Below are 115,343 nucleotides of genomic sequence, written 5' to 3'. Positions count from 1 at the left end.
CATCAAGGGTGCTACCTACTGGGAAAACAAGTTCAATAAGAAGTCACAGACTTCAGGTGAGCAAGAGGGAGAACTAGACGCGGTAAAAGCATCTAAGTAACTCTCGATAGATAAGAAAAAGGTCTAGCAATTGCTAGACCTTTTTTATGCTTGGCGTTTAGCTTAAGAAGAACTGATAGGAGAGGTTATCCGACTCATCGCGATAGCCATAACCTAACTCGCCTAGGTGACGTGTGAAGCGCTCTAGGTCTTCCTCTGGAAGCTCAAAACCACATAATACTCGACCATAATCAGCACCGTGGTTGCGGTAGTTGAACAAGCTGATGTTCCAGCGCGTGCCTAACGTACTCAAGAACTTCAATAGCGCACCAGGGTACTCTGGGAACTCAAAGCTATACAGACGCTCTTGCAGTGGTTTGCTAGGCTTACCACCCACCATATAGCGAATGTGAAGCTTCGCCATCTCATCATCAGAAAGGTCCACCACAGGGTAGTCTGCTTGCTGTAGGTCTTCGATGATACTGTTGAGCTCACTTTGGCCCTCTTGCAGGCGCACACCCACAAAGATATTCGCCTTAGCATCGTCGTTGTAGCGATAGTTAAACTCAGTAACCGCTCGACCACCGATAATGTTGCAGAACTCAAAGAAAGCACCTTGACGCTCTGGGATGGTTACCGCAAGTAAGCCCTCACGTTTCTCACCCAATTCACAGCGCTCAGATACGTAACGCAGGCCGTGGAAGTTAGTATTAGCGCCAGAAAGCACGGTAGCTAGCTTCTTATCCACCAGCTTGTGCTGCTCGGCATACTTCTTAAGACCCGCTAGAGCGAGCGCACCTGATGGTTCAGCAATTGCTCGAGTATCTTCGAAGATATCCTTAACTGCCGCACAGATCTCATCGCTAGAAACAGACACATGACCATCGATATATTGATTACACAGACGGAAGGTCTCACTACCAATCTGCTTAACCGCCACACCGTCAGCAAACATACTGACTTGATCCAGTGTTACTGGTTTACCTGCATCCAGCGCTGCTTTTAGGCAGGCAGAATCTTCAGGTTCAACCGCGATCACTTGGATGTTTGGCATCAGCTGTTTCACCAGAACCGCAACACCGGCCGCTAGACCGCCGCCGCCAACTGGGACGAAGATATAATCTAGATGACCATTTTGCTGGATCATCTCCATACCAATCGTACCTTGGCCTGCGATCACCAGTGGGTGATCAAATGGAGGTACAAAGGTATAGCCGTGCTCTTCAGACAGGCGTACTGCTTCGGCTTTGGCTTCATCGAAGTTGCTACCGTGAAGTACAACATTGCCACCGAAGGCGCGTACAGCGTCAACCTTGATGTCTGGAGTGGTTTTAGGCATCACGATAGTAGTGTTGATACCTAGGCGTGTCCCTGAGTAAGCCATACCTTGAGCATGATTGCCCGCTGAGGCTGCGATAACGCCTGCTTGCTTCTGCTCGTCGGTAAGGTTAGCCACCATGTTGTAGGCGCCACGAAGCTTGAAGGAGTGCACAGGCTGGCGATCTTCTCGCTTGATCTGAACTAGGTTTTGTAAGCGCTCACTTAGGCGAGGCATCTCTTGTAACGGGGTGACTGTCGCCACCTCGTAGATTGGAGCTCGCAGTACCTGGCGCAGGTACTCTGCGCCAGTTTTAGGAGGAGTTTGACTCATAGTCTTACCCCTCGAATTTAGATTTGTCTCTCACTGCACCTTTGTCAGCACTGGTAGCCATACTTGCGTATGCCTTCAGAGCAAATGAAACCTCACGTTGACGTGATTCTGGTTTCCAACCTTTCTGGTCTTGCTCAGCACGACGCTCGCCTAGCTCTTGCTCTGACACGTTCAGCTCAATAGTACGGTTTGGAATGTCGATAGCAATCTCATCGCCAGTCTTAACCAGACCAATGATGCCGCCAGCCGCAGCTTCAGGAGAAGCGTGACCGATAGAAAGACCTGCAGTACCACCAGAGAAGCGACCGTCGGTTAGAAGCGCACACTCTTTACCTAGACCCATAGATTTCAGGTAAGTGGTTGGGTAAAGCATCTCTTGCATACCTGGACCACCTTTTGGACCTTCGTAGCGGATTACTACAACATGACCAGCTTTAACCTGACCGCCTAGGATGCCGTCTACAGCGTCTTCTTGGCTTTCAAATACGATAGCAGTACCTGTGAAGGTTAGGATGCTCTCGTCTACGCCAGCGGTCTTAACGATACAGCCATCAAGAGCGATGTTACCTTTAAGAACGGCCAGACCACCATCTTGGCTATAAGCGTTGGCTTTGTCACGGATACAGCCTGCTTCACGGTCGTCATCTAAAGTGTCCCAGCGACAGTCTTGAGAGAAAGCCTTAGTAGTGCGGATACCTGCAGGGCCAGCACGGAAGAAAGATTTAACCTCTTCAGATTCGGTCTGCATGATGTCGTAGTGAGCCAATTGTTCTTCTAGGGTGGTACCCAGAACCGTGTTTACTTGGCTGTTGATAAGGCCTGCGCGATTCAGTTCACCTAGGATGCCCATTACACCACCCGCGCGGTGCACATCTTCCATGTGATACAGCGGAGTCGATGGTGCAACCTTACATAGGTTAGGTACTCGGCGAGACATAGCATCGATATCAACCATGTCGAAGTCTACTTCACCCTCTTGAGCGGCCGCTAGCAGGTGCAGAACCGTGTTGGTTGAACCACCCATAGCGATGTCTAGCGCCATCGCGTTCTCGAACGCTTGCTTGGTTGCGATGTTACGAGGAAGAACAGACGCATCGTCTTGCTCATAGTAACGCTTAGTCAGGTCTACGATGCGTTGGCCTGCGCTTAGGAATAGTGCTTCACGGTCAGCGTGGGTAGCCAGCATAGAGCCGTTACCTGGCTGAGAAAGACCTAATGCTTCGGTTAGGCAGTTCATTGAGTTAGCAGTAAACATACCTGAGCAAGAACCACAGGTAGGACACGCGCTACGTTCGATCTTTTCACTGTCTTCGTCAGATACCGTTGGATCCGCACTCTGCATCATGGCATCTACAAGGTCTAGCTTGATCAGTTGATCAGAAAGCTTGGTTTTACCCGCTTCCATGGGACCACCAGATACAAAGATCACTGGGATGTTTAGGCGCATAGAGGCCATCAGCATTCCCGGGGTGATCTTGTCGCAGTTAGAGATACATACCATAGCATCGGCACAGTGCGCGTTTACCATGTACTCTACAGAGTCTGCGATAAGCTCACGAGATGGTAGTGAGTACAGCATACCGCCGTGACCCATAGCGATACCGTCATCGATAGCGATAGTGTTGAATTCTTTTGCGATCCCGCCCGCTTCTTCAATTTCACGAGCAACCAGTTGACCCATGTCTTTTAGGTGAACGTGGCCTGGTACGAATTGAGTGAATGAGTTAACGACAGCGATAATAGGCTTACCGAAATCTTCATCTTTTACGCCGGTTGCACGCCATAGGGCACGCGCACCAGCCATGTTACGACCATGTGTTGTGGTTGCACTGCGATAGATTGGCATAATAGTTCCTTATTTCTCTGCGTCAGCTGGGTATACGTAGTCTAGCCAGCCCCATTTGTCTTCTGTGGTGCCGTTGAATAGGCCAAAGTAGGTTGATTGTAGGTCTTCGGTGATAGGGCCACGCTTGCCTGCGCCTACAACGATTTGGTCAACCGTACGTACAGGAACGATCTCTGCTGCCGTACCTGTCATAAAGATTTCGTCTGCTAGGTATAGTGCTTCACGAGCGATGTTTGCTTCACGAACCTCATAGCCCTTATCACGCGCTAGGATCATGATAGAGTCACGTGTAATACCAGGCAGGATAGCGCTGGTTGCTGGTGGAGTAGTGATTACGCCATCTTTGATTACAAAGATGTTCTCACCCGCCCCCTCTGATAGGTAGCCATCAACGCTCAGCGCGATACCTTCGTCATAGCCGTGACGACGAGCTTCACCACCAACTAGTAGAGAAGATAGGTAGTTACCACCCGCTTTAGCGGCTGTAGGAATAGTGTTTGGTGCCGCGCGATTCCAGCTTGAGATCATGGCATCAACGCCCTGCTCTAGTGCGTCTTCACCTAGGTAAGAACCCCAAGGGAAGGCTGCGATGATTAGGTCCATCTCTGTGTCTACCGGAGGACATACACCAAGGCCAACATTGCCTACAAAACCAAGCGGACGGATGTAAGCGCTGTCTAGCTTGTTTTGACGCAGTGTTTCGCGCGTTGCTTCCATGATCTCTTCAACAGAGTATGGGATAGGGAAGCGGTAGATCTTCGCTGAGTCTTTTAGACGTTTAGCGTGCTCAAGGTGGCGGAATACAATTGGTCCTTTCGGCGTGTTGTAGCAACGCACGCCCTCAAATACTGAAGTACCGTAGTGCATTGCATGAGTTAGTACGTGAACGTTGGCTTCTGCCCACGGAACCATCTCGCCGTTAAACCAAATATAATCTGCTGTTTTCTTCGCCATTTACTGCCTTCCTTACGCGCTTACTTTGTGTTGTAAATTGTTGTTTGGGAGTTCATCGTTGTTAATCTTAATAACGTCTACGCTAATTACATCCCACAGTTTTTCAATCTGATTAGTCAAAAACGTGATTGGACGGTCGCTATCAACAATGATCTCCACACTTGCAATCTTGCTGTGGTGGTTTTGAGTGCCTGCTACCTGTCGAACGATAAAACCACGGTGGCGAACCACTCTTAGCACTCGCTCCAACAATACAGGTTTATCGTCTGCTTTAATATCAAGTAAATATCTTTCCATGAGTGCCTCTATTAGGTGTTCTCTAACATGTCTTCGTTGGACGCGCCTGGTGGAACCAGAGGCCATACGTTTTCTTCTTCGTCGATAAGGACGTGCAGAAGATAAGAGGTCTCACATTCAAGCATCTCTTTAAGTGCAGGTTCTACCTCAGCCTTAGTGGTGATGGTTTTACCTGGGATATCAAACGACTTAGCTAGCATGACGAAATCTGGGTTGTCATCTAGGATGGTCTCACTATGGCGACCGTCGAAGAACAGTGACTGCCACTGACGAACCATGCCGAGGCGCTGGTTGTTAAGAAGCACTATCTTCACAGGGATCTGACGACGCTTCAGCGTACCTAGTTCTTGCACGTTCATCATAAATGAGCCATCACCTGTGATGAGGATAGATTGGTCATCAGGACGCGCTACAGAAGCGCCCATAGCTGCTGGCAGACCAAAACCCATGGTGCCTAGGCCAGATGAGGTGATGAAGTTCTGAGGCTCACGTGGCTGAATGTGCTGTGCTGCCCACATCTGATGCTGCCCTACGTCGGTTGAGACCATAGAGGTATCCGGCATCATATCTGAAAGCTGCTTAAGCAGAAGCGGAGCATAGATAGGCTCACCTGGGTGGTCATAGCGCCATTTAAAGCCGTTACGTAGGCTTTCACAGTGGTGAACCCAAGGGGTGATATCGTTCTCTAGATGAATCTGAGGCAGGATCTCATTGATGTCACCACGAAGGGTCGCGTGTGCATGTCTTAGTTTATTGAACTCTGCCTTGTCGATATCTAGGTGGATAACCTTGGCGTTTGGCGCGAAGCTATCTAGCTTGCCAGTCACGCGGTCATCGAAGCGCGCACCTACAACGATAAGAAGGTCAGACTCTTGTACGATTAGGTTAGCTGCCTTAGTGCCGTGCATGCCAAGCATACCCAGGTAGCATGGGTTATGACGCTCGATGGTACCCAGGCCTTTTAGGGTACTTACCGATGGCATTGGGTTGTCGCTTAAGAACTGGCGAACTGTGTCTGTCGCTTTAGCCAACTGAACACCGCCACCTACATAGAGAACTGGACGACGACTTTCACGCAGTAGAGCCTGTGCTAGGCGATATTCCTCAGGTTGAGGTACAGGCATCATAGGTGCCTCAAACTCAGGAAGAACTGCAGTAGGCGCTTCTGCTAGCTGAACATCTTTAGCGATATCTACGATAACTGGGCCTGGACGTCCAGATTGAGCTACCTCGAATGCCTCGGCTAGGGTTGGCGCAAGTTCATCAATATCAGTAACCAAGTAGCTATGCTTGGTACAAGATAGGGACATACCGATCACATCCATTTCTTGGAAAGCATCGGTGCCGATAAGAGGGCTGGCTACCTGACCTGTGATGGCTACTACTGGAACTGAGTCCAAGAAGGCATCGGCAAGGCCGGTGACAAGGTTTGTCGCACCTGGGCCGGATGTTGCCATGCATACTGCAACCTCTTGGGTTGCACGAGCCATACCTATGGCTGCGATGGCTGCACCTTGTTCGTGACGGCAAAGAATATGCTCTACGCCACCATCATAAAGTGCATCGTAGATTGGCATGATTGCACCACCAGGGTATCCAAAAACGGATTTGATACCTTGTTGGCGAAGTGCCTCTACGACTAACTGAGCACCATTCATTGGTAACCCCCTTGTTGTGTCGCGTTTTTTTGTTGTGTTGTGAATTCAGCTTTAACGCACATCTTGTGCTCCATATTTCCTGCAACTGGCCTTACTCAGACCTTAAAACTAAAAAAAGCCCCCGAACTTTTCAGTGCGAGGGCTTAGAATTCTTGCTGTGTTATTTTGCGCCTGCTCGCCCTCGCGCGGAATGAATAATCACCACGACAATCAGGTTCAGCAGTAGGTTAAGAGATTTCAACATATTTACTTCAGTGAATAAAACTAGAAAAATTCCGCAATAATTTTGCACAGTGTTTATACCGTTAGTGGTAACACAGAAGTTCTCGATGTGACAAGCAAAAACTCATTCTTTTTTCATTTTGCCCCCAAATAGGTACGAGCTAAACCATTACTATTCGGATCAATTTGGAGCCTGTATGGGGTTAGCCATCATCCATAGTAGAGCGAGTGTAGGAATCGACGCACCTCAGGTGACAGTTGAGGTTCACATAGGTCCAGGCATGCCGGGCTTTCATCTGGTTGGGCTGGCTGAGACCAGTGTGAAGGAATCAAAAGACAGGGTACGAAGCGCAATACTGAATTCTAAGTTTCTGTTTCCGAGCCGCAAGATAACTGTCAATCTAGCCCCAGCAGACCTGCCTAAAGATGGTGGCCGATTCGACCTTCCAATCGCCATAGGGATACTCATTGCCAGTGAACAACTCCCTACAGATAGAATTAACGACACTGAATTGTTGGGAGAGTTAGCCCTATCTGGAGAGCTTAGAGCAGTTAATGGTGTGATAGCGGCCGCTATGGCGAGTAATAAGCATCAACGAGTCCTTATTTCCCCAGAGGGCAATGCCAATGAGGTTGCTCTGGTAGATAAAGAGCGCAACCTGTCGGCTAACTCCTTGATTCAAGTAGCGGCCTTCCTAGCAGGGCAACTAACCCTAGAGCTAAAGAATGATAAAGAGGAGGCCAGTCCTTTATCGCTAGAAAGAGACCTTCAGGACATCATAGGCCAGCATCAGGGAAAGAGGGCTTTAGAGATAGCCGCAGCCGGCGGTCACAATATTTTGTTCTTAGGTCCTCCAGGTACAGGCAAGACAATGCTAGCTACTCGCCTAGTGGATCTCCTGCCAGAAATGCAGACAGAAGAAGCCCTGCAGGTTGCCGCCTTATCTTCGTTAGTTGGCAAGGTTTCTATTGGCTGCAGTTGGCGACAGAGACCATTTAGATCACCACATCACTCAAGCTCCATGGTGGCTTTGGTCGGTGGTGGTTCCACCCCAAAGCCAGGAGAGATCTCTTTGGCTCACAACGGAGTTCTATTTCTAGACGAGGTGCCCGAATTTGAACGCAGAGTATTAGACGCCTTGCGAGAGCCATTGGAGGCTGGCGAGATAGTCATATCTAGAGCAGCAGGAAAAAGCACTTTTCCAGCCAACTTTCAGTTAGTAGCCGCTCTAAACCCAAGCCCTAGTGGTCATTACAGAGAGGGGCAGGTTAGGATAAACCCACAGGCGATACTGAGATACCTTAACAAGGTATCAGGCCCTTTCTTGGATAGATTTGATATGTCTCTCGAGATTCCGTTGCTACCCAGAGGGGCATTGCACAATGGTAGTCGTGGGGAGTCTACTCAGGAGGTAAAGAGCCGAGTTTTAAAGGCTCGTGACTTAATGCTTATTCGTTCAAACAAGCCAAACGCTCAATTGCAGAGCCGCGAGATACAAGAGGTGTGCTCGCTAGAAAGTGCTGATGAGGGCTTTCTTGAGAACGCGATCTTGAGCCTTGGCTTATCTATCCGCGCCTATCATAGAATTTTGCGTGTTTCTCGCACCATAGCTGACCTAGAGGGTTGTGAAGCTATTCAAAGACATCATCTGGCTGAGGCGCTGGGGTACCGCTCGATGGATAAACTACTGATTGAATTGAATCAGCAGATTTCTTGTTAAGCAGAATTGGGGAGCAGCATTATCGAAGTTAGAAAAATGTAAACGACATCGCATGTACAAAGTAAATCTGGAGCACAGATTGAGTATACTGATATCAAATACACCTCAGACCATTTAAGAGTGTATTCAACTTGTTAGACTTACTTGTATAATTAGCCGTCAAAAAATTTAGGTGTCCGTTTTTCCGTTTGAATTTATGTTTGGTTACATTTTTTTAATTATTACTGCCTCCTTGGTTATCTTGAACACTGCTGTTGCTTCTCTTGCGATCTGCATACTTGCTTTGGTGCGTATGTTGGTACCGGTTGACGCCGTGAGAAGATTATCCTCTACCCTTGCCAATAAAGTGATGTGGATTTGGGCCACTATCAATGCTTTGATCCTTGCTCTGTTTAACCGTGATGTTGAGTGGCAGATTGAGGGTGGTGAAGGCCTTAAAATGGATGGCTGGTATTTAATGTTGAGTAACCACCGCAGTTGGACGGATATCGTGGTGCTGTGTTGCGTGTTTAAAGACCGTATCCCTATGCCTAAGTTCTTTCTCAAGCAGCAACTGCTTTACGTACCTTTTTTGGGCATGGCTTGCTGGGGGCTAGATATGCCCTTTATGCGTCGTTACTCTCGTGAGTATCTGATCCGTCATCCAGAGAAACGTGGCAAAGACCTAGAAACCACTCGCCGCTCATGTGAGAAATTCCGCCATATGCCAACTACGGTAGTCAACTATGTGGAAGGGACTCGCTATCGTGCCAATAAATCTAAATCAGGCTCCTATAAGCATCTGTTACAACCAAAGTCCGGCGGTATCGCTTATACCCTAGCGGCTATGGGGGAGCAGTTCAGCAATATCATAGATGTGACACTGGCGTATCCGGATAACGTAGAGAACCCATTCAAGGACATGCTGATGGGCCGTATGAAGCGCATTGTGGTGCAGATTAAGGTTCTACCTGTGGATGAGCAGGTGCGAGGCGATTATTTCAATGACAAGCGCTACAAGCGCCAATTCCAGCAGTGGCTCGGTGACTTGTGGTCAGACAAAGATAAAGAGCTGGATAAGATTTACTAGCATTAAAAAAGGGGAGCGTTTGGCTCCCCTCGTTATTTCTTATTTCTGCGTTAGCAGGTAGTTCACTAGGTTAATTAGGTCTTGAGTAGACTTGATAGAGCCAGTTTGAACTAGGTATTTACCGTTCACGACAATGCTTGGCACGCCACGTAGGCCAGCGTCTTTGAACTGCTTGTCGAAGCGACGCTGCATAGAGTCAACCGCAAAGCCTTTGTAAGCCGCGTCGAATTTCTTCGCATCGATACCTTCGTCTAGGAAGATCTGGCGCAGCTCGTCTTCGTTCTTAGGTGCCGCGTTTAGCTGGTGGATACGACGGAACATTACAGGAACCATCTGATCTTCAGCCTTAAGCACTACCATAGTCGCGTATGCCTTGCTCATAGGTACGCCCATGTTGCCACCCATAAAAGATACGTGAGTCTTCTGGAATTTAGCGTTTTCTGGAAGCGACTTCTTCAATGTATCCATGATTGGCTCAAACTGGTTACAGTGAGGGCAGTAGAACGAGAAGAATTCATTTACTGTTGGGCTAGAGGTCGCAGGAAGATCAAGAACCGTATAGTTCTCACCTTCTTTAAATTGTGCTGCGTGAGCTGTTAGCGCGATGAACATAGTTGCCATCAAGGTAATCAGCTTTTTCATTGAGATACTCCTTCAAAGGTTTTCATTTTGGCTTCCAAATAAGGCTGCCCAGTATTACCACATAGGTGTTAATGATAGTGGTGGCTCTTCAAGGGCAGAGAGCTGCTCCTTAAATGCCAGAACTTGGCCTTCCCAGTATTTTGCATCATTGAACCATGGAAATGCCACTGGGAATGCAGGGTCATGCCATCTTTTTGCAAGCCATGACATGTAGTGCACTAAGCGTAGACCGCGCAAAGGCTCGATCAGTTTCAATTGAGCGTTATTAAAATCGCAAAATTCTTGATAGCCCTCTAACAAGATATCGAGCTGGACCAGCTGCTCTTGGCGATCGCCGTTTAGCATCATCCATAGGTCCTGCACTGCAGGGCCGTTTCTCGAATCATCTAAGTCTACAAAGGTTGGTCCGTCGCGCCACAGGATATTACCTGGGTGGCAGTCACCGTGCAGGCGAATATTCTGATAGTTGTTGTCCCACTTCTGTTCGATACTCTTTATCAGTAGATCTAAGTCGTTGAAGAATACATTTTCGAGGTGTGGGGGAATAAAGGTGCTGTTTTGCAGCAGCTCTCTTGGTTGATACAGATACTCGTCCAAACCAATGCTCGGCCTGTGTTGATACGGCGCTTGGTCTTGGCTCACCTTATGGATGCGGCCAAGGAAGCGTCCCACCATCTCGAGTTGATCATAGTTATCAACCTCAAATTGACGGCCTCCCACGCTCTTATATACCGCGAAAAGATAGCCTTTATAGAAGTGTAGCGATTGTTCTCCCAAGATTTCAGGGATGGCAATTGGGATCTCTTGTTCTTCCAAGTCGAACATGAAGTCATGCTCTTCATCTATCTGAGCTTCACTCCATCTCTGCGGACGATAGAACTTAACCACGTAGCGCTGTTTTTCTTCATCAACAAATTGATATACACGGTTTTCGTAGCTGTTGAGAGCGAGAAAGCCTGATTCAGCTCTAATGCCGACGCTTTCTAAGGCGTACCACATGAAGTCAGGGGTGAGGGAGTCAAAGTTAAAAGAGGTGCTCATGGCCTAGGGATCTTATCCAGTGATAGAAGCTACAGTATTTGTTATACGCATTGAAAACAAGTCCGGGCTCTGATGAGCCCGGTTTTTGCTTGATACTTGAGTTGGCTACAGCTGCTTGATAAAGCGGCTTTCGGTGTTGATGGTAAAGCCTTGCTGGTCATCCAACTTGAACTCGATACGGGTCACCGCTGAGTCTAATTCACTTGGGTCAGCTCCAAGGGTTATAGGTAGGCTAAATACCTCACCAGGGGATACCTGCACGGTTTGGCGTCCGTACCATTTCACATCGCTCAATCCCTCAACCGATAGCTGATATTGCTGTGGTTGTTGGGTTTTGTTGATGATCTTAAGGGTGTAGGTATTCTCGATAAAGCCGTCTGTGTTGGTGCGATAGAGTTGGTTTCTATCGCGAAGCACGCTTAGGCCTGCTGGCTCTACACTTGCTACTTGAGCGAAGAACCCGCCAATCATTATCAGCATGATGAGGCCATAGCCTATCAGCTTAGGACGCATCACCTTGGTATTCGTGCCCTCTAGCTTGTGCTCTGTGGTGTAGCTGATCAGCCCTTTCTTATAGTTCATGCGCTCCATTGTGGTATCACAGGCGTCGATACAAGCACCACAGTTGATGCATTCGTATTGCAGGCCATTACGGATGTCGATACCTGTAGGGCACACCTGAACGCAAAGGTCACAATCGATACAATCACCAAGTCCAAGGTCTGCTGGATTAGCTTTACGAGAGCGAGGTCCGCGAGATTCACCGCGCTTGGCGTCATAGCCCACGATAAAGGTATCTTTATCGAACATGGCCGATTGGAAACGAGCGTATGGGCACATATGGATACAGACAATAGATCGCATCCAGCCTGCGTTGGCATAGGTACAAGCTGCAAAGAACAGCACCCAAAAATAAGGCCAGAAGCTGGCGTTTAGGGTAAAGAAGTCCACCCAAAGCTCTGTAGACGGAATAAAGTAACCGACAAAGGTGAGACCCGTGACTATGGCGATACCTATCCATGCTAGGTGCTTCAAGAGCTTTCGCATCATCAGGTTAGAAGTCAGCTTTTGTGAGTCTTGTTTACGTCTTTTATTGGCTGACCCTTCCAGCTTTTCCTCGAACCAGATGTACATAAAGGTCCATACGGTTTGCGGGCAGAGATAGCCACACCATACCCGACCTAAGAAGGTGGTAATAAAGAACAGACCAAACGCGGCTATCATAAATAGCAGAGCCAGCAGGGTAAGGTCTTGTGGGTAAAGAGTGGTACCGAAGAAATTAAATTGCTGCTGACCGATATCGAGCAGGATAGCCTGGCGCTCACCATAAGGTATCCAAGGCGTAAGGGCGAACAGTGCCAGTAAGAACCACGCACCATAGCGACGCAGCTTTTGATACACGCCTTTGCTTTCGCGCACATAGATTCGATTACTCGGATTAAACCTATCGTCACGCTGTGAAGGAGAAGATTTTGCCTTTGGGGTGACGTCTTTGACGTCGATACGGTCCTTGTTCATGCTTAGTCCTACAGCAGAATTTCGACGCAGTATAACTAAGTATAAACAGAGAAGTTGTTAAATCAGTTGCAGATTAAAGCAAAAGGGACTCAAAACTGAGTCCCTCTTAAAATTACTTGATGATGCCGCGAGCACGCAGGAGTGCGGTCTTGAAGTCATCTTCTTTATCTTTCGCCAGCCCTGGAATCTCTTCCTCTTTGCTGCTGTTACGCATCTTAAGGTGATAAATTAGAACATCATCGGTTAGGTCTTCTAATTTGCCTTCGTAGCCCGCTTCCTGTGAAAGCTTAAGAATAAACTCGATCAGGTTTAGGTCTGGATCCTTTTGCCACTCTGGGTGTAGTAGCTCGATCAGTTCGTTAACGCGATGACACTTCATTGTTCTCTCCAAAATCCTATATGTGGTGCTTGCAAGGTAAAGTATCAAAATTCGCTCGCCATGGAAGCAGTCAAAGGTAAAAAAGACAATAAAAAAGCGCAGGGGATAAACCCTACGCTTTTTAGAAACAGCGAGTAAGACTTTTATGCCCTACAACTCAATTAATCTTGAGTTGATTTTGGAGCCGCTGATTTATTTGTTTTAGGCGCATTCGCATACCCAGGTCTGCGATGAGCCACTCGTCCCGAAGGGCGAGCGAACCTGACGGTTGTTGGAAACATACTTCACCAATAAGTCAGGCACATCCTTTGCCGTTTAAACAGAATTGTTAAATTCGAGGCAGATATTAAATCAATATCAATTTAAAGGTAGCACTATTTTTGACCAGCAATCAAAAAACATTCATTTCAGCTATGAAACAAGTTGATCTAAGTGGCTGTTTGTTCGAGTAAGGGTTGGATTTTGATGGGTTATCAACCAATATAATCTATACCCAAAAACGCAGGGGGTGGGATATGTCTTTGTTTAAGAAAACATTAGCCAGTTTAGGGATTGGTTCTGCCAAAGTAGATTCTGTGCTACAGCAAGAGGTTCTGATACCGGGCGATAAGGTTCGTATCGTCATTCATGTGTATGGTGGCTCTAGTGCGCAGAAGATAGACCATATCGACCTCAAGCTCTGCTGCCGCTATATAGCCGAGAAAGACCGCCACCCAAATGATGACAGGGAGGGCGCAAGAAAAAGCCGTGTTCCCGTCAACTTTGTTTTAGATAAATGGCAACTGCCTTATTCCTTCACGATTGAGTCTGGGGAAGAGCGCACCTTCGAGGTTGAGTTGGATGTGCCGCTGAATACACCAATCACCCTCGGTGACTCCAAAGTATGGCTTGAAACCTCTTTGGATATCGATATGGCCATCGACCCTTCAGACAAAGATATGCTTACCGTTCGCCCCGATCCTGTCCTAGATAAAATCTTTTTCGAATTAGAAGAGCTGGGTTTGCGCATCCGTCAGGTAGAGTGTGAAGAGGCGAAGGGCTTTGCGTTGCCATTCGTACAGGAGTTTGAGTTCGTGCCTACTACAGGCCCGTTTCATGGCAGTTGGCGAGAGCTAGAAATCATTGCCTATCGAGATGAGAATGAGCTCAAGTTGTGGTTTGAGGTGGATAGACAGAAAAAGGGCTTGGGTGGTTTGCTCTCAAGCCTATTGGGTACGCCCGATCTTGAAACCCACTTAACCTTGTCTAATCAACTCACCGCTGAGCAATCTGCCCAGCAGGTGGTCGATTTCTTACTCGAGCTGTTCGATAACCGAGAAGACTAACGCTTCCAGAAGGCAGGCAGGAACAGAACCAGTATGGTGAGTATCTCTAGTCTGCCGAGCAGCATACCGAAGCTCAACATCCATTTGGCCGCATCCGGTAGCGGAGCGAAGTTACCGGTTGGACCTATGATGCTACCCATTCCCGGTCCCACGTTAGCTACTGCGGTAATTGCACCAGACAGGCTAGTCACCGCATCCAGATCCAACGCACTCAGCCCGGCTGCAATGATCAATATGGTGGCAAAGAAGGTCAGACTGAACGCCACTACCGAGCGAATGATCTCGTCGTTTACCGTGCGCTTGTTGTAGCGCTGAACAAATACTCCAGATGGGTGGATAAGCTTCATCATCTGTATCTTTAAAAGGGTATTAGCTATTTGGAAGCGAAATACCTTGATACCGCCTGCGGTAGAGCCGGAGCATGCGCCCATCATTAATAGGAAGGCGAACAGAACCGTGGTTAATGTACCCCACGCGGTGAAGTCTTCTAGCCCAAAGCCAGTGGTGGTCAGTACAGAGACCACATTAAACATAGAAACGCGCAGAGCATCCATCACATGGTAGTGGTCATGCAAAACTAGCCAAGCGGCAATGGCAAGGCTCGCTGCCATAAACAGCTTAAAGAACCCCAGTACTTGAGCATCTTTGGCCAGTGCGGCGAAAGATTTCTTCTTCACTACCGCTACAAACAGTAAGAAAGGCAAGCCACCTAGGAACATGAACAGGGTAGATAGCCATTGTGCTGAGTGTGAGAAATGGTTCATAGAACCATCGGAGGTGCTATAACCACCGGTAGAGATAGTGGTGAAGGCATGGTTGATGGCCTCGAACAGATTCATTCCCGCAAACATATAGGCGATGATGCAAGCCAGAGTCAGACTGGCATAAACCACCACTATGCTCTTGGCGACGTTCTTGACTCTTGGGTCACTCTTATCCGACCAATCTGAAGACTCGGTTTGGAATAAACGCATACCACCTACATTGAGCATTGGCAGGATAGCTACGCCCATAACGATGAAGCCGATACCACCTAGCCATTGAAGCAGTGAGCGCCATAGTAAGATGCTGTGGGACATATCATCTAGGCCACTTAGTACGGTTGAGCCTGTGGTGGTGATGCCAGACATGGTCTCAAAGAAGGCATCGGTAAAGCTGATGTGATTGATAAAGACAAAGGGTAGAGCCGCAAACACGGTGCACACCACCCATACTAGGGTTGTTACCAAGAACACATCACGAACATTAAGCCTAAAATGGGCCGAGCGGCCAAAGGACAAACAGATAAACGAGGCTAGATGGGTGATGGCGACCGCTTTAGCGAATTCAACGAAGCCACTACCAGGGTTGAATAGGGCTAAAATGGTTGGCGGGTACATAAATAGGGCTAGCTTTGAGAGCACTAGCCCGAGTACAAACAGTATGGGTCTGATGTTAACCATGTCGAACCTTAGAGGTAGAACGGACTTGGTTGGAACAGCGCTTCAACGTTAGTGACGTATTTCTTGTCTACCAAGAACATCACGATATGGTCATCCTGTTCGATAACGGTGCGGTCATGGGCAATTAATACCTCTTCGCCACGAACGATAGCACCTATGGTTGTGCCTGGTGGAAGTTTCAGGTCTTCAACGGCACGGCCGACAACCTTAGAAGTATTTTGATCACCACGAGCTACAACCTCGATAGCCTCAGCGGCGCCACGTCGTAGGGATGATACGTTAACGATATCACCACGGCGAACATGGGTCAGAAGCTCAGAGATGGTGGCTTGCTGTGGCGAGATAGCCACATCGATATCACCACCCTGAACTAGGTCCACGTACGCCCCACGCTGGATAAGCACCATCACCTTACGAGCATTTAGACTCTTAGCCAGCATAGCCGACATAATGTTGGTTTCATCTTCGTTGGTTAGGGCGATATAGGCATCCATCTCTTCGATGTTTTCTTCATAGAGAAGCTCTCTATCCGCCGCGTCACCACAGAGCACCATGGTGTTTTCCAGCTCTTCAGATAGGAAGGTGGCACGCTCTAGGTCTTTCTCGATAAGCTTAACCGCGTAGTTGCGTTCAAGACGCTTAGCTAGGCTAGCACCTATGTTACCGCCACCCACGATCATGATCTTGCGATACTGTTTTTCAAGGCGCTGGAGTTCACTCATTACTGAGCGAATGTCATTACTGGCCGCTACAAAAAACACTTCATCATCGGCTTCGATAATGGTGGTGCCTTGCGGACGAATGGCTCGGCCTTGACGGAAGATTGCTGCAACACGGGTATCGATATGGGGCATATGCTCACGAAGTGCTGAGATAGCATTACCCACCAATGGGCCGCCGTAGTAGGCCTTAACTGCTACTAGGCTAACCTTTTCTTGAGCAAAGCTTACTACTTGCAGTGCTCCAGGATACTGGATCAGGCGTTCAATATAGCCAGTGACTAGCTCTTCAGGAGCAATCAGATGGTCTACCGGGATAGCACCCGATTTAAACAAGGTCTCTTTTTCAGCCAGATATTCGCGAGAGCGGATACGTGCAATACGGTTTGGAGTATTGAATAGAGTGAAAGCGATCTGGCAGGCGATCATATTGGTTTCATCGGCATTGGTTACTGCCACCAACATGTCCGCATCTTGGGCACCGGCCTCTTTGAGTGTGTCTGGGTGACTCGCTTCACCATTAACTACGCGAAGGTCGTATTTGTTCTGAAGCTCACTCAAACGACGGCTATTGGTATCGACTATGGTGATATCGTTGTTTTCACCTACTAGGTTTTCCGCTAGGGTGCCGCCTACCTGACCTGCGCCTAAGATTATGATTTTCATAGCTTAGTTCTCTATTACTGCTCGACTTAACTTACTTTAGTTGCCTTTTCTAAAACCGCATAGAAGAAGCCATCCATATTGTGCTCACCCGGCAAAATTTGTCGGCCAGGGTTCTCAGGATCGCTGTCTACAAGCTTGGCATCACTGGTGCGCGCCAAGAATGCCTTTATTTGGTCTCTATTTTCAATCGGTGCGATGGAACAGGTTGCGTAAACTAAGGTTCCACCTGGTTTGAGTTGCTGCCACATAGCATCAATGATTTCGCTCTGAAGTTCCGCCAACGCTGGTAGGTCGTCTGCACGACGTAGCCACTTGATGTCAGGATGACGGCGGATTACGCCGGTTGCTGAACATGGCGCATCTAGCAGGATGCGGTCAAACTTATCGCCCTTCCACCACTGTTCTGGGTGACGAGCATCGCCATGGATAACTTCAGCCTTAAGGTTCAAACGCTCAAGGTTCTGATACACACGCTCTAGACGCTGCTGGTCAGCATCGATAGCCACAACATGGCCACCTTGGGTGTTTTCTAGGATATGTGCCGTTTTACCGCCCGGTGCACAGCAGCAATCTAGGATCAACTCGCCATCTTTTGGCTGTAGGTATTCAAATGACAGCTGTGCTGCAGCGTCTTGTACCGACACCCAGCCTTTGTCAAAGCCAGGTAGCTTGTTCACATCACAAGGACGCTCTAGCTTAAGGGCGTGCTGTGCTTGAGGGTGTACAACCGCTTCGATGCCGTTTTCTTCAAGAAGAGCAAGGTACTCTTGTGTGGTTTTGTGCTTGTTGTTCACACGCAGCCACATAGGAGCCTTGGTATTGTTCTCTTCAACAATCTCTTGCCAGTTTTCTGGGTATGCTTCTTTGAGTAACTTTAGTAGCCAGCCTGGGTGACCGTATTTACCTGCATCTGTGCTGGTGGCTTTCTTATCTAGCGCTTCTTGTTGGCGCTGATAGTTACGCAAGATGGCATTGATAAGACCTTTTAGCTTGATACCGCGTAGTGATTTGGCCGCTTCAACCGTCTCTGCAACCGCAGCATGGTCGGCGGTGCGCATAAAGCTAAGCTGATAGATACCCACTAGGATCAGGTGATGAAAAACACGCTGCTTGCCTTTTAGGGGCTTGTCCATGAGCTGATTAACGATGGATTCAAGGCGTGGAAGGTAGCGCAATACGCCGTAGCAGATCTCCTGCAACAGGGCATGGTCCTTTGGGTTTAGCTTAGCTTGCGCTTGAGGTAGGGCGCTGGAAAGCGAATGCCCTTTGTCCACAACTTGGAAGAGTACAGTAGCGGCAGCTGCACGAACGTTCATAGGTAATTCCCTAAAAGAGTAAGGCTTGAGAAACTCAAGCCTTAGTGTAGTTAACTTATTGATTTTCTGTTAGTTGAGAGCCGGGTTTAAACCAGTCTGCTCTGGAGTTGAGCACATCGGATACGGCCATGGCTTTCTTGCCAGGAACTTGAATCTGCTCAAGCACTAGGGCTTGGTTTCCGGTTGCAACCTTGATGCCAGACTTATCGGCGCTGATGATGGTGCCTGGTGCTAGGTCTTTATCGCTTGATTCAACACGAGACTTCCAAACCTTGATGCTCTTATCTTCGATAGCGAAGTGGCTGATCGGCCATGGATTGAAAGCGCGAATTTCACGCTCAAGGGCTACGGCGTCCTTAGTCCAGTCGATACGTGCTTCTTCTTTACTTAGCTTCTTAGCGTAGTTTGCTAGTGCATCGTCTTGTTTCTCAGCTTTTGCACTACCGCTAGCTATTTTCTCCAGACAGTCGATCAGAGCCACAGGACCAAGCTTAGCAAGCTTGTGATACAGGTCTGCACTGGTATCGGTATCTTGGATATCCAGAGTAGCAATATGCAGCATATCGCCAGTATCTAGGCCTACATCCATTTGCATTATGGTAACACCAGTCTGCTCGTCACCTGCCCAGATAGAGCGTTGGATTGGAGCTGCACCACGCCAGCGAGGCAAGATAGAGCCGTGCACATTGATACAGCCCAGACGCGGCGTATCCAGTACAGCTTTTGGCAACAGTAGACCGTATGCCACCACTACCATGATGTCTGCATTCAAGTCAGCAAGTTCTTGCTTAGCTTCATCTGATTTGAAGTTCTCTGGCTGATATACAGGTACATTGTGCTCAAGAGCCAAGGTCTTAACCGGGCTAGCGGTTAGCTTTTTGCCGCGACCAGCAGGACGGTCTGGTTGAGAGTACACCGCGATAACTTCATGCTCTGAAGATAACAACGCCGCCAGATGGTCGGCGGCGAAGTCAGGAGTACCTGCAAAAATGACTTTCAGTTTTTCGCTCAAGGTAAGGCTCCTAGATTATTGGTTCTTTTCGTTGAAGCGTTTGATTTTTTCTAGCTTCTCTTTGATGCGACGACGCTTAAGAGGAGATAGGTAATCAACAAACAATTTGCCTTCTAGGTGGTCCAGTTCGTGCTGAACACAGATAGCAAGTAGGTCGTCAGCATCGAAGGTGAACTCTTTACCTTCGCGGTCTAGGGCTTTAACCGTTACTTCGTGGGCACGTGGCACAAGTGCGCGAGCACCAGGTACAGATAGACAGCCCTCTTCAATGCCATCTTCACCGCGCTTGTCGGTGATTTCAGGGTTGATCAGAACCATAGCCTCATCGCGAGTCTCAGAGATATCGATAACCACGATACGCTGATGCACGTCTACTTGAGTTGAAGCTAAGCCAATGCCTTCTTCTGCGTACATGGTTTCAATCATATCGTCGATATGTTGTTGCAGTTCAGGAGTAAACTCTTCTACTGGCTTAGCCACAGTACGAAGACGGTCATCTGGAAAAGTTAAAACTTGTAATACGGACATAGTTTCTCAAATACATTGAAGTGTGCCGAAAGTTCATCGGCGGATTGTGACAATTTTAGTCATTTTGGTCTTCAAATAACAGCACCAATATTGATAGGCGTTTGTGAGATGAATGAAGAGCAAAAAATCCCTTGGTTAACCCTGCATACGACCCCTGGATTATCTGGGGTTAAAACTCAGCGAATCATCGAACAGACATCACCAAAAGAGTTGTTAACTTGCTCTTATAAGGAGCTGATCAATATCGGTTTTAAGCCATTTCAGGCCAAGCATATAAGAGACAAAGGTGGCCGAGAGGTTGAGACATGCCTCAGTTGGGCTCAAGGTGTTCAGCGCCACCTATTCACACTAGAAGATGATAACTATCCCTCCCAGTTATCTCATATTGCCACCCCACCAATTGCGCTGTTTGTGGAGGGGGATAAAAAAGCGCTAAACCTTCCGCAGATTGCTATGGTCGGTAGTCGTTCAGCCACAAGAGAGGGGCTTGATATAGCCAGTGAGTTTTCCCGACGTTTTGTAGAGCTGGGACTGGTCGTTACCAGCGGTTTAGCCACGGGTATTGATGGTCGCTCACATCAGGGCTGTTTGGATGCGGATGGGACGACTATTGCTGTGCTTGGAAATGGATTTGATCATTGTTACCCAAAAGCTCATCGTGGCTTGATGCAAAGAGTTCGAGAAAGGGGCGCTTTGGTGAGTGAGTTTCCTCCCTACGTGCCGCCAAAGGCGCAAAACTTCCCGCGTCGCAATCGCATCATAAGTGGCTTGAGTCTCGGGGTTGTGGTGGTCGAAGCAGGCCTTAGGAGTGGTACCCTGATTACCGCTCGATTCTCGCTTGAACAGGGCAGGGAAGTGTTCGCAGTCCCGGGTTCTATTCATAATCCCGCAACTAAAGGGTGTAACCATCTGATACGTGAAGGTGCAATATTAGTCACTAGCGCTGATGAGGTTGTAGATGAAATTTCTGATGAAAAACTCAGGTCAAAACTAGAAGAGAGAACAGTATCTGAGGAAAAACAACCGCTTAAAATAGAGGCATCACTGGAGGCATCTGAACGAGCTGTCTACGAGCTTTTAGGAGCACAACCAGAGTCGGTTGATTTTTTGTCGGAAAGGACCCATTTATCCGTAAATAAGGTTATGATGCACCTATTAGAGTTGGAGCTTAAGGGATTAGTTGCTTCAGCAGGTGGTGGTTTTATTAGATTGAGGGGGAGCTAACTATGATGGATATTCTTATGTATCTGTTCGAAACATATGTTCATAGTGACAGCGATTTAAACGTCGATCAGGACGAGCTTGAGCAAGAACTCCTTCGAGCAGGTTTCCGCCAGCAAGAGATCTACAAGGCACTGAACTGGCTTGAAGACCTTGCTGCACTGCAAAATGAAGAAAACAGCCAACAGATCGCGCTGAGCTCAGCCACATCTATGCGTATCTACTCAGAGAAAGAGCAGCAGCGCCTCGATACCCGTTGTCGTGGTTTTCTACTATTCCTAGAGCAGATCAACGTGCTAACTCCTGAGTCACGTGAGATGGTGATCGACCGTGTAATGGGGCTCGAAACAATGGACCTTCAACTGGATGACCTCAAGTGGATCATCTTGATGGTGTTATTTAATGTGCCTGGCAATGAGAGCGCATATACCACGATGGAAGAGCTGCTCTACTCTACAGACCATGGTGTGCTTCACTAAGCTATGAGTGGTCAAATCGACAACCAGTTATTCTCGTCCCACGGCAGTGCTCTCGAACAACACTGTCCCCAATGTGGTGGTGAACTCCAGATGCGTCATGGTAAACATGGCGCATTTTTAGGTTGTGCTAACTACCCCGACTGCGACTTCATTAAACCTCTGCATCAGCCATCGGGCCAGGTTATTAAGGCTTTGGGGGTACCCTGTCCTGAATGTGGTAATGAGTTGGTATTACGCCAAGGTCGCTATGGTATGTTTATCGGTTGTGAATCCTATCCTGAGTGTCACTACATTGCGCACATGGATGAAGAAGAACAGCCCCAGAAGAAGATTACTTGTCCTGCCTGCAGTACGGGCAACCTTGTAGATAGGAAGTCTCGCTTTGGTAAGGTATTTCATGCTTGCGATAGCTACCCTAAATGCGATTTTGCGCTGAACACTGAGCCTGTAGAAGGGGTGTGTCAGGAGTGTGGCTTTAAGCTTCTCACTAAGAAGAAAAGTGGCTTGGTCTGTGCAGACCGAAAATGCCAAGCAGTTCAGAAATAGAAAAGGCAGCCTAGGCTGCCTTTTTAGTCTTTATCAAAGCTAATTACTTGGTTAGAGCCGGGTAGGCTTTTGGGTCTAGTAACTTAGCAATCGCTTCAAGCTGAACAGTTAGGTCTGCTTCATCTTTTCCACACACGTTGATGTGGCCCATCTTGCGACCAGGGCGCTTTTCTTTGCCGTACCAGTGCACATGTGCTTGATTCATCTCTAGAACCGCTTCTGGCAATGTATCTTCACCTAGGATGTTGATCATGCTAGTTGGGCGTAGAAGTTCAGTGCTACCTAAAGGTAGACCGCATACCGCGCGCATATGGTTCTCAAACTGGCAGGTCTCAGCGCCTTGTTGAGTCCAGTGACCAGAGTTATGAACGCGAGGCGCAATCTCGTTTACCATTAGCTTACCTTGCACATCGAAGAACTCTAGAGCCAGAACACCAACATAGTCCAGACACTCAGCCACAGCGGTAAACATCTGCTTTGCTTGAGCTTGAAGTGCTTCATCAGCGATTGCCGTTGAAAGGCTCAGCACACCATCGGTATGTACGTTTTCGGCTAGTGGATAAACCGCAATGTCACCTTTAGCATTGCGAGCACCAACCAGAGAAACTTCACGATCAAAAGAGACAAACTCTTCGGCGATGATAGCCTGGGCTTCAGAAGCATTGATGCACTCTTCCATCTCATCCCAAATCTGTTCGACTTGTTCAGTAGACTTCAAACGCCATTGACCTTTACCGTCATAGCCACCTAGCGTGCTCTTAAGCACCATAGGTAGGCCAACGTAGTCGATAGCTGAGTTAAAGTCTTCGCGAGTGCGAATCAGTGCGTATTTGGCATTGGCAACCTCGGCTTTATCTAGCAGGGCTTTCTCAATGCGACGGTCACCACCAGTTTTGATGGCTTCTGCACTAGGGAATAGCTTTCCACTTGCCTGACATGCATCGAGAACCGGGTGTGGTACATGCTCAAACTCGGCGGTGATCACATCAGCCTGCTCGATAGCCACGTCTAGACCTTGTCCAAGCTTAGTCTGAGTGATCGGCTCAACAATCGCTTCACTGTTAACATCAAAGGCTAGCGTCTTGATGTTAAGAGGCGCAGAGGCTAGAGCCATCATGCGAGCCAGTTGGCCCGCACCTAGAACCAGAACCTGCATCGTATTAGTCCTCAGCTGGGTTTGGATTTGCTAGAACGGTATCGGTTTGTTCCTTGCGGAAGGCTTCAACCTTTTCCATCACCTCAGGAACATGAGTACCGATGATTTGAGCAGCTAGGATACCTGCGTTCGCAGCGCCGGCTTCACCGATAGCTAGCGTACCCACCGCGATGCCTTTAGGCATTTGCACGATAGACAGTAGTGAGTCCATGCCTTTAAGTGCACGAGACTGAACTGGAACACCAAGAACTGGCAGGCTAGTAAAAGCTGCACACATACCCGGAAGGTGAGCTGCACCGCCAGCACCAGCGATGATCACCTTGATACCACGATCTTTGGCACTGTTAGAATAATCCGCGAGTAGTTGAGGTGTACGGTGAGCTGAAACTACCTTGGTTTCGTAGCTAACACCGAACTGATCAAGCATTTCTGCAGCGAGTTTCATCGTTGGCCAATCTGACTTAGAACCCATGATAATACCGACTTGCATGTAAGACTCCTGATTTGACTGTTTGAGCGTGGAATATCAATTTTGCGCGCATTATACGGCTATTTTTTGTCTAGGAAAACGTTTGCGTCAGCTATTTAGTCGAATTAAAAGGAAATGATTAGAAGTTACGAAAAGAATTTGTAAACTATTTGCAACAGAAGTCTGCTTTAGGACCAAGGAAATAATGATTTTAATGGATGGTGCAGTAGAGGCACTACAACAAGGACGAGTGATCGCCTATCCAACAGAGGCGGTATTCGGCGTGGGCTGTGACCCTGATAATCAACAAGCGCTTGAGGCTCTCATTGAACTAAAGCAAAGAGATACAGCTAAAGGGCTTATCTTGATTGCGGCAAGCTTCGAACAGCTTCTTCCCTATATAGACGCTACTCAGTTGACTCAAGAGCAGCTAGATACAGTATTTCAAAGTTGGCCAGGCCCTGTGACTTGGGTGATGCCTATCAGCAAAAAGACCCATGAATTGGTGCACGGCCAATTCGATACAGTCGCGGTACGTGTTACTGACCACCCAACGGTGCAGAAGCTGTGCTTAGAATTCGGCAAACCTATTACTTCGACTAGCGCTAACCTCTCCGGTCTCCCACCGTGTACAACCACAGAGCAAGTTATCGAGCAGCTTGGTGATGAGAAGGTATTTGTAGTGAATGGTGTGGTAGGTGATAGACAAAACCCGTCAGAAATCCGTGATGCGAGAACGCTTAAAGTATTAAGGCAGGGATAAGGATGCAGTCAGTAGATAAGCAAGCAGTTAAAGAATTCCTACTCGGTCTTCAAGATAGTATCTGTGCTGAACTGGAACAGGCTGATGGCAAAGCCAAGTTTGCAGAAGATGCTTGGAAGCGTGAGCAGGGCGGTGGTGGTCGAACCCGCGTAATGAAGGGTGGTGACATCTTTGAACAAGGTGGGGTTAACTTCTCTCACGTTTATGGCGACAAGATGCCTGCCTCAGCTACTGCTCATCGTCCAGAATTAGCAGGGCGTAAGTTTGAAGCTATGGGCGTCTCTTTAGTTATCCATCCCAATAATCCATATATTCCAACCTCTCACGCGAATGTGCGCTTCTTTATTGCGGAGAAAGAGGGAAGTGACCCTATCTGGTGGTTCGGGGGTGGCTTTGACCTAACCCCTTTCTATCCTTATGAGGAAGATTGTCAGCATTGGCATGAAACTGCTAAGGCTATTTGTGCGCCTTTCGGTGATGAGATCTATGCAGAACACAAGAAATGGTGCGATGACTATTTCTTCCTACCACATCGCCAAGAGACCCGAGGGGTAGGTGGCTTATTCTTTGATGACCTAAACCAATGGGGCTTCGACAAGTGCTTTGCTTACATGAAAGCCGTAGGTGAGGGTTACACGCAGGCATATCTTCCGATTGTTGAAAAACGTAAAGACAGCGAGTACACCGATCAGCAGAGACAATTCCAGCTGTATCGTCGAGGTCGCTATGTCGAGTTCAATCTAGTGTATGACAGAGGCACTTTGTTCGGACTGCAAAGTGGTGGTCGTACTGAGTCTATCCTGATGTCTATGCCACCTTTGGCTCGCTGGGAGTACAACTATCAGGTGGAGCCGGGTTCACACGAAGATAAGCTATATAAAGAGTTTTTGAGTCCGCGAGAGTGGTAAGGCTTTGATAACGCCTCTTCCGGTGTTAGGTTGAGGAAAAGGAATATTTTAGTAGTAGGTAGTTAAATGAACGCTAGTGTCGACCAGTATGCCGTATTTGGTAATCCTATCCAGCAGAGCAAATCACCATTTATCCATACTCTGTTTGCTAGGCAAACCAATCAGAACTTGCAATACACGGCTAAAGAGCCCGAGCAGGATGAGTTTAAACAGGCTGCTGAGCTGTTCTTTTCTGAGGGTGGTAAGGGTTGCAATGTTACTGCGCCTTTTAAGCATGATGCCTATGAGTTTGCAGATCGATTGACTGAGCGAGCAAAACTAGCTGGTGCGGTGAATACCCTTAAAAAGTTAGACGATGGCGAGATCATAGGTGATAACACAGATGGTGAGGGCCTAGTCCAAGACTTACTGCAATACAACGTAATGCTTGAAGGAGCGCGTATCCTTATTCTGGGGGCTGGTGGTGCAGTGCGAGGTGTACTCAAGCCGCTATTAGATCAGAACCCGAAGCAGGTGGTGATTGCTAACCGTACTTTCTCTAAAGCGCAAGCATTGGCAGAACAGTTCCAAGATTACGGCAATATCTCTGCTCAGCCACTTGAAGAAGTAGAGCAAAGCTTTGATGTGGTTATCAACTCTACGTCTGCTGGACTCACTGGAGGCTTGCCTCAGGTTTCTGCAACTATCTTCTCCTCTACTACTATTAGCTACGACATGATCTATGGTGCCGGTAAAACACTATTTAATAGCTGGGCACTAGAGCAGGGCGTAGTTAAAGCCTATGACGGACTGGGTATGCTGGTGGGGCAGGCAGCGGAGAGCTTTATGTTGTGGCGTGGCATTAGACCGGGAGCTAAACAAGTTCTTCGCGAGCTTAGAAAGAATCTAGAGGGAATGTAATGAACCAATCTATCATCTTCACTGATCAAGCTGTCTGGTCTGATACTGATAAGGTGGTTGTCTTCACTGCACAGCAACAGGGGCAACTAATCGAGTGTCGAGTAGCGGTGAGTTATCTAGAGCAACTTTCTCAGCTCAAGATTGAACAAGAAAAAGCGGCGCTCAAGGTGTTTTCTGAGTTCCGCTTCGATCTAGAGGACTTAGCTGAGGAGCTAATAGAGGCGGAAGAGTTTAACGCCTCAGGTCAGATAGAGATCAGTTAAGGTCTTTTACCTCATTTATGTAGTCATTCTTGTTGTTTACATAGTTATCAGCAGATTTCTTCAAAAAAGCACGTTCCGCTTCTTTTAGTGGACGTGCTTTTTTTACAGGGTTGCCGAGGTAAAGGTAGCCACTCTCTAGCACCTTACCTGGTGGTACCAGACTACCGGCACCTATAAAAACGTCATCTTCTACTATTGCACCATCTAATATAGTGGTGCTCATGCCGATAAGAACGCGGTTCTTAATAGTGCAGCCATGTAGCATTACCTTATGACCTACAGTCACTTCATCGCCAATAATAAGAGGGTAGCCTTCGGGGTTAGCCGCATTTTTGTGAGTAACGTGCAGTACCGAGCCATCTTGGACGTTACTACGTTCACCAATAATAATGTGGTTAACGTCACCACGTGCAGCTACCTGTGGCCAGATGCTGGAATCCTTACCAATTGTGATGTCTCCAACCACCACAGCTGAATCGTCTATATAGACATTCTCTGCAATTGTAGGGGCAATACCTTTATAGCTACGTAAAGAACTCATAGTTTATCTACCTATTTGGGGGCTAAAATGCTCAATAATTCCGCAAAAATGGCCGTTTCGAGCAAAAAACAGACATACGATAAGAAAGTTTAAAAATACTAGCAAAAAACGCTTGCCAGTGTGACGGAAGTCTCTATAATGCCGCCTCACTGACACGGCAGAGCGCACAACGCTTCAGTGGTGGTCAGAGGCCAAAAGCCTTGAATCATTTGCTTCAACTTGATGAGAAAAGACTTCTCAAAATAAAAAGCAAAAAAGTGTTTGACACTGAGATTCAAATCGCTAGAATGGCCGTCCGCTTTGAGAGGTAAGCCTCGAAAAAGCAAGCTCTTTAACAATTTAAACCTATCAATCTGTGTGGGCACTCGTTGATGATAATCCAAAAAGATTTATCAATGAACTGAGTGACCAAACGAGTCGAAAGACTTGGCACAGTCAATTCATTATCGTTCTGTTGGAACGATAATAGCTTTAAAATTACTTAGTGATTTTGAAGTCAGTATTCATTGAGCCGTTCTTCGGAACAACAAAACTTTAATTGAAGAGTTTGATCATGGCTCAGATTGAACGCTGGCGGCAGGCCTAACACATGCAAGTCGAGCGGAAACGACTTAACTGAACCTTCGGGGAACGATAACGGCGTCGAGCGGCGGACGGGTGAGTAATGCCTGGGAATATGCCTTGATGTGGGGGATAACCATTGGAAACGATGGCTAATACCGCATAATCTCTTCGGAGCAAAGAGGGGGACCTTCGGGCCTCTCGCGTCAAGATTAGCCCAGGTGGGATTAGCTAGTTGGTGAGGTAATGGCTCACCAAGGCGACGATCCCTAGCTGGTCTGAGAGGATGATCAGCCACACTGGAACTGAGACACGGTCCAGACTCCTACGGGAGGCAGCAGTGGGGAATATTGCACAATGGGCGCAAGCCTGATGCAGCCATGCCGCGTGTGTGAAGAAGGCCTTCGGGTTGTAAAGCACTTTCAGTCGTGAGGAAGGTAGTGTAGTTAATAGCTGCATTATTTGACGTTAGCGACAGAAGAAGCACCGGCTAACTCCGTGCCAGCAGCCGCGGTAATACGGAGGGTGCGAGCGTTAATCGGAATTACTGGGCGTAAAGCGCATGCAGGTGGTTTGTTAAGTCAGATGTGAAAGCCCGGGGCTCAACCTCGGAACCGCATTTGAAACTGGCAGGCTAGAGTACTGTAGAGGGGGGTAGAATTTCAGGTGTAGCGGTGAAATGCGTAGAGATCTGAAGGAATACCGGTGGCGAAGGCGGCCCCCTGGACAGATACTGACACTCAGATGCGAAAGCGTGGGGAGCAAACAGGATTAGATACCCTGGTAGTCCACGCCGTAAACGATGTCTACTTGGAGGTTGTGGCCTTGAGCCGTGGCTTTCGGAGCTAACGCGTTAAGTAGACCGCCTGGGGAGTACGGTCGCAAGATTAAAACTCAAATGAATTGACGGGGGCCCGCACAAGCGGTGGAGCATGTGGTTTAATTCGATGCAACGCGAAGAACCTTACCTACTCTTGACATCCAGAGAACTTTTCAGAGATGAATTGGTGCCTTCGGGAACTCTGAGACAGGTGCTGCATGGCTGTCGTCAGCTCGTGTTGTGAAATGTTGGGTTAAGTCCCGCAACGAGCGCAACCCTTATCCTTGTTTGCCAGCACGTAATGGTGGGAACTCCAGGGAGACTGCCGGTGATAAACCGGAGGAAGGTGGGGACGACGTCAAGTCATCATGGCCCTTACGAGTAGGGCTACACACGTGCTACAATGGCGCATACAGAGGGCGGCCAACTCGCGAGAGTGAGCGAATCCCAAAAAGTGCGTCGTAGTCCGGATTGGAGTCTGCAACTCGACTCCATGAAGTCGGAATCGCTAGTAATCGTAGATCAGAATGCTACGGTGAATACGTTCCCGGGCCTTGTACACACCGCCCGTCACACCATGGGAGTGGGCTGCAAAAGAAGTGGGTAGTTTAACCTTCGGGAGGACGCTCACCACTTTGTGGTTCATGACTGGGGTGAAGTCGTAACAAGGTAGCCCTAGGGGAACCTGGGGCTGGATCACCTCCTTATACGATGATTATTCACGATGAGTGTCCACACAGATTGATACGGTTTATAAGTTAAGAGTTTCATGTTGGGTCTGTAGCTCAGCTGGTTAGAGCGCTCGCCTGATAAGCGGGAGGTCGGTGGTTCAAGTCCACTCAGACCCACCAATTCTTACCCAAGAGAGTTGGTTCGACATGATATTCGATGGGGCTATAGCTCAGCTGGGAGAGCGCCTGCCTTGCACGCAGGAGGTCAGCAGTTCGATCCTGCTTAGCTCCACCATCTTTAAGTGTTCTTCCTTAAGAATCCTTAAAAATGGTTTCGAAAGCTTATTTGCTCTAGAAAACATGCTCTTTAACAATTTGGAAAGCTGACGAATATTGTTTGATTAACAATATTCAATTAAAAGTTCTCAAATCCTAATCTTTAGATTAGGTACCAACACACAATCAAGTGTTCTTGGCTTTTGTTTTCGCTTTTAGAAAGCAAAAGAAATTATTTGAGTCCGGCAAAATCGAGTCTGCATCATGTTTAAATAATTGCAGACAACTTTGGTGATTTGATTCATCAACTTAAAGAAACTTCTTTGGGTTGTATGGTTAAGTGACTAAGCGTACACGGTGGATGCCTTGGCAGTCAGAGGCGATGAAAGACGTATTAACTTGCGATAAGCCCAGATTAGGTAGTAAAAACCATTTGAGTCTGGGATTTCTGAATGGGGAAACCCACTAGCATAAGCTAGTATCTTGCACTGAATACATAGGTGTAAGAGGCGAACCGGGGGAACTGAAACATCTAAGTACCCCGAGGAAAAGAAATCAACCGAGATTCCGAAAGTAGCGGCGAGCGAAATTGGATTAGCCCTTAAGCTTTTAATGCGTTAGACGAATGTTCTGGAAAGTTCAACGATACAGGGTGATAGTCCCGTAGTTGTCGACGCATCATCAGTGAAATCGAGTAGGGCGGGACACGTGATATCCTGTCTGAATATGGGGGGACCATCCTCCAAGGCTAAATACTACTGACTGACCGATAGTGAACCAGTACCGTGAGGGAAAGGCGAAAAGAACCCCTGTGAGGGGAGTGAAATAGAACCTGAAACCGTGTACGTACAAGCAGTAGGAGCACCTTCGTGGTGTGACTGCGTACCTTTTGTATAATGGGTCAGCGACTTATATTCAGTGGCAAGGTTAACCATCTAGGGGAGCCGTAGGGAAACCGAGTCTTAACTGGGCGTTCAGTCTCTGGATATAGACCCGAAACCAGGTGATCTAGCCATGGGCAGGTTGAAGGTTGAGTAACATCAACTGGAGGACCGAACCGACTAATGTTGAAAAATTAGCGGATGACTTGTGGCTAGGGGTGAAAGGCCAATCAAACCTGGAGATAGCTGGTTCTCCCCGAAATCTATTTAGGTAGAGCCTCGGACGAATACCAATGGGGGTAGAGCACTGTTAAGGCTAGGGGGTCATCCCGACTTACCAACCCTTTGCAAACTCCGAATACCATTGAGTACTATCCGGGAGACACACGGCGGGTGCTAACGTCCGTCGTGGAGAGGGAAACAACCCAGACCGCCAGCTAAGGTCCCAAAGTATAGCTAAGTGGGAAACGATGTGGGAAGGCTTAGACAGCCAGGATGTTGGCTTAGAAGCAGCCATCATTTAAAGAAAGCGTAATAGCTCACTGGTCGAGTCGGCCTGCGCGGAAGATGTAACGGGGCTAAGCTATACACCGAAGCTGCGGCTGCTAATTTTATTAGCGGGGTAGGGGAGCGTTCTGTAAGCCGTTGAAGGTGGTCTGTAAGGGCTGCTGGAGGTATCAGAAGTGCGAATGCTGACATGAGTAACGATAAAGGGGGTGAAAAACCTCCTCGCCGGAAGACCAAGGGTTCCTGTCCAACGTTAATCGGGGCAGGGTAAGTCGACCCCTAAGGCGAGGCCGAAAGGCGTAGTCGATGGGAAACGGGTTAATATTCCCGTACTTCTTATAATTGCGATGGGGGGACGGAGAAGGCTAGGTGGGCCTGGCGACGGTCGTCCAGGTTCAAGTATGTAGGCGGAAGGTTTAGGTAAATCCGGACTTTCTTAACGCTGAGATACGATGTCGAGCCGCTACGTGCGGTGAAGTCATTGATGCCATGCTTCCAGGAAAAGCCTCTAAGCTTCAGATTATAAGGAATCGTACCCCAAACCGACACAGGTGGTCGGGTAGAGAATACCAAGGCGCTTGAGAGAACTCGGGTGAAGGAACTAGGCAAAATGGTACCGTAACTTCGGGAGAAGGTACGCTCTCGACGGTGAAGTCCCTTGCGGATGGAGCTATTGGGAGTCGCAGATACCAGGTGGCTGCAACTGTTTATTAAAAACACAGCACTGTGCAAAATCGTAAGATGACGTATACGGTGTGACGCCTGCCCGGTGCCGGAAGGTTAATTGATGGGGTTAGACGTAAGTCGAAGCTCTTGATCGAAGCCCCGGTAAACGGCGGCCGTAACTATAACGGTCCTAAGGTAGCGAAATTCCTTGTCGGGTAAGTTCCGACCTGCACGAATGGCGTAATGATGGCCACGCTGTCTCCACCCGAGACTCAGTGAAATTGAAATCGCTGTGAAGATGCAGTGTACCCGCGGCTAGACGGAAAGACCCCGTGAACCTTTACTACAGCTTGGCACTGAACATTGAGCCTACATGTGTAGGATAGGTGGGAGGCTTTGAAACCAGTACGCCAGTATTGGTGGAGCCATCCTTGAAATACCACCCTTGTATGTTTGATGTTCTAACTTAGCCCCATTATCTGGGGTGAGGACAGTGCCTGGTGGGTAGTTTGACTGGGGCGGTCTCCTCCCAAAGAGTAACGGAGGAGCACGAAGGTGGGCTAATCACGGTTGGACATCGTGAGGTTAGTGCAATGGCATAAGCCCGCTTGACTGCGAGAATGACAATTCGAGCAGGTGCGAAAGCAGGTCATAGTGATCCGGTGGTTCTGAATGGAAGGGCCATCGCTCAACGGATAAAAGGTACTCCGGGGATAACAGGCTGATACCGCCCAAGAGTTCATATCGACGGCGGTGTTTGGCACCTCGATGTCGGCTCATCACATCCTGGGGCTGAAGTCGGTCCCAAGGGTATGGCTGTTCGCCATTTAAAGTGGTACGCGAGCTGGGTTTAGAACGTCGTGAGACAGTTCGGTCCCTATCTGCCGTGGGCGTTGGAAGATTGAAGGGGGCTGCTCCTAGTACGAGAGGACCGGAGTGGACGAACCTCTGGTGTTCGGGTTGTCATGCCAATGGCATTGCCCGGTAGCTAAGTTCGGAATCGATAACCGCTGAAAGCATCTAAGCGGGAAGCGAGCCCTGAGATGAGTCTTCCCTGGCACTTTAAGTGTCCTGAAGGGTTGTTCGAGACTAGAACGTTGATAGGCAGGGTGTGTAAGCGTTGTGAGGCGTTGAGCTAACCTGTACTAATTGCCCGTGAGGCTTAACCATACAACACCTAAGAGGTTTTGAGTTGGACTCGAAGATAGAACGTTGATTGTGTGAAGAACTTTTAGATAGCTTTCCGAATTTTAAGAATTTGCTTGGCGACCATAGCGTTGTGGACCCACCTGATTCCATGCCGAACTCAGAAGTGAAACGCAATAGCGCCGATGGTAGTGTGGGGCTTCCCCATGTGAGAGTAGGACATCGCCAGGCTTTGTTTACGTTTTCAGTTTTAAAAAACTGAAAGCAAAACTAAAAGCAGCACATAAATAAGACTGATTTTAGTAACAATTTGTGGAGAGATGGCTGAGTGGTCGAAAGCACCGGTCTTGAAAACCGGCAACCGTTAATAGCGGTTCTAGGGTTCAAATCCCTATCTCTCCGCCACTATTCGAAAAGCCCAACCGAAAGATTGGGCTTTTTGCTATTTGTTGATCCAGAAATATATCCATTCCTCTTTTTCTTCTATTTCCCATTTCGATTTCATTTTCTGCAATCTAAACTTTTGCAGGAAGTCAGATGCATATGTTTGCTATCATATTGATCAAGGTCACAATTTTGCTTTAAAAGTGACTCCTGTAACTTTTTAAAAACTTTCTATTGGAGTGAACGATGGGGCAGTTTGCAACACTTGGTTTTATTGCAATTGGGGGCGCACTAGGTGCTTGTTCTCGTTATTTAATCTCAGAGCTGTGCGTGGTATTGCTTGGTAGGGGATTCCCATACGGTACCCTCACTGTAAACGTGGTGGGTTCTTTTATCATGGGTATGTTGGTTGCCCTGTTTGAGAATGAAGTAATAGTGACTGACCCGTGGCGTCAGATTATTGGTCTTGGCTTTCTTGGTGCTTTGACTACCTTCTCTACTTTCTCTATGGATAACGTGCTGATGTTCCAGCAGGGTGCATATTGGAAGGCTGGTCTGAATATCGCATTGAACGTGACTCTGAGTATTTCTGCTTGTTTGATTGCCTTTCAAATGTTTCTTAAAAACTAAATAAAGCGTTCAGTCATTAACCTATATCTTGTATAATTTTACGGCTTGTCGGAGTGCTGAGGTATCAAAGATACTGACGCTGAGACCGCGTTGCGGAATCCGTAGAACCTGCTCCAGGATAATACCTGCGAAGGAAACAAGTTGATGATCACTTCATACTACCTAGCACCAATGAGTTAGGGTCATCAATCTATCCGACAAGCCAGTTTTGTTAACAGGATAGAGCGATGGAACCACTATTCATTTCAGTACCTAATGCGTACAAGGGCTTAGAGTCCGAACTAGTATCAGTATCTGATACTGCCCAAAAAGCCGGTTTTACCGCACTAAATATCAATCTTAAACTGACTGACGAAGCCGATATCGTGTTTCGTTGCGGTCAGATTAACTACTCAATTTCTGCCTTATCCCAGGCCGAATACAAACTCGCTAAGTTAACTTCTGGTGAAGTATGGACACTATTATTTACTTCCCATATAGATACACTGACAACTCCTGAAGGCGCTATAATCAGCGCTGATTGGGCAGGTGAGGGATTCAGCTCTAGTACTAGCGAAACTTTGCTAGGACGCATCATAGGGGCACTAGCGTTGGAGTATCTGGTTGAGGATGCTTTTTTGCTTGCTAGAGCACTAGGAAGTGTTTCATGTGAAACCTGGCCAAACCATATCGATCATTTTCCTAAGCTAGCTACAACGATTAAATCCCCTGTGGTAACTAGAAAAGCTTCTAAATGTAGCAGGCTTTACCCTGTGGTTGACTCAATAGAGCTGATCGAAGAGTTGGTGAAACTAGACCTTGATATCGTTCAGCTTCGAATCAAAGACAAGCAACCTGTAGAGGTAGAAGCTGATATTCAAAGAGCGGTTGAACTGGGTAAAGCGCATAACGTTGATGTCGTGATCAACGACTACTGGCAGACAGCACTAGATTCAGACGCTGCTTGTATTCACCTTGGACAAGAAGATCTGCAAAGCTTGTCCAGTTCGGCATTGCTTGAGAGCAATATAGGCTTGGGTATCTCGACCCATGGCTATTACGAGATCCTGAATGCCCTACAGTACAAGCCATCCTACCTTGCACTAGGACATATTTTCCCGACGCCTACTAAAGATATGCCTTCATCGCCTCAGGGGCTGACCAAGTTAGGTTTCTATCAGAGTGTGATTGACTCAATAGAGCGGGCTCATGGCATCTCACTTCCGACAGTTGCCATCGGTGGTATTGACGATCAGCGTGCACCTAGAGTTATCAAAACGGGTGTAGACAGTGTTGCTGTAGTAAGGGCAGTTACTCAAGCCGATGATAGAAATAAAGCCGTTCAGCAATTTCAGACTATGTTTAAGCCTGAGGTTGCTACATGTTAACTGACCAAGAATTCATGCGTTATCAGCGTCAGATAATGCTTCCTGAGTTTGGTGAAGTAGGGCAATTGGCTTTAAGGAACGCCAAAGTACTAGTGATTGGCTGTGGTGGATTGGGTCATGCGGTTGCTACTCAATTAGCCGCGAGTGGTGTGGGAAGCTTAGTCCTGTTTGATTTCGATAAAATAGAGCTGAGTAATCTACACCGGCAAACCTCATATCGAGAATCCGACGTGGGCCAGTTCAAATCGGAGGCTCTAAAAAGGTTAATTGAGGAACGTAATAGCGGCACACGAGTACGTTGCGTGAATCGTAAGGCAGACCTTAACCTACTTAGACTTGAGCTTCCCCAGGCTGATCTCGTGGTAGATTGCACGGATAATTTTAGTATTCGACATCAAGTCAATCATGCTTGTGTAGAACATAACTGCCCGTTAGTCAGTGGTGCAGCTATAGGGTGGGATGGCCAATTGGTCTATTTTAGCAACCAAAATAGCAGTGCCTGCTACTCATGCTTATATCCATCTACTCAAGATGTCGAAGCACGTAACTGCAGTGAAGCAGGTGTGCTAGGCGCGAATGTGAATGCGATAGCCCATCTGCAAGCTATGTTGGCCATTCGAGCTATCACAGAACCACACACATTAGAGTCTGGTGCTTTGACCTTGTTTGACGGTCGAGCATTCAGATTTTCTAACTTTCAAATTGATAAAGACACTGGTTGCAGCATCTGCTCAAACAAGGAGAAAGCTCATGTCTGATACAGAGATTAGATTTAACGACAAGCCACTGGTACTGGAGAAACCTACCAGTGTCGAGCAATTGGTTAAAGAACAAGAACTACCTGAAACCGGATTTGCCATAGCACTTAATAATAAGGTGCTACCACGTTCGAAGTGGGCAGATAAGCAACTAGAGCATGGCGACTCTGTAAACCTATTTAGAGCAATAGCAGGGGGTTAATCAAGATGCTGACAATTGCAAACAAGACTTTTTCTTCAAGACTTTTTACTGGTACAGGTAAGTACGCTAACAGCCAAATCATGGCAGAGTCGATTAAAGCATCTGACTCAGAGTTGGTTACCATGGCCCTGAAGCGTGTAGATGTTCACGATAACCAAGACGATATTCTTAAGCCTCTAATTGATATGGGTGTAAATCTTCTCCCTAATACCTCGGGTGCTAAGAATGCTGAGGATGCAGTCTTTGCAGCTCATCTAGCTAGAGAAGCACTTGGTACTGAGTGGGTAAAACTAGAAATTCACCCAGACCCTAAATATTTAATGCCAGACCCAATAGAGACATTAAAGGCCGCTGAGCAGTTGGTTAAAGATGGCTTTGTTGTCTTGCCTTATTGTCATGCTGACCCAGTTTTATGTAAGCGATTAGAGGAAGTGGGTTGTGCAGCAGTAATGCCATTGGGCGCTCCGATCGGTACAAATAAAGGACTAGTTTCTGATGAGTTCTTGAAGATCATTATAGAGCAAGCACGTGTTCCGGTAATCGTTGATGCAGGTATCGGAGCTCCTTCTCATGCAGCAAAAGCGATGGAGATGGGTGCTGATGCAGTATTGGTTAACACAGCTATGGCAACAGCGGCAGACCCGATTGCGATAGGCCGAGCGTTTAGGCTTGCGGTTGAAGCTGGTCGTATGGCATTTGAATCAGGACTGGCTAGTCAGCAGAGTAGTGCATCCGCATCTAGCCCTATGACTGCATTTCTTGATACCAACTACGAGGCTAAGCTATGAGCTTCACTCAGGTATTTGAACAGCTAGATTGGAGCTCTATTTCATTAGACATTATGTCTAAGACTGAGGTGGATGTTCGTCGCGCACTTGCTAAAACTAAACTCGATCTAGAAGACTTCAAAGCCTTGATCTCACCTGCCGCTGAACCTTACTTAGAGCAGATGGCACAACTTTCCCATCAGAGAACTCGCCAGCGCTTTGGTTCAAATATAGGTATGTATGTACCGTTGTACCTTTCGAACCTGTGTGCGAATGAATGTACCTATTGTGGCTTCTCTATGCAAAATCGCATTAAGCGTAAAACATTAGATGCGGCAGAGATAGATCTAGAGATAGATGCTTTAAAAAAGATGGAGTTTGATAGTGTTCTTCTGGTAACCGGTGAGCATCAGAATAAGGTGGGAATGGACTACTTCAGGCAGGCTGTTCCTCAGATTAAAGAGCACTTTAATTACTTGGCTTTAGAAGTACAGCCTCTAGATGAAGATGAGTATGCTGAGCTGAAGACACTTGGTATGGATGCGGTGATGGTCTATCAGGAGACCTACAACCCAATTACGTACGCAGAGCACCATCTACGCGGTTCAAAGAAAGACTTTTTCTACCGTCTCGAAACACCAGACCGTCTAGCAAAAGCTGGCGTTGACAAGATAGGTATAGGTGCACTGATTGGTCTGGATAACTGGCGTGTGGATAGCTTCTTCGTGGCAGCACACCTAGATTATCTAGAACGAGCTTACTGGCGAACTCGTTATAGTATTTCGCTTCCAAGACTTCGACCTTGTGAGGGTGGAGTGCAGCCTAAATCAGTATTGAACGACAAACAAATGGTTCAGCTGATCTGTGCCTATCGCATCTTTAACCAGCACGTAGATTTGTCTTTGTCTACGCGAGAGTCGGCAAGCTTCCGGGACAATATCATGCCGCTTGGCGTGACCACGGTGTCAGCAGCTTCAAAAACCCAACCTGGTGGATACGCGGTAGACCAAGAGCAACTCGAACAGTTTGAGATCTCTGATGAGCGAAGTGCTTCAGATGTGGCAAATGCGATTAAGCAGAGAGGGCTTGAACCGGTTTGGAGAGACTGGACAGCAATCTATTCTGGATAGCGTTTCACGTGAAACACAAAAAAGCCTCCCAACTGGGAGGCTTTGTTTTATCTGCAGGGAAATTATCAGGCAAACTCTACTGGAGTCGTAGCGTTGCGAAGCCATGCTTGTTCTTCGTCACCAAGAAGCGGTTCAAGGTCTGTAACAACTTTAGCGTGATAGTCGTTTAGCCACTCAATTTCGTTAGCGTTTAGAAGAGTAAGGTCGATATTGCGAGTATCGATAGGGCAGCGTGTCAGTGATTCAAAACCAAGAACCTTCATGTCACCCTTGGTCTCTACCTCAACAACGATCTCTAGATTCTCAATGCGGATACCGAATTGATTCTCACGGTAATAACCAGGCTCGTTTGAAAGAACCATTCCCGGTTGTAGCGCAACCTTGTTGTAAGCCTTAGAAATGCGTTGAGGGCCTTCGTGTACACTTAGGAAGTGACCAACGCCGTGGCCGGTGCCATGGTCGTAGTCAAATCCATGTTGCCACAGGTGCTGACGAGCTAGGGCATCTAGTTGGTGGCCACAAGTACCCACAGGGAAGCGAGCGGTAGCCAGAGCAATATGGCCTTTTAGCACTAGGGTGAATAGGCGCTTCATCTCGTGAGTTGGAGTACCAACAGCTATAGTACGAGTGATGTCAGTTGTGCCATCAGGATATTGACCACCAGAGTCCACCAGATACATGGTGTTGTTGTTAAGTACACCTGGCTCTGGCTCATTGATGTGGTTGTAGTGACACATAGCTGCATTATGTGCTGCTGCTGAAATGGTATCGAAGCTCAAGTCTACGAGGCTATCATCCAAGCGACGGAACTGTTCGAGTTTGTCAGATAGGGTGCCTTCATCAAGTAGGTTGCCTTGGTCATTCTGCTTGTCGAACCAAGATAGGAATTTCACCATGGCTACACCATCACGGATATGGCTTTGACGCATGCCTTCAGCTTCAACGGAATTCTTAGCCGCTTTTGGCATTAGACAAGGGTCATCACTATCTATGACTTCTGCACCAGCTTTTTCCAATGTGATGCCAAACCAAGCATTGCTGTTAGTCGCATCAAGAATTACCTTTTTGCCATTTAGAGCAATAAGGCGATCTGAAAGTGATTCTGGAGAAATAACAGTAACGCCCTCAGCCACATGCTGATCAAAGCCGTCAGGGATTCTAGCTGAATCAACGAACAGCTCAGTGCTGCCGTTTGCATGAATGATTGCGTGGCTTAGCACTACAGGTAGGCGTGATACGTCGCTACCACGAATGTTAAGTAGCCAGCAGATAGAGTCTAGAGCTGTGATGACAGCGCAATCTGCACCGGATTCAGCAATGCTTTTCCCAATAAGCCCACGCTTATTTAGGCTGCTTTGGCCAACCCACTCATTACCCATCAAGCGAATCTTCTCAGGTGAGGGTGTCGGGCGGTCTTCCCACAGTGAATCAATAGGATTTTGATCAACGCATACTAACTCAAGAAAGTCAGCAACCTTCTCTTCTGCATTAGCTAACCAAGCACCTGAGTGCATCTTAGGATCAACGCCCAACTTGCTACCTTTTTCCAGCTTAGATAGTGCCCAAGTTAAAGGTGGGTTTTCAATAAGGTGCTGGTATTCAAAGATAGAGTCTGGGGTTTGTTTAGTAACCTGAACTGTATAGCGGCCATCAACAAAGATAGCGGCTTTGTCGCGGGTAACAATTACGGCGCCAGCAGAACCTGTGAAATTTGAGATCCAGTGTAAACGCTCGTTATGCTCTGGAATGTATTCGCCGAGGAACTCGTCCTCATGTGGAATAATAAATGCGTCTAGGTTGCTTTGTTGCATCCAAGTGCGTAAAGCGGCAACCCTGCTTTCGATTTGCTCGAGCATGATTTCTCCTTAAGTTATGCGTTTTTTGATAAAACTACTCTTTTTATTCTTGGTACGCAATTCATCAATAGGGAATTGAGATAGGGGTGTTAGTAAAGAGATTTTTCATCTTTGGTCTAGTGAGTGCATTGAGTTGAAAAACCTAGGAAATATAAGGGATAGGGTATAGAGTATATTTAATGGACAGTTTATAATCCGTCCACTACTGGTCCTCTAACCACTCCCACCTCAAATATTTATATCCGATATAAGTGAAGTAATATGGCGTTAACGACTTACGAATTAGCTCGCACTCTGGAGCAATTAGAAGATTCACCAGAAAAAGTAATGTACGGAAAATTGCTAAGCGAACTTGGCAATCAAAGTGAAGAAAGAATCAGAAGTGCAGCTAAGCAGTTGCCACTGCATATACTCAGAGACATTGTTTACCAATTTCAGCAAGTGATTGAGTCTCGTAAAGATGAGCAAGTCGATCTGCTAGCTAAAGAACTCAGTGATAGCGGAATCTCTGCTGAAGACCTTAAAGCTTTCTTAAATAAATAAACCCCAGAAGGGGTTTATTTATTCTTTCATTTTGCTCACTAGCAGTTTATCGACAGAGATAGCCCCTGCTCCCCACACGATATTTATTAATATCATTAGTCCCCACAACTGGTGATCGTAGAAGCCTTTTTCCCAAAGCAATGGGTAGGAGACAACGGCGATGATATTGAACACGAATAGTATCGCTGCAAAAGGTCGTGTGAATAATCCCAAAGCAATAAATACAGGGATAACCAGTTCGGCGGCTGTACCTAAATAAGCGGCTAACTCCCAAGGTAGAATTGGCACCTGGTACTCGTATTCAAATAGGAACAGTGTGCTATCCCATGAGGCTATCTTGGTCATACCTGAATTGAAAAATACCCAGGCTACCCATAGACGACAAAACAATAGTAGTGCCGGCACGGCTATGTATTGCAGTCGTGCCACCCAAGAGTCATAGACTTGGTATTGTGTTTGAATGTTCATATGGCCTCCGTTTTTATCTATTAATCCTAAAACCAGTTATTACATTGGCTTGGGCTAACTCAGGCAATGCGCCTAATAGTTGGTGCTCTATTTCACCTAAAGTTCTCTGCTGTTCGATATCTTTCAAAAGCTGTGTGGCCACAACACTCAGAAGATTCATGCTGTAATTCCCAGTTGGAGAAGCGATGGCAAAACCTTGTTGCGGCTGGTTAATCTCGAGGTTATCAAAGTCGTTTTTATCAATGGCCTGAATAAGGTCGAAGATGGCAAAGTCTGATGAAAAGCTATGAAGGTTTTGATGAACGACTAGCTGAATAAATGGCTGCTGGTCTTCGGTGATATGCTGCAGCTGGTTAAGCGGGATTACATCATGGGCTTTGGATAACTGAGCTGAGCTTAAACCTTCAACTAACCACTCAAATTTAGCTACATCTTTTAGATAAGGAGCCGTTTTGGTAACTTCAGGAAAGTTGTCAAAGGCGACCCAAAAGTTATCCCCATATTCATTGACATCGCCGCTGGTCGGTGGGCATTCAATTATGTGATGCCTTGCCAGTTGGTCGAAACACTCTTCACCAACAAGCAGAAGTATGTTTTTGTAAGTCACCTTGAGCACATCGGTAAGGCTTAAGATGAAGTTGTTTCTATACACCTGCAGGCGAGCGTTCGAGCTGAATTGATCCTCAGATATATCACAATCAATTGCTTCCGCCTGATAACGGAGGGCACTAGCAAAGTTTTGTTGGAGTTGCGCTAGTCTCATGATGCACTCCTTTGAAGTTGCACCTGATTCAATATTTGGGTTGCTTTGGCCGCTTCCTGTAAAAGAACCTGTGGCTCAGGGATATCGCTATCCCATTCAATTAAGGTTGGTTTCGAACCATAATGTTCACACCAATATCGATACAATTGCCAAACCTCGTCGCTCACAGGGCGACTGTGGGTGTCTATCCATATCTTTCCCTGGGGAAGTTCCTTGCTGACAAAGCCCGCCAGATGCAGTTCTTCGACCTCTTGATGTCGAATACTGTCGATATAGTGATAAGGGTCATAGCCGTGGTTGAGTGAAGATACATAGATGTTATTGAGATCAAACAGTAGCTTACAGTCAGTTTTTTGCTGTACTTGATTTAAGAACTCCCACTCATCAATAGTGGAGTGGTTGAATCTGAGATAGCTACTCGGATTTTCAATAAGAAGAGGGCGCTTAATTGCGTCCTGGACCTGAAGTACGTTGCGACAAAACACCTCTAGAGCCTCTTCTGTATATGGGAGGGGTAGTAGGTCGTTAAAATAGACCCCACCATTTTCACTCCAACTCAAATGGTCAGATACCAATACAGGCTCGATTCGAGAGATAAGTTGTTGAAGTTGTGATAGATGCTTTTGACTTATTGGCACTACAGAGCCCAAAGAGAGCCCAATGCCATGGCATGAAACATTAGTCTGCTCTCGGATAGTGTGAAGCTGCTTACTAGCTTGAGATCTTGGGTCGAAGAAGTTTTCACTATGCACTTCAAACCATGACGCCTGTGAAGGGTCGCTTTCAAAATAGTTGAGGTGAGGGTGTCTTAAACCTATTCCTAGAGCTTGATTCGATAGCTTCATGTTTTATCCGGTATGCTTGGGTGGAAAAAAGGGAGACCTTAGTCTCCCGCAACTTGGTAAGCTAGGGTATTAAGCGGAAGTGGTACTACCGCCAGTTAGCTTGCCGCAAAGTCCTTTTGGTACCACAACAAAGGCATCTTTCTGATTATCTTCTTTTGATGTACCCGCACATGAACTGGTTTTAGTAGCGCAGTCATTCTTACCAGCTTTTGATACGCCATAGCATTTCTCTTTGTCAGCGGCGACTGCTGGTGCTGCTGTTAGCATGGTGCCACCTAAAGCTAAAAGACCAGTAACTGCTGCTGTAACTGCAAGGTTAGACTTTTTCATGGTTCGATCCTCTGTTTTATTCCTTGTTCAATTTCGCAATCACTAGGGAATGTTAATAACTTGTTGCGATTGCTTATTGAATAGGAGATGAATTGAGCGAGAAATCTTTCAAAAAAAGCCTAGAAATAATCCATATCGCGATAACTATATGATTAATATGAGATTAAATTTTGAACAATTTAATCGGTGAAGCATTAGTGATACTGGTTTGAAACAGGTATACTTCCAATTAATGTATAAATGATCAGTAGCGAGTTGGATAGAAAAGATGGACGCATCACTGTTAGTAGATGGTTTAAATGACAAGCAGAGGGAGGCAGTTGCCGCTCCTTTGAGTAACCTCTTAGTACTTGCTGGTGCTGGCAGTGGTAAAACTCGAGTCTTGGTTCATCGTATTGCTTGGCTACTTGCAGTTGAACAAGCCTCACCATTTTCGATCATGTCAGTGACCTTTACTAACAAGGCTGCCGCCGAGATGCGTGGTCGTATTGAAGACTTAATGCAAGGCTCTGCTTCTGGTATGTGGAATGGTACCTTTCACGGTATTTGCCATCGTATTCTTCGCGCTCACCACCTAGATGCGAACCTTCCTGAAGACTTTCAGATCATAGATTCTGATGATCAGATCCGCCTACTTAGACGCCTTATCAAGGCGCAGAATCTTGATGAGAAGCAGTGGCCCGCCAAGCAGGCTGCATGGTGGATCAATGGCAAGAAGGACGAAGGCCTTCGTCCATCACATATAGATAGTTACCATGATCCTGTGACCCAGACTTGGCTTCGTATCTACTCGGTGTATCAAGAGGCGTGTGATAGAGCAGGTCTGGTAGACTTTGCTGAGATTCTACTTCGTTGTCATGAGTTACTTCGAGACAAGCATCATATCCGTGAACACTATCAAGCGCGCTTTAAGCACATCTTGGTGGACGAATTCCAGGACACTAACAATATTCAATACGCTTGGCTGCGCATGATGACGGGCAGTGAATGTCGCGTGATGATCGTGGGTGATGATGACCAGTCTATCTATGGTTGGCGCGGTGCGAAGATAGAGAATATCCAGCGATTCCTAAACGAGTTTGCGGGAGCATCAACCATACGCCTTGAGCAAAACTATCGCTCTACCAAGAACATCCTAACGGCTGCTAATCACCTTATCTCAAATAACCTTGAGCGTATGGGTAAAGAGCTGTGGACGGATGGAAAAGAGGGTGATCATATCTCAGTCTATTCAGCCTATAACGAGCTGGATGAAGCGCGATTTACGGTAAATAAGATCAAAGAGTGGCAGGAAGGTGGCGGTGCGCTAACAGATTCGGCCATACTGTATCGAAACAACGCCCAGTCTCGCGTGGTTGAAGAAGCTTTACTTCAGGCTGGTCTTCCTTATCGAATCTATGGTGGTATGCGATTCTTCGATCGCCAAGAAGTTAAAGATGCATTGGGTTACCTGCGCTTGATGTCTAACCGTAACGATGATGCCGCCTTTGAACGTATCGTGAATACGCCAACTCGTGGTTTGGGTGAAAAGACTCTAGAAACCATACGTTTTGCAGCGCGAGATCGTGGTGCAACTCTATGGCAAACCAGTATCCAGTTGCTTGAAGAAAAGGTGTTTGCTGGTCGTGCGGCGGGAGCGTTAGGTCGTTTTGTTGAACTTATCGATGCCCTTGAGGACGATACTGACTCAATGGAACTACACAAGCAAACTGACCATGTAATCAAGGCATCAGGTTTGTTTGCTATGTATCAGCAAGAAAAGGGTGAAAAGGCTCAGGCGCGTATAGAAAACTTGGAGGAACTGGTGACCGCGACTCGCCAGTTCGAAAAGCCAGAAGATGCGGATGAAATGAGTGACCTGGTTGCCTTCTTAACCCATGCTGCTCTTGAATCTGGTGAAGGGCAAGCGGATGAGTTTGACGACGCAGTGCAGCTTATGACCTTGCACAGTGCAAAAGGTCTAGAGTTCCCACTGGTATTCATGGTCGGTGTTGAAGAGGGGATGTTCCCAAGTCAGATGTCGGTTGAGGATGCAGGCCGCTTAGAGGAAGAGCGTCGCCTCTGTTACGTAGGTATGACCCGTGCAATGCAAAAGCTCTATATGACCTATGCAGAGATGCGTCGTCTATATGGCCAAGACAAGTATCACAAGCCTTCGCGCTTTATAAAGGAATTACCAACGGACTGCGTGCAAGAGGTGCGCATGAAGGCTCAAGTAAGTCGCTCTATGAGTAGCGGTCGCTTTAGTCAGGCGGTGAAGAAAGAGAACTTTAACGAGACTGGTTATACCCTAGGGCAACGCGTAAAACATCCTAAGTTTGGTGAAGGCACCATTATCAACTTTGAGGGCAGTGGCGCGCAGAGTCGAGTTCAGGTTGCCTTTAACGGTGAAGGTATTAAGTGGTTAATCACTCAATACGCGAAGTTAGAGACCCTTTAAGAGATATAGAAGTCTCTAATCCCCAAAAGCAGATTGTTTACTGCTACAGCGGCAAGAATCAGTCCCATTACTCGACTTATGATTGCCGCTCCTACATTCCCAATCACTTTCTGAATCTTGGTTGCTCCCAACAAGAGTAATAGGGTTATCAGCAGCACAGCCATCATGGTACCGGCGGTAATAGCCTGATCCATAATCGAATGACGGTTATTATCGGTAAGCATCACGATAGCCATCATAGCGCCTGGAGAGGCGATTGACGGGATAGCAAGTGGGTAGACGGCAAGGTCTGCCAGTTGGCTGTGACTAGAGTCCCCAGAGATCTTACTTTCGGATTCAGGTTTGCTCTCACCGAAGATCATGGTCAATGCGAACAGCAGCAGTACTAAACCACCGGCAGCTTGGAAGGCCGGGAGGGGAATCTGCATTGCTTCTAGTAGTATTTGTCCCGCAACCAAAAAGAATAGCAAAACACCGGTGGAAATAGCGATCGCTTTGAGCGCAACTAAGCGGCGTTGAGCCTTGTCTAGGTGATTGGTTTGAGAAAGGTAGACAGGGACAGTGCCGATTGGATCAATAACGGCCCATAATACGACAAATTGAGTGATGACTATTCCGAGCAAACTGACCTCCTGTAAACATGGCTCACAAGGTCAAGTATACCTGCTGAATCAGTAACGTAGACAAGAAGATACAGATTGTTTCTAAAAAAGAACAACCCCGAGAGCGTGAGCTCATCGGGGTTATAGTCTTACTCGCAGCAATCCGGCTACTAATAAGTGCTCCCTGCATCAAATCCTTGATAGTGTGCTGTAATCCTTCAGCTTATTCCTTTGCTCGCCTTCCTAGCGGTGTCCTTGACCTTATCCTGGTCTGCCAACAATCCTCGTTAGCGCGCTTCACTTGTTCCTTGAGCGGTGTCCTTTACATCTTCCTGATGTTCAGTCCCTGCCTCGTCCTGAGGTGTCCATTGTCTTCCTTGTTAGTAACCATCCTAGTTACTATCGATTCCGTTCAATGTCCTATTCGCTTTCCATGCCGATCGTTCATCCTAAACAACCGATTCTTCATCCTGAAGATTACCAAATCCTTGGTAGATTCCTTTTCCTTGTCAGTTCCCTTCTGACAGGATTAATAATACGACTTTCAGGCTAAGAAACAATTGAGTGATAAAGTATAAAAATTTAATATAGTACGACGTATTATTTAAATATGTTATAAATCAACGGTTTAACAAAGCCTGTCTTATGATAAGTGTGATTTTGGCTCTGTTAGCCTACACACGTGTAAGAGATCTCTCACAAGCCCCCGTGAAATTGGCTATTTCGCCTGATATTGCTCGTCACCTATGGCCGCGCCTTCACGACGAGGATCGGCTGCTCCCGTTAGCCTTTGTTCTATCTTAATCGCGTGTATGCCAGAGTTTAGAGCCTTACTTTTGGTCTCATAGCCCCATTTATTGAATTGCTCAGCAAACTTGGTTGCTGAGGTGTTCTCTTCTAAATCGAAAGAGCCAAATCGATTTGAGATGTTGGGTAATTGCAAAGCCTGATCCAGCTCCATTCCCCAGTTGAGGTGCGCAATCAGGGCTTGAGCTACATAGCCGATAATGTAACTACCGCCTGGAGAACCGATGGCTAGATAAGGTTTATCATTTTTTAAGACGATTGTTGGTGCCATAGAGGAGCGCGGACGCTTACCCGGAGCAATCGAATTTGCGACAAGATTACCGTTTTGATGATGTTGAAAAGAAAAGTCGGTTAACTGATTGTTTAGGAGAAAGCCGCGAACCATGATTCGTGAGCCAAATACGTTCTCGACGCTACTGGTCATACTGATGACGTTGCCATCACTGTCGACTATGTTGAAGTGAGTCGTGGAAGGCAATTCCAATGATTGGTCTTTAGCATAAGCTATTGGGCTTGCCCAAGGCGGATCGCCCGCTGTGACCTGCTTAAGTCTTTGATCTGGAGAGATCAATTTAGATCTCTCATTTAAATACCGATCACTTAAAAGGCCAGCGGTAGGCACTGCAACAAAATCTGCATCGGCCACGTATTTGCCCCGGTCAGCAAAGGTTAGGCGAGTAGCATCAGCAATAATTTGATAGCTGGTGGCACTGTAAGGCCCTGTTTTATCGAGAGAATGAGGTTCTGTCAGTTTGAGTATCTGAGCAACAGCGATTCCTCCCGAGCTGGGTGGTGCCATGCCACATACGTCATAATCAAGATAGTCCACACATACTGGATTGCGCTCTATCACACGATAGCGAGCGAGATCTTGAGTAGATAAGTTTCCCGGCTTGATCGGGTGATTGGTCACGGCTTTTACTATGTCATTGGCGATGTCACCCTGATAAAAAGCATTTGCACCATAGGTAGCCAAAAGCCTAAGAGTCTCTGCATATTCGGTATTTACTAAGGTTTCTCCCTGCTGTTTAGCTGAGCCATCGGGATTGAGAAAGTAGGCTTTGGTGGCTGGATAGGTCGCGAGGCGGGCTTTATCGCGCTCTATTAGCATCGCCAATCTTGGGCTGATTTCAAAGCCGGACTCCGCTAGCTCAATAACAGGCTCAATCAAGCGTGGCCATTTCAGTTTGCCGTGTTGTTGTTGGAAATCCCAAAGCAATTTAACAGCGCCTGGCGTGCCTACCGACATACCGCTGACCACGGCGTCAAAGAAGGGTAGAGGCTCCCCATTTTTGTCGATAAAGTGCTCTGGCTTGATGGCTAAAGGCGCGGTTTCTCTCGCATCGAAGCTGGTCAGCTTCTTGGTTTTATTGTCCCAATACAGCATGAAACCACCACCACCTATCCCAGAGGATTGGGGCTCTACCAAACTGAGTACCAACTGAGTAACTACTAATGCATCAGCGGCGTTGCCACCTTGAGCGAGAACGTCGGCAACATATTGGGTCGCAATAGGGTTGGCCGCAGTAACCATCCACTTGGAGCTACTGACCTGAGGCTTTGTATTCCAACCGGTCGCTGACTCGGGGGCTAAAACATCGCTAGCCTGATTGGCATTAACGGAAACGGAGAGTAGAAGAGAGCTGGAGAGAGTGAGAAATTGTTTGAACATTGAAGTGCCACACCAGTTTCATAGGATGAAAGAAGCGTGGCACTTTATGTAGAAAAATCAAATACCTTAGGCGATTGCTGAGAGCTCTGTGATGGCTTGCCATAGGATGGCACCACCGACTAAGGTCAGCAGTGCACAGCATAGTGAATCGATATAGATACTGGCATTGATGATCTTTTGCTGCACTCGCTTAGTGGAAAGCGCCCAAGCAAGAAGCGAAAACCAAAACAGGGACAGGCTCCAAAGGATAAACAGGGCTGCCAGTTTACCGCTGACTGACATAGTGGCAGGTACTAGGCTAGACATTAGACTAACAAAGAAGACCAAAGCCTTTGGGTTCAAGAGGTTGGTTGTCATGCCGCGAGTAAAAGCCTGTTTTTTGCCACTTAGAGTTAGATCCTTGGTTGGTGATTTCGCATCGCTTGGATCCTTAAAACTAGAGTAGATCCCCTTAATCCCAGAGATGCCGATATAAGTTAGGTAGCTGCCACCGAGTATTTGCAGCACAAAGAATAAGGTAGGGCTGGAATGTACTAAGTAGCTGATACCGGTCAAGCTCAAAATAGAGTGGATCAGTATGCCTACCGATAGGCCTAGCGCTATCGCAAGCCCTGTTTGTCTGCCATATCTTGTGGAGTTTTGTACTACCAGAGCAAAGTCAGGGCCTGGGCTCATCAGCGCAATAAAGTGTACCGTGGCCAATGTGATTAGAACCGTTGCTTCATTCATTTCTTATTGCTCTTTGAATACTTAATACCGTCGAAGCTAAATACGACTAGAGCTGCCCAGATAAATATGAAGGTGCTGGCTTTGTTCATACTTAGGTGCTCACCATATAGAGTGATAGCCAAGATAAACATCAGGCTAGGGCCTATGTATTGGAAGAAGCCTAGGGTGGACAACTTGAGTCGTGTTGCCGCACCGGTGAAGCAAAGCAAAGGAGCGGTAGTCACCACGCCGGCCAACATCAACAAAGTGTTTAGATCCCAGCTGTTATTAAACAGATTCGAGGTGTCACTCTGTGCCCAGAAAGCCCAGTAGATAAGGGCAACAGGTAGTAGCACTAGGGTTTCGACAAATAGGCCGGTTTGAGCGTCAAGGTTAACCTTTTTACGCAATAGGCCATACCCGCCAAAGCTACAAGCCAGAGCGAAAGAGATATATGGAATGGAGCCAAAGGCAATTAGCTCGATAGCTACGCCGATAAACGCAAGAGCAACGGCTAGCCATTGTATTGGGCGTAGACGTTCGCTGAGAAACGCCATACCGAGTATGACGTTAATGATCGGGTTGATGTAATAACCTAAGCTCGCTTCTAGCATATGGTTGGCGTTAACCGCCCAGATGAAGAGCAGCCAGTTGCCACCGATGAGTACTGAAGAAGCCAGTAAGTACAGCATCTTGGTCTTATTCTTCATTACTTCTCTAAAGCTATGCCAGCCTTGTCCGAAATGAATCAGTCCCGCCAATAGAAAGAAGGACCAGACAATACGATGGATAAGAATCTCTACCGGAGGAACCTCGGCTAGAGATTTAAAATAGATTGGCGCGATACCCCACATGGTGTAGGCGGCAAGGGCAAAGATTACCCCTTGCTTGGCGCGATTTTGGGTTTGATTATCCATTCTGGTGTATTTCTAGAAACAAAAAAGCGAGTATAAAGAGGGCGTTGCATTTGAGCTAGTAAAATGAGTTTTCAACACTGAGTAAGCCCTTTACAATGTTCGGCTGATTCGTCCTTTAGGTACCTCGATGACATCTCAAGCCCTTGAACTCGCCAATGCCCTTACTCCTCAGTCGATACTTGAGGATGTATTTGGCTACGAGTCGTTCAGAGATGGGCAGAGTGAGGTTATTGAAGCCTCCCTTGCTGGGCAAGATAGCTTAGTTATCATGCCAACGGGTGGTGGTAAGTCCCTGTGTTATCAAGTACCTATGCTGACAGCTCCCGGTGTTGGAGTTGTGATTTCACCCTTGATCTCTCTAATGAAGGATCAGGTGGACCAGCTTAAAGCGAATGGTGTTGCCGCTGAGTGTGTTAACTCAAGCATGACTCGAGAAGAACTGATTTCTGTCTATAACCGCTTACACAGTGGTGATATTAAGATTATCTATGTTTCTCCTGAGCGCGTGTTGATGAATGATTTTATCGAACGCTTGCAGCACCTAGATATCAGTTTGATTGCTATCGATGAAGCGCACTGTATCTCACAGTGGGGGCATGATTTTAGACCTGAATACTCAGCACTGGGTAGGCTAAAGCAGGCATTCATCAACGTGCCCTTTATGGCATTGACCGCCACTGCTGACGACACTACTCGTCAAGATATAGTTGGTCGTTTGCAACTGTCTGAGCCACTTGAGTTCGTAGGGAGCTTCGACCGCCCCAATATCCGTTATACCTTGGTAGAAAAAGCCAAGCCGGTTTCTCAGATCATCCGATACCTAGCCACCCAGAACGGCCAGTGCGGCATCATCTATTGTGGCAGTCGCAAGAAGGTGGAGATGGTTACCGAGAAGCTGTGTGGCGCTGGTTACCGTGCCATGGGTTATCACGCGGGCATGGAAACCGACGAGCGTGCCTTTGTTCAAGAGGCATTCCAGAAAGACGATATTCAGGTCGTAGTGGCTACCGTTGCGTTCGGTATGGGTATTAACAAGCCTAACGTTCGCTTTGTGGTCCACTTTGATATCCCGCGTAATATCGAGTCTTACTATCAGGAGACAGGTAGAGCAGGGCGTGACGGTCTTCCTGCCGAAGCGATGACGCTGTACGATCCTTCGGACATCAACTGGCTACGCCGTATGTTGGATGAGAAAGAGGACGAGCATCAGCGACAGGTTGAGATGCACAAGCTCAACGCCATGAGTAACTTTGCACAGGCACAAACCTGTCGACGTCAGGTATTACTGCATTACTTCGGTGAGTATCGCGAGAAAGAGTGTGGCAACTGCGATGTGTGTATCGACCCACCCAAGAGTTTCAATGGTACTGAAGCGGCGCAAAAGGCGTTGTCGTGTGTCTATCGCGTGAATCAAAGCTTTGGTATCGGCTATGTGACCGAGGTTCTGCGCGGTATGCAGAATATTCGCATTCGAGAGAATGGACACGATAAGTTGTCTACCTATGGTATTGGTCGCGAGCACAGCCATGACTATTGGGTCAGCATTATGCGCCAGCTAGTGCACAAAGGCCTACTCACCCAAAATATTACTCGCAATAGCACACTGCAGCTAACTCCTGAGGCAAGGCCCATCTTACGTGGTGAGGTTGAGTTGGAGTTGGCGGTGCCACGCCTAGATGCGGTTGTTGCTAAGCCTGATAAGGTGTTTACCAAGAATTACGACAAGAAGCTGTTTGCGAAACTGCGCAACTTGCGCAAGAAGTTGGCGGATGAAGCAGGACTGCCACCCTATGTGGTGTTTAGTGATGCAACCCTTATCGACATGGCGGATATCTTACCTACTTCATACGGTGAGATGTTGGCGGTAAACGGTGTTGGTCAGCGCAAGCTAGATAAGTACGCAGATGTCTTCTTAGACCTGATTCAGGAGCATATTACCGGCCATGCCTAAATTCTTAGCCAATCATTACATTGCTGACGAGGTAAAGCTCATCGTTACCTTTCCTCCGTTTGATCACGACTCCTACCCACAACTAGCTGAAGAGTTCGTCGCGCTTCTGTCTGCTAAGGTTGTGGAGAAGCAACAAGATGCTGACTTGCACACTTGGTTGATCGATTTCGAAGGTTGCCGCTTGATGCTCCGAGGCGAGCACTACAGTGAGAGCGTATGGTTAGAATCACTGAGTGTAGAGGAAGGTCGCGAAGAGCTGGAATTTATCGCTAGTTTGCTCAGTAAGTAGGGTTTCACATGAAACCTTGGAAGAGCTTTGTTCAAACAATGAACTATTGCACTCTATAATTGCTTATGTATAATTCCGAGCCCGCTCTGTCAGCGGGCTTTATTTTTGTTTAAGGCAATGTATTGCCGAATGGGTTCCCTCGCCCCCATCTACTAAAAAGGTACAAGATGACTCAATTTACCTCCGCGCAGCTGCGCAAAGCCCTTTTTATCCTTGCTTCATTCCATCTATTGGTGATTGCATCCAGTAACTATCTGGTTCAACTGCCATTTACCGTGTTTGGATTCCATACCACCTGGGGTGCGTTTACCTTTCCATTTATCTTCCTAGCGACAGACCTAACAGTGCGTATCTTTGGAGCTCAACTGGCAAGACGTATTATCTTCTTGGTTATGTTGCCATCGCTGTTGGTCTCTTATCTACTTTCGGTAGTCTTCTATCAAGGTAGCTTCCAAGGGTTTGCTCCACTTACCGAGTTCAATCTGTTCGTGGCTCGCATTGCTATCGCTTCTTTTATGGCTTACCTGCTTGGCCAGATCTTGGATGTGCATGTATTTAACCGCTTGCGTAAGACCAAGAAATGGTGGGTAGCACCAACTTGTTCGACACTGTTTGGTAATGCTCTGGATACGTTGGCGTTCTTCTCTATTGCGTTTTATAACAGCCCAGATGCCTTCATGGCACAACATTGGCAAGAGATTGCGCTGGTGGATTATGGCTTTAAGCTAGTGATCAGTCTTGGCTTGTTTGTCCCTATGTATGGGGTACTACTGAACTATCTTATCTCTAAACTGACTTCAATCAGTGATAATTCAGATGAGCTAGTCGCTAAGGCGTAGAAATGAAAAAGGCCAACTTAATGTTGGCCTTTTCTATATCTGACTACCGCTAAGAACAGTACTCGCTCCATAAACGATACGCTTCTTGATCGGCTGTGTGCTTGTCCTTGAGTTTGCTGAACAGTACCGCTGATAGGGAAGCCACCACATGGTTTGCCATCAGCACCATATCATCCTCCGGGGTCCCAAGAGGGCATTTCTTTGGTGTGACAATGCTAGGGTTAAAACTCTCAACCCAGTAGTGAGAGCGAAGGCCATGCTCATCATGGGTCCATACTGTTTGGCTTACCTTAGGGTTGTATTCGGACTCACCTGATACTCCCTTGAAGGAAACCACAGAGCACTTGTCGGTGCCTATCTTCTCTTCTATATGAGCGTGAAGCTCTTGGAATCCTGGGTGAAAGCTACCTCGAACGCCAAAGGGTGCGCGTCCGGGGTTTAATCCGCGTACCACGGTATTAATTGGCGTGCGAAGACCATAGCGCTTCTTCCAATCCAACATCTTTTCCGCCATAGGGGCAAAGTTAGATAGGGGTAGGTAGGCAATGCCGTCTTGATCCAGAATCTCACTCGCTTGTTCAGCACTTTCTGCCGTTTGGATACCTAGGTGATTCAGATAATCTCGAGTATGGATTCGTGGTGAGCCGATATCTAGATGACCATGGATAAGAACCCTGTGTCCTTGCTTTGCCAAAATCCAAGCGGCCAGCAGTGACCAAGGCAGGTTTTGCTCTTGGTCTTTACCGTTTAGCTTGCTCTTTTTACCGGCATAAACCGGCCAGTCGACATCTGCTTTTAGGGTTGGGATTTTGTTGCGCAGAGCCGTTGTGAAGCCTGCAATCTCGGCAGGGGTTTCGTTATTCACACGAATTAACATCAGTAGCATTGCCATCTGATCGTCATCGATCTCGCCTTCAAGGAACTGATCCATAACGGTAAAGGCTTGGTCATAGTCGAGAGGCCTTCGGCCTCGCTCGCCACGGCCTACGCAGCGAATACATTCTAATATAATGCTCATAGTTAACGTCCTTGTAGACTAAAAAAACCCAGTGCAGACTGGGTTTAGTATCAATTATTTATATTGGATGGACAGTGGCCAGCCCACATCACTTTGGCGGTTCGCCTCTATCTCAAGCTCGGCAGTGGTGAGGGGATTCTGTTCTCCCCATGCCTTGTCTAGGGTCAGCACAAGGGCTTTACCCTCGCACTCTACCGAGATATTTGGTTGCAGACTGCTATCACGACGATGGGTAATAAGCACTGCGAGTCTCAAGAGCCTTAAGATATTCTCCGCACTTTGACGGCTTACCGCATACTGCTCAGGTAGAGGAGTTAGGGCCTCTTTATAGCGCAGAGTTACCTCTGCTAGCAGGTTCTTTTGTGCTCGTGTAAACCCAGGCAAATCCAGACTGCGAATCAAATAGGCGTTGTGAGTGCCTGCTTTCTTGTAGTCTATGGTCAAACCGAGCTCGTGAAGTTCTGCGGCTGTCTGAAGCAGGATAATTGCGGTAGGTTCAGAGATAAAATCGTCACCACACTGCTTTGCAAGAGAAGTCGCTGTCTCTGAGACCTGATCCGCATAGTTCTTATCCAGCTGGAATCGCTGCTGCAGGCTATCGACAGTGCGCGCACGAATATCTTCTTGGTGCAGTTCACTGATCATTTGATAGGCCATGCCTTCACGCAAAGCACCACCGGCAAGCGTCATCTCATCAATTTCTAGAAGCTCAAAGATAGCGAGAAGGATAGATAAACCACTAGGGAAGACTAGGGCACGCTCTAGGGTTAAACCTTCAATCTCTAGCTCTTCTAGAACATGAGTACGCATGGCTTGTTTCTGCAGGCGCTTAAGTTTGGAGTGAGTAATTACTTCGTCCATACCTTGCGCTAGCATTATCTCTTGTAGAGCCTGAACCGTTCCGCTGGCACCGACACACATGTCCCAGCCGAGGTCTTGGTACTGTTTCAAAACAGGAGATAATACTTGCTTAGCCGCTTCGATCGCTTGCTCAAAGTTTTCTGGTGTTAACTGGCGGTCGGCAAAGTGTCGCTCTAGCCAGGTAACACAACCCATAGATAGGCTATTAAGCACCTTAGCATCGAAGCCTTGGCCTATGATGAGTTCGGTGCTAGCGCCACCGATATCCACTACAAGGCGCTTACCTTTACCACCCGAGGTGTGTGCGACACCACGGTAGATAGTAGCGGCTTCTTCTTCACCAGAGATGACCTGGATGTCTTTGCCCAGTATCTGGTTCGCCTGTGCCAAAAATACATCGATGTTGGTAGCAACTCTCAAGGTCGCAGTACCAACAATACGAATATTTTCAGCGGGAATATCTTGTAAGCGTTCGGCAAACAAGGCGAGACAATCCCATCCCCTTTGCATCGCTTCCATGCTTAATGCGTTGTTGTTATCCAAACCAGCCGCTAAACGCACCTTGCGCTTAATCTTAGCCATGGTTCGGATGCTTCCATGCACATGCTTAACGACCAACATGTGAAAGCTATTAGAGCCTAGGTCGATCGCCGCATACAAAGGAGATGAATCACTCATACTAGAACTAGCTATTTCCTTGTTGGTGACGAGGTCGATTGGTGCGACGACGCTTATTTGGTCCTGAATTGTTGCGACCACCTTGCGGCCCAGAAGAAGGGCGGCGTGTGCTGCTCTTCAGGCGCAATGGTTTAGGAAGCTCAAGTAGGGCCTCTGTGTCGTATTCTGAAGTCGGAATAGCGTGACCAATATACTCTTCGATCGAAGGCAGGTTGATCGCATAGTCTTCGCAAGCAAAGCTGATCGAATGACCACTTGCACCAGCACGACCGGTACGACCAATGCGGTGTACATAGTCTTCTCTGTCGTCCGGAAGGTCGTAGTTAAATACGTGAGTTACCTGCGGGATGTGCAGACCACGAGCGGCAACGTCGGTAGCAACCAAGATATCAAGGTCACCCTTAGTGAATTGCTCCAAGATACGCTCACGCTTCTTCTGAGGAATATCACCAGTAAGCAGACCAACACGGTGACCGTCTGCAGCTAGGTGACCCCAAACAGACTCACATTTGTATTTGGTGTTAGCAAAGATGATGGCTTTGTCTGGCCACTCTTCTTCAATAAGGGTCAATAGAAGTGCCATCTTGTCTTCGTTCGAAGGGTGGAATAGCTCTTCTTGGATACGCTGACCGGTTTTTTGTTCCGGCTCTACTACCACGTGCTCAGGAGTGCTCATATGCTCGAATGCTAGTTCTTGAACTCGATAAGAAAGAGTTGCAGAGAACAGCATGTTCAGACGATCACTAGGCTCTGGCATACGACGGAACAAGAAGCGGATGTCTTTGATAAAGCCAAGGTCGAACATGCGGTCGGCTTCATCCAAAACGACTGCTTGGATGTAGTGAAGGTTAAATACGCGTTGCTTATAGAAATCTATGATACGGCCTGTGGTACCGATCAGTACGTCCACACCGTTTTGGATCTCAGCAAGCTGCTTGTCATAGCTCTCACCACCATAAGCAAGGGCCGCTTTCAGGCCAGTAGAAGCAATTAATGATTCGGCATCGCGATGAATTTGGATAGCTAGCTCACGAGTTGGCGCCATGATAATGGCACGCGGCTGGTTAGGCTTACGGCCTTCATCAGCAGGGTTTTTCATGAGGTAGTCAAAGGTCGCAGTCAGGAAGGCTAGTGTCTTGCCTGTGCCCGTTTGGGCTTGTCCTGCGATATCTTGGCCAGTGAGCACAACTGGCAACGCCAACGCTTGAATCGGAGTACAATACTCAAATCCTTTTGCATCTAATCCTGCAATCACCTGAGGGTGCAGGTCAAAGTCGGCGAACTTTTGCTCTGTGATGTGTGTCTTTTTCATGAGCATAGAATATCAGCTTAGGCTTGCATTAAGAAAGTAAATCAAGTCCAATAAGCAATCTTATTGCTGATTATCATCGAATCAGCGACAGAAAATTAATTGGAGCTAATGATGAGCGATACGATTTTGCAACTTTCTGACGATGGTTTTGAAAGTGATGTAATCAAAGCTACGGGCCCGGTTCTTGTGGACTTTTGGGCAGAATGGTGTGGTCCTTGTAAGATGATTGCGCCAATCCTAGATGAGATTGCCGGCGAATATGAAGGCAAGTTGACTATCGGTAAGTTGAATATCGACCACAACCCAGCGACACCACCAAAATTTGGTATCCGTGGTATCCCGACTTTGCTGTTGTTCAAAAATGGTGAAGTTGCGGCAACGAAAGTTGGTGCTCTTTCCAAGACTCAACTAAAAGAGTTTCTAGACGCAAATCTTTAATAGCGTTCTTATAACAACCGTGTATTTTTTAATACACGGTTTTGTTTTTTGTTCAAGCTAGACTAGGCTTGTTTTTAGTGCTAGTTTATTGCACGTAATTCATACAGTTTCTTTTCTTGGTCAATCCTGAGACTAAACCCTCTTCTAACCAACACAAATAGATCTTATTTTGACTACTAAATCTAATACATCGACTACGACGGACTCGGCGATCGATAAGTCGACCGCAGAGACGACCCCTGCATCTGAAAAGCCAACCTCTACTACTCGCAAGACCACAACCAGAACACCTCGTGCGTCAACTCGAACCAGAGCATCGGCATCTTCAGCAGCAGCTAAACCTATAGCAGTTAAACCAGCGACTGACAAAGCCGCGGCAGATGAGCCAGCGGAAAAGCCAGCAGCTGAAAAACCGCTAGCGGCTCCTCGTGCTCGTAGAGCAAGTGGTACTAAATCAACAACAATGAATCTAACTGAGCTTAAAAATAAGCCAGTATCTGAGTTGGTTAAGCTGGGTGAAAGCCTTGGCCTTGAAAACCTTGCTCGTTTAAGAAAGCAAGACATCATCTTCGCAACACTTAAAGCCCACGCTAAAAGTGGTGAAGATATCTTTGGTGATGGTGTCCTTGAAATCCTACAAGATGGTTTCGGATTCCTTCGCTCTGCAGACAGTTCTTATCTTGCTGGCCCAGATGATATCTATGTATCTCCAAGCCAAATCCGTCGCTTTAACCTGCGCACGGGTGACAGCATTGCTGGCAAGATCCGCCCACCTAAAGACGGTGAGCGCTACTTTGCGCTATTGAAGGTAAACACGGTTAACGCCGACAAGCCTGATAACGCACGTAACAAGATCCTATTTGAAAACCTGACTCCGCTGCACGCTAACGAGCGTATGGTTATGGAAGTAGGTAATGGTTCTACTGAAGACATTACAGCACGTGTACTAGACCTAGCATCGCCAATTGGTAAAGGTCAGCGTGGCCTAATCGTTGCTCCGCCAAAAGCGGGTAAGACAATGCTTCTACAGAACATTGCTCAAAGCATCACTAAAAACCACCCTGAATGTGAATTGATGGTTCTACTTATCGATGAACGTCCGGAAGAGGTTACTGAGATGCAGCGCCTAGTAAATGGTGAAGTTGTAGCGTCGACCTTTGACGAACCAGCATCTCGTCACGTTCAGGTTGCTGAGATGGTTATCGAAAAGGCGAAGCGTCTTGTTGAACACAAGAAAGACGTGATTATCCTGCTTGATTCTATTACTCGTCTGGCGCGTGCCTACAACACAGTAATCCCATCTTCAGGTAAAGTTCTTACTGGTGGTGTGGATGCGAACGCATTGCATCGTCCGAAGCGCTTCTTCGGTGCAGCACGTAACGTAGAAGAAGGCGGTAGCCTGACCATCCTAGCAACAGCACTTGTAGATACTGGTTCTAAGATGGACGAAGTAATTTACGAAGAGTTCAAGGGTACAGGTAACATGGAAATCCACCTGAATCGCAAGATTGCGGAGAAGCGTGTATTCCCAGCTATCGACTTCAACCGTTCTGGCACTCGTCGCGAAGAGCTACTTACCAAGGCAGATGAGCTTCAGAAGATGTGGATTCTACGCAAGATTGTTCACCCTATGAGTGAGATCGACGCGATGGAGTTCCTTATCGACAAGCTAGCAATGACTAAAACTAACAACGAATTCTTCGACGCGATGCGTCGCCAATAAGCAAACGTTGTTAAAATCTGCGACCTATGTAGAATGCGCCACCATTAAGGTGGCGTTTTTTTATGCGTTCGGGTAAGGTGCTGGGAAGCCAATGCTAAAAGGAGTTTAGCTGTGCGACATGGATTATTAGTTGCAGTGCTGTCGGCATTATTATGCGGGCCGCTAACCGCCCATGCGGTTGAAGTCAGTGCGCAGGAGCGCCAACAATTGCTCGATGACGCTCATGTAAAGAGCGCTGCTGAGAACATTTCATCTTTGGTTTTGTCTGGTCAATCAGATAAGGCCCAGTTCCAATTACAACGCATCAAGTTCCCACAACAAGAAGCGGTGCGCTTTCTTACACTTAAAAATATTGCAGCTCTAGAGCCAGTTTATATCTCTGACTTAGCTGTGTTCTTGGACCAGCAAAAGAAGGTTGCTCCGACCCTGACCTATGTAGAAAAGGGCGAAGGCTTTCAGTTTTCCGCACCAGCTTATAGCTATCAGATCATTGCTCAACGTATGTTGGATGAGTGGCATCTGAATGAGAAGGTGATGCACTTCTATGTTGGGGTCGAAACTGAAGAGCTAGAACTACGAAGCTGGTTATCGGGTGATGCTGCAGTTGTGGCGCAGAGAGAGCGTCTTCTTATTGAAAGTGTTCACTCACTTTCAAGTGATGGTTTGCAGTTTCTCATCAATCAAATCACGGCTCCAAAAATCACGTCATGGCTCCCGAGCACTAATGTTATGGTGGCATTAGCCTCTGTTTCTAAAGACCAAGAGTTGTACGCGCTTTTATGGAAGATGAAAGCCGATGGCAATATCAATAGTGAACTAGATAGATTAGGTCATCAAGACAGTGAGTTCGCTCATCAGCAGTTAATGGTTGCTAGTGATAATCCATCACTTTCGCAGCGCAGTTTACATCTACTGTCGCGCTATGCGACGACTTCACCACAGGTGGAAGAGTTCTTGGTGGGAAAGATGCGCAATCAGCAACAGGCAAAGCTGATCAGTGATAGCCTCAGGTTCTATGGTCATAACAATTGGCTGCAACAGCTGATGCAGGACAACCCAAGTATTACACTTCCTTAAAGTTACCAACTTGTTGCAGCACGTGTATCAGTGCATATTGGCCTTTGTTATACTGCGCTAAACCAAAGCACAATGGAAATGTATGAGCTGTAGAGACCTGCGCGACTTTATCTCGCAACTTGAAGATAAAGGGCTTCTAAAAAGAATTTCCCATCCGATCGATCCTGATTATGAGATGACAGAGATTAGCGACCGCACCTTAAGGGCTGGTGGTCCTGCTCTGCTATTCGAAAATCCCGTTGGCTATGACATGCCCGTCCTCACTAATCTATTTGGTACTGCGGAGCGCGTGGCTCTCGGTATGGGGAGAACTCAGGTAAAAGAGCTCCGTGAAGTGGGTAAGCTGTTAGCTTATTTGAAAGAGCCTGAGCCACCTAAAGGCTTCAAGGATGCACTGGATAAGCTCCCAGTGTTCCGCCAGGTACTAAATATGCCAGTGAAAAGGCTACGTAAGGCACCTTGCCAAGAGATCATATGGCAGGGTGACGAGGTGGACTTGGACAAGGTTCCTGTAATGAGTTGCTGGCCTGAGGATGTCGCGCCTCTACTGACTTGGGGCTTGACCATCACCAAGGGACCAAACCAGAAGCGTCAAAACCTAGGCATCTATCGTCAACAAAAGCTAGGTAAGAACAAGGTCATCATGCGTTGGCTCGCTCACCGTGGTGGCGCTCTAGACCTACGCGATTGGACCGAGAAGAACCCAGGAAAACCATTTCCAGTGTCTGTTGCATTCGGTGCAGACCCGGCAACCATCTTAGGTGCTGTAACACCAGTGCCAGATACCCTATCTGAGTATGCGTTTGCAGGCTTGCTTCGAGGCAAGAAAACTGAAGTTGTGCGCTCTGTTAGTAATGACCTCGATGTTCCTGCTGGAGCAGAGATAGTGCTTGAGGGTTATATTGACCCGAATGAGTTTGCAGACGAAGGGCCTTATGGCGACCATACCGGTTATTACAATGAGGTCGAGAGTCACAATGTGTTTACGGTTACCCATGTGACTATGCGTAACAACCCTATCTATCACAGTACCTACACTGGTCGTCCCCCTGATGAGCCTGCTGTACTCGGCGTGGCTTTGAACGAAGTATTCGTTCCTATCCTGCAAAAGCAATTTCCAGAGATAACGGATTTTTATCTGCCACCTGAAGGCTGTTCGTATCGCTTTGCGGTAGTAACTATGAAGAAGCAGTATCCGGGGCACGCTAAGCGGGTGATGATGGGAGTTTGGTCCTTCCTTCGTCAGTTTATGTACACCAAGTTTGTATTGGTGTGTGACGAATCTGTAGATGGCCGTGATTGGGGAGAAGTAGTTGCCGCTATGGGTGAGTATTTCGAGCCACAGCGCGATCTAGTGATGATAGAAAATACTCCTATCGACTCTCTAGACTTTGCCTCTCCAGTGGTGGGCTTAGGTTCTAAGATGGGTTTGGATGTCACTAAAAAGTGGGATGCGGAACTGGCTACGGATAAAGAGCTAAACGGATATACAAAACCTGAAATAACAGACTCAGAGCTGGAGCAGACTATTCAGGCCTTTAAACAGATGTATCCAGAGGTTTTGGATCTCCATGTTCCTAAAGCTCAGTCGGGTACAATAATCGTCTCTATAGATAAGACGCGAGCGGGTCAGGTAGATGAGTTGCTTGAGGTAATCAAGCAGACCTTTGTCGGTAAGCTGCACCTTAAGATGGTGATTGCTTGTGATGATGATGTGGTCGTAAGTGACTGGAATGATGTTATCTGGGCTATCACAACCCGTATGGATCCATCTCGCGATACGCACTTTATTCAAACTGAACAGCAAATCCCTCAGTTTATCCTGATGGATGCCACCAACAAACTTGAAGGGGAAACCCAAAGAGAGTGGGGTCATCCAATCAAGAAAGACCCGCAGCTCGTCGCTAAAATTGACCAAATTTGGGATGAGCTCAATATTCTATGACGTACCGGGTTGAACTTTTACCCAGTGGTGTACAATTCACCGTTGCTGAACAACAAACAATATTGGATGCAGCCATAGAGCAAGACATCCTATTCCCTAACCGTTGCCAAGTGGGTGCATGTGGTATGTGTCTCTGCCGATTAGTAAAAGGCGAAGTCTCATATCAACTTGAGCCTATGCTCACAGAGAAAGAGCAAGCAGAAGGTTGGGTCTTTGCATGCCAAGCATGCGCAACTACTGATTTAGTCCTTACCTTTGATGAGTAAGATGTAGAGGAAACAATGACCATTTCATGTACAGTAAAATCTATTGAACCCCTAGCGAGTAACACCTTTCGAGTGCTACTGCACCCAGAAACACCAGTAGACTTTAAAGCGGGTCAATACCTAATGGTCGTAATGGGTGAGAAGGACCGCCGTCCATTCTCGATTGCTAGTAGTCCATGCCGTCATCAAGGTGAGCTTGAACTGCACATTGGCGCTGCCGAAGAAAACCTTTATGCCCTTGAGGTAGTTCAGCGTATGCAAAAGGCGTTAGCTGAAGATGGCACTATTGATATTGATGCACCACATGGTGACGCTTTTCTTAAAGAAGGCGAGCGCTCAATTCTACTGATTGCTGGTGGCACTGGCTTTAGCTATGTGCGCTCTATTCTGGATCACTGCATCAGCCAAAATCTGAATAACGACATCTATCTATATTGGGGTGCACGTAATAAAGGGCAGCTTTATGCATTTGCTGAATTAGAGCAACTTCAAGCTGAGCACAGCAACATCCATTTTGTTCCGGTAGTAGAAGATGATGAAGGCGTTTGGACTGGCAAGACTGGTAATGTTATCCAAGCAGTAATGGGTGACTTCGAAGACCTTTCTAATTATGACGTCTATATAGCAGGCCGCTTTGAGATGGCGGGCAGCGCAAGAGAGCAGTTTATCTATAATAAAAAGGCTCGTGTTGAGCAGATCTATTCAGATGCCTTTGCTTTTATCTAAATAGAAGCAAAAACAGACGAAAACAGCCCGCCATTTGTGCGGGTTGTTTGTTTTCTGAGCGAGCAAAAATAAAATGCGAAAAACTTCAAAAAAACGCTTGCCAGTGTGACGGAAGTCTCTATAATGCCGCCTCACTGACACGGCAGAGCGCACAACGCTTCAGCGGTGGTCAGAGGCCAAAAGCCTTGAATCATTTGCTTCAACTTGATGAGAAAAGACTTCTCAAAATAAAAAGCAAAAAAGTGTTTGACACTGAGATTCAAATCGCTAGAATGGCCGTCCGCTTTGAGAGGTAAGTCTCGAAAAAGCAAGCTCTTTAACAATTTAAACCTATCAATCTGTGTGGGCACTCGTTGATGATAATCCAAAAAGATTTATCAATGAACTGAGTGACCAAACGAGTCGAAAGACTTGGCACAGTCAATTCATTATCGTTCTGTTGGAACGATAATAGCTTTAAAATTACTTAGTGATTTTGAAGTCAGTATTCATTGAGCCGTTCTTCGGAACAACAAAACTTTAATTGAAGAGTTTGATCATGGCTCAGATTGAACGCTGGCGGCAGGCCTAACACATGCAAGTCGAGCGGAAACGACTTAACTGAACCTTCGGGGAACGTTAAGGGCGTCGAGCGGCGGACGGGTGAGTAATGCCTGGGAATATGCCTTGATGTGGGGGATAACCATTGGAAACGATGGCTAATACCGCATAATCTCTTCGGAGCAAAGAGGGGGACCTTCGGGCCTCTCGCGTCAAGATTAGCCCAGGTGGGATTAGCTAGTTGGTGAGGTAATGGCTCACCAAGGCGACGATCCCTAGCTGGTCTGAGAGGATGATCAGCCACACTGGAACTGAGACACGGTCCAGACTCCTACGGGAGGCAGCAGTGGGGAATATTGCACAATGGGCGCAAGCCTGATGCAGCCATGCCGCGTGTGTGAAGAAGGCCTTCGGGTTGTAAAGCACTTTCAGTCGTGAGGAAGGTAGTGTAGTTAATAGCTGCATTATTTGACGTTAGCGACAGAAGAAGCACCGGCTAACTCCGTGCCAGCAGCCGCGGTAATACGGAGGGTGCGAGCGTTAATCGGAATTACTGGGCGTAAAGCGCATGCAGGTGGTTTGTTAAGTCAGATGTGAAAGCCCGGGGCTCAACCTCGGAACCGCATTTGAAACTGGCAGGCTAGAGTACTGTAGAGGGGGGTAGAATTTCAGGTGTAGCGGTGAAATGCGTAGAGATCTGAAGGAATACCGGTGGCGAAGGCGGCCCCCTGGACAGATACTGACACTCAGATGCGAAAGCGTGGGGAGCAAACAGGATTAGATACCCTGGTAGTCCACGCCGTAAACGATGTCTACTTGGAGGTTGTGGCCTTGAGCCGTGGCTTTCGGAGCTAACGCGTTAAGTAGACCGCCTGGGGAGTACGGTCGCAAGATTAAAACTCAAATGAATTGACGGGGGCCCGCACAAGCGGTGGAGCATGTGGTTTAATTCGATGCAACGCGAAGAACCTTACCTACTCTTGACATCCAGAGAACTTTTCAGAGATGAATTGGTGCCTTCGGGAACTCTGAGACAGGTGCTGCATGGCTGTCGTCAGCTCGTGTTGTGAAATGTTGGGTTAAGTCCCGCAACGAGCGCAACCCTTATCCTTGTTTGCCAGCACGTAATGGTGGGAACTCCAGGGAGACTGCCGGTGATAAACCGGAGGAAGGTGGGGACGACGTCAAGTCATCATGGCCCTTACGAGTAGGGCTACACACGTGCTACAATGGCGCATACAGAGGGCGGCCAACTCGCGAGAGTGAGCGAATCCCAAAAAGTGCGTCGTAGTCCGGATTGGAGTCTGCAACTCGACTCCATGAAGTCGGAATCGCTAGTAATCGTAGATCAGAATGCTACGGTGAATACGTTCCCGGGCCTTGTACACACCGCCCGTCACACCATGGGAGTGGGCTGCAAAAGAAGTGGGTAGTTTAACCTTCGGGAGGACGCTCACCACTTTGTGGTTCATGACTGGGGTGAAGTCGTAACAAGGTAGCCCTAGGGGAACCTGGGGCTGGATCACCTCCTTATACGATGATTATTCACGATGAGTGTCCACACAGATTGATATGGTTTAATAGAGCAAACTAGTGTCCCGTTCGTCTAGAGGCCTAGGACACCGCCCTTTCACGGCGGTAACAGGGGTTCGACTCCCCTACGGGATACCATCTTTAAGCATTCTTTGGAGTGTGTTTAAAAATGGTTCATTAGTTTGAATCAAGCTCTTTAACAATTTGGAAAGCTGACGAATATTGTTTGATTAACAATATTCAATTAAAAGTTCTCAAATCCTAAATCTTTATGATTTAGGTACCAACACACAATCAAGTGTTCTTGGATTTTTGCTTCTGCTTTTATTAAAAAGCGGAGACAAATACTTGAGTCCGGCAAAATCGAGTCTGCATCATGTTTAAATAATTGCAGACAACTTTGGTGATTTGATTCATCAACCTTAAGAAACTTCTTTGGGTTGTATGGTTAAGTGACTAAGCGTACACGGTGGATGCCTTGGCAGTCAGAGGCGATGAAAGACGTATTAACTTGCGATAAGCCCAGATTAGGTAGTAAAAACCATTTGAGTCTGGGATTTCTGAATGGGGAAACCCACTAGCATAAGCTAGTATCTTGCACTGAATACATAGGTGTAAGAGGCGAACCGGGGGAACTGAAACATCTAAGTACCCCGAGGAAAAGAAATCAACCGAGATTCCGAAAGTAGCGGCGAGCGAAATTGGATTAGCCCTTAAGCTTTTAATGCGTTAGACGAATGTTCTGGAAAGTTCAACGATACAGGGTGATAGTCCCGTAGTTGTCGACGCATCATCAGTGAAATCGAGTAGGGCGGGACACGTGATATCCTGTCTGAATATGGGGGGACCATCCTCCAAGGCTAAATACTACTGACTGACCGATAGTGAACCAGTACCGTGAGGGAAAGGCGAAAAGAACCCCTGTGAGGGGAGTGAAATAGAACCTGAAACCGTGTACGTACAAGCAGTAGGAGCACCTTCGTGGTGTGACTGCGTACCTTTTGTATAATGGGTCAGCGACTTATATTCAGTGGCAAGGTTAACCATCTAGGGGAGCCGTAGGGAAACCGAGTCTTAACTGGGCGTTCAGTCTCTGGATATAGACCCGAAACCAGGTGATCTAGCCATGGGCAGGTTGAAGGTTGAGTAACATCAACTGGAGGACCGAACCGACTAATGTTGAAAAATTAGCGGATGACTTGTGGCTAGGGGTGAAAGGCCAATCAAACCTGGAGATAGCTGGTTCTCCCCGAAATCTATTTAGGTAGAGCCTCGGACGAATACCAATGGGGGTAGAGCACTGTTAAGGCTAGGGGGTCATCCCGACTTACCAACCCTTTGCAAACTCCGAATACCATTGAGTACTATCCGGGAGACACACGGCGGGTGCTAACGTCCGTCGTGGAGAGGGAAACAACCCAGACCGCCAGCTAAGGTCCCAAAGTATAGCTAAGTGGGAAACGATGTGGGAAGGCTTAGACAGCCAGGATGTTGGCTTAGAAGCAGCCATCATTTAAAGAAAGCGTAATAGCTCACTGGTCGAGTCGGCCTGCGCGGAAGATGTAACGGGGCTAAGCTATACACCGAAGCTGCGGCTGCTAATTTTATTAGCGGGGTAGGGGAGCGTTCTGTAAGCCGTTGAAGGTGGTCTGTAAGGGCTGCTGGAGGTATCAGAAGTGCGAATGCTGACATGAGTAACGATAAAGGGGGTGAAAAACCTCCTCGCCGGAAGACCAAGGGTTCCTGTCCAACGTTAATCGGGGCAGGGTAAGTCGACCCCTAAGGCGAGGCCGAAAGGCGTAGTCGATGGGAAACGGGTTAATATTCCCGTACTTCTTATAATTGCGATGGGGGGACGGAGAAGGCTAGGTGGGCCTGGCGACGGTCGTCCAGGTTCAAGTATGTAGGCGGAAGGTTTAGGTAAATCCGGACTTTCTTAACGCTGAGATACGATGTCGAGCCGCTACGTGCGGTGAAGTCATTGATGCCATGCTTCCAGGAAAAGCCTCTAAGCTTCAGATTATAAGGAATCGTACCCCAAACCGACACAGGTGGTCGGGTAGAGAATACCAAGGCGCTTGAGAGAACTCGGGTGAAGGAACTAGGCAAAATGGTACCGTAACTTCGGGAGAAGGTACGCTCTCGACGGTGAAGTCCCTTGCGGATGGAGCTATTGGGAGTCGCAGATACCAGGTGGCTGCAACTGTTTATTAAAAACACAGCACTGTGCAAAATCGTAAGATGACGTATACGGTGTGACGCCTGCCCGGTGCCGGAAGGTTAATTGATGGGGTTAGACGTAAGTCGAAGCTCTTGATCGAAGCCCCGGTAAACGGCGGCCGTAACTATAACGGTCCTAAGGTAGCGAAATTCCTTGTCGGGTAAGTTCCGACCTGCACGAATGGCGTAATGATGGCCACGCTGTCTCCACCCGAGACTCAGTGAAATTGAAATCGCTGTGAAGATGCAGTGTACCCGCGGCTAGACGGAAAGACCCCGTGAACCTTTACTACAGCTTGGCACTGAACATTGAGCCTACATGTGTAGGATAGGTGGGAGGCTTTGAAACCAGTACGCCAGTATTGGTGGAGCCATCCTTGAAATACCACCCTTGTATGTTTGATGTTCTAACTTAGCCCCATTATCTGGGGTGAGGACAGTGCCTGGTGGGTAGTTTGACTGGGGCGGTCTCCTCCCAAAGAGTAACGGAGGAGCACGAAGGTGGGCTAATCACGGTTGGACATCGTGAGGTTAGTGCAATGGCATAAGCCCGCTTGACTGCGAGAATGACAATTCGAGCAGGTGCGAAAGCAGGTCATAGTGATCCGGTGGTTCTGAATGGAAGGGCCATCGCTCAACGGATAAAAGGTACTCCGGGGATAACAGGCTGATACCGCCCAAGAGTTCATATCGACGGCGGTGTTTGGCACCTCGATGTCGGCTCATCACATCCTGGGGCTGAAGTCGGTCCCAAGGGTATGGCTGTTCGCCATTTAAAGTGGTACGCGAGCTGGGTTTAGAACGTCGTGAGACAGTTCGGTCCCTATCTGCCGTGGGCGTTGGAAGATTGAAGGGGGCTGCTCCTAGTACGAGAGGACCGGAGTGGACGAACCTCTGGTGTTCGGGTTGTCATGCCAATGGCATTGCCCGGTAGCTAAGTTCGGAATCGATAACCGCTGAAAGCATCTAAGCGGGAAGCGAGCCCTGAGATGAGTCTTCCCTGGCACTTTAAGTGTCCTGAAGGGTTGTTCGAGACTAGAACGTTGATAGGCAGGGTGTGTAAGCGTTGTGAGGCGTTGAGCTAACCTGTACTAATTGCCCGTGAGGCTTAACCATACAACACCTAAGAGGTTTTGAGTTGGACTCAAAGATAGAACGTTGATTGTGTGATGAACTTTTAGATAGCTTTCCGAATTTTAAGAATTTGCTTGGCGACCATAGCGTTGTGGACCCACCTGATTCCATGCCGAACTCAGAAGTGAAACGCAATAGCGCCGATGGTAGTGTGGGGCTTCCCCATGTGAGAGTAGGACATCGCCAGGCTTTAAATTAAACGAGAACCCGCTAGAAGCGGGTTTTTGTGTCTCTCGAGACTAAAACTTTGCTGGTATAGCTCAGTTGGTAGAGCGCACCCTTGGTAAGGGTGAGGTCCCCAGTTCAAATCTGGGTACTAGCACCACTATTCTTGCTGTCAGATGATGAAGATTCTGAAGCAAAACAAGATTTTCTTGGCGACCATAGCATTGTGGACCCACCTGATTCCATGCCGAACTCAGAAGTGAAACGCAATAGCGCCGATGGTAGTGTGGGGCTTCCCCATGTGAGAGTAGGACATCGCCAGGTTAGTATTCTAAAGCCTCGTCTTTGACGAGGCTTTTTCGTATCCAAAGACCCGCTTTTACGCGGGTTTTCTCGTTTCTGAATATATGAAAAATTCTAGCTAGAGATATAGTTAGCCTCAGCCACACTCCATAGTGCTTTTATCAGTGGGTTATTGAGCTGAGATCGTTTACAGCAGACACCTAGTTTAAAAGGCTTTACAGGTGCAACGTCCAACTTCTGGATATGGTCTTTAACCGGACTATTATTAATAACCACATCAGGTGCAATACCCACACCACAACCAAGGGCCACCATACTCACAATCGCCTCATGGCCTGCTACTTGGGCGTAGATATTTGGTTTGATTCGGTTTTGTTTGAACCAGGTATTACACCTATCCCTTGCGGTACCTTCTTCAGGCACAATGAAGGGGATAGCATCCCAGTCGATAGGATCGGCCAACAGACTCTCTAGGTTGGCGACACCTCTTGGTGCAATGACCGATAGAGAGATATCACTAATATTCTCGAATTCTACTCTCGAGGGTAGGTTATCTGCTTCAGCTGATATTGCGATATCCGCTTCATCATTCAGCACCTTTTCTATCGCCTGTGCCGGGTCTCCGGTGCTGAGCTTGTATTCAATAAAAGGGTGCAATAGTCGGAATTCAGATAACAACTGAGGCAAGTGACTGTAGCTAGCAGTCACTGAACAAAACAGGCGTATCTCTCCTTTCAACACATCCTGCTGGTCAGAGAAATTACTGGTAAAGGTTTGCCACTGGTTAGTGATGTTATGCGCCACAGGCAGCAACTCTCTACCTGCTGTAGTTAGCTCTACACTGCGGTTATCTCGGATGAAGAGTACTTGCTGTGCTTCCTCTTCTAAACGTTTGATTTGTCTACTTAAAGCCGAAGGGCTGATGTGCATCGCACAAGCGGTTTTTGTGAAGCTTTTACTCTCGCAAAGGTGCAGAAAAATCTGTAGGCTTTTTATGTTCATGTGAATCACTTGTATGTTGCATGTTTTGCAATGATTACTTGTGAATATATCACTTTAAGCAACCTTTAGTCTGAATTAGTATGAAACCAATCGACAAGAAATGTCGAACTACGGAAAGAATTTTTTAAGGAGAGCCCAGCATGGCTAACTATTTCAATACACTTAACCTGCGTGAGCAGTTGGATCAACTAGGTCGTTGTCGCTTCATGGATCGTGGCGAGTTTGCAACAGGCGCAGACTTCCTGAAAGGCAAGAAAGTTGTAATCGTAGGTTGTGGTGCTCAAGGCCTAAACCAAGGCTTGAACATGCGTGACTCTGGTCTAGACGTTGCTTACGCACTACGTCAGGCAGCTATCGATGAACAACGTCAGTCGTTCAAGAACGCTAAAGAGAACGGTTTTGAAGTAGGCAGCTACGAGACTCTTATCCCACAAGCGGACCTAGTAGTTAACCTTACTCCAGATAAGCAACACTCAAACGTTGTTGAGACTGTAATGCCTCTAATGAAAGAAGGCGCTGCACTAGGTTACTCACACGGCTTCAATATCGTTGAAGAAGGTATGCAAGTTCGTAAAGACCTAACAGTAGTTATGGTTGCACCTAAGTGCCCAGGTACTGAGGTTCGTGAAGAATACAAGCGTGGTTTCGGTGTTCCTACACTAATCGCGGTTCACCCAGAGAATGACCCTAAGGGTGAAGGCTGGGATATCGCGAAAGCATGGGCTGCGGCAACTGGTGGCGATCGCGCTGGCTGTCTTGAGTCTTCTTTCGTTGCAGAGGTTAAGTCTGACCTAATGGGTGAGCAAACTATCCTATGCGGCATGCTACAAGCTGGCTCTATCGTATGTTACGAGAAGATGATCGCTGACGGTATCGAACCAGGTTATGCAGGTAAGCTTCTTCAGTACGGTTGGGAAACCATCACAGAAGCACTGAAATTCGGTGGTATCACGCACATGATGGATCGTCTATCTAACCCAGCTAAGGTTAAAGCGTTTGAGCTTTCTGAAGAGCTAAAAGACCTAATGCGTCCGCTTTACAACAAGCACATGGATGACATCATCACAGGTCACTTCTCTAGCACTATGATGGCTGACTGGGCAAACGATGACGTGAACCTACTAGGCTGGCGTGCCGAGACTGGCGAAACAGCTTTCGAAAACTACCCAGAGAGCAATGTTGAGATCTCTGAGCAAGAGTACTTCGACAACGGTATCCTAATGGTTGCTATGGTTCGTGCGGGTGTTGAGCTAGCGTTCGAAGCTATGACTGCATCTGGCATCATCGATGAGTCTGCTTACTACGAGTCTCTACACGAGCTACCGCTTATCGCGAACACTATCGCACGTAAGCGTCTATACGAAATGAACGTAGTTATCTCTGATACTGCAGAATACGGTAACTACCTATTCGCTAACGTTGCGACTCCGCTGCTACGTGAGAAGTTCATGCCTTCAGTATCTACTGACGTGATTGGTAAGGGTCTACAAGAGGAATCAAACCAAGTAGACAATGCGACTCTAATCGAGATCAACCAAGTTATCCGTAACCACCCAGTTGAGTACATCGGTGAAGAGCTACGTGGCTACATGACTGATATGAAGCGCATCGCAGTAGGCGGTTAATCTCCGAAAAGCTAAACAATTCAAAGCCCTCGAGAAATCGGGGGCTTTTTCGTATCTAGCGGGCACAAAAAAGCCCAAGCTAGGCTCGGGCTTTTGTTCTATTCAGTGCAGTTTATTCCTGCTTGTCACCTAGCTTCTTTTCTAGCTCAGCGATCTTCTGTTCCATTTCGTTTAGCTTTTGACGAGTACGAAGCAGAACCTGAGTTTGTACTTCAAACTCTTCACGGCTGATAACGTCTAGCTTATTTAGTTGGCCTTGGATAACCTGACGAACCTTCTGGTCTACATCCGCACCTAGGTCTTTAACTGGTTGAGGCATAGATTCGTGGATCTGCTTAGCAACCTGTTCAAGCTTTTTAGGGTCAAACATTGATAATACTCCTTAATCTTTTCACCTATTCTAAGCAATCATGGGCAAGTTGTCGCAGGTAAAATTGACCGCTTGCTTCACAAAAAAGGGCTCGATAACGAGCCCTTGTTGATTACGCTTGCTTTTCTTCAAACTCAGGCAGAGGTTTATGCTCTGAGGCGATAAAGCTATAGATAACCGGCAGTACGAATAGGGTAAACAGAGTACCAATCGCAAGACCTGCAACGATAACAATACCGATACTGAATCTTTGCTGAGCACCCGCACCAGATGCGTACATCAGTGGGATAAGACCTGCAATCATAGCCGCTGTGGTCATCAGGATAGGACGCAGACGAACCTTAGCTGCTTCCATTACCGCATCGATACGGCTCTTCTGATGATGTAACTGCTCTTCTTTCGCTACCTCACAGATCAAGATACCGTGTTTGGTGATCAGACCGACCAAGGTGATCAAACCAACCTGAGAGTAGATGTTCATGGAGGAGAGACCCCATGCCAGCGCTACAAGTGCACCACTAATCGCAAGAGGTACAGACACCATGATTACCAGTGGGTCACGCACTGATTCGAACTGGATTGCCAGTACCAAGAAGATGATAGCAATTGCCAGTAGGAAGGTGGTATATAGTGCGCTACCTTCGGTTACGAACTGACGAGCCTCACCCATATAGTCATGGTTGTAGCCTGCTGGCAGGTTATCTTGAGCGGTTTGCTCAAACCAGTTGATCGCATCACCCATTGCAACACCCGGAGCTGGTACTACACCAATAGTGGCAGAGTTCAGCTGGTTAAAGTGTGGCAGAGAGCGAGGCTCAGGCACTACATCGATAGTGATCAAGCTACCCAGTGGCACAGCATGGCCATCAGATGAACGCACATAATAGTTGTTCATCGACTCTGGGTTTAGACGGAACTTACGTTCTACCTGAGGGATTACCTCATAAGAACGACCATATAGGTCGATGCGGTTTACATAACCATCCGCCATCATGGTACTTAGGGTTGTACCTATGTCTTGCATGGTTACGCCGTAGGCACCAGCCTTGTCCTTGTCGATCTGAATCTTCATCGTTGCCGAGTCGTAGTTCAGGTCAAGATCCGAATAGACAAACATTGGCGAGCTGTTTACTGCCGTCAGAGCGTTGGTCGCGATCTGGAATAGGCTCTCAAAGCTGTTTGGTGTAGTGATAACAAACTGGATCGGCAGGCCTGAACCAGCACCCGGTAGTTCTGGCATCTGGAATGCAGTGATTGCCATTCCTGGGATGCTAGATACAAGACCAGATACGCGGTTGGTTACCTCTGCTTGGCTCGCTTCACGCTGACTCCAAGGTTTTAGAGAAGCGATACCAAATGCTTGGTTTGAATTTGGAACACCGGTAAACACCTGAGCGAATTGCACCTCTGGCTGGTCACTCAAGATCTTGTTTACATCGTTCATGGTGTTTTGCAGATAGTCTAGGTTCGCATTCGACGGACCTGTACCCATCAACATAACCACACCTTTATCCTCTGAAGGCGCAAGCTCACTCGGGATGAACTTGAACAGTAGTGGCAAACTACCGAACACGATCACGGCAAAGGCAATTACCACACTACGGTGCTTCATTACTGAACCTAGAGCACGCGAGTAGGACTCACTCAATGCATCTAGCTTGGTATGAACAAACTTCTCGAAGCGGTTAGGCTCTTCGTTTTCACGCAAGATGGTAGAGCACATCATAGGGCTCAAGGTCAGTGCGATGATTCCGGATACGAATACCGCACCGGCGAGGGTGAGAGCAAACTCTTTAAACAAGGAGCCTGTGATACCACCCATTAGCGCGATCGGCGCATATACCGCACCTAGCGTTAGCGTCATTGCGATTACAGGAACAGCGATCTCACGCGTACCTATGATGGCAGCCCTAAACGGGGTCTCCCCAAGCTTGATATGCCGGTCTACGTTCTCCAATACAACGATCGCATCATCTACCACCAGACCGATGGCGAGAACCATAGCCAGTAGCGTCATCAGGTTCCAAGAGAATCCCAATGCCTGCATAAACATAGCCACACCAATCAAGGAGAGTGGAATGGTTACGATAGGGATAAGTACCGCGCGGTATGAACCTAGGAACAGGGTAATAACTACCAGTACGATCAGTGCCGCTTCGATGATGGTCTTAGCTACTTCGTAGATGGACTCATTGATAGCAACAGTAGAGTCATACATTACCTGCATCTTGATGTTGCTTGGCAGGTTCTTCTCTAGCTGTGGCAGTAGCTCAAGGATGTCAGCCGCAACGTTGATTGGGTTTGCACTTGGTGCACCGTTTACCGCTGCTACAACCGCTTCTTGACCATTGGCACTTGCACGATAGATATCGTGGCTCTTCGCACGGGTTACCTTAGCAATATCGCTTAGACGGATTACCTCACCCTTGTCCTGACGAACTACTAGGTTTTCTAGCTCATGTACGCTAGCCACTTGCGTGTTAGCGCTGCCGTTATACAGAACGAACAGACCCGTTGCTTGACCAGTCGCTGATTGGAAGTTGTTCGCACTCAGCACACCCATTACATCGGTAGAGGTAAGCTGTAGAGCAGCCATCTTTTGTGGATCCAGCCAGATACGCAGCGCGTACTTCATACCACCGTATAGGTCGACCTTAGATACACCGTTAACCGTGAATAGCTGAGGGTTTACAACACGCTCAAGGTAGTCAGTGATCTGACTCGACTCTAGCTCATCACTGGTAAAGCCGATGTACATGATCGCAGTTGTGGAGCCTGTCGACATGGTTACCGTCGGGTCTTCCGCTTCTTTAGGAAGTTGCGAACGAACCGAGTTGGTTTTTGCCAGTATGTCAGCCAGTGCGCCGTTTGGATCGGTATTTAGCTTCATGTTTACCGTGATGGTAGAGCTACCAAGCACAGATTGAGAAGTCATATAGTCGATGTTATCGGCCTGAGCGATAGCCTGCTCCAATGGCTGAGTAATGAAGCCCTGGATAAGGTCCGCACTTGCACCATAGTAGCTGGTCGTTACGGTTACTACCGTATTGGTCATCTCTGGGTATTCGCGCACTTGCATCTTGAATACCGCTTGCAGACCAAGCAGAGCGATCAAAAAGCTAATAGATATAGCTAAGACCGGTCGCTTTATAAATATGTCTGTAAATCGCATCATTGTGTCCTTACAGCATTGGAATTTCAGCTGGCGGAGTAGTTGCGTCGCTGGTTACGATCTTAACCTTAGCTTCGTTACTTAGACGAACTTGACCAGAGGTTACGATTGTTTCACCTGCTTTAATGCCATCTAGGATAAGCACTTTATCTAGCTTGCGTTCGCCCACTTTAACCACGCGCTGATCAACCCGGTTGGTTTCTGAGTTCAGAACATAAACGCTGTCACCGTATAGGGTGTAGGTGATTGCGGTCTGCGGAAGCACTACCTGATCATGAAGCGTTGGCAGAACCACCTGAGCGCGTGCAAACATACCACTACGTAGCTTACCTTGTGTGTTCGGGATGTCTGCTTGAACCTGAATCAGACCACTCTGATAGTTAACCGCAGGCTCGATAGCAGAGATAGTGCCCTCGAATACTTCGCCAGGGAATGAGTCCACTTGGATATGTACATCTTGGTCAACGTGGATGCGAGAGATATCAGTTTGAGAAACTGTGAAACGAAGACGCATAACGCTGATGTCTTCAAGACGTGCGATACGGCTGCCACCTTGTAGGTATTCACCAAGGTTTACGCCACGGATACCGATAACGCCTGCAAAAGGTGCGCGAATTTCACGACGATCAATAGTCGCCTTTAGGCTCTCGATGTCTGCTTGCAAAGAGAAGTAAGCAGCAGTCGCTTCATCAAAGTCCGCTTGAGATACAGCGCCTTTCTTGAATAGGCCGTTGTAACGCTTATATTTTGCTTCAGCCGCTGGATAGCGAGCTTGTGCACTCTTTAAGTTCGCGCGCTCAACGTCAGAATCCAAAGCTACAAGCAGTTGGTCTTCAGTAACGGTAGCGCCAGACTTAAAACCAATACGTTGAATAACACCGCTGGTCTCAGAGGTTAGGGTTACGCCTTGAAGGGGTTCGATGAAACCGATGGCCTCAATGTTTGGCGTCCAATCCTCAGCATTCGCTGTCATAACGGTAACCGGATACTCAGGTTCCGGTCGGTTCGCCATATATTCAGCTATTTTCTGCTGCTTGAATAGATTAAAGCCGATCACACTGCCAAATAGGGCGATTGCGATCAGCAACATAATTACAGTCCACTTTTTCATGGAACCTTACTCCAAATTATCTATTTTGAATCGCTTTCCAACTAGCTTGGATGGCCAGTTCGAAAGTGTTGGCGTCTATTTCTTCAATCTGTTGAAAGTGTTTACGTGTCAGCGCTACACATGATTCCAGACTTAGAGAAAATAAAACGGTAGTTGGTAAATCTAAAAATTCACCGCTGCTTCGGCCTTTCTTAAACATCTCATCTACTTTGTAGAAATAGCTTCTTTCTGTATTCGTGATCTCTTTATCCAACGGAGTAGGTAGAGATTCATATTGAATACGAGTTTTAAGTAAACCTAGACCCGAGCCGCCAATACTCCAAATATTGTGGCACATGGTTTCGTACTGCTTCTTTAAAGGCTGTGAGTCATCGACATCTTTCTGAATAGCATCAGCAATCTGCTTTGCTAGCCAAAGCCTTACTTCTGCAATCACGCTATCTTTATCTTTGAAATAGAGATAAACCGTGCCCGCAGCCATCTTGGCTTCTTTGGCTAACTTCTGGATCGATAGGCCGTTAAAGCCGTCTCTAGCCAGGATTGCTGTCGCGGCATCTAGGATGTCTTGACGCTTATTATTAGTAGCCATACATATCAACCTTAGTGAAATGAATGAACGTTCATTCATTTTATAGTTATAACCGTTATAAATGCAACAACTTGTAACTATAAGTAAGCAAATTGATTCATATAAATTCAAGTGGCGTTCAAAACGGGTGACAAGTATGATTATCGCCCACTCGAGATTAAGGTGATCCAATGCGACTCAATCCCCAACAAGACCAAGCCGTTAAATATGTATCAGGCCCATGCCTAGTGCTGGCAGGGGCGGGTTCGGGTAAGACTCGTGTTATCACCAATAAGATTGCTTATCTGGTTCAGCAGTGCGGTTACAAGGCACGCAATATCGCGGCAGTAACCTTTACCAATAAAGCTGCGCGTGAGATGAAAGAGCGTGTGGGTCAAACCTTGGGTAAGCAAGAGTCCAAGGGTTTGATGGTGTCTACCTTCCATACATTGGGTCTGAATATTATTCGTCGTGAATATAAGGCGCTGGGTCTGAAGGCTGGTTTTTCTCTATTCGATGACCAAGATCAGCTCGCTATGCTCAAGGAGCTCACCGAAGAGTTGCTTGAAGGCGACAAAGACCTACTACGTCAGCTCCTCAGCACTATCTCCAATTGGAAGAACGATATGCTGAGCCCAGCACAAGCCGCGGCAACGGCGCAAGGGGAACAGTACAAGCTGTTTGCCCATTGCTTCGAGCTCTATCAACGCCAGATGACGGCCTACAATGCCCTCGACTTTGATGACCTGATTTTGATGCCGGTGCAGCTACTAAAGAGCAACCAAGAGGTTCGCGAACGCTGGCAATCTCGAATCCGCTATCTATTGGTGGATGAGTATCAAGATACCAACACCAGTCAGTATGAACTGGTGAAATTGCTGGTGGGTGAGCGTGGACGTCTAACCGTGGTAGGAGATGACGACCAATCTATCTATTCTTGGCGCGGTGCCAAACCACAAAACCTTGTTTTACTCGGTGAAGATTATCCGAGCCTGAAGCTTATTAAACTTGAACAGAACTATCGCTCAACCAGCCGTATTCTGCGCAGTGCCAATATACTGATTGCGAATAATCCGCACGTGTATGAGAAAAAACTCTTCTCTGAATTGCCTGATGGGGAAAAGCTAAAGGTATTGTTAGCCAAGAATGAAGAGCATGAAGCCGAGCGCATTACCGGTGAGATCATTGCGCACAAATTCTTGAATCGCAGCAACTATAAAGATTATTCCATCTTGTATCGTGGTAACCATCAGTCTCGCCTTATAGAGAAAGCTCTGATGCAAAACCGCATTCCTTACAAGATCTCAGGTGGCACTTCTTTCTTTGCTCGTACTGAGATCAAGGATGTGATGGCGTATCTGAGAGTCTTGGTAAACCCAGATGATGACAATGCGTTTCTGCGTATTGTGAATACTCCGCGTCGAGAGATAGGTCCAGTTACCCTAGAGAAGCTTGGTAGCTACGCCAATATGCGTGGTAAGAGCTTGTTTGAGTGCTCTTTTGAGTTAGGGCTTGAGCAGACTCTAAGTGGCAGAGGACTAGAGAACCTTCGTCGCTTTTCCGATTGGATAGTACGTGTATCCGATAATGCGGAGCGTGGTAATACGGTAGAAGCGGTGCGCAGTCTAGTGCGAGACATCAACTATGAAGATTGGTTGTACGAGACTTCTTCCAGCCCGAAAGCGGCTGAGATGCGTATGAAAAACGTCTCCGATCTCTACTCTTGGATCGTAGCCGACCTTGAGGGCGACAACTATGACAATGAAGAGAAGACGCTAAAAGAGGTAGTTCAGCGCTTAACCCTACGCGACATGATGGAGCGTGGTGAAGACGATGAAGATGCAGATCAGGTTCAGCTGATGACACTGCACGCATCCAAAGGTCTGGAGTTTCCTTATGTTTACCTGATGGGCACGGAAGAGGGTATCTTGCCGCACCAAACCAGCATAGATGAAGAGAACGTAGAGGAAGAGCGTCGCCTTATGTATGTAGGCATCACCCGAGCGCAAAAAGAGCTTACCTTTACAATGTGTAAAGAACGCCGACAGTTTGGTGAGCTTATTAAACCAACTCAGAGTCGCTTTCTAGAGGAACTGCCATTCGATGATGTTGAGTGGGAGAGTAAGAAAAAAGAGCAGACCAAAGAAGAGCGAATGCAAAAAGGGCAAGCACATATCGCCAACCTTCGGGCTATGTTCAAGAAATAAAAAAGGATGGCTTCGGCCATCCTTTCTTATAACGCGCAGTGGCTGTTATAAACCTGCAATCATATGGTCGATCGCAGCGACGATCTCATCATCTGAACAGTCCATACATGCACCTTTTGCTGGCATAGCGTTGAAGCCGTTGATTGCGTGGTCGACCATAACGTCTTTACCTTGTGCGATACGAGCTTCCCAATCGCCAGCGTCACCTAGTTTAGGTGCACCACCTACACCAGAGCCATGACAAGCGATACAGAAAGTACCATAAACAGTCGCGCCATCGCGTGGGCCAGCTGCTGCAGTTTGCTCTGGCTCTGCACCTGCTAGGTAAACATCGCCTACAGGCTTGATACGTTCCGCAATTGCGTCGTATTCATCTTGGCTAGTAGCAGCAAGGCTTGCGCCGGAAAATACTAGCGCAGCTGTAACGAGTGTGATTAGTTTACGAGGCATATCCATTAACTCTCTTTTAATTCCTGGGAAAGCGCCTAACAATTTGTACGAAATGTACGCCGATCAGATGAAAATAATTAAAATCGACTGTTAAGGTGTTGTAAATGTTGGGTGATTATATATCTTATGTTTGTTGCATTAAACCATCTCTTGTCAGGGGCGCGGGTTAAATCACATCTGCAAACTGACGATTATTTACTGGTTTCGTTGAAAAAAAGTGCAATCATAAAAAAAACTGCAAAAAGTACTAGACGCGAAAGTGTGATATCCGTATTATTCCACTCCGCCGATAGGGCATGCGCCCGTAGCTCAGCTGGATAGAGCGTTGGCCTCCGGAGCCAAAGGTCGAAGGTTCAAATCCTTTCGGGCGTGCCATTTCGGAGGCGAATTCGGTAAAAAATTATAGTGGTGGCTATAGCTCAGTTGGTAGAGCCCTGGATTGTGATTCCAGTTGTCGCGGGTTCAAATCCCGTTAGCCACCCCATTCTTTGGTAGCTTTGCTTCCAGTTTCGATTTAATCGGGACGAAACATAAGTCGGTGAATAGCGCAGCTTGGTAGCGCATCTGGTTTGGGACCAGAGGGTCGGGGGTTCGAATCCCTCTTCACCGACCACTATTTAGAATCACGCAGAAGCTTGATTCAACTACATGGCTAACATCAGCGATGTACAACAATTTGATGGTGGCTATAGCTCAGTTGGTAGAGCCCTGGATTGTGATTCCAGTTGTCGCGGGTTCAAATCCCGTTAGCCACCCCATTATTTCGGTGAATAGCGCAGCTTGGTAGCGCATCTGGTTTGGGACCAGAGGGTCGGGGGTTCGAATCCCTCTTCACCGACCACTATTAGAAAAGCTCATCAGTAATGATGAGCTTTTTCTTTATCTGAACAAAACAACTGTCGGGTGCGGAAGCCCGCCGCGTCGAATCTCTCTTCACCGACCACTACACAGAAGCCCTGCTCAAAGAGCAGGGCTTTTTTTTCTGAAAAATACTGCTCTACACAGACACAAAAAAGCCCCGATAAATCGAGGCTAATTTCTTTTACATCATGTACTTACGGCGAATGTCTAACAGGGCGAAGATACCGAAGATGAGTATTGACCATTTCTCCCAACTGGTGACTTTAATCTTGTCACCAAACGCACCGATAAAGATGGCAGCTTGAATGCCGTGCATGATCAGCAAGAATGCGGTCATGATATACAGAGCGATGGCGGCTTTGCCTGGAAACGGTTGGAAGATGTTGAAGATAAGTACAAACCAGACAAAAGCGATGGCCGCCTTAGCCAAGATCAGTAGGTATTTCATGGTGTTTGCCTCGTAAACAGTTGAAAACGCACCTGACCTGCGACTTTCTCGCGATGAAGATGCCAGTGCGATGGTAATTCTGGTAATTCGAGCTCTTTCTCTGCCTCTATATACACTAGCGCATCATCGGCTAACCAGTGATTGCTCTCCAGCAGATTCACAACATCGTCTAGTAACCCTTTGCGGAAGGGAGGATCGATGAAGACGAGGTCGTAAGGTTCGCCGTTATTCTTCAAAAATTCCAGGCTGTCCTTGTTTAGAACCTCAATATTGTCTGCTTTTAACGTTGAGACATTCTTCACTAGTTGTGCGTGGGCTTCTTTATTAAGCTCCAACATGGTGACTTTTTCTGCTTGTCTCGACGCTGCCTCAAAACCAAGGCCGCCAGAACCGGCAAAAAGATCTAAACACTTGGCTCGTGGTACATCCATGGCAATCCAATTGAATAGAGTTTCTTTTACTCTGTCAGTTGTGGGTCTTAACCCTTCGGCGTCGTGAACCGGCAGTTTTCGTCCTCTCCATAAGCCACTGATAATTCGAATAGAGCCTGAACCCGCTCGAGTTTTACCTGTGTTTTTGCCACTTGAGGAGCGTTGTTGTTTTCTCATGCTATTTTTGATGCTGTTTTAGCTTGAATATTTTAGAATTGTACTCTTAAACGCAATTTCTATCATGGTGAATTGGCACGAAGCGTTCGCTATGTCTCGCCCAGAAGTAAAAAACAGGATTTATTCCGATGACGGATAAGAAGAAACGCGGGTTGCTGTCGTGGCTTGGATTCGGTGACGAAGAACAAGCTCCAGCGGAACAGAAACAAACTCAAGAAGAGCAAGCCTCACAAGAGGAAGTGCTAGAACAACAAGCCTCTGAGGTTGAGCAAGAAACCGAAACTACTGAGCCGGTAGCTGAAACTGAACAAGTTACTGAAGAGGTTGTAGCCGAAGAAGAACCTGAAGAGTTACAAGCACCAGTTGTACAACCAGAGGTTCAAGAAAAGCCTACCGAGAGTTTCTTTGCTCGCCTTAAGCGCAGCCTGGCGCGCACCAAAGCCAACATAGGCGCCGGTTTCTTTGGCCTGTTTAAAGGCAAGAAGATCGATGATGACCTATTCGAAGAGCTAGAAGAACAGCTATTGATTGCCGATGTGGGCATGGAAACCACCATGAAGATCATCGACAACCTAACCGAAAAAGCCTCTCGCCAAGACCTAAAAGACGGTGAAGCTCTGTATGATCTGCTTAAGCAGGAGATGGCAGAGATCTTGACTCAGGTTGAGAAGCCGTTAGAGGTTGATGAGAAAAAGACCCCTTATGTCATCTTAATGGTTGGCGTAAACGGTGTCGGTAAGACAACTACTATCGGTAAGCTTGCCAAGCAATTCCAATCTCAAGGTAAGAAGGTGATGCTAGCCGCAGGTGATACTTTCCGTGCAGCCGCGGTTGAGCAGCTTCAGGTTTGGGGGCAGCGCAACGAAGTTCCAGTTATCGCTCAACACACAGGTGCTGACAGTGCTTCGGTTATCTTCGATGCTATCGAAGCAGCTAAAGCGCGTGGCTACGATGTGGTGATCGCAGATACAGCAGGTCGATTGCAGAATAAGAGCAATCTGATGGAAGAGCTTCGCAAGATTGTTCGCGTAATGAAGAAGATTGATGACAGCGCTCCCCATGAAATCATGCTTACCCTAGATGCAGGTACTGGCCAGAATGCTATCAGCCAAGCAAAACTGTTTAGCGATGTTGCTCCGGTTACTGGTATTACACTGACTAAACTCGACGGCACCGCTAAAGGTGGCGTTATCTTTGCTCTAGCAGACAAATTCAATATCCCAATCCGCTTTATCGGTGTGGGTGAGGGTATCGATGATCTACGTCCATTTGAGACCCAAGATTTCATCGAAGCTCTATTTAGTCGAGACGAATAAGTCCAAAGCGCAAGGATAGTTAAGTGATTAATTTTCAACAGGTAAGTAAGGCTTATCGCGGTGGTCATCAGGCCCTACAAAAGGTGGACTTTCACCTGCGAAAGGGTGAGATGGCATTTCTTGGTGGGCACTCAGGTGCAGGTAAGAGTACCTTACTCAAATTAATCTGCGCCATGGAAAGGCCAACAGACGGAAAGATCTTATTTAACGAGCACGATATCACCCGTATCAGCGATAAAGACATCCCGTTTTTGCGTCGTAATATCGGTATCGTGTTCCAAGACCACAGATTGTTGATGGATCGAAGTGTTTACGACAATGTGGCTTTACCGATGCGTATCGAGTCCTACGCTGAAAATGAAATCAAGCGTCGCGTAAACGCCGCTCTGGATAAAACAGGTCTTTTGGATAAAGCGCGTTGCCTGCCTTCTCAACTCTCTGGTGGTGAGCAACAGCGTGTGGGTATCGCAAGAGCGGTGGTTAACAGACCCACTCTGCTTTTGGCCGATGAGCCTACGGGTAACCTAGACCCTGAGCTATCGAATCGCATCTTTAGACTGTTTGAGGAGTTCAACCGAGCAGGCGTTTCCATCCTTATTGCGACCCACGATGTGGGCATGATGGAACAGCGTCGTCAGTATCGTCGCTTTGAACTTAACCAAGGATTTTTGAGTGAGGCTGCTGGCTATGGGCAATAAGGGACAGGTTGCGAAAGTCGGCTACTTCCGTTCGCATTTATTAGTGGCTAAGGGCGCACTGAGGGATCTTGTTCAAAGACCTCTCGGCAGTATGTTCACCCTTGCAGTTATTGCCATTATCTTAGCACTTCCAGCGAGCTTGTATGTAGTCGCAAAGAACGTAGTAATCGCTTCTGAGCAGGTGAATCAGCCTGCAGCTATCAGCGCCTATCTAAAAGAGGGCACCCCTGAAGCTCGCATTATGCTGCTAAAGGATGAGATAGAAAGTGATAGCGCGGTTGAAATGGTTGAGTATATCTCTTCCCAACAGGGCTTGGCAGATCTGAGTCAGGTATCTGGCTTTGAGAGTACTATGAGCCTTTTGGATGAGGATGCACTTCCTGCGCTATTGGTAATCCACCCTGCACAAGCCACCGAGTCAGCTCAGCGACACATTCTTCAGCTTGCTGAGCAACACAAGAGCGACTTTACCGATATTCGTCTGGATAAGGATTGGTTACAGCGATTCGATGCGGTAAAGACGTTGAGTAGCGCTCTAGCGGTCTCACTTGCAGTGATGATGCTCATTGCTGTGGTGCTTATCATTGGCAATACCATGCGCTTTAGTGTGCTTGCTCACAAGCAAGAGATTCAGGTCATGAAGTTCTTGGGTGCTACCAATAGCTATATTCTAAGACCATATCTTTATTCGGGTATGTGGTTGGGGCTACTAGGTGCCATACTGGCGTGGTTGGTGACCCTAGTTCTTTCTCTTGTGTTGGGCAGCTCAGTTGAGCTGGTGGCCAGCCTTTATGACAGTAGCTTTGGTTTTACTCGTCTAGATATCGATGAAACCTTAATTCTGTTCCTACTTGGTGGCTTCCTTGGTCTATTTGCTGCACAAGCTTCGGCACGTCGTCATCTTTCTGAAATTGAACCTACCTAAAATTTCTATGTCTTACCCTAGGGCAAGCTTTCAACTCTATGCATTGACTCACAGACTTGAACTTGCTCTAGACGAATTTCTGTGCATAATATTCAGTCCACCTTTTTTTAGCACTCGCTAAATTAACAGTGGATTAAGTAGTACGATTCAGTGAAAGAGGAATTGAATGACTAATAAAACGTTTGCAATGGCAGTGGTATCTCAAGATAGCCTAGACAGCTACATCAGCTCAGCCAACAGCTACCCAATGCTGACCGCTGAGAAAGAGAGAGAACTGGCCGAGCGTTTACATTACAAAGGTGAGATTGAGGCTGCGAAAGAGCTGATCCTATCTCATTTGCGTTTTGTTGTTCATGTCGCTCGAGGTTATTCTGGCTACGGTCTGCCACTGGCTGACTTAGTTCAAGAAGGTAACATCGGTCTAATGAAGGCAGTTAAGCGCTTCAACCCTGAAGTAGGGGTTCGCTTGGTATCTTTTGCCGTTCATTGGATTAAAGCCGAGATTCACGAGTATGTGTTGCGTAACTGGCGTATCGTTAAGGTTGCCACGACTAAGGCTCAGCGTAAATTGTTCTTCAATCTGAGAAAGAACAAGAAGCGTCTTGGTTGGTTTAACCAAGGTGAAGTTGAGACAGTAGCCAGCGAGCTAGGTGTGTCTCCTTCAGAGGTTCGCGAAATGGAATCTCGTCTTGCAGCTCAAGATGCGACCTTCGAGTTTACTGCCGATGATGATGACAATGCCTCAGCACCAACAGTTGCTCCAGCGCTGTATCTGGAAGATAAACATTCAGACGTTGCTGAAAGCTATGAAGCAGACAACTGGGAAAATCACACTAACGCGCGTCTAGCGAATGCACTGGCGACTTTGGATGAGCGAAGCCAACACATCGTGCGCTCTCGTTGGTTGGATGATCAGAAGTCGACCCTTCAAGAGCTTGCAGAAACCTACGGTGTATCTGCAGAGCGTATCCGTCAGCTAGAGAAAAACGCAATGAAAAAGCTGAAAGGCGCCGTTGGCGATCTTTAATTAGCTCAGCACTTCGAGAAAGGCCAAGATTTATGATCTTGGCCTTTTTTATTGGATCTAAAATAGAATTGCTCTTCTGTGGATAACTCTGTGGGATAAATTTATATAGCATGTCTTTAACTGCCGTATATCAAGGGTTATCATGCTATTTGGGTTTGGGGATTAATAAAAACGATCCAACACTTTATCCAAGATCAATACTACATATTGTGGATCAATTTATTCGAAACCACTTTATCAACTTAATCCACAGATTTACCCACAAGTGATGGCAATTTGATCATTCTTGTATCAAAGCTCGGTATATTAAATTATGCTCGCCTTGGATAGGATTTTTGAAAGAGAACAAAACAGATGGAAGAAGTACTACATATCAACGTGCAATCAGCACTAGAAAAACAGCAACAAGGTAAAGCCCGTTTGGTAGATATTAGAGACCCACAGTCTTTCGCTTTGGCGCATCCAACCAATGCCTTCCATTTGACCGACCACACCCTAACGCAATTCATACAAGAGTCCGATTACGAAGAGCCAGTGATGGTGATGTGCTATCACGGTATCAGTAGTGTCGGTGCGGCTCAGTATCTATTGAATCAAGGCTTCGAAGAGGTTTACACCGTTGATGGTGGTTTCGAGGCATGGAGGCGAGAGCAACTGCCGGTTGAGAGCGTTGAATGATACGTCTCACTCAATTCAACAATCCTAGACTGGCTCAGTCTTTCATCGATTACATGGCATCTCAGGGTGTAACCCTGTCTCAGATGCCGGAAGGTGATGGGATGTTTGCCCTATGGCTCCACGATGAGGAGCAGATCGATAGGGTACAGCAGGAACTGAAAACCTTTTCCTCCAATCCACACCATAATCGCTATCAGGCCGCTTCTTGGGAGGTAGCCGACAGCAGAAAGCAGGTCTTTCGCTATTCTTCGCCAAACATGATGCAGATGCTAAAGGCTAAAGCGGGTGTCGTGACTTTGGGGATAATGGCGATCTGTATTGTGTTGTACATTCCAAGGTTGATTGGATGGCAACAACAGATATTCGAATGGTTCCACTTTCCAGCTTTCGCTAGTCAGCAATTCCAAGTGTGGCGATATTTCTCCCACGCTGTATTGCATTTCTCTATCCTGCATATCACTTTTAACCTTTTATGGTGGTGGCAACTGGGTGGAGACATAGAACAAAGGCTAGGAAAAGGAAGGCTACTTAAGATCTTCTTGGTCTCTGCTCTGTTGTCGGGCTGTGCCCAATACTGGATAGAAGGGGCGAATTTCGGTGGTTTAAGTGGCGTCGTGTATGCGCTAGTTGGTTATTTCTGGGTAATGACGGCCCGAGCTCCTCAATTAGGGCTGATTATCCAGAAGCCTATCCTTGTTTTCATGCTGATCTGGCTTGTGCTCGGTTTTGTTCAGCCATATATGGCTATAGCTAATGCCGCTCACCTAGCAGGATTATTTGCTGGCCTAATGTTAGGCTGGTTTGATAGTTCAAAGCCTCAGCTCACTTAAATTGAAAATCTAAGTTAACCGCACATCTAGAGATTGCTACAATGCCCACGTAGTAATCTTTAGGGTGTTTAGCTCCAATAAATTTATGACCAGTCTAATTCGAGCCTTTGAACTCGCCCTCCAATCCGCAAAGTGGCAAGAACCAGAGGTTTTCCATTTTCCTGATTCAAACATACGCTGTTGGCTTTTAGAGAAAGACTCTTTGTCTCACCGTTTGGCTGAGCAATGCGAAGAACTCAGTGTTGAGGTATTTACTAACAGTAAGGTTCCTGCTGATTCTCTAACGACTCAAGAACAAGGCTTTCTATCCAATGAAGCCTGTCTATTGCGTGAAGTGATTCTGCGTGGTGATAGACATGACTGGGTGTACGGCCGAACCCTGATCCCTCAAACCTCATTGGCGGCACAGCCACATGACCTTGAAAATCAAGGCTCTCTTCCTCTTGGCGTGACAGTTTTCAACTCCGAGGGTGCCTATCGAGATGGCTTGCAGGTAGCACAGGTAGAGATTGCTGGAGAAGTGCTTTTTGCACGTCGCTCACGTTTATGGATGAATGAAAGGCCTATGCTGGTGGCAGAGATATTCCTACCAGATGCGCCGATATACAGTGAAAGGAAAACAGATGACGGTTGCTAAGCTTCGTGCTTACTATTTCTTAATGCGAATGGACCGCCCAATTGGCAGTCTATTGCTTCTTTGGCCGACCCTTTGGGCGTTGTTGATGGCCGCAAAAGGTCAACCGCAATGGACAGTACTTATCGTATTCTGCATTGGAGTTTTGTTGATGCGCTCAGCCGGCTGTGTGATTAACGATTACGCTGACCGAAACTTCGATGGACACGTAGAGCGTACTAAGCAGCGTCCTATCCCAAGTGGACTGGTTACCGCAAAAGAGGCTTTAGTCCTGTTTGGTGTACTGAGTTTGCTGGCATTCGCGTTGGTTCTAACCATGAATACCCTAACTATTCAGCTCTCTTTTGTGGGTATTGCGTTGGCAGCGCTATATCCATTTATGAAACGCTTTACTCATCTACCTCAATTGGTGCTAGGCATGGCCTTTAGTTGGGCTATTCCTATGGCGTGGGCCGCTGAGTCTGGGACTGTTGAGCCAATGGCTTGGCTCTTGTTCGTGATTAACCTACTGTGGACCATCGCCTACGATACCCAATACGCTATGGTAGATAGAGAAGATGACCTTAAGGTAGGCATTAAGTCGACTGCTATTTTGTTTGGTCGCTACGATAAACTAATCATTGGTGTTTTGCAGGCGGTATCTATTGCACTACTACTGCTAGTTGGCATGCTCGAGTCATTGACTGCTGCTTACTACTGGGGCGTATTGGTCGCCGGTGGCTTGTTTGTGTATCAGCAGTGGTTGATTAAGACCAGAGAGCGGGCGCCATGTTTCCAAGCCTTCTTAAATAACAACTATGTAGGGATGGCGGTGACAGCCGGTCTCTTTATCAGTTATTTATAAAAAAAGCCCCTGACGGGGCTTTTTTTATATGGCTTGAGCAATACCTTCGCGGATTGTGAGCTTCACCTCTGGAGCAAGTATCCGTAACAGGATATCTGCCAACTCTTGGGTTCGTGCTAGGTCGCAATTACCATCACTATCTAGATATCCTTGAGATTTAAGGGTAAAGATAAGTGCGGTAAACACCCCTTTATCGAAGAACTCAGGAGCATTGATACCATGCAGTCGTCCTAAGCGCTGCGCAATAACTTGGCTTAGCTTCTCAAGGTCACCCTTGGCCAGTTCAGGTTGAGCAACCAGCAGATTTACCGCAATGCTGTAGCGTTGCAACGTCTCAGAGATGGTTCGAGATAGAAGTTGAAGGGTATGAATGTTTGCTTGATTCAGCAGGATCTCTTCACCATTAACCTCAATCAGCCCTTGGCGGCCTAGCTCGGCGATAACCTGTTCAATCTTCTGTTCCAGTTCAGCTTCGTCGTAAGAGAGAAACAGCTCTTTGCGCAGGAATGGATACAAGATCGCAATTGTTTTCTTTAGCTCACTCAAGGTGCAGTTCGGCAGCTGAATAATCAGTTGAGCTACCATCGATGGCAAGGCAAACATATGGATGATGTTGTTGCGATAGTAGGTCATCAACACCGACTGGTGACGGTCTAGAGAGATGATGTCTCCCATAGTGTCCGAACCCACCACAAACTTATCGAGAGAGATAGCGTGCTCAACTAGCTCTTCTGCTGTGCTATCTGGCACAGTAGCGTGGTCTGTATAAGGTACATGCTTTAGAAGCTCAAGATAGCAATTAATCTGAGAGATCAGGCTCTCTTTGGTAAGAGCTCGTTGTCTTGAAGCTAGTAGCGCTGTTGCCGCTAGGGTCAGTGCATTTGCTGCCGCTGCGTCGTTGATATGAGTCATCATTTTTTCAGCGATAGCATTAACTGTAGGTGTCATCCAGGTAGGCTTTTGACCATCAGGAGCACCTATGTCTTGAGTCCACTCTGGCACTTGCTCATTCAGATATTGATTTAGCGGGATAGGTTCACCGAAGTTCACATAGCCTTGACCGAAGTTACGCAGTTTGCGAATAGTGCGCAGTACCTGACCCGCATTCTCTTTCTCTTTGCGTTTACCACGAAGCTCTTTGGCATAGGTCGAAACCTCCATTACGTGCTCATAGCCGATATAGACTGGCACTAGAGTTACAGGACGGTTTAGACCACGAAGCATGGCTTGTACTGTCATTGCCAACATACCCGTTTTCGCCTGAAGCAAGCGACCAGTACGAGAGCGGCCACCTTCACTGAAGTATTCTACTGAGTAACCCTTAACAAAAAGCTCGGCTAGGTATTCGCGGAATATAGTTGAGTAAAGCTTGTTACCCTTGAAACTGCGACGAATAAAGAAAGCGCCACCGCGTCTAAAGATTGGGCCTGCAGGGAAGAAGTTAAGGTTTACGCCCGCTGCGATATGCGGAGGCACCATACCCTCATGATAAAGAACATAAGAGAGTAGTAGGTAGTCCATATGGCTACGGTGACACGGAACGTACACTATCTCGTGTCCATCCTGCGCGAGTCTACGTACCGTGGCGGCGTTGCTAACATTGATGCCTTGGTACAATCGGTTCCAAAGCCAAGTTAGGACGAAGTTACCTTGTTTGATAAGGGAATAAGAGAACTTAGCCGCTATCTCATCCATGATCTTCAAGGCTTCTTGCTCTGCTTTTTCAATGCTGATGTTCTTGGATTTCGCTTCGTCAGCAATCGCTTGATTAATAGCTTCTGATTTTATTAAACGCTTAAACAACAAATCACGGCTAGGCAGACTAGGGCCTGATGCCGCCAACTTTTGTCTTGAGAAGTGGATACGAGCCACACGCGCCAGTTTTTGAGCGATAGATTCGTCAGTACCATGAGACTCCGCCATGTAGCGCAGGGATACCAAAGGGCTGAAGCGAATCATACAGTCTCGACCAGAAGTCAGAACCGCAATGAATTTTTTCCAAGAAGAGAGATTTTCTAGATAAGGCTTGTCTGCCCCCTCTTTACCCGGTTTTCTACCCCACATAACTGTGATTGGTAGCAGCTGTACATCTAACTCTTGATCCTCGCGATGAAGCTTCAATAGTTGGGTGAACAGCGCTTGGGAACCAAGAGAGTCTAAAGTGTTCTTGTCTCTGTCTGCACGATTGGTTGAGATGAAGACATAACGTCTAAAGCTTTGGTCGCCAATCTTTAGTGGCTCTAGCGGATCAGGAAGACCAAATTTTAGTGCTTGTTTTCTAAGAGAAAGAAGGTCGACGTTTGACTCGAATGGCAGTGCATAAACGATAGGTTTTTCGACATCTATATTGAGATCACTAATGGGAGCGGTAGGTACAGGATTTCCCTTCACCATCACATTAAGTGGCAGTTGCAATAGAGATTGCGTCAGTGTTTGACCTGAAGACATATGGTTTTGATATCCAATTGATTTACGCGTCTATGACACTTCAAGAGTAGGTTGTGAATAAAGCGTCGCAAGAATAGCAGAACTGGTCGAACCTTTTAACTGGAATTGTAGTAATGTTAGGTTATCCCAACAAAAAGTGTATACCCTAGCTACTTTTAAAATTGGGCAAGGGAAGCTCTAAGCAATAGAAAGGTGAATAATGAAAGGCAATACTGGTTTCAATCGCATCATCAGGGCAACTGGGTATTCCATTCAAGGACTTAGAGCCGCTTTCAAACACGAAGCCGCATTCCGCCAAGAGGTATTCCTCGCAGTCGTTCTTATCCCAATTGCATTTATCCTAGATGTCTCTCAGACAGAGCGCATGTTGATGATTCTATCTGTGTTTATCGTGCTGATCGCTGAGCTGATGAACTCGGCGGTAGAGGCCGTGGTGGATAGAATTGGTCCAGAGGTGCATGAGTTAGCAGGTCGTGCTAAGGATATCGGTTCAGCAGCAGTATTTGTTGCTCTAGCACTGGTGGCCTATATCTGGGCAGAGGCTCTGTTTTTCTAACTTAGCCCTGACTTTTAGAAAAACTTCTTTAATATCCGCATCATAGTTCAGTAATGGTTGATAATTCATCCATACTGGATATACTCACAGTTAACTGTACAAAATAACAGGTGACTTATGAGACCGCTTACGCCACGACAGCAACAGGTATTCGACCTGATCAAGACTAAGATCGAAGACACAGGTATGCCGCCAACACGAGCAGAGATTGCGCGTGAACTAGGCTTTCGTTCAGCCAATGCGGCCGAAGAGCACCTAAAAGCGCTCGCCAAGAAACAGGCGATCGAGATTATTCCGGGAGCGTCGCGGGGTATTCGTATCTTGTTGCAAGATAGTGCAAACGACGATGACGGCTTGCCGTTGATCGGTAATGTTGCAGCAGGTGAACCTATCCTAGCTCAAGAACATATCGAGTCTCACTATCAGGTTGATCCTCAAATGTTTAAGCCTCAAGCTGATTTCTTGCTTCGTGTTCACGGCGAGAGTATGAAGAATATCGGTATAATGGATGGCGACCTTCTTGCAGTGCATAAGACTCAAGATGTACGGGATGGCCAAGTAGTTGTTGCTCGTGTTGATGATGATGTAACGGTGAAGCGTCTGGAGAGAAAGGGATCAACTGTGCTTCTTCATCCAGAAAACGAAGAGCTATCGCCAATCAAGGTTGACCTTACTCAGCAACATCTCGCAATAGAGGGTATTGCGGTAGGCATTATTCGCAATAGTGATTGGATATAAATCTAATCCTTGACTGTTTTGACTCAGCGCTCCAATTTAGGGGCGCTGATTTTTTATATACGAGATAAAAATGTTCCACCGACTCACGCCTGTATTTTCTGATTGGACGCTACACCAACGCATCCTCGCTTTAGCTATTCCTATGGTGTTGTCCAATATTACTGTGCCGCTATTGGGTCTGGTGGATGCAGCCGTAGTGGGGCACCTTGAACATTCTTATTATCTAGGTGGTGTGGCGCTCGGTAGCACTATGATCAGCATGATCTTCTGGCTATTTGGTTTCTTGCGTATGTCTACAACTGGCTTATCTGCGCAGGCTAAAGGTGCAGAAGATAGCTCTAAGCTTGCGGGCGTGCTTATCCAAGGCATCAGCATGGCATTATTCTTTGCCCTAGCGTTCCTGATTTTGCATCGTTTTATCTTCGATATCGCAATGAGCTTTAGTGATGCCAGCGCTCAGGTAAAGACCTACGCACAGGAGTATTTCTTTGTGCGCGCTTGGAGTGCGCCAGCGGCGATGATGAATTTCGTGATGCTAGGATGGCTTTTGGGAAATCAAGATGCCAAAGCTCCGATGTGGTTGGTGATAGTCACTAACTTAGTCAATATCATTCTCGATATCCTATTTGTGGTGGTGCTTAACTATGGCGTAGCAGGGGCTGCCGCTGCATCGGTCATCGCAGATTACTGTGGTCTGCTGGTGGGTTTGTTTTTCTGCTTTAAGCTGTGGGGGCGCTCAGTAAAGCTCTCACTTTCTAGCCTAAAAGATAAGGGTTTGGATTTATTCCTAGGGATGAATCGCTTTCTACGCCTAAATCGAGATATCTTCCTGCGCTCTTTGTGTCTACAAGCTGTATTGGCCTTTATGACCTTCCAAGGGGCTAACTTTGGTGATGACATAGTGGCAGCTAATGCGGTTCTGATGAGCTTTGTACTCATTGTTTCTTATGCGATGGACGGTTTTGCTTTCGCCATTGAGGCTATGGTAGGTAAAGCTATAGGGGCTAAGAATCGTGAGCAGCTTAGTTTATCTATTGCAGGTACCTTTGTATGGGGAGTGGTGATCTGCTTAGGCTTCAGTGCAGTGTTCTTAATATTAGGAGATCACGTAGTAGCTCTGATCAGTGATATAGACTCGGTGCGTACCACTGCTTCTATCTATCTACTATGGCTAGCGCTAATGCCTATGGTTGCGCTATGGAGTTATCTGTTTGATGGCATCTTTATCGGAGCTACCCGCGGCAAAGATATGCGTAATACCATGTTCTTGTCTGCATTAAGCTTCTTTGCTGTATATGCGCTCTCATCCAGTTTGGAAAACCACGCTCTATGGCTAGCTATGTTGACCTTTATGGGAATTCGCGGCCTGAGCCTCGCGGTTATCTTTATCAACTCATGGAAAAAAGGGCAGTTTTTACAATCTGCCCTCTAATTGATCAGAAGAGTCGGTTTATGCCATTTAGCGCTGCAACACGATAGGCCTCAGCCATAGTAGGGTAGTTAAAGGTGGTATTTACAAAGTAGTCTAGGGTATTCGCTTCCCCAGGCTGCTCCATGATGGCTTGACCGATATGAATGATCTCTGCGGCACGCTCACCAAAGCAGTGGATACCTAAAATCTGTCTCGTTTCCCTATGGAAGAGTATCTTTAGGCTGCCAATATCTTTACCTGAGATCTGTGCGCGAGCCAGATGCTTAAAGGAGGCGCGTCCTACTTCATAAGGCACCTTGGCTTCGGTAAGTTCTTGCTCTGTCTTACCAACAGAACTGATCTCTGGGATGGTGTAGATACCGGTCGGGATATCTTCGATAAGGTGCTGTTTAACTTGACCTTCGGCTATAGCCTGAGCGACGAAACGCCCCTGATCATAAGCCGCACTAGCAAGACTCGGGTAGCCAATCACATCACCTACCGCATAGATGTGTGGTACTTCAGTCTGGTAATCACTGTTAACGCTTAGCTGTCCGCGTGAATCTGGTGTTAGACCGGTAACGCTAAGGTTTAGTGAGTCTGTGTTACCCGTACGTCCATTCGCATACAGCAAGCAATCTGCTTTCATCTTCTTGCCGGACTCTAGGTGCAGTATCACGCCATCATCAGTACCTTCTACTCTGTCGTAGATCTCATCATTGCGAATAACTACACCGTTGTTGCCAAAGTGGTAGGAGAGGGCATCGGAGATCTCGTTGTCTAGGAATGACAATAGACGCTTGCGAGTATTAATCAGATCAGTCTTCACCCCTAGGCCACGGAAGATAGAGGCATATTCACAGCCGATAACCCCAGCACCATAGATGATGATGTGCCTTGGCTGGTGGTGCAATCTCAAGATAGAGTCGCTGTCATAAACCCTAGGATGATCAAAGTCGATATTGGATGGACGGTATGGACGAGAGCCAGTGGCAACAACAAAGCGATCAGCAGTATATTCTTCGATACGGCCATCGGGTGTCTTTACCTGAATGGTATTGGCTTCGCTAAAGTTGGCCTCACCAAAGATAAGGGTGCAGTGGTTTCTATCGTAGAAGCCTTGTCTTAGGTTGGTCTGCTTATCTACAACCGTTTTAGCGTGAGACAATATGTCATCGAAGCTAGCATTTAGGCTTTGGTTGTTCTTGCAAAAGAGGGGATTGCTATTGAACTCAATAAAGCGACTAACTGCATGACGCAGTGCTTTGGAAGGAATGGTACCCCAGTGTGTACATCCGCCCCCAACACTCTTCTCTCGCTCGACAATGGCAACCTTAAAGCCAGCCTTGGTTAGTCCCATAGCTGCCCCTTCACCACCAGGACCACTACCTATCACGATTACATCAAAATGAGCACGACGAGTCACACAGACCTCCTTGTTTTGTTACGGGCATTTTAAATAAATGTGGGATTAGGTAAACACACACGGACTCACTAAGTGGACAGCTTCACAATAAAGATCACTTTGTAAAGATTGAGCGTTTGCAATGCCTGCTCTAATTAGGCTTAATTGACACGAAATAACTTTCTAGTAGTAAAAGCATGGGCGTCAGAGCTGAACAGAAACAGAAAACACGAAGAGCGATAATCGATGCAGCGTTCAATCAGCTCTCTTGCGGTCGCAGTCTCTCAAGCATGAGTTTGAGAGAGGTAGCTAGAGAAGCGGGAATAGCTCCAACCTCTTTTTATCGTCACTTCGCTGACATGAATCAGCTTGGTTTGGTGATGGTAGATGAAGCTGGCTTGCTTCTTCGTCAGTTGATGCGTCAGGCACGTGAGAGAATCCAACCGGACCGTAGTGTTATTCAGACTTCCATAGAGACGCTACTAGAGTTCATTGAAAACAATCCAGATATCTTCCGCCTGCTATTGCGTGAGCGTTCGGGTACTTCAGAAGAGTTCCGTTCTGCGGTAGCACGCGAGATTCAGTTCTTTATTACTGAGCTTTCTGACTACTTAACCACTCAAGACCTACCACGTAAGCTTGCTACTTTGCAGGCCGAAGCTGTGGTTACCTTGGTATTTAGTTCGGGAGCGGAACTTTTAGACCTTGAACCAGAACTAAGACAAGAGCGCGGAAGACGCTTGATAACACAGGTTCGAATGCTTTCATTGGGGGCTCATGCAATGAGTAACTACCAAAGCAATGACGATTAGAACAAAAGAGGAAACAATGTCGAACACCCTTAACTCAGATAAAAAGTCACTTCTATTGGCCTTGATTAGCGGTATGAGTATTAGTGCTCTGCTTTCGGCTTTTTCAGTGCCTGGTTTTTCTTTCTCTATCTTTCCACTGATCTGTTTAGTGCTTTCAGTTCAGGCGATGTATCAACAGTATCTGAAGTCTCCAGTGGCTGAAGACTTCCCAATGTTGGGGCTAGGTAGCTTCTTTATCGGCTTCTTTGGTCATACGGCCTTCATCAAGGCTCAGTACCCAGATGCCGGAACTAACTTCTTCTCTATTATAGTGACCATGGTGCTATTGGTCTGGGTAGGTAGAAGGCTTGGCTATTTTGGCCAAACGAATTAAACAGAAAGGCGAGGTTAATAACCTCGCCTTTTTTATTCTATGCCTTTCGCTCTAGCATGATGCCCATTTCCATATGATGGGTATATGGGAATTGGTCGAATAGTGCGAAGCGAGTAATGTTGTGCGTTTTACCTAGGATCTCTAGGTTGTCTTTTAGAGTATCCGGATTACATGAAATATAAAGGATACGCTCATAAGCCTGAACCATCTTACAAGTACCTTCATCCATACCTGCGCGCGGCGGATCGACGAAGATGGTATTACAGTCATAGGTCTTAAGGTCTACACCCGCTTGGGTTAGACGACGGAAGGTACGCACACCCTCCATTGCCTGAGTAAACTCTTCTGCTGACATACGGATGATCTGAACATTGTCGATCTCATTCGCCTTGATGTTGAACTGCGCCGAATCCACTGATGGTTTCGCAAGCTCAGTAGCCAGTACGCGGTTGAAGTTCTGTGCTAGCGCAAGAGAGAAGTTACCGTTACCACAGTAGAGCTCAAGAAGGTCACCTTTAGAGTCTCGAGTACAATCGACCGCCCACTCAAGCATCTTCTCTGCAACCTTACCATTTGGTTGGGTAAAGCTGTTTTCGATCTGCTGGTAGGTATAAGTACGGTTGAATACGTTTAGCTTTTCTATCACGTACTCCTGGTCTAGCACGATCTTCATCTTACGAGCTCGGCCGATCAGGTTCAGGTTAAAGCCTTCGTCATTTAGGGTCTGCTTCAGCTCTTTGGCAAGCGCAATCCACTCGTCATCCAACTTCTTGTGATAAAGAAGAGAGACAAGCACTTCACCACTAAGGGTAGAAAGGAAGTCTACTTGGAACAGCTTATGGCGCAATACAGGTTTATCTTTTACTGCTTCAATCAATAGAGGCATCAGATCGTTGATAATACGGCTAGCAACCGGGAACTGGTCTAAACGATACTTTTCGCGAGTCTCCTGGTTGAACATGATGTAATACAGGTCATCCCCTTCGTGCCAAACTCTAAACTCAGCACGCATACGATAGTGTTGCTCCTGAGATGGGAATACCTCTAGAGAAGGCATCTCATAATCAGAGAACATCGCTTGTAGACGCTTGGTCTTTTCGTCGAGCTGAACTTGATAAGAGTCAGAGCTGGTTTGAGGAATGGACATGCATTTTTCCTAATTGATTGAAATAGGCGCAGATTCTATACCCAAATTTTGAAGGGTGCACGTGTTCATACTCATAATAGTAGATGATTAACTTTTGAATTTTGCTAAAGTAGCGCGCACTGCGAGTAAGGTAGGTAACAGTTCGTATGTCAAAAACAACCATCTTAATGTTTGACTCAGGCGTTGGCGGTCTTTCTGTATTTCAGGATATCAAAGCCAAGATGCCTAACCTTAGCTGTACCTATATCTTCGATAACCAAGCCTACCCTTATGGTGAGCTCCCGCAAGAAGAGCTTATCTCGCGCACCTGCCAATACGTTTCTCAATTTGTCGAATCTCACAACATAGACCTAGTGGTAATAGCCTGTAATACCGCAAGTACGGTCGTCTTACCTAAGTTACGACAACTGCTCTCTATCCCTGTAGTAGGTGTGGTGCCTGCTATAAAGCCAGCTTCTCAGAGGGCGAACATTGGAGTGGGGCTGATTGCAACCCCTGCAACCATTACTCGAGAGTACACCCACGACCTAATTAAGGACTTTGCTGCTGATAAAGATGTAAAGCTACTAGGCAGTACAACGCTGGTGGATATGGCGGAGAAAAAGCTGAGAAAGTCACTTGTGGATCTAGAGCAACTTGCCAAGGTACTTGAACCCTTGAATGGTTATATCGATGTAGCTGTTCTAGGTTGTACTCATTTCCCTTTATTGAAAGAAGAAATCCAACAGGTGATGGGGGCGGATGTTGTGTTAGTCGATTCAGGGGAAGCAATTGCACGTAGAGTAGAGTTCCTTCTACAAGACAAAATTAAAGCGGATGATCAACATCCGCTTTATCGGGTCTACTGCAGTGCTGAGATCGAATATAAAGAGGCCTTGCAAGTCTCGCTAACTGAAATGGGTTTCGGTTCCCTTAAGATTCAGCCACTGAAGGGTGCTTAGGCTCATTTGCTACACGTACCTTTATGGTTCGTTGCATATACTCTGACTCATTGAGTGCGCTGATCATGGAATCGGCATCATCTTCAGATACTTCAACGAAACCAAAACCACGTCTCTTGCCTGTGCGCTTATCCTTCATTAGTCGCACACTGTTTACATGACCATGCTGTTCGAACAGATCCTTCACGTCTGACTCATTAGCTTTATAAGAAAGGTTACCTACATATAGGGTAGTACCTTCGGTCAGTTCACCATGCTCGTCATCATCTTCAGAATAAGAAGAAGGGCGCTGCCAAAGAATTACAGCTGCAACAACGACACCAATACAGAAGGCGAGGTTGCCAGGTATTGCAACAGCAGAGAACAGAGCGAAGCCGGCGATAAGCAGGATAAGAAGAATAATTAGAGATTTATTTGAGTTCATAAGTCGGGACTCACTAATTTGACGATGTGTTTGTGAAATTTATTAACAAAACAGACACATAGATATTATGCACGCACCATTAATTTTTCCAATTTTATGTTCTCGTTTACTTTATAAGGTGAAAAACAAGCGCTTTGCTTGATATTTGAACGCTTAGAAAAAAACTTCAAAAAAGATCTTGCGGGGATGAAAAGGATCTCTATAATGCCGCCTCACTGACACGGCAGAGCGCACAACGCTTCAGCGGTGGTCAGAGGCTAAAAGCCTTGAATCATTTGCTTCAACTTGATGAGAAAATACTTCTCAAAATAAAAAGCAAAAAGTGTTTGACACTGAGATTCAAATCGCTAGAATGGCCGTCCGCTTTGAGAGGTAAGCCTCGAAAAAGCAAGCTCTTTAACAATTTAAACCTATCAATCTGTGTGGGCACTCGTTGATGATAATCCAAAAAGATTTATCAATGAACTGAGTGACCAAACGAGTCGAAAGACTTGGCACAGTCAATTCATTATCGTTCTGTTGGAACGATAATAGCTTTAAAATTACTTAGTGATTTTGAAGTCAGTATTCATTGAGCCGTTCTTCGGAACAACAAAACTTTAATTGAAGAGTTTGATCATGGCTCAGATTGAACGCTGGCGGCAGGCCTAACACATGCAAGTCGAGCGGAAACGAGTTATCTGAACCTTCGGGGAACGATAACGGCGTCGAGCGGCGGACGGGTGAGTAATGCCTGGGAATATGCCTTGATGTGGGGGATAACCATTGGAAACGATGGCTAATACCGCATAATCTCTTCGGAGCAAAGAGGGGGACCTTCGGGCCTCTCGCGTCAAGATTAGCCCAGGTGGGATTAGCTAGTTGGTGAGGTAATGGCTCACCAAGGCGACGATCCCTAGCTGGTCTGAGAGGATGATCAGCCACACTGGAACTGAGACACGGTCCAGACTCCTACGGGAGGCAGCAGTGGGGAATATTGCACAATGGGCGCAAGCCTGATGCAGCCATGCCGCGTGTGTGAAGAAGGCCTTCGGGTTGTAAAGCACTTTCAGTCGTGAGGAAGGTAGTGTAGTTAATAGCTGCATTATTTGACGTTAGCGACAGAAGAAGCACCGGCTAACTCCGTGCCAGCAGCCGCGGTAATACGGAGGGTGCGAGCGTTAATCGGAATTACTGGGCGTAAAGCGCATGCAGGTGGTTTGTTAAGTCAGATGTGAAAGCCCGGGGCTCAACCTCGGAACCGCATTTGAAACTGGCAGGCTAGAGTACTGTAGAGGGGGGTAGAATTTCAGGTGTAGCGGTGAAATGCGTAGAGATCTGAAGGAATACCGGTGGCGAAGGCGGCCCCCTGGACAGATACTGACACTCAGATGCGAAAGCGTGGGGAGCAAACAGGATTAGATACCCTGGTAGTCCACGCCGTAAACGATGTCTACTTGGAGGTTGTGGCCTTGAGCCGTGGCTTTCGGAGCTAACGCGTTAAGTAGACCGCCTGGGGAGTACGGTCGCAAGATTAAAACTCAAATGAATTGACGGGGGCCCGCACAAGCGGTGGAGCATGTGGTTTAATTCGATGCAACGCGAAGAACCTTACCTACTCTTGACATCCAGAGAACTTTTCAGAGATGAATTGGTGCCTTCGGGAACTCTGAGACAGGTGCTGCATGGCTGTCGTCAGCTCGTGTTGTGAAATGTTGGGTTAAGTCCCGCAACGAGCGCAACCCTTATCCTTGTTTGCCAGCACGTAATGGTGGGAACTCCAGGGAGACTGCCGGTGATAAACCGGAGGAAGGTGGGGACGACGTCAAGTCATCATGGCCCTTACGAGTAGGGCTACACACGTGCTACAATGGCGCATACAGAGGGCGGCCAACTCGCGAGAGTGAGCGAATCCCAAAAAGTGCGTCGTAGTCCGGATTGGAGTCTGCAACTCGACTCCATGAAGTCGGAATCGCTAGTAATCGTAGATCAGAATGCTACGGTGAATACGTTCCCGGGCCTTGTACACACCGCCCGTCACACCATGGGAGTGGGCTGCAAAAGAAGTGGGTAGTTTAACCTTCGGGAGGACGCTCACCACTTTGTGGTTCATGACTGGGGTGAAGTCGTAACAAGGTAGCCCTAGGGGAACCTGGGGCTGGATCACCTCCTTATACGATGATTATTCACGATGAGTGTCCACACAGATTGATACGGTTTAATAGAGCAACCAAGGAATTCTTCTACCAGATGGGGCTATAGCTCAGCTGGGAGAGCGCTTCGCTGGCAGCGAAGAGGTCATCGGTTCGATCCCGATTAGCTCCACCATCTTTAAAGGTTTTTCCTTAAGAATCTTTAAAAATGGTTTTTTGTCTTTATAGACAGAAAAACTTGCTCTTTAACAATTTGGAAAGCTGACGAATATTGTTTGATTAACAATATTCAATTAAAAGTTCTCAAATCCTAAATCTTTATGATTTAGGTACCAACACACAATCAAGTGTTCTTGGCTTTTGTTTTCGCTTTTAGAAAGCAAAAGAAATTATTTGAGTCCGGCAAAATCGAGTCTGCATCATGTTTAAATAATTGCAGACAACTTTGGTGATTTGATTATCAACCTTAAAGAAACTTCTTTGGGTTGTATGGTTAAGTGACTAAGCGTACACGGTGGATGCCTTGGCAGTCAGAGGCGATGAAAGACGTATTAACTTGCGATAAGCCCAGATTAGGTAGTAAAAACCATTTGAGTCTGGGATTTCTGAATGGGGAAACCCACTAGCATAAGCTAGTATCTTGCACTGAATACATAGGTGTAAGAGGCGAACCGGGGGAACTGAAACATCTAAGTACCCCGAGGAAAAGAAATCAACCGAGATTCCGAAAGTAGCGGCGAGCGAAATTGGATTAGCCCTTAAGCTTTTAATGCGTTAGACGAATGTTCTGGAAAGTTCAACGATACAGGGTGATAGTCCCGTAGTTGTCGACGCATCATCAGTGAAATCGAGTAGGGCGGGACACGTGATATCCTGTCTGAATATGGGGGGACCATCCTCCAAGGCTAAATACTACTGACTGACCGATAGTGAACCAGTACCGTGAGGGAAAGGCGAAAAGAACCCCTGTGAGGGGAGTGAAATAGAACCTGAAACCGTGTACGTACAAGCAGTAGGAGCACCTTCGTGGTGTGACTGCGTACCTTTTGTATAATGGGTCAGCGACTTATATTCAGTGGCAAGGTTAACCATCTAGGGGAGCCGTAGGGAAACCGAGTCTTAACTGGGCGTTCAGTCTCTGGATATAGACCCGAAACCAGGTGATCTAGCCATGGGCAGGTTGAAGGTTGAGTAACATCAACTGGAGGACCGAACCGACTAATGTTGAAAAATTAGCGGATGACTTGTGGCTAGGGGTGAAAGGCCAATCAAACCTGGAGATAGCTGGTTCTCCCCGAAATCTATTTAGGTAGAGCCTCGGACGAATACCAATGGGGGTAGAGCACTGTTAAGGCTAGGGGGTCATCCCGACTTACCAACCCTTTGCAAACTCCGAATACCATTGAGTACTATCCGGGAGACACACGGCGGGTGCTAACGTCCGTCGTGGAGAGGGAAACAACCCAGACCGCCAGCTAAGGTCCCAAAGTATAGCTAAGTGGGAAACGATGTGGGAAGGCTTAGACAGCCAGGATGTTGGCTTAGAAGCAGCCATCATTTAAAGAAAGCGTAATAGCTCACTGGTCGAGTCGGCCTGCGCGGAAGATGTAACGGGGCTAAGCTATACACCGAAGCTGCGGCTGCTAATTTTATTAGCGGGGTAGGGGAGCGTTCTGTAAGCCGTTGAAGGTGGTCTGTAAGGGCTGCTGGAGGTATCAGAAGTGCGAATGCTGACATGAGTAACGATAAAGGGGGTGAAAAACCTCCTCGCCGGAAGACCAAGGGTTCCTGTCCAACGTTAATCGGGGCAGGGTAAGTCGACCCCTAAGGCGAGGCCGAAAGGCGTAGTCGATGGGAAACGGGTTAATATTCCCGTACTTCTTATAATTGCGATGGGGGGACGGAGAAGGCTAGGTGGGCCTGGCGACGGTCGTCCAGGTTCAAGTATGTAGGCGGAAGGTTTAGGTAAATCCGGACTTTCTTAACGCTGAGATACGATGTCGAGCCGCTACGTGCGGTGAAGTCATTGATGCCATGCTTCCAGGAAAAGCCTCTAAGCTTCAGATTATAAGGAATCGTACCCCAAACCGACACAGGTGGTCGGGTAGAGAATACCAAGGCGCTTGAGAGAACTCGGGTGAAGGAACTAGGCAAAATGGTACCGTAACTTCGGGAGAAGGTACGCTCTCGACGGTGAAGTCCCTTGCGGATGGAGCTATTGGGAGTCGCAGATACCAGGTGGCTGCAACTGTTTATTAAAAACACAGCACTGTGCAAAATCGTAAGATGACGTATACGGTGTGACGCCTGCCCGGTGCCGGAAGGTTAATTGATGGGGTTAGACGTAAGTCGAAGCTCTTGATCGAAGCCCCGGTAAACGGCGGCCGTAACTATAACGGTCCTAAGGTAGCGAAATTCCTTGTCGGGTAAGTTCCGACCTGCACGAATGGCGTAATGATGGCCACGCTGTCTCCACCCGAGACTCAGTGAAATTGAAATCGCTGTGAAGATGCAGTGTACCCGCGGCTAGACGGAAAGACCCCGTGAACCTTTACTACAGCTTGGCACTGAACATTGAGCCTACATGTGTAGGATAGGTGGGAGGCTTTGAAACCAGTACGCCAGTATTGGTGGAGCCATCCTTGAAATACCACCCTTGTATGTTTGATGTTCTAACTTAGCCCCATTATCTGGGGTGAGGACAGTGCCTGGTGGGTAGTTTGACTGGGGCGGTCTCCTCCCAAAGAGTAACGGAGGAGCACGAAGGTGGGCTAATCACGGTTGGACATCGTGAGGTTAGTGCAATGGCATAAGCCCGCTTGACTGCGAGAATGACAATTCGAGCAGGTGCGAAAGCAGGTCATAGTGATCCGGTGGTTCTGAATGGAAGGGCCATCGCTCAACGGATAAAAGGTACTCCGGGGATAACAGGCTGATACCGCCCAAGAGTTCATATCGACGGCGGTGTTTGGCACCTCGATGTCGGCTCATCACATCCTGGGGCTGAAGTCGGTCCCAAGGGTATGGCTGTTCGCCATTTAAAGTGGTACGCGAGCTGGGTTTAGAACGTCGTGAGACAGTTCGGTCCCTATCTGCCGTGGGCGTTGGAAGATTGAAGGGGGCTGCTCCTAGTACGAGAGGACCGGAGTGGACGAACCTCTGGTGTTCGGGTTGTCATGCCAATGGCATTGCCCGGTAGCTAAGTTCGGAATCGATAACCGCTGAAAGCATCTAAGCGGGAAGCGAGCCCTGAGATGAGTCTTCCCTGGCACTTTAAGTGTCCTGAAGGGTTGTTCGAGACTAGAACGTTGATAGGCAGGGTGTGTAAGCGTTGTGAGGCGTTGAGCTAACCTGTACTAATTGCCCGTGAGGCTTAACCATACAACACCTAAGAGGTTTTGAGTTGGACTCAAAGATAGAACGTTGATTGTGTGATGAACTTTTAGATAGCTTTCCGAATTTTAAGAATTTGCTTGGCGACCATAGCGTTGTGGACCCACCTGATTCCATGCCGAACTCAGAAGTGAAACGCAATAGCGCCGATGGTAGTGTGGGGCTTCCCCATGTGAGAGTAGGACATCGCCAGGCTTTAAATACCGATTGAACTCGATTGAGTTCAGTCACCATAAGGCTTTAAAAAAACTTAAAGTTTTATGTTGACTTTCTCGGTGAGGAGCGTAATATACGCGTCCTGTGCTAATGACTGAGCTAATGCTAAGTCATTGAAAGCCAAGCTCTTTAACAATTTAAACCTATCAATCTGTGTGGGCACTCGTTGATGATAATCCAAAAAGATTTATCAATGAACTGAGTGACCAAACGAGTCGAAAGACTTGGCACAGTCAATTCATTATCGTTCTGTTGGAACGATAATAGCTTTAAAATTACTTAGTGATTTTGAAGTCAGTATTCATTGAGCCGTTACTTCGGTAACAACAAAACTTTAATTGAAGAGTTTGATCATGGCTCAGATTGAACGCTGGCGGCAGGCCTAACACATGCAAGTCGAGCGGAAACGAGTTATCTGAACCTTCGGGGAACGATAACGGCGTCGAGCGGCGGACGGGTGAGTAATGCCTGGGAATATGCCTTGATGTGGGGGATAACCATTGGAAACGATGGCTAATACCGCATAATCTCTTCGGAGCAAAGAGGGGGACCTTCGGGCCTCTCGCGTCAAGATTAGCCCAGGTGGGATTAGCTAGTTGGTGAGGTAATGGCTCACCAAGGCGACGATCCCTAGCTGGTCTGAGAGGATGATCAGCCACACTGGAACTGAGACACGGTCCAGACTCCTACGGGAGGCAGCAGTGGGGAATATTGCACAATGGGCGCAAGCCTGATGCAGCCATGCCGCGTGTGTGAAGAAGGCCTTCGGGTTGTAAAGCACTTTCAGTCGTGAGGAAGGTAGTGTAGTTAATAGCTGCATTATTTGACGTTAGCGACAGAAGAAGCACCGGCTAACTCCGTGCCAGCAGCCGCGGTAATACGGAGGGTGCGAGCGTTAATCGGAATTACTGGGCGTAAAGCGCATGCAGGTGGTTTGTTAAGTCAGATGTGAAAGCCCGGGGCTCAACCTCGGAACCGCATTTGAAACTGGCAGGCTAGAGTACTGTAGAGGGGGGTAGAATTTCAGGTGTAGCGGTGAAATGCGTAGAGATCTGAAGGAATACCGGTGGCGAAGGCGGCCCCCTGGACAGATACTGACACTCAGATGCGAAAGCGTGGGGAGCAAACAGGATTAGATACCCTGGTAGTCCACGCCGTAAACGATGTCTACTTGGAGGTTGTGGCCTTGAGCCGTGGCTTTCGGAGCTAACGCGTTAAGTAGACCGCCTGGGGAGTACGGTCGCAAGATTAAAACTCAAATGAATTGACGGGGGCCCGCACAAGCGGTGGAGCATGTGGTTTAATTCGATGCAACGCGAAGAACCTTACCTACTCTTGACATCCAGAGAACTTTTCAGAGATGAATTGGTGCCTTCGGGAACTCTGAGACAGGTGCTGCATGGCTGTCGTCAGCTCGTGTTGTGAAATGTTGGGTTAAGTCCCGCAACGAGCGCAACCCTTATCCTTGTTTGCCAGCACGTAATGGTGGGAACTCCAGGGAGACTGCCGGTGATAAACCGGAGGAAGGTGGGGACGACGTCAAGTCATCATGGCCCTTACGAGTAGGGCTACACACGTGCTACAATGGCGCATACAGAGGGCGGCCAACTCGCGAGAGTGAGCGAATCCCAAAAAGTGCGTCGTAGTCCGGATTGGAGTCTGCAACTCGACTCCATGAAGTCGGAATCGCTAGTAATCGTAGATCAGAATGCTACGGTGAATACGTTCCCGGGCCTTGTACACACCGCCCGTCACACCATGGGAGTGGGCTGCAAAAGAAGTGGGTAGTTTAACCTTCGGGAGGACGCTCACCACTTTGTGGTTCATGACTGGGGTGAAGTCGTAACAAGGTAGCCCTAGGGGAACCTGGGGCTGGATCACCTCCTTATACGATGATTATTCACGATGAGTGTCCACACAGATTGATACGGTTTAATAATTAAGAGTTTCATGTTGGGTCTGTAGCTCAGCTGGTTAGAGCGCTCGCCTGATAAGCGGGAGGTCGGTGGTTCAAGTCCACTCAGACCCACCAATTCTTGCCCAGAGAGTTGGTTCAACATGATATTCGATGGGGCTATAGCTCAGCTGGGAGAGCGCCTGCCTTGCACGCAGGAGGTCAGCAGTTCGATCCTGCTTAGCTCCACCATCTTTAAAGGTTTTTCCTTAAGAATCTTTAAAAATGGTTTCGAAAGAAATCTGCTCTTTAACAATTTGGAAAGCTGACGAATATTGTTTGATTAACAATATTCAATTAAAAGTTCTCAAATCCTAATCTTTAGATTAGGTACCAACACACAATCAAGTGTTCTTGGAATTTGAGTCCGGCAAAATCGAGTCTGCATCATGTTTAAATAATTGCAGACAACTTTGGTGATTTGATTCATCAACCTTAAGAAACTTCTTTGGGTTGTATGGTTAAGTGACTAAGCGTACACGGTGGATGCCTTGGCAGTCAGAGGCGATGAAAGACGTATTAACTTGCGATAAGCCCAGATTAGGTAGTAAAAACCATTTGAGTCTGGGATTTCTGAATGGGGAAACCCACTAGCATAAGCTAGTATCTTGCACTGAATACATAGGTGTAAGAGGCGAACCGGGGGAACTGAAACATCTAAGTACCCCGAGGAAAAGAAATCAACCGAGATTCCGAAAGTAGCGGCGAGCGAAATTGGATTAGCCCTTAAGCTTTTAATGCGTTAGACGAATGTTCTGGAAAGTTCAACGATACAGGGTGATAGTCCCGTAGTTGTCGACGCATCATCAGTGAAATCGAGTAGGGCGGGACACGTGATATCCTGTCTGAATATGGGGGGACCATCCTCCAAGGCTAAATACTACTGACTGACCGATAGTGAACCAGTACCGTGAGGGAAAGGCGAAAAGAACCCCTGTGAGGGGAGTGAAATAGAACCTGAAACCGTGTACGTACAAGCAGTAGGAGCACCTTCGTGGTGTGACTGCGTACCTTTTGTATAATGGGTCAGCGACTTATATTCAGTGGCAAGGTTAACCATCTAGGGGAGCCGTAGGGAAACCGAGTCTTAACTGGGCGTTCAGTCTCTGGATATAGACCCGAAACCAGGTGATCTAGCCATGGGCAGGTTGAAGGTTGAGTAACATCAACTGGAGGACCGAACCGACTAATGTTGAAAAATTAGCGGATGACTTGTGGCTAGGGGTGAAAGGCCAATCAAACCTGGAGATAGCTGGTTCTCCCCGAAATCTATTTAGGTAGAGCCTCGGACGAATACCAATGGGGGTAGAGCACTGTTAAGGCTAGGGGGTCATCCCGACTTACCAACCCTTTGCAAACTCCGAATACCATTGAGTACTATCCGGGAGACACACGGCGGGTGCTAACGTCCGTCGTGGAGAGGGAAACAACCCAGACCGCCAGCTAAGGTCCCAAAGTATAGCTAAGTGGGAAACGATGTGGGAAGGCTTAGACAGCCAGGATGTTGGCTTAGAAGCAGCCATCATTTAAAGAAAGCGTAATAGCTCACTGGTCGAGTCGGCCTGCGCGGAAGATGTAACGGGGCTAAGCTATACACCGAAGCTGCGGCTGCTAATTTTATTAGCGGGGTAGGGGAGCGTTCTGTAAGCCGTTGAAGGTGGTCTGTAAGGGCTGCTGGAGGTATCAGAAGTGCGAATGCTGACATGAGTAACGATAAAGGGGGTGAAAAACCTCCTCGCCGGAAGACCAAGGGTTCCTGTCCAACGTTAATCGGGGCAGGGTAAGTCGACCCCTAAGGCGAGGCCGAAAGGCGTAGTCGATGGGAAACGGGTTAATATTCCCGTACTTCTTATAATTGCGATGGGGGGACGGAGAAGGCTAGGTGGGCCTGGCGACGGTCGTCCAGGTTCAAGTATGTAGGCGGAAGGTTTAGGTAAATCCGGACTTTCTTAACGCTGAGATACGATGTCGAGCCGCTACGTGCGGTGAAGTCATTGATGCCATGCTTCCAGGAAAAGCCTCTAAGCTTCAGATTATAAGGAATCGTACCCCAAACCGACACAGGTGGTCGGGTAGAGAATACCAAGGCGCTTGAGAGAACTCGGGTGAAGGAACTAGGCAAAATGGTACCGTAACTTCGGGAGAAGGTACGCTCTCGACGGTGAAGTCCCTTGCGGATGGAGCTATTGGGAGTCGCAGATACCAGGTGGCTGCAACTGTTTATTAAAAACACAGCACTGTGCAAAATCGTAAGATGACGTATACGGTGTGACGCCTGCCCGGTGCCGGAAGGTTAATTGATGGGGTTAGACGTAAGTCGAAGCTCTTGATCGAAGCCCCGGTAAACGGCGGCCGTAACTATAACGGTCCTAAGGTAGCGAAATTCCTTGTCGGGTAAGTTCCGACCTGCACGAATGGCGTAATGATGGCCACGCTGTCTCCACCCGAGACTCAGTGAAATTGAAATCGCTGTGAAGATGCAGTGTACCCGCGGCTAGACGGAAAGACCCCGTGAACCTTTACTACAGCTTGGCACTGAACATTGAGCCTACATGTGTAGGATAGGTGGGAGGCTTTGAAACCAGTACGCCAGTATTGGTGGAGCCATCCTTGAAATACCACCCTTGTATGTTTGATGTTCTAACTTAGCCCCATTATCTGGGGTGAGGACAGTGCCTGGTGGGTAGTTTGACTGGGGCGGTCTCCTCCCAAAGAGTAACGGAGGAGCACGAAGGTGGGCTAATCACGGTTGGACATCGTGAGGTTAGTGCAATGGCATAAGCCCGCTTGACTGCGAGAATGACAATTCGAGCAGGTGCGAAAGCAGGTCATAGTGATCCGGTGGTTCTGAATGGAAGGGCCATCGCTCAACGGATAAAAGGTACTCCGGGGATAACAGGCTGATACCGCCCAAGAGTTCATATCGACGGCGGTGTTTGGCACCTCGATGTCGGCTCATCACATCCTGGGGCTGAAGTCGGTCCCAAGGGTATGGCTGTTCGCCATTTAAAGTGGTACGCGAGCTGGGTTTAGAACGTCGTGAGACAGTTCGGTCCCTATCTGCCGTGGGCGTTGGAAGATTGAAGGGGGCTGCTCCTAGTACGAGAGGACCGGAGTGGACGAACCTCTGGTGTTCGGGTTGTCATGCCAATGGCATTGCCCGGTAGCTAAGTTCGGAATCGATAACCGCTGAAAGCATCTAAGCGGGAAGCGAGCCCTGAGATGAGTCTTCCCTGGCACTTTAAGTGTCCTGAAGGGTTGTTCGAGACTAGAACGTTGATAGGCAGGGTGTGTAAGCGTTGTGAGGCGTTGAGCTAACCTGTACTAATTGCCCGTGAGGCTTAACCATACAACACCTAAGAGGTTTTGAGTTGGACTCAAAGATAGAACGTTGATTGTGTGATGAACTTTTAGATAGCTTTCCGAATTTTAAGAATTTGCTTGGCGACCATAGCGTTGTGGACCCACCTGATTCCATGCCGAACTCAGAAGTGAAACGCAATAGCGCCGATGGTAGTGTGGGGCTTCCCCATGTGAGAGTAGGACATCGCCAGGCTTTAAATTACATCGATTCAAAGCAACGCGAGTAAGACTTTGAATTGATAACAAATTGGTGCGGAGTGGTAGTTCAGTTGGTTAGAATACCGGCCTGTCACGCCGGGGGTCGCGGGTTCGAGTCCCGTCCACTCCGCCACTTACAACAGATAACCTCGTTTTTACGAGGTTTTTCTGAATCTGAAGCTCAGAAAATATTCGACTTCAGTCACAATTTAGGGGTGTAGCTCCAATTGGCAGAGCAGCGGATTCCAAATCCGCGTGTTGGGAGTTCGAATCTCTCCACCCCTGCCATCTTAGAAGCCTCAGTCGAAAGACTGAGGCTTTTTTGCATCTAATCCAGAGGGCTCTAGACTGCGCGCCCCGGCAGAAATACTAGAGCCTTTTTGCTTTCTGGGATTCGGAGGTTTAGATCTGGTGTTCTCCTGAATTCATTAGTTTGAGGGAGCTATCTAGTACTCTTAGTTACCTTTGGTTAGAGAGAGTTTAGTAGAGCGCGTGGGTTAGTTAGAAGACCACATGAGTAGCGTGGTGTCTGCTAGTATAGATACAAAGAAAAAGCCCTGAGAGGGTATCTCAGGGCTTTGTTGTTTCTAGAGTAATTGCTTGAGGACTCTGTCAGCTTTAACGCGTGTAACTTTGCGCAGTAGCTTCTGGACTGCATCAGGGTAGTTTTCTACTTTCTCTATGTGTTTGTAGCTACCGATGCGCTGAGTGTGTTGGAAGATATTCTCGAACTCTTGCTCAAACTGCTCTTGAACCAATCCATTCTTATCCTGGATAAGCAGAGCATTCTCAAGGTCAAGCTTCCAAGCACGCGGGTTGAGGTTGTTGCCTGTAATAAGCATACGGGTCTTATCTACCCACATACCTTTAAGGTGATAGCTGTTATCTTCGTGTTTCCAAAGCAGCATATCTAGCTTACGACTAGCAATATTGGCCTCATTCGCTTTTAGGAAGCGACGTAGATTCATCTCATATAGGTATGGAAGACCACCTACGGTTTTAAACTCTTCTTCTGGGGAGATAAAGAAATCGTTCGCAGTCTTGTCTCCAACAACGATAGTCACCTTCACGCCACGTCTTAGTGCCTTGCGCAGTTCTTTCTCAACACTTTTTGGGAAGTTGAAATAAGGGGTACAGATAACCACTTCTTCTCGAGCATCTCTCAGCAGTTGAATGATACTGGTATTAAGTAGGTTGCGACGTTTACCAACACCTAACAGAGGGGTGATAGCTAGCTGTTCGCTTTCCGCTACAGCAGAGTGTTTAAATCTGTAGTTGGTTGAGACCAGCTTAGAACGCAATTGACGTATAGCCGATTTTAGTGACTTGGTGGTAGGGCGCTCTTTCTTGGTCAATAGGTTAACCGCAGGATCAGCGATCAGTGATTGAGCCATAAAGGCCACCATAGAGTCAGCAATCTCTGGACTGGTGATCTGATGGTATCTGTCGAAGCGATACTTATCTTGGTTGTGTAGATAGATGTTGTTTAGGCTAGCACCACTGTAAAGAACGGTATCATCAAAGATGAAGCCTTTTAGGTGAAGAACGCCGAATACTTCTCTACCACGTACAGGTACGCCGTAAACTGGAACAGGATGGTCATGAGAGTTTGCCATACGTGTATATAGTGCAGCATTACCATCAGACTCTTCAGCACCGATCAAACCACGTTGAGCTCTATGCCAATCGACACAGATCTGAACGTCTAGTTCTGGATTGTTCTGCTTGGCTTGATAGATTTCATCAAAGATCTCACGTCCAGCTTCATCATCCTCAAGATAGAGCGCCGCGATATAGATTCGCTTAGTTGCCGCTCTAATGAGCCCAACAATTTGCGCTTTAAACTCCTTTGCGGAGTAAAGAGTTTTGAAGTTAATAGGATCAACGGGAACCGCTTTAAGCTCTTCGATGATATTTCTCGCTAAAACCATGTAAGTCTATAGTCCTAAAAAAGGGCTGAATTGGTTGAATATTTTACCAAAAGCGCCCGCAAACTTCCTAGATGATTTGATAAAACAATCAACCAGAATATGGGTTATCTCTGATATTGCATGCAATTCAGTGCTTTTGTCTGCGAATATTTACTGAACAAGCCTTTAAGGGATCCAGGTAACTCGTCTTCAGGTATGGACACAAAGCCGTGCTTGGCATACATGTCCACTAGATGAGAATAGGCGAAACAGTAAACCTTGGAATCGAGATAGTTTGTTTGTAGCTGATCTAGCATTTCAGCTGCAATGCCTTTTTTTCTCTCTTCGGTAACCACCATCATGCCAGTAAGCAGTTGCCAATCTTCTATCTGTCTAAAACGGGTTACCCCAACTATCTTTCCTTCAAGTTCAGCAACGTATATCACTTCTTCGGCTTTTATCTTGGTGGAAGGATAATGGAGCTTATACAGCTTTTTTAGTAAGGGGAGCTTGATCGGATCCAGTTGTGCTATTGACAGATTCTTCATTAATTTGACTGCGACTTGACTTAAGTTTCAGTATTATAAGTGAAGTTTCGCAATTCATAGACACTACAAGCGTACCTAGATGCAACAAATAACCTTAAATGCCAATCTCGCACCGTTTCACACATTCGGTATTGATAGCCAAGCTCGAGTCTTAGTAACCGCTACTAGTGTAGAGGAGCTTATCTCCGTTTATCAAAGTAGCGAGTGGAAAGACTTGCCTAAACTTCCGCTCGGTCGAGGCAGTAACATGCTCTTTACTGAGGACTTCGACGGTGTCGCTGTACTTAACCGTATTCAAGGCATCGAGGTAACAGAAGATGACGAGCATTGGTATCTAGATTGCGCTTCTGGTGAAGATTGGCCATCCCTAGTTGAGTGGAGTGTACTTAAGGGGATTCCAGGTCTTGAGAACCTTGCTTTGATTCCGGGCTGTGTGGGTACAGCGCCGATCCAGAATATAGGTGCCTATGGTATCGAGTTGAAAGATGTGTGCGACTATGTGGAGTATCTTGACCTAGTCGATCTCGGGATCAAACGTCTATCGGCGGATCAATGTCAGTTTGGTTATCGTGACTCTATCTTTAAACAGGAGTTGTTTGGTAAAGCGCTTATTACCAAGGTTGGCCTCAAATTGCCTAAAGCATGGCAACCTAAAACCCAATATGGCGCCCTGCAGAATCTCATTGAAGGTGAACCGACTGCACTTAAGATCTTTGAAGCGGTGAAGCAGACTCGTCAATCTAAACTGCCTGATCCAAGGGTTGAGGGTAATGCTGGTAGCTTCTTTAAGAACCCAGTTATCAGTGTTGAGCTTCATCAAGAACTTAAGCTTGAGTATCCGAACCTTGTAACATTCGAGGTTGCCGACGGCTTTAAGGTCGCGGCAGGATGGCTTATTGATAATGCCGGCCTAAAGGGATTCCAGATTGGTGGTGCTCGAGTACATGATAAACAAGCCCTAGTAATTGTGAACAAGGGCGGGGCAACGGCTTTGGACGTTGTTCAGGTTGCTCAGCGTGTTAAGCAAACGGTTCAGGATAAATATCGTATCGAGCTTGAACATGAGGTTCGCTTTATGGGCGCTTCTTCGGAGACTAATCTAGCTCAGGTTATACAAGGACTGTAAATGAAAGACTTCACCCTTAAAACAAAACTGATTCAACAGCTTTGTGATGGTAAGTTCTATTCTGGAGAACAGCTTGGCGAGGTATTCGGTGTATCGAGAGCAGCAATTGCTCGTCACATCCGCGGAATCCAAGAGTTAGGTATCGATATCTACAGTGTTAAGGGTAAGGGTTATAAGCTAGAGCAACCGCTAGAGCTACTTAATCCTGATTATCTTCAGCAAGGCCTTTCAGTGCCTATCGAGGTTATTCCAGTCATAGACTCTACCAATCAGTATCTTCTAAATCAGAAGGATGTTGAGTCAGGGAGCGTGTGTGTTGCCGAGTATCAGACTCAAGGTCGCGGTCGACGTGGTCGTGCATGGATTTCCCCTTATGGTTCGAATATCTATTATTCTATGTATTGGCGTCTAGAAGCTGGTCTCCAGGCTGCTATGGGTATCAGCTTAGTTATCGGTATTGCTTTGGTAGAAGCACTGGAAGAGTTAGGTGTTCAGGGCTGTAAGCTGAAGTGGCCGAATGATGTTTATCATAATCAGAAGAAGCTAGCGGGTATCCTTGTAGAGCTCTCTGGACAAGCCGGCGATGCCGCTAATCTCATCATAGGAGTGGGTGTGAATGTAGCCATGCCTGAGAATGTTGAGGGTATCGATCAGCCATGGACCTCTCTGAATGAAATTGCCAACGGCCAAACTAACCTGCGCAATGAGTTAGTCAAAACCCTTACACAGAAGCTGTGTTCATCGATAGAGCTTTATGAGACTCAAGGCCTGAAACCATTCCTCGATACTTGGCACAAGTATGACAACTTCATTGGTCAAAATATCAAATTGATCATGGGTAACCGAGAAGTCCATGGTGTATGCCGTGGTATAGATTCAAGTGGTGCTCTGCTGTTGGAGACAGATTCCGGCATTGAGCAGTATGTTGGTGGTGAGATATCAGTTAGGGCAGCGGACTAACTGCGCAAGGATATCTGATCTACCGAATGGTCCCCACTCTTATGCAGAATAAGCTTGGCTCTATTCTTGGTAGGTAAGATATTTCTATCTAGGTTGAGGCCATTTATTTCTCTCCAGATAGAGCGAGCCTTATCGTTGGCCTCTTGCTCAGTGAGCTTTGTGTAGTGACCAAAGTAGGAGTTAGGCTTGGTAAACGCACCTGAGCGGAACTTCAAGAAGCGGTCGACATACCATTGCTCAATCACATCGCTATCTGCATCTACATAGATAGAGAAATCGAGAAAGTCGGAAACGAACACTCGATGTGGTTCATGGGGATAGTCCATGCCACTTTGTAGTACGTTCAATCCTTCAATGATAAGAATGTCTGGTCTATCAACTACCTTCACCTCATCAGTGATGTCGTAGGTAATATGAGAATAGACGGGAACTTCCAGTTCAGCCTTACCCGCTTTCACATCAGCAACAAATTGCACCAAGCGCTTTATATCGTAAGACTCTGGGAAGCCCTTGCGATGCATAATGCCTCGATCCTCAAGTACCTTTTTCGGATACAGAAAGCCATCTGTGGTTACTAGATCGACCTTAGGATGATTTTCCCAACGAGATAGCAGTGCTTTTAGTAGACGTGCGGTAGTGCTTTTGCCTACCGCGACACTGCCTGCAATGCCGATAATAAATGGTGTGTTTGCTCTTGGGCGATTAAGGAAGGTATCCAGAACCTCTGTTCTTCGCTGTTGAGAGCCAACGTGCAGGTTAAGAAGACGGGATAGGGGAAGGTAGATCTCTTCCACTTCAGTCGTATCAAGATTCTCATTGATGCCACGCAGTTCTTCAATGTCTGAATCGTCCAATACCATAGGTACTGAAGCTCTCAATTCTGACCAT

At 47.2% G+C, this 115,343-nt stretch carries 90 protein-coding genes, 15 tRNA genes, 13 rRNA genes and 1 pseudogene (2 of these 119 cut by a window edge); 75 read left to right on the top strand and 44 right to left on the bottom strand.

Annotated elements, in window-relative coordinates:
- A protein-coding gene (locus tag Pcarn_RS13625) for an alanine/glycine:cation symporter family protein (RefSeq protein WP_261834351.1) crosses the window boundary here: on the top strand, positions 1-100 show its 3' end. The gene continues 1,439 nt to the left of window position 1, outside the view; 100 of the gene's 1,539 nt are visible here — the last part of the coding sequence; the start codon falls outside the window, past its left edge; the stop codon is at positions 98-100.
- Positions 101-157: 57 nt separating this feature from the next.
- On the opposite strand, the gene ilvA is transcribed toward Pcarn_RS13625, so the two are convergent.
- Genes ilvA through ilvG form a run of 5 tightly spaced genes read right to left on the bottom strand, consistent with a single transcriptional unit; the run spans position 158 to position 6,445 of the window.
- The gene (gene ilvA / locus Pcarn_RS13620) at positions 158-1,690 is read right to left on the bottom strand and encodes a threonine ammonia-lyase, biosynthetic (protein ID WP_261834350.1); all 1,533 of its coding nucleotides are present in this window, start codon (positions 1,688-1,690) and stop codon (positions 158-160) included.
- Between the two features lie 4 nt (positions 1,691-1,694).
- Positions 1,695-3,536, bottom strand: coding sequence for a dihydroxy-acid dehydratase (ilvD, locus tag Pcarn_RS13615; protein ID WP_261834349.1), 1,842 nt, complete (start codon positions 3,534-3,536; stop codon positions 1,695-1,697).
- Between the two features lie 9 nt (positions 3,537-3,545).
- Entirely contained in the window at positions 3,546-4,490 is a 945-nt protein-coding gene (locus Pcarn_RS13610) for a branched-chain amino acid transaminase (protein WP_261834348.1), read from the bottom strand.
- Between the two features lie 12 nt (positions 4,491-4,502).
- The gene (gene ilvM, locus Pcarn_RS13605; RefSeq protein WP_261834347.1) at positions 4,503-4,787 is read right to left on the bottom strand and encodes an acetolactate synthase 2 small subunit; all 285 of its coding nucleotides are present in this window, start codon (positions 4,785-4,787) and stop codon (positions 4,503-4,505) included.
- An 11-nt stretch (positions 4,788-4,798) separates the two neighbouring features.
- Entirely contained in the window at positions 4,799-6,445 is a 1,647-nt protein-coding gene (gene ilvG, locus Pcarn_RS13600) for an acetolactate synthase 2 catalytic subunit (RefSeq protein ID WP_261834346.1), read from the bottom strand.
- Positions 6,446-6,864: 419 nt separating this feature from the next.
- Here ilvG and Pcarn_RS13595 point away from each other — a divergent pair, with 419 nt between their 5' ends.
- The gene (locus Pcarn_RS13595) at positions 6,865-8,388 is read left to right on the top strand and encodes a YifB family Mg chelatase-like AAA ATPase (protein ID WP_261834345.1); all 1,524 of its coding nucleotides are present in this window, start codon (positions 6,865-6,867) and stop codon (positions 8,386-8,388) included.
- A 196-nt stretch (positions 8,389-8,584) separates the two neighbouring features.
- Entirely contained in the window at positions 8,585-9,457 is an 873-nt protein-coding gene (locus Pcarn_RS13590; protein WP_261834344.1) for an acyltransferase, read from the top strand.
- A gap of 39 nt (positions 9,458-9,496) precedes the next feature.
- Here Pcarn_RS13590 and Pcarn_RS13585 read toward each other — a convergent pair whose 3' ends face one another.
- The 4 genes from Pcarn_RS13585 to Pcarn_RS13570 all read right to left on the bottom strand — a co-directional run bounded on the left by Pcarn_RS13585 (position 9,497) and on the right by Pcarn_RS13570 (position 13,037).
- On the bottom strand, positions 9,497-10,099 hold the full coding sequence (locus Pcarn_RS13585; RefSeq protein ID WP_261834343.1) for a thiol:disulfide interchange protein DsbA/DsbL: 603 nt from the start codon (positions 10,097-10,099) through the stop codon (positions 9,497-9,499).
- A 54-nt stretch (positions 10,100-10,153) separates the two neighbouring features.
- On the bottom strand, positions 10,154-11,140 hold the full coding sequence (locus Pcarn_RS13580) for a serine/threonine protein kinase (protein WP_261834342.1): 987 nt from the start codon (positions 11,138-11,140) through the stop codon (positions 10,154-10,156).
- Between the two features lie 105 nt (positions 11,141-11,245).
- Positions 11,246-12,658, bottom strand: a complete 1,413-nt coding sequence (gene ccoG, locus Pcarn_RS13575) for a cytochrome c oxidase accessory protein CcoG (protein WP_261834341.1) — start codon at positions 12,656-12,658, stop codon at positions 11,246-11,248.
- 112 nt (positions 12,659-12,770) lie between these two features.
- Positions 12,771-13,037, bottom strand: coding sequence for a YihD family protein (locus Pcarn_RS13570; RefSeq protein WP_261834340.1), 267 nt, complete (start codon positions 13,035-13,037; stop codon positions 12,771-12,773).
- A gap of 515 nt (positions 13,038-13,552) precedes the next feature.
- On the opposite strand from Pcarn_RS13570, the gene Pcarn_RS13565 reads away from it, so the two are divergent.
- Positions 13,553-14,362, top strand: coding sequence for a sporulation protein (locus Pcarn_RS13565; RefSeq protein ID WP_261834339.1), 810 nt, complete (start codon positions 13,553-13,555; stop codon positions 14,360-14,362).
- On the opposite strand, the gene Pcarn_RS13560 is transcribed toward Pcarn_RS13565, so the two are convergent.
- Genes Pcarn_RS13560 through def form a run of 5 tightly spaced genes read right to left on the bottom strand, consistent with a single transcriptional unit; the run spans position 14,359 to position 20,045 of the window.
- Positions 14,359-15,804 (bottom strand): TrkH family potassium uptake protein, encoded by a 1,446-nt coding sequence (locus Pcarn_RS13560; protein WP_261834338.1) that lies wholly within the window; start codon positions 15,802-15,804, stop codon positions 14,359-14,361. The two genes, Pcarn_RS13565 and Pcarn_RS13560, sit on opposite strands and share 4 nt — an antisense overlap.
- Positions 15,805-15,812: 8 nt before the next feature.
- A complete protein-coding gene (trkA, locus tag Pcarn_RS13555) occupies positions 15,813-17,189 on the bottom strand; it encodes a Trk system potassium transporter TrkA (RefSeq protein WP_261834337.1) in 1,377 nt (458 codons plus the stop codon).
- 26 nt (positions 17,190-17,215) lie between these two features.
- The gene (gene rsmB / locus Pcarn_RS13550) at positions 17,216-18,505 is read right to left on the bottom strand and encodes a 16S rRNA (cytosine(967)-C(5))-methyltransferase RsmB (protein WP_261834336.1); all 1,290 of its coding nucleotides are present in this window, start codon (positions 18,503-18,505) and stop codon (positions 17,216-17,218) included.
- Positions 18,506-18,560: 55 nt separating this feature from the next.
- Positions 18,561-19,517, bottom strand: coding sequence for a methionyl-tRNA formyltransferase (gene fmt, locus Pcarn_RS13545; protein WP_261834335.1), 957 nt, complete (start codon positions 19,515-19,517; stop codon positions 18,561-18,563).
- Between the two features lie 15 nt (positions 19,518-19,532).
- Positions 19,533-20,045, bottom strand: a complete 513-nt coding sequence (def, locus tag Pcarn_RS13540) for a peptide deformylase (RefSeq protein WP_261834334.1) — start codon at positions 20,043-20,045, stop codon at positions 19,533-19,535.
- A gap of 108 nt (positions 20,046-20,153) precedes the next feature.
- Here def and dprA point away from each other — a divergent pair, with 108 nt between their 5' ends.
- The 3 genes from dprA to Pcarn_RS13525 are packed head-to-tail and all read left to right on the top strand — an operon-like array spanning position 20,154 to position 22,291.
- Positions 20,154-21,269, top strand: a complete 1,116-nt coding sequence (gene dprA, locus Pcarn_RS13535) for a DNA-processing protein DprA (protein WP_261834333.1) — start codon at positions 20,154-20,156, stop codon at positions 21,267-21,269.
- A 2-nt stretch (positions 21,270-21,271) separates the two neighbouring features.
- Positions 21,272-21,745 (top strand): DUF494 family protein, encoded by a 474-nt coding sequence (locus Pcarn_RS13530; protein WP_261834332.1) that lies wholly within the window; start codon positions 21,272-21,274, stop codon positions 21,743-21,745.
- 3 nt (positions 21,746-21,748) lie between these two features.
- Complete coding sequence (locus Pcarn_RS13525; RefSeq protein WP_261834331.1) at positions 21,749-22,291, top strand: DNA topoisomerase family protein; 543 nt, start codon at positions 21,749-21,751, stop codon at positions 22,289-22,291.
- A 43-nt stretch (positions 22,292-22,334) separates the two neighbouring features.
- Here the strand turns inward: Pcarn_RS13525 and Pcarn_RS13520 are convergent, their stop codons facing one another.
- Together Pcarn_RS13520 and purE are read right to left on the bottom strand one after the other, a co-directional pair.
- Positions 22,335-23,447 carry a 5-(carboxyamino)imidazole ribonucleotide synthase gene (locus Pcarn_RS13520; RefSeq protein ID WP_261834330.1) on the bottom strand — a complete coding sequence of 371 codons (1,113 nt, stop codon included), beginning with the start codon at positions 23,445-23,447 and terminating at the stop codon, positions 22,335-22,337.
- A gap of 4 nt (positions 23,448-23,451) precedes the next feature.
- A complete protein-coding gene (purE, locus tag Pcarn_RS13515) occupies positions 23,452-23,937 on the bottom strand; it encodes a 5-(carboxyamino)imidazole ribonucleotide mutase (RefSeq protein ID WP_261834329.1) in 486 nt (161 codons plus the stop codon).
- A 184-nt stretch (positions 23,938-24,121) separates the two neighbouring features.
- Here purE and Pcarn_RS13510 point away from each other — a divergent pair, with 184 nt between their 5' ends.
- From Pcarn_RS13510 to Pcarn_RS13495, 4 genes are all read left to right on the top strand, one after another.
- A complete protein-coding gene (locus Pcarn_RS13510; RefSeq protein ID WP_261834328.1) occupies positions 24,122-24,679 on the top strand; it encodes a Sua5/YciO/YrdC/YwlC family protein in 558 nt (185 codons plus the stop codon).
- Between the two features lie 2 nt (positions 24,680-24,681).
- Positions 24,682-25,587, top strand: coding sequence for an oxygen-dependent coproporphyrinogen oxidase (hemF, locus tag Pcarn_RS13505; RefSeq protein ID WP_261834327.1), 906 nt, complete (start codon positions 24,682-24,684; stop codon positions 25,585-25,587).
- A gap of 66 nt (positions 25,588-25,653) precedes the next feature.
- Positions 25,654-26,487: a shikimate dehydrogenase gene (gene aroE / locus Pcarn_RS13500; RefSeq protein ID WP_261834326.1), complete on the top strand. Its 834-nt coding sequence runs from the start codon at positions 25,654-25,656 to the stop codon at positions 26,485-26,487.
- Positions 26,487-26,750, top strand: a complete 264-nt coding sequence (locus tag Pcarn_RS13495; protein ID WP_261834325.1) for a DUF1488 family protein — start codon at positions 26,487-26,489, stop codon at positions 26,748-26,750. The genes aroE and Pcarn_RS13495 overlap by 1 nt, the downstream gene beginning before the upstream one ends.
- On the opposite strand, the gene Pcarn_RS13490 is transcribed toward Pcarn_RS13495, so the two are convergent.
- Positions 26,743-27,291: a gamma carbonic anhydrase family protein gene (locus Pcarn_RS13490; RefSeq protein WP_261834324.1), complete on the bottom strand. Its 549-nt coding sequence runs from the start codon at positions 27,289-27,291 to the stop codon at positions 26,743-26,745. The two genes, Pcarn_RS13495 and Pcarn_RS13490, sit on opposite strands and share 8 nt — an antisense overlap.
- Positions 27,292-27,826: 535 nt before the next feature.
- On the opposite strand from Pcarn_RS13490, the gene Pcarn_RS13485 reads away from it, so the two are divergent.
- The 12 genes from Pcarn_RS13485 (at position 27,827) to thiH (ending at position 38,057) form a co-directional block, all read left to right on the top strand.
- Positions 27,827-29,379 (top strand): 16S ribosomal RNA (locus Pcarn_RS13485).
- Between the two features lie 67 nt (positions 29,380-29,446).
- A tRNA-Ile gene (locus tag Pcarn_RS13480) sits at positions 29,447-29,523 on the top strand.
- Positions 29,524-29,562: 39 nt separating this feature from the next.
- Positions 29,563-29,638 (top strand) — tRNA-Ala (locus Pcarn_RS13475).
- A 315-nt stretch (positions 29,639-29,953) separates the two neighbouring features.
- Positions 29,954-32,843, top strand: a 23S ribosomal RNA gene (locus Pcarn_RS13470).
- A 91-nt stretch (positions 32,844-32,934) separates the two neighbouring features.
- A 5S ribosomal RNA gene (rrf, locus tag Pcarn_RS13465) occupies positions 32,935-33,050 on the top strand.
- The 16S, 23S and 5S rRNA genes sit together here with 3 tRNA genes alongside, the layout of an rRNA operon.
- 83 nt (positions 33,051-33,133) lie before the next feature.
- Positions 33,134-33,224, top strand: a tRNA-Ser gene (locus tag Pcarn_RS13460).
- A 225-nt stretch (positions 33,225-33,449) separates the two neighbouring features.
- On the top strand, positions 33,450-33,833 hold the full coding sequence (gene crcB, locus Pcarn_RS13455) for a fluoride efflux transporter CrcB (protein WP_261834323.1): 384 nt from the start codon (positions 33,450-33,452) through the stop codon (positions 33,831-33,833).
- 227 nt (positions 33,834-34,060) lie between these two features.
- Positions 34,061-35,200, top strand: coding sequence for a thiamine phosphate synthase (thiE, locus tag Pcarn_RS13450; protein WP_261834322.1), 1,140 nt, complete (start codon positions 34,061-34,063; stop codon positions 35,198-35,200).
- The gene (locus Pcarn_RS13445; RefSeq protein WP_261834321.1) at positions 35,194-35,958 is read left to right on the top strand and encodes a HesA/MoeB/ThiF family protein; all 765 of its coding nucleotides are present in this window, start codon (positions 35,194-35,196) and stop codon (positions 35,956-35,958) included. The genes thiE and Pcarn_RS13445 overlap by 7 nt, the downstream gene beginning before the upstream one ends.
- Positions 35,951-36,160 carry a sulfur carrier protein ThiS gene (thiS, locus tag Pcarn_RS13440; protein ID WP_261834320.1) on the top strand — a complete coding sequence of 70 codons (210 nt, stop codon included), beginning with the start codon at positions 35,951-35,953 and terminating at the stop codon, positions 36,158-36,160. The genes Pcarn_RS13445 and thiS overlap by 8 nt, the downstream gene beginning before the upstream one ends.
- A 5-nt stretch (positions 36,161-36,165) precedes the next feature.
- A complete protein-coding gene (locus tag Pcarn_RS13435) occupies positions 36,166-36,948 on the top strand; it encodes a thiazole synthase (RefSeq protein WP_261834319.1) in 783 nt (260 codons plus the stop codon).
- Complete coding sequence (gene thiH, locus Pcarn_RS13430) at positions 36,945-38,057, top strand: 2-iminoacetate synthase ThiH (RefSeq protein ID WP_261834318.1); 1,113 nt, start codon at positions 36,945-36,947, stop codon at positions 38,055-38,057. Before Pcarn_RS13435 ends, thiH begins: the two co-directional genes overlap by 4 nt.
- A gap of 65 nt (positions 38,058-38,122) precedes the next feature.
- Here the strand turns inward: thiH and Pcarn_RS13425 are convergent, their stop codons facing one another.
- Positions 38,123-39,913: an aminopeptidase P family protein gene (locus Pcarn_RS13425; RefSeq protein WP_261834317.1), complete on the bottom strand. Its 1,791-nt coding sequence runs from the start codon at positions 39,911-39,913 to the stop codon at positions 38,123-38,125.
- Positions 39,914-40,174: 261 nt separating this feature from the next.
- On the opposite strand from Pcarn_RS13425, the gene tsrA reads away from it, so the two are divergent.
- On the top strand, positions 40,175-40,456 hold the full coding sequence (tsrA, locus tag Pcarn_RS13420; protein ID WP_261834316.1) for an H-NS-like global regulator TsrA: 282 nt from the start codon (positions 40,175-40,177) through the stop codon (positions 40,454-40,456).
- Positions 40,457-40,474: 18 nt separating this feature from the next.
- Here tsrA and Pcarn_RS13415 read toward each other — a convergent pair whose 3' ends face one another.
- The 4 genes from Pcarn_RS13415 to Pcarn_RS13400 form a co-directional block, all read right to left on the bottom strand.
- Complete coding sequence (locus Pcarn_RS13415) at positions 40,475-40,924, bottom strand: DoxX family protein (protein ID WP_261834315.1); 450 nt, start codon at positions 40,922-40,924, stop codon at positions 40,475-40,477.
- 13 nt (positions 40,925-40,937) lie between these two features.
- On the bottom strand, positions 40,938-41,687 hold the full coding sequence (locus tag Pcarn_RS13410; RefSeq protein WP_261834314.1) for an HvfC/BufC N-terminal domain-containing protein: 750 nt from the start codon (positions 41,685-41,687) through the stop codon (positions 40,938-40,940).
- A complete protein-coding gene (gene bufB, locus Pcarn_RS13405; protein WP_261834313.1) occupies positions 41,684-42,532 on the bottom strand; it encodes an MNIO family bufferin maturase in 849 nt (282 codons plus the stop codon). The genes Pcarn_RS13410 and bufB overlap by 4 nt, the downstream gene beginning before the upstream one ends.
- Before the next feature lie 69 nt (positions 42,533-42,601).
- Positions 42,602-42,862 carry a BufA1 family periplasmic bufferin-type metallophore gene (locus Pcarn_RS13400; protein ID WP_261834312.1) on the bottom strand — a complete coding sequence of 87 codons (261 nt, stop codon included), beginning with the start codon at positions 42,860-42,862 and terminating at the stop codon, positions 42,602-42,604.
- A 268-nt stretch (positions 42,863-43,130) separates the two neighbouring features.
- On the opposite strand from Pcarn_RS13400, the gene uvrD reads away from it, so the two are divergent.
- Entirely contained in the window at positions 43,131-45,302 is a 2,172-nt protein-coding gene (gene uvrD, locus Pcarn_RS13395) for a DNA helicase II (RefSeq protein WP_261834311.1), read from the top strand.
- Here uvrD and Pcarn_RS13390 read toward each other — a convergent pair.
- From Pcarn_RS13390 to rarD, 4 genes are all read right to left on the bottom strand, one after another.
- On the bottom strand, positions 45,299-45,925 hold the full coding sequence (locus Pcarn_RS13390) for a MarC family protein (RefSeq protein WP_261834310.1): 627 nt from the start codon (positions 45,923-45,925) through the stop codon (positions 45,299-45,301). The genes uvrD and Pcarn_RS13390 overlap by 4 nt on opposite strands.
- Positions 45,926-46,622: 697 nt before the next feature.
- Positions 46,623-48,383, bottom strand: a complete 1,761-nt coding sequence (gene ggt / locus Pcarn_RS13385; protein ID WP_261834309.1) for a gamma-glutamyltransferase — start codon at positions 48,381-48,383, stop codon at positions 46,623-46,625.
- Positions 48,384-48,449: 66 nt separating this feature from the next.
- Positions 48,450-49,112 (bottom strand): LysE family translocator, encoded by a 663-nt coding sequence (locus Pcarn_RS13380; RefSeq protein WP_261834308.1) that lies wholly within the window; start codon positions 49,110-49,112, stop codon positions 48,450-48,452.
- Complete coding sequence (rarD, locus tag Pcarn_RS13375) at positions 49,109-50,008, bottom strand: EamA family transporter RarD (protein WP_261834307.1); 900 nt, start codon at positions 50,006-50,008, stop codon at positions 49,109-49,111. The genes Pcarn_RS13380 and rarD overlap by 4 nt, the downstream gene beginning before the upstream one ends.
- Positions 50,009-50,135: 127 nt before the next feature.
- Here rarD and recQ point away from each other — a divergent pair, with 127 nt between their 5' ends.
- From recQ to Pcarn_RS13360, 3 genes are all read left to right on the top strand, one after another.
- Positions 50,136-51,959: an ATP-dependent DNA helicase RecQ gene (gene recQ / locus Pcarn_RS13370; protein WP_261834306.1), complete on the top strand. Its 1,824-nt coding sequence runs from the start codon at positions 50,136-50,138 to the stop codon at positions 51,957-51,959.
- Entirely contained in the window at positions 51,952-52,248 is a 297-nt protein-coding gene (locus Pcarn_RS13365) for a DUF3630 family protein (RefSeq protein WP_261834305.1), read from the top strand. The genes recQ and Pcarn_RS13365 overlap by 8 nt, the downstream gene beginning before the upstream one ends.
- Before the next feature lie 167 nt (positions 52,249-52,415).
- Positions 52,416-53,087, top strand: coding sequence for a 7-cyano-7-deazaguanine/7-aminomethyl-7-deazaguanine transporter (locus Pcarn_RS13360; RefSeq protein WP_261834304.1), 672 nt, complete (start codon positions 52,416-52,418; stop codon positions 53,085-53,087).
- Positions 53,088-53,136: 49 nt separating this feature from the next.
- On the opposite strand, the gene Pcarn_RS13355 is transcribed toward Pcarn_RS13360, so the two are convergent.
- Genes Pcarn_RS13355 through rhlB form a run of 3 tightly spaced genes read right to left on the bottom strand, consistent with a single transcriptional unit; the run spans position 53,137 to position 56,956 of the window.
- On the bottom strand, positions 53,137-54,105 hold the full coding sequence (locus Pcarn_RS13355; protein WP_261834303.1) for a glycosyl transferase family protein: 969 nt from the start codon (positions 54,103-54,105) through the stop codon (positions 53,137-53,139).
- Between the two features lie 54 nt (positions 54,106-54,159).
- Positions 54,160-55,644: a guanosine-5'-triphosphate,3'-diphosphate diphosphatase gene (gppA, locus tag Pcarn_RS13350; protein ID WP_261834302.1), complete on the bottom strand. Its 1,485-nt coding sequence runs from the start codon at positions 55,642-55,644 to the stop codon at positions 54,160-54,162.
- Between the two features lie 7 nt (positions 55,645-55,651).
- Positions 55,652-56,956: an ATP-dependent RNA helicase RhlB gene (rhlB, locus tag Pcarn_RS13345; protein WP_261835689.1), complete on the bottom strand. Its 1,305-nt coding sequence runs from the start codon at positions 56,954-56,956 to the stop codon at positions 55,652-55,654.
- A 111-nt stretch (positions 56,957-57,067) separates the two neighbouring features.
- Here rhlB and trxA point away from each other — a divergent pair, with 111 nt between their 5' ends.
- The 13 genes and pseudogenes from trxA (at position 57,068) to rrf (Pcarn_RS13285) (ending at position 69,047) form a co-directional block, all read left to right on the top strand.
- The gene (gene trxA, locus Pcarn_RS13340) at positions 57,068-57,394 is read left to right on the top strand and encodes a thioredoxin TrxA (protein ID WP_261834301.1); all 327 of its coding nucleotides are present in this window, start codon (positions 57,068-57,070) and stop codon (positions 57,392-57,394) included.
- Between the two features lie 463 nt (positions 57,395-57,857).
- Positions 57,858-59,117 (top strand): transcription termination factor Rho, encoded by a 1,260-nt coding sequence (gene rho, locus Pcarn_RS13335; protein ID WP_261835688.1) that lies wholly within the window; start codon positions 57,858-57,860, stop codon positions 59,115-59,117.
- Positions 59,118-59,228: 111 nt separating this feature from the next.
- Positions 59,229-60,194: a hypothetical protein gene (locus Pcarn_RS13330; protein ID WP_261834300.1), complete on the top strand. Its 966-nt coding sequence runs from the start codon at positions 59,229-59,231 to the stop codon at positions 60,192-60,194.
- Between the two features lie 82 nt (positions 60,195-60,276).
- Positions 60,277-61,672 (top strand): annotated as a pseudogene (gene ubiD / locus Pcarn_RS13325) (4-hydroxy-3-polyprenylbenzoate decarboxylase); the annotation flags it as partial.
- Positions 61,654-62,139, top strand: coding sequence for a UbiD family decarboxylase (locus Pcarn_RS22165; RefSeq protein WP_390904491.1), 486 nt, complete (start codon positions 61,654-61,656; stop codon positions 62,137-62,139). The pseudogene ubiD and the gene Pcarn_RS22165, both read left to right, overlap by 19 nt.
- Entirely contained in the window at positions 62,136-62,405 is a 270-nt protein-coding gene (locus Pcarn_RS13320; protein ID WP_261834298.1) for a 2Fe-2S iron-sulfur cluster-binding protein, read from the top strand. The genes Pcarn_RS22165 and Pcarn_RS13320 overlap by 4 nt, the downstream gene beginning before the upstream one ends.
- A 15-nt stretch (positions 62,406-62,420) precedes the next feature.
- Positions 62,421-63,131 (top strand): NAD(P)H-flavin reductase, encoded by a 711-nt coding sequence (gene fre, locus Pcarn_RS13315; protein WP_261834297.1) that lies wholly within the window; start codon positions 62,421-62,423, stop codon positions 63,129-63,131.
- Positions 63,132-63,651: 520 nt separating this feature from the next.
- Positions 63,652-65,204: ribosomal RNA gene (locus tag Pcarn_RS13310) — 16S ribosomal RNA — on the top strand.
- Between the two features lie 62 nt (positions 65,205-65,266).
- Positions 65,267-65,342 (top strand) — tRNA-Glu (locus Pcarn_RS13305).
- A gap of 308 nt (positions 65,343-65,650) precedes the next feature.
- Positions 65,651-68,540, top strand: a 23S ribosomal RNA gene (locus Pcarn_RS13300).
- 91 nt (positions 68,541-68,631) lie between these two features.
- A 5S ribosomal RNA gene (gene rrf / locus Pcarn_RS13295) occupies positions 68,632-68,747 on the top strand.
- Positions 68,748-68,807: 60 nt separating this feature from the next.
- Positions 68,808-68,883, top strand: a tRNA-Thr gene (locus Pcarn_RS13290).
- 48 nt (positions 68,884-68,931) lie between these two features.
- A 5S ribosomal RNA gene (gene rrf, locus Pcarn_RS13285) occupies positions 68,932-69,047 on the top strand.
- A gap of 93 nt (positions 69,048-69,140) precedes the next feature.
- Here rrf (Pcarn_RS13285) and ilvY read toward each other — a convergent pair.
- Positions 69,141-70,028, bottom strand: coding sequence for an HTH-type transcriptional activator IlvY (gene ilvY, locus Pcarn_RS13280; protein ID WP_261834296.1), 888 nt, complete (start codon positions 70,026-70,028; stop codon positions 69,141-69,143).
- Between the two features lie 140 nt (positions 70,029-70,168).
- Here ilvY and ilvC point away from each other — a divergent pair, with 140 nt between their 5' ends.
- Positions 70,169-71,653, top strand: a complete 1,485-nt coding sequence (ilvC, locus tag Pcarn_RS13275; RefSeq protein WP_261834295.1) for a ketol-acid reductoisomerase — start codon at positions 70,169-70,171, stop codon at positions 71,651-71,653.
- A gap of 112 nt (positions 71,654-71,765) precedes the next feature.
- Here the strand turns inward: ilvC and ubiK are convergent, their stop codons facing one another.
- The 4 genes from ubiK to Pcarn_RS13255 all read right to left on the bottom strand — a co-directional run bounded on the left by ubiK (position 71,766) and on the right by Pcarn_RS13255 (position 76,895).
- On the bottom strand, positions 71,766-72,023 hold the full coding sequence (ubiK, locus tag Pcarn_RS13270; RefSeq protein ID WP_261834294.1) for a ubiquinone biosynthesis accessory factor UbiK: 258 nt from the start codon (positions 72,021-72,023) through the stop codon (positions 71,766-71,768).
- 112 nt (positions 72,024-72,135) lie between these two features.
- Positions 72,136-75,195 (bottom strand): multidrug efflux RND transporter permease subunit, encoded by a 3,060-nt coding sequence (locus tag Pcarn_RS13265; protein ID WP_261834293.1) that lies wholly within the window; start codon positions 75,193-75,195, stop codon positions 72,136-72,138.
- A gap of 10 nt (positions 75,196-75,205) precedes the next feature.
- The gene (locus Pcarn_RS13260) at positions 75,206-76,306 is read right to left on the bottom strand and encodes an efflux RND transporter periplasmic adaptor subunit (RefSeq protein ID WP_261834292.1); all 1,101 of its coding nucleotides are present in this window, start codon (positions 76,304-76,306) and stop codon (positions 75,206-75,208) included.
- A 16-nt stretch (positions 76,307-76,322) separates the two neighbouring features.
- A complete protein-coding gene (locus Pcarn_RS13255) occupies positions 76,323-76,895 on the bottom strand; it encodes a TetR/AcrR family transcriptional regulator (protein WP_261834291.1) in 573 nt (190 codons plus the stop codon).
- 170 nt (positions 76,896-77,065) lie between these two features.
- Between Pcarn_RS13255 and rep the strand changes: the two genes are divergently transcribed.
- A complete protein-coding gene (gene rep, locus Pcarn_RS13250; RefSeq protein WP_261834290.1) occupies positions 77,066-79,081 on the top strand; it encodes a DNA helicase Rep in 2,016 nt (671 codons plus the stop codon).
- A gap of 45 nt (positions 79,082-79,126) precedes the next feature.
- Here the strand turns inward: rep and Pcarn_RS13245 are convergent, their stop codons facing one another.
- A complete protein-coding gene (locus Pcarn_RS13245) occupies positions 79,127-79,537 on the bottom strand; it encodes a c-type cytochrome (protein WP_261834289.1) in 411 nt (136 codons plus the stop codon).
- Positions 79,538-79,829: 292 nt separating this feature from the next.
- Between Pcarn_RS13245 and Pcarn_RS13240 the strand changes: the two genes are divergently transcribed.
- The 5 genes from Pcarn_RS13240 (at position 79,830) to Pcarn_RS13220 (ending at position 80,372) form a co-directional block, all read left to right on the top strand.
- Positions 79,830-79,906 (top strand) — tRNA-Arg (locus tag Pcarn_RS13240).
- Positions 79,907-79,939: 33 nt separating this feature from the next.
- Positions 79,940-80,015, top strand: a tRNA-His gene (locus Pcarn_RS13235).
- 52 nt (positions 80,016-80,067) lie between these two features.
- Positions 80,068-80,144 (top strand) — tRNA-Pro (locus Pcarn_RS13230).
- Positions 80,145-80,213: 69 nt separating this feature from the next.
- A tRNA-His gene (locus Pcarn_RS13225) sits at positions 80,214-80,289 on the top strand.
- 6 nt (positions 80,290-80,295) lie between these two features.
- A tRNA-Pro gene (locus tag Pcarn_RS13220) sits at positions 80,296-80,372 on the top strand.
- 201 nt (positions 80,373-80,573) lie between these two features.
- Here the strand turns inward: Pcarn_RS13220 and Pcarn_RS13215 are convergent.
- Both Pcarn_RS13215 and rsmD read right to left on the bottom strand, forming a co-directional pair.
- Positions 80,574-80,840: a DUF1145 domain-containing protein gene (locus tag Pcarn_RS13215; protein ID WP_261834288.1), complete on the bottom strand. Its 267-nt coding sequence runs from the start codon at positions 80,838-80,840 to the stop codon at positions 80,574-80,576.
- Positions 80,837-81,448 carry a 16S rRNA (guanine(966)-N(2))-methyltransferase RsmD gene (gene rsmD / locus Pcarn_RS13210; protein WP_261834287.1) on the bottom strand — a complete coding sequence of 204 codons (612 nt, stop codon included), beginning with the start codon at positions 81,446-81,448 and terminating at the stop codon, positions 80,837-80,839. Before rsmD ends, Pcarn_RS13215 begins: the two co-directional genes overlap by 4 nt.
- A gap of 128 nt (positions 81,449-81,576) precedes the next feature.
- Here rsmD and ftsY point away from each other — a divergent pair, with 128 nt between their 5' ends.
- The 8 genes from ftsY to ubiA all read left to right on the top strand — a co-directional run bounded on the left by ftsY (position 81,577) and on the right by ubiA (position 88,400).
- A complete protein-coding gene (gene ftsY, locus Pcarn_RS13205) occupies positions 81,577-82,764 on the top strand; it encodes a signal recognition particle-docking protein FtsY (RefSeq protein ID WP_261834286.1) in 1,188 nt (395 codons plus the stop codon).
- Positions 82,765-82,787: 23 nt separating this feature from the next.
- The gene (gene ftsE / locus Pcarn_RS13200) at positions 82,788-83,462 is read left to right on the top strand and encodes a cell division ATP-binding protein FtsE (RefSeq protein WP_261834285.1); all 675 of its coding nucleotides are present in this window, start codon (positions 82,788-82,790) and stop codon (positions 83,460-83,462) included.
- Positions 83,452-84,387 (top strand): permease-like cell division protein FtsX, encoded by a 936-nt coding sequence (gene ftsX / locus Pcarn_RS13195; RefSeq protein ID WP_390904490.1) that lies wholly within the window; start codon positions 83,452-83,454, stop codon positions 84,385-84,387. The genes ftsE and ftsX overlap by 11 nt, the downstream gene beginning before the upstream one ends.
- 166 nt (positions 84,388-84,553) lie before the next feature.
- On the top strand, positions 84,554-85,414 hold the full coding sequence (gene rpoH, locus Pcarn_RS13190; RefSeq protein WP_261834283.1) for an RNA polymerase sigma factor RpoH: 861 nt from the start codon (positions 84,554-84,556) through the stop codon (positions 85,412-85,414).
- Between the two features lie 354 nt (positions 85,415-85,768).
- Positions 85,769-86,092, top strand: coding sequence for a thiosulfate sulfurtransferase GlpE (glpE, locus tag Pcarn_RS13185; RefSeq protein WP_261834282.1), 324 nt, complete (start codon positions 85,769-85,771; stop codon positions 86,090-86,092).
- Positions 86,089-86,922 carry a rhomboid family intramembrane serine protease GlpG gene (gene glpG, locus Pcarn_RS13180; RefSeq protein ID WP_261834281.1) on the top strand — a complete coding sequence of 278 codons (834 nt, stop codon included), beginning with the start codon at positions 86,089-86,091 and terminating at the stop codon, positions 86,920-86,922. The genes glpE and glpG overlap by 4 nt, the downstream gene beginning before the upstream one ends.
- Before the next feature lie 85 nt (positions 86,923-87,007).
- Entirely contained in the window at positions 87,008-87,559 is a 552-nt protein-coding gene (locus Pcarn_RS13175; protein ID WP_261834280.1) for a chorismate lyase, read from the top strand.
- Positions 87,546-88,400 carry a 4-hydroxybenzoate octaprenyltransferase gene (gene ubiA, locus Pcarn_RS13170; RefSeq protein WP_261834279.1) on the top strand — a complete coding sequence of 285 codons (855 nt, stop codon included), beginning with the start codon at positions 87,546-87,548 and terminating at the stop codon, positions 88,398-88,400. The genes Pcarn_RS13175 and ubiA overlap by 14 nt, the downstream gene beginning before the upstream one ends.
- 24 nt (positions 88,401-88,424) lie before the next feature.
- Here ubiA and plsB read toward each other — a convergent pair whose 3' ends face one another.
- Positions 88,425-90,848, bottom strand: a complete 2,424-nt coding sequence (plsB, locus tag Pcarn_RS13165; protein WP_261834278.1) for a glycerol-3-phosphate 1-O-acyltransferase PlsB — start codon at positions 90,846-90,848, stop codon at positions 88,425-88,427.
- 199 nt (positions 90,849-91,047) lie between these two features.
- Here plsB and Pcarn_RS13160 point away from each other — a divergent pair, with 199 nt between their 5' ends.
- The 3 genes from Pcarn_RS13160 to dinF all read left to right on the top strand — a co-directional run bounded on the left by Pcarn_RS13160 (position 91,048) and on the right by dinF (position 93,574).
- Complete coding sequence (locus tag Pcarn_RS13160) at positions 91,048-91,404, top strand: diacylglycerol kinase (RefSeq protein WP_261834277.1); 357 nt, start codon at positions 91,048-91,050, stop codon at positions 91,402-91,404.
- Positions 91,405-91,521: 117 nt separating this feature from the next.
- Complete coding sequence (lexA, locus tag Pcarn_RS13155; protein ID WP_261834276.1) at positions 91,522-92,142, top strand: transcriptional repressor LexA; 621 nt, start codon at positions 91,522-91,524, stop codon at positions 92,140-92,142.
- A 64-nt stretch (positions 92,143-92,206) separates the two neighbouring features.
- The gene (gene dinF, locus Pcarn_RS13150) at positions 92,207-93,574 is read left to right on the top strand and encodes an MATE family efflux transporter DinF (RefSeq protein WP_390904489.1); all 1,368 of its coding nucleotides are present in this window, start codon (positions 92,207-92,209) and stop codon (positions 93,572-93,574) included.
- A gap of 4 nt (positions 93,575-93,578) precedes the next feature.
- Here the strand turns inward: dinF and sthA are convergent, their stop codons facing one another.
- Complete coding sequence (gene sthA, locus Pcarn_RS13145; protein ID WP_261834274.1) at positions 93,579-94,979, bottom strand: Si-specific NAD(P)(+) transhydrogenase; 1,401 nt, start codon at positions 94,977-94,979, stop codon at positions 93,579-93,581.
- Positions 94,980-95,155: 176 nt separating this feature from the next.
- Here sthA and fabR point away from each other — a divergent pair, with 176 nt between their 5' ends.
- Together fabR and Pcarn_RS13135 are read left to right on the top strand one after the other, a co-directional pair.
- Complete coding sequence (gene fabR / locus Pcarn_RS13140) at positions 95,156-95,770, top strand: HTH-type transcriptional repressor FabR (RefSeq protein WP_261834273.1); 615 nt, start codon at positions 95,156-95,158, stop codon at positions 95,768-95,770.
- Positions 95,771-95,786: 16 nt separating this feature from the next.
- Positions 95,787-96,143: a YijD family membrane protein gene (locus Pcarn_RS13135; RefSeq protein WP_261834272.1), complete on the top strand. Its 357-nt coding sequence runs from the start codon at positions 95,787-95,789 to the stop codon at positions 96,141-96,143.
- A gap of 37 nt (positions 96,144-96,180) precedes the next feature.
- Here Pcarn_RS13135 and trmA read toward each other — a convergent pair whose 3' ends face one another.
- Complete coding sequence (trmA, locus tag Pcarn_RS13130; RefSeq protein WP_261834271.1) at positions 96,181-97,290, bottom strand: tRNA (uridine(54)-C5)-methyltransferase TrmA; 1,110 nt, start codon at positions 97,288-97,290, stop codon at positions 96,181-96,183.
- 146 nt (positions 97,291-97,436) lie between these two features.
- Between trmA and murI the strand changes: the two genes are divergently transcribed.
- Positions 97,437-98,231: a glutamate racemase gene (murI, locus tag Pcarn_RS13125; RefSeq protein ID WP_261834270.1), complete on the top strand. Its 795-nt coding sequence runs from the start codon at positions 97,437-97,439 to the stop codon at positions 98,229-98,231.
- On the opposite strand, the gene Pcarn_RS13120 is transcribed toward murI, so the two are convergent.
- Entirely contained in the window at positions 98,203-98,655 is a 453-nt protein-coding gene (locus Pcarn_RS13120) for an RNA recognition motif domain-containing protein (RefSeq protein WP_261834269.1), read from the bottom strand. The genes murI and Pcarn_RS13120 overlap by 29 nt on opposite strands.
- Positions 98,656-99,255: 600 nt before the next feature.
- On the opposite strand from Pcarn_RS13120, the gene Pcarn_RS13115 reads away from it, so the two are divergent.
- The 11 genes from Pcarn_RS13115 to Pcarn_RS13065 all read left to right on the top strand — a co-directional run bounded on the left by Pcarn_RS13115 (position 99,256) and on the right by Pcarn_RS13065 (position 110,199).
- Positions 99,256-100,808: ribosomal RNA gene (locus Pcarn_RS13115) — 16S ribosomal RNA — on the top strand.
- Positions 100,809-100,886: 78 nt separating this feature from the next.
- A tRNA-Ala gene (locus Pcarn_RS13110) sits at positions 100,887-100,962 on the top strand.
- Between the two features lie 316 nt (positions 100,963-101,278).
- Positions 101,279-104,168: ribosomal RNA gene (locus tag Pcarn_RS13105) — 23S ribosomal RNA — on the top strand.
- Positions 104,169-104,259: 91 nt separating this feature from the next.
- Positions 104,260-104,375: ribosomal RNA gene (gene rrf, locus Pcarn_RS13100) — 5S ribosomal RNA — on the top strand.
- A 356-nt stretch (positions 104,376-104,731) separates the two neighbouring features.
- Positions 104,732-106,284, top strand: a 16S ribosomal RNA gene (locus Pcarn_RS13095).
- A gap of 67 nt (positions 106,285-106,351) precedes the next feature.
- Positions 106,352-106,428, top strand: a tRNA-Ile gene (locus Pcarn_RS13090).
- A gap of 38 nt (positions 106,429-106,466) precedes the next feature.
- A tRNA-Ala gene (locus Pcarn_RS13085) sits at positions 106,467-106,542 on the top strand.
- Between the two features lie 267 nt (positions 106,543-106,809).
- A 23S ribosomal RNA gene (locus tag Pcarn_RS13080) occupies positions 106,810-109,699 on the top strand.
- Positions 109,700-109,790: 91 nt separating this feature from the next.
- Positions 109,791-109,906 (top strand): 5S ribosomal RNA (gene rrf / locus Pcarn_RS13075).
- Between the two features lie 61 nt (positions 109,907-109,967).
- Positions 109,968-110,044, top strand: a tRNA-Asp gene (locus Pcarn_RS13070).
- A gap of 78 nt (positions 110,045-110,122) precedes the next feature.
- A tRNA-Trp gene (locus tag Pcarn_RS13065) sits at positions 110,123-110,199 on the top strand.
- Between the two features lie 299 nt (positions 110,200-110,498).
- Here the strand turns inward: Pcarn_RS13065 and pssA are convergent.
- Together pssA and Pcarn_RS13055 are read right to left on the bottom strand one after the other, a co-directional pair.
- Positions 110,499-111,842 carry a CDP-diacylglycerol--serine O-phosphatidyltransferase gene (gene pssA / locus Pcarn_RS13060; protein WP_261834268.1) on the bottom strand — a complete coding sequence of 448 codons (1,344 nt, stop codon included), beginning with the start codon at positions 111,840-111,842 and terminating at the stop codon, positions 110,499-110,501.
- Between the two features lie 104 nt (positions 111,843-111,946).
- Positions 111,947-112,369 carry a GNAT family N-acetyltransferase gene (locus Pcarn_RS13055; protein WP_261834267.1) on the bottom strand — a complete coding sequence of 141 codons (423 nt, stop codon included), beginning with the start codon at positions 112,367-112,369 and terminating at the stop codon, positions 111,947-111,949.
- Positions 112,370-112,448: 79 nt separating this feature from the next.
- Between Pcarn_RS13055 and murB the strand changes: the two genes are divergently transcribed.
- Together murB and birA are read left to right on the top strand one after the other, a co-directional pair.
- On the top strand, positions 112,449-113,495 hold the full coding sequence (gene murB / locus Pcarn_RS13050) for a UDP-N-acetylmuramate dehydrogenase (RefSeq protein ID WP_261834266.1): 1,047 nt from the start codon (positions 112,449-112,451) through the stop codon (positions 113,493-113,495).
- Positions 113,496-114,455 carry a bifunctional biotin--[acetyl-CoA-carboxylase] ligase/biotin operon repressor BirA gene (birA, locus tag Pcarn_RS13045; protein WP_261834265.1) on the top strand — a complete coding sequence of 320 codons (960 nt, stop codon included), beginning with the start codon at positions 113,496-113,498 and terminating at the stop codon, positions 114,453-114,455.
- On the opposite strand, the gene coaA is transcribed toward birA, so the two are convergent.
- Positions 114,452-115,343, bottom strand: the 3' portion of a protein-coding gene (coaA, locus tag Pcarn_RS13040; protein WP_261834264.1) for a type I pantothenate kinase. Its footprint extends 32 nt past the window's final position; the window shows 892 of its 924 coding nt (coding positions 33-924); its start codon lies off the right edge, out of view; its stop codon occupies positions 114,452-114,454. The genes birA and coaA overlap by 4 nt on opposite strands.

It is taken from the genome of Vibrio ishigakensis (assembly GCF_024347675.1).
GTDB classification, from domain to species: domain Bacteria; phylum Pseudomonadota; class Gammaproteobacteria; order Enterobacterales; family Vibrionaceae; genus Vibrio; species Vibrio ishigakensis.
The sequence above is the reverse complement of the archived record's forward strand: the minus strand, read 5'-3'. Positions and strand labels throughout refer to the sequence as shown.

Excerpts from the sequence above, each read along its gene's own strand:
- purE (WP_261834329.1), bottom strand. The coding sequence starts at position 23,937 with ATGCAAGTCGGTATTATCATGGGTTCTAAGTCAGATTGGCCAACGATG.
- rsmB (WP_261834336.1), bottom strand. The coding sequence starts at position 18,505 with ATGAACGTTCGTGCAGCTGCCGCTACTGTACTCTTCCAAGTTGTGGAC.
- Pcarn_RS13580 (WP_261834342.1), bottom strand. The coding sequence starts at position 11,140 with ATGAGCACCTCTTTTAACTTTGACTCCCTCACCCCTGACTTCATGTGG.
- ftsX (WP_390904490.1), top strand. The coding sequence starts at position 83,452 with ATGGGCAATAAGGGACAGGTTGCGAAAGTCGGCTACTTCCGTTCGCAT.
- glpE (WP_261834282.1), top strand. The coding sequence starts at position 85,769 with ATGGAAGAAGTACTACATATCAACGTGCAATCAGCACTAGAAAAACAG.
- Pcarn_RS13365 (WP_261834305.1), top strand. The coding sequence starts at position 51,952 with ATGCCTAAATTCTTAGCCAATCATTACATTGCTGACGAGGTAAAGCTC.
- Pcarn_RS13265 (WP_261834293.1), bottom strand. The coding sequence starts at position 75,195 with ATGCGATTTACAGACATATTTATAAAGCGACCGGTCTTAGCTATATCT.
- Pcarn_RS13260 (WP_261834292.1), bottom strand. The coding sequence starts at position 76,306 with ATGAAAAAGTGGACTGTAATTATGTTGCTGATCGCAATCGCCCTATTT.
- ilvG (WP_261834346.1), bottom strand. The coding sequence starts at position 6,445 with ATGAATGGTGCTCAGTTAGTCGTAGAGGCACTTCGCCAACAAGGTATC.
- tsrA (WP_261834316.1), top strand. The coding sequence starts at position 40,175 with ATGGCGTTAACGACTTACGAATTAGCTCGCACTCTGGAGCAATTAGAA.
- Pcarn_RS13135 (WP_261834272.1), top strand. The coding sequence starts at position 95,787 with ATGTCGAACACCCTTAACTCAGATAAAAAGTCACTTCTATTGGCCTTG.
- gppA (WP_261834302.1), bottom strand. The coding sequence starts at position 55,644 with ATGAGTGATTCATCTCCTTTGTATGCGGCGATCGACCTAGGCTCTAAT.
- Pcarn_RS13120 (WP_261834269.1), bottom strand. The coding sequence starts at position 98,655 with ATGAACTCAAATAAATCTCTAATTATTCTTCTTATCCTGCTTATCGCC.
- Pcarn_RS13255 (WP_261834291.1), bottom strand. The coding sequence starts at position 76,895 with ATGGCTACTAATAATAAGCGTCAAGACATCCTAGATGCCGCGACAGCA.
- ccoG (WP_261834341.1), bottom strand. The coding sequence starts at position 12,658 with ATGAACAAGGACCGTATCGACGTCAAAGACGTCACCCCAAAGGCAAAA.
- ilvM (WP_261834347.1), bottom strand. The coding sequence starts at position 4,787 with ATGGAAAGATATTTACTTGATATTAAAGCAGACGATAAACCTGTATTG.
- Pcarn_RS13410 (WP_261834314.1), bottom strand. The coding sequence starts at position 41,687 with ATGAGACTAGCGCAACTCCAACAAAACTTTGCTAGTGCCCTCCGTTAT.
- ilvC (WP_261834295.1), top strand. The coding sequence starts at position 70,169 with ATGGCTAACTATTTCAATACACTTAACCTGCGTGAGCAGTTGGATCAA.
- thiH (WP_261834318.1), top strand. The coding sequence starts at position 36,945 with ATGAGCTTCACTCAGGTATTTGAACAGCTAGATTGGAGCTCTATTTCA.
- uvrD (WP_261834311.1), top strand. The coding sequence starts at position 43,131 with ATGGACGCATCACTGTTAGTAGATGGTTTAAATGACAAGCAGAGGGAG.
- plsB (WP_261834278.1), bottom strand. The coding sequence starts at position 90,848 with ATGTCTTCAGGTCAAACACTGACGCAATCTCTATTGCAACTGCCACTT.
- rhlB (WP_261835689.1), bottom strand. The coding sequence starts at position 56,956 with ATGAAAAAGACACACATCACAGAGCAAAAGTTCGCCGACTTTGACCTG.
- Pcarn_RS13415 (WP_261834315.1), bottom strand. The coding sequence starts at position 40,924 with ATGAACATTCAAACACAATACCAAGTCTATGACTCTTGGGTGGCACGA.
- bufB (WP_261834313.1), bottom strand. The coding sequence starts at position 42,532 with ATGAAGCTATCGAATCAAGCTCTAGGAATAGGTTTAAGACACCCTCAC.
- trmA (WP_261834271.1), bottom strand. The coding sequence starts at position 97,290 with ATGTCCATTCCTCAAACCAGCTCTGACTCTTATCAAGTTCAGCTCGAC.
- ggt (WP_261834309.1), bottom strand. The coding sequence starts at position 48,383 with ATGTTCAAACAATTTCTCACTCTCTCCAGCTCTCTTCTACTCTCCGTT.
- thiS (WP_261834320.1), top strand. The coding sequence starts at position 35,951 with ATGTCTGATACAGAGATTAGATTTAACGACAAGCCACTGGTACTGGAG.
- hemF (WP_261834327.1), top strand. The coding sequence starts at position 24,682 with ATGCAGTCAGTAGATAAGCAAGCAGTTAAAGAATTCCTACTCGGTCTT.
- thiE (WP_261834322.1), top strand. The coding sequence starts at position 34,061 with ATGGAACCACTATTCATTTCAGTACCTAATGCGTACAAGGGCTTAGAG.
- rho (WP_261835688.1), top strand. The coding sequence starts at position 57,858 with ATGAATCTAACTGAGCTTAAAAATAAGCCAGTATCTGAGTTGGTTAAG.
- Pcarn_RS13560 (WP_261834338.1), bottom strand. The coding sequence starts at position 15,804 with ATGGTTAACATCAGACCCATACTGTTTGTACTCGGGCTAGTGCTCTCA.
- ilvY (WP_261834296.1), bottom strand. The coding sequence starts at position 70,028 with ATGAACATAAAAAGCCTACAGATTTTTCTGCACCTTTGCGAGAGTAAA.
- ubiA (WP_261834279.1), top strand. The coding sequence starts at position 87,546 with ATGACGGTTGCTAAGCTTCGTGCTTACTATTTCTTAATGCGAATGGAC.
- Pcarn_RS13160 (WP_261834277.1), top strand. The coding sequence starts at position 91,048 with ATGAAAGGCAATACTGGTTTCAATCGCATCATCAGGGCAACTGGGTAT.
- Pcarn_RS13490 (WP_261834324.1), bottom strand. The coding sequence starts at position 27,291 with ATGAGTTCTTTACGTAGCTATAAAGGTATTGCCCCTACAATTGCAGAG.
- Pcarn_RS13320 (WP_261834298.1), top strand. The coding sequence starts at position 62,136 with ATGACGTACCGGGTTGAACTTTTACCCAGTGGTGTACAATTCACCGTT.
- def (WP_261834334.1), bottom strand. The coding sequence starts at position 20,045 with ATGTCCGTATTACAAGTTTTAACTTTTCCAGATGACCGTCTTCGTACT.
- rsmD (WP_261834287.1), bottom strand. The coding sequence starts at position 81,448 with ATGAGAAAACAACAACGCTCCTCAAGTGGCAAAAACACAGGTAAAACT.
- ilvD (WP_261834349.1), bottom strand. The coding sequence starts at position 3,536 with ATGCCAATCTATCGCAGTGCAACCACAACACATGGTCGTAACATGGCT.
- Pcarn_RS13595 (WP_261834345.1), top strand. The coding sequence starts at position 6,865 with ATGGGGTTAGCCATCATCCATAGTAGAGCGAGTGTAGGAATCGACGCA.
- Pcarn_RS13585 (WP_261834343.1), bottom strand. The coding sequence starts at position 10,099 with ATGAAAAAGCTGATTACCTTGATGGCAACTATGTTCATCGCGCTAACA.
- Pcarn_RS13055 (WP_261834267.1), bottom strand. The coding sequence starts at position 112,369 with ATGAAGAATCTGTCAATAGCACAACTGGATCCGATCAAGCTCCCCTTA.
- Pcarn_RS13495 (WP_261834325.1), top strand. The coding sequence starts at position 26,487 with ATGAACCAATCTATCATCTTCACTGATCAAGCTGTCTGGTCTGATACT.
- trxA (WP_261834301.1), top strand. The coding sequence starts at position 57,068 with ATGAGCGATACGATTTTGCAACTTTCTGACGATGGTTTTGAAAGTGAT.
- ilvA (WP_261834350.1), bottom strand. The coding sequence starts at position 1,690 with ATGAGTCAAACTCCTCCTAAAACTGGCGCAGAGTACCTGCGCCAGGTA.
- Pcarn_RS13355 (WP_261834303.1), bottom strand. The coding sequence starts at position 54,105 with ATGAGCATTATATTAGAATGTATTCGCTGCGTAGGCCGTGGCGAGCGA.
- Pcarn_RS13525 (WP_261834331.1), top strand. The coding sequence starts at position 21,749 with ATGAGTGGTCAAATCGACAACCAGTTATTCTCGTCCCACGGCAGTGCT.
- Pcarn_RS13570 (WP_261834340.1), bottom strand. The coding sequence starts at position 13,037 with ATGAAGTGTCATCGCGTTAACGAACTGATCGAGCTACTACACCCAGAG.
- Pcarn_RS13360 (WP_261834304.1), top strand. The coding sequence starts at position 52,416 with ATGACTCAATTTACCTCCGCGCAGCTGCGCAAAGCCCTTTTTATCCTT.
- murB (WP_261834266.1), top strand. The coding sequence starts at position 112,449 with ATGCAACAAATAACCTTAAATGCCAATCTCGCACCGTTTCACACATTC.
- trkA (WP_261834337.1), bottom strand. The coding sequence starts at position 17,189 with ATGAAAATCATAATCTTAGGCGCAGGTCAGGTAGGCGGCACCCTAGCG.
- murI (WP_261834270.1), top strand. The coding sequence starts at position 97,437 with ATGTCAAAAACAACCATCTTAATGTTTGACTCAGGCGTTGGCGGTCTT.
- Pcarn_RS13530 (WP_261834332.1), top strand. The coding sequence starts at position 21,272 with ATGATGGATATTCTTATGTATCTGTTCGAAACATATGTTCATAGTGAC.
- Pcarn_RS13510 (WP_261834328.1), top strand. The coding sequence starts at position 24,122 with ATGATTTTAATGGATGGTGCAGTAGAGGCACTACAACAAGGACGAGTG.
- Pcarn_RS13215 (WP_261834288.1), bottom strand. The coding sequence starts at position 80,840 with ATGAAATACCTACTGATCTTGGCTAAGGCGGCCATCGCTTTTGTCTGG.
- aroE (WP_261834326.1), top strand. The coding sequence starts at position 25,654 with ATGAACGCTAGTGTCGACCAGTATGCCGTATTTGGTAATCCTATCCAG.
- pssA (WP_261834268.1), bottom strand. The coding sequence starts at position 111,842 with ATGGTTTTAGCGAGAAATATCATCGAAGAGCTTAAAGCGGTTCCCGTT.
- Pcarn_RS13445 (WP_261834321.1), top strand. The coding sequence starts at position 35,194 with ATGTTAACTGACCAAGAATTCATGCGTTATCAGCGTCAGATAATGCTT.
- ftsY (WP_261834286.1), top strand. The coding sequence starts at position 81,577 with ATGACGGATAAGAAGAAACGCGGGTTGCTGTCGTGGCTTGGATTCGGT.
- Pcarn_RS13520 (WP_261834330.1), bottom strand. The coding sequence starts at position 23,447 with ATGCAGGTTCTGGTTCTAGGTGCGGGCCAACTGGCTCGCATGATGGCT.
- Pcarn_RS13590 (WP_261834344.1), top strand. The coding sequence starts at position 8,585 with ATGTTTGGTTACATTTTTTTAATTATTACTGCCTCCTTGGTTATCTTG.
- Pcarn_RS13380 (WP_261834308.1), bottom strand. The coding sequence starts at position 49,112 with ATGAATGAAGCAACGGTTCTAATCACATTGGCCACGGTACACTTTATT.
- Pcarn_RS13245 (WP_261834289.1), bottom strand. The coding sequence starts at position 79,537 with ATGGATATGCCTCGTAAACTAATCACACTCGTTACAGCTGCGCTAGTA.
- lexA (WP_261834276.1), top strand. The coding sequence starts at position 91,522 with ATGAGACCGCTTACGCCACGACAGCAACAGGTATTCGACCTGATCAAG.
- dprA (WP_261834333.1), top strand. The coding sequence starts at position 20,154 with ATGAATGAAGAGCAAAAAATCCCTTGGTTAACCCTGCATACGACCCCT.
- glpG (WP_261834281.1), top strand. The coding sequence starts at position 86,089 with ATGATACGTCTCACTCAATTCAACAATCCTAGACTGGCTCAGTCTTTC.
- fabR (WP_261834273.1), top strand. The coding sequence starts at position 95,156 with ATGGGCGTCAGAGCTGAACAGAAACAGAAAACACGAAGAGCGATAATC.
- crcB (WP_261834323.1), top strand. The coding sequence starts at position 33,450 with ATGGGGCAGTTTGCAACACTTGGTTTTATTGCAATTGGGGGCGCACTA.
- Pcarn_RS13565 (WP_261834339.1), top strand. The coding sequence starts at position 13,553 with ATGTCTTTGTTTAAGAAAACATTAGCCAGTTTAGGGATTGGTTCTGCC.
- Pcarn_RS13435 (WP_261834319.1), top strand. The coding sequence starts at position 36,166 with ATGCTGACAATTGCAAACAAGACTTTTTCTTCAAGACTTTTTACTGGT.
- fre (WP_261834297.1), top strand. The coding sequence starts at position 62,421 with ATGACCATTTCATGTACAGTAAAATCTATTGAACCCCTAGCGAGTAAC.
- rpoH (WP_261834283.1), top strand. The coding sequence starts at position 84,554 with ATGACTAATAAAACGTTTGCAATGGCAGTGGTATCTCAAGATAGCCTA.
- rarD (WP_261834307.1), bottom strand. The coding sequence starts at position 50,008 with ATGGATAATCAAACCCAAAATCGCGCCAAGCAAGGGGTAATCTTTGCC.
- Pcarn_RS13425 (WP_261834317.1), bottom strand. The coding sequence starts at position 39,913 with ATGCTCGAGCAAATCGAAAGCAGGGTTGCCGCTTTACGCACTTGGATG.
- rep (WP_261834290.1), top strand. The coding sequence starts at position 77,066 with ATGCGACTCAATCCCCAACAAGACCAAGCCGTTAAATATGTATCAGGC.
- Pcarn_RS13400 (WP_261834312.1), bottom strand. The coding sequence starts at position 42,862 with ATGAAAAAGTCTAACCTTGCAGTTACAGCAGCAGTTACTGGTCTTTTA.
- Pcarn_RS13610 (WP_261834348.1), bottom strand. The coding sequence starts at position 4,490 with ATGGCGAAGAAAACAGCAGATTATATTTGGTTTAACGGCGAGATGGTT.
- Pcarn_RS13175 (WP_261834280.1), top strand. The coding sequence starts at position 87,008 with ATGACCAGTCTAATTCGAGCCTTTGAACTCGCCCTCCAATCCGCAAAG.
- recQ (WP_261834306.1), top strand. The coding sequence starts at position 50,136 with ATGACATCTCAAGCCCTTGAACTCGCCAATGCCCTTACTCCTCAGTCG.
- birA (WP_261834265.1), top strand. The coding sequence starts at position 113,496 with ATGAAAGACTTCACCCTTAAAACAAAACTGATTCAACAGCTTTGTGAT.
- ubiK (WP_261834294.1), bottom strand. The coding sequence starts at position 72,023 with ATGTTTGACCCTAAAAAGCTTGAACAGGTTGCTAAGCAGATCCACGAA.